We start from the raw sequence: 111,911 nt of genomic DNA, 5'->3' as shown, positions 1-111,911 counted from the left end.
GATTCCTACAATCAGAGACCATAGTCGGATCGTCGGCTGAAAGCCGCGTTGCATCCGAAACAGAACGCCGGCAGTCCACTCCCGGCTAAAATTGGGTTTCAGATCCATGAAAGCCCCGTCCACCTGCGGAAGCAGTGGCGGGGCTTGCATTTTGCGAGTCGAAGGTCCGTCGCCGGCGTCCGCAATGCGGGGTAAGCTTCAGTGGTTGGGAGGCCTGATGGCGCCCGTTGCCATGTCGATGGTTATGCTACCCGAAATCCTGACATCGGTGTCGCCGATCTTGAACGTGCCGTTGCTGCCGGCTGGCAGTGAGTCGTCAGGCTCGGGCTGCGGCGCGGGCTTGGCGATACGGTAGTCGCTGCTCACGCCGGGCAGTTTTTGTGTCGAATTGTCGTCGGCAAAAGCGGCGGTGCCGACCGCAAGCACGCCGGCGACTGCGACAACGGCAAAACCCAGATTCGTCAAGGAACGCGCTCGGATCATGCGCGAACTATAGAGGCGCGCCGAAGGCGAGGCCAGATGCGCCGCAATCAATTTGCCGCGCGGTCAGGCCGCCTTCTTGCGCGTGTCGTAGACATGGTCGACGAGGCCCCAGGCCTTCGCTTCCTCGGCGGTCATGAAATAGTCGCGGTCGAGCGTGCGCTCGACCTCGTCATAGGTCCGGCCGCAATGCTTGGCGTAAAGTTCCGTCATGTGGCGCTTGGTGCGCAGGATGTCCTCGGCGTGGCGCTGGATGTCGGAGGCCTGGCCCTGGAAGCCGCCGAGCGGCTGATGCAGCACGATCCTGGTGTTGGGCAGCGCGATGCGCCGACCGGGCGAGCCTGCCATCAACAGGAATGAACCCATCGAGGCGGCAAAGCCCATGCACACCGTCGACACCGGGCAGGAGATGTACTGCATGGTGTCGTAGATGGCGAAGCCGCTGGTCACCACGCCGCCCGGCGAGTTGATGTAGATCGATATCTCCTTGTCGGGATGGTCCGATTCCAGCGACAGGAGTTGCGCGCAGACCAGCGCCGACACGCCGTCATTGATCTCACCGTTGATGAAGACGATGCGTTCGCGCAGCAGCCGCGAGAAAATGTCGAAGGCGCGTTCGCCGCGGCTCGACTGCTCGATCACCATCGGCACGAGATTGGCAAAGGCGCTCATCGCAGATCTCCTCGGTTCTTTGGTCAAGCCGCGCGCAGCATCATGCTTGGCGCGTTGGCGGCAGCTGGGCTCTTGCGCGCGTGGAGCGAAATCCCGCAGCCGGCGCCGGAAACGGCGACGACAGGTTGCGCGACCGTCGCGAAACCATCATGGACGATGCTGAGATGCGTGCCGCCGGAAACCGTGCGCGCGAGCGTGAAGGTGACAATGCTGTCGAAGATGGGACCGTCGAATGCCGGTAGCCGGTCGGCAGCGTCCACGCCCGGTCGCTCACGCCAGGAATAGCGCAGCAGCTTGCCGGGCTCGGCCTCGAGCACTTCGCACTCGATCCGCGCGTTTGGTCCGGCAAAGGCAAAGCGCTCGCCGATCGCTGGCTTGATGTCGTTGGGCATCAGCCAAGCGGCGAGCAGTTCCGGCTCGGTGAGCGCCCGCCAGACTTTTTCCGGCGGATCGGGAAGCTCGCATTCGAAGCTGAGCGGCGCGTTGGCCGCTGCTGAGTGTTTGGTAATCGTCATTGGTCCATTTCCTTCAGAACCCTCTTCAAACGCTCGATGCGCTCCGGCCAGAAGGCGCGGTAGCGTTCGATCCAGCCGAGCAAGGGATCGAGCCCTTGAGGGTCGGCGCGGTAATAGGCGTTGCGGCCGGCGCGCCGCTCGATCACCAGTCCGGCGCCGCGCAGCACGGCAAGATGCTGCGAGACGGCCGGCTGCGACACGCTGACGCCGGCGCGCAGCTCGGACACCGTCAATTCGCCGGCCGCGAGCCGCTCGTAGACGGCGCGGCGTGTCGGATCGGCCAGGGCCCGGAAAATCTCTGCTTCGATCATGCACAAAGCATAAGTCCATACTTATTGGTTTGGCAAGCGCCGTTTTAGGCCGTCCAGCGTCTCACCGGCTCCGCCGCTCCGTCGAAGCTTGCCTCGAAGATTGGCGATGCGAGCACGGCATGGATGTGAAGCGTGCCGGAAGCTACGTTTCGAAAGCCATGCTTGCGGTGCGCGGGAATGATCAGGGACTGCCCGGCGGCAAGCACGGCCCGTCGGTCGTCGACCCACATTTCGGCTTCGCCGGCAATCACCGTCAGTACTTCCTCGACCATATGCGCATGCGTTGGTGCGCCGCTACCCGGTCCGACCCACTGCTCGAATATGCAAAGGCCCGCCGCGCCATTGGCGGCGGCAACATGCATGCGGGTTTCGACCCCGGCGCGCCACGTTTCGCGCGGCTGATCCTCATGCGAAACAACGTTCATTCCGATATCCCCTTGTTTCCTGCCCAGGAATACTACCTGTTGCTGACATTCCTTGACAGAAACAGCGGTCAAGACTAGAACGAAGAGAGAACAAAAACCTTGTGGGAAAAGCCAGCCTTCGCGGGCATGGGCGAACCGCAGGCTGTAAGGTGAGCGACTTAAAATTTGTTTCGGATGAGCGCGGAGAAGTATGATGGCGGGTAGCGTCAACAAGGTCATTCTGGTCGGCAATCTCGGGGCGGACCCTGAAATCCGCCGCCTGAATTCGGGCGACCCGGTCGTCAACATCCGCATCGCCACGTCGGAAAGCTGGCGCGACAAGAATTCCGGGGAGCGCAAGGAAAAGACGGAGTGGCACAATGTCGTCATCTTCAACGATCAGCTCGCCAAGGTGGCGGAGCAGTATTTGAAGAAGGGCATGAAGGTCTATGTCGAGGGCCAGCTGCAGACGCGCAAATGGCAGGACCAGACCGGCAACGATCGCTACACGACCGAGGTCGTACTGCAGAAATTCCGTGGCGAGCTGCAGATGCTCGACGCGCGCGGCGAAGGCGGCGGCCAGGTCGGCAGTTATGCCGGCGGCGGCAACAGCCGGGGTTCCGATTTCGGCCAGTCGGGCCCGAACGAAGGCTTCAGCCGTGGCGGCGGTGGCGGTTCCAGGGGCGGTGGCGGTGGTTCGTCGCGCGAGCTGGATGACGAGATTCCGTTCTGAAGGTCTCGCAATCGTCGTTTGAGGGGAAGGCGCGATGTCGCTCGGACCGTTGCTGACAGCGCCTCCTCCCATTCCATTGCACGCGTTCGCCGCCTTCGCCGCGCTAGCGATAGGCGGGCCGCAACTGGCATTGCCGAAAGGCACGACACGCCACCGCGTCTTGGGCTATGCCTGGGCCGCGCTGATGCTGGTCGTCGCCGTCTCGAGCTTCTGGATCCAGCAGATACGCCTGATCGGGCCGTTCAGCCCGATCCACATCCTGTCGATCCTGGTGGTTGTCACCGCCCCGCTGGCGGTCTGGTATGCGCACACCCATAAAGTGGCCGCGCATCGCAGCGCCATGATCAAGCTCTACCTATTTGCGCTGATCGGCGCCGGCATCTTCACGTTGGTGCCCGGCCGCATCATGCACACGGTCGTATTCGGCCAATAAACAATTTCGAGCGAAAGTGCGTCGCGGTTTTCCGTCCGGAATTGCCTATAGTTGATAGTTGCGGCGATAGTCCGCTTGCAAAGCAGCGTCTAAGGAAGATCATCGTGAAAGCACGCGTCAAATGGGTTGAGGAACGCACCTTTGTCGGCGAGTCCGGCGGCGGTCACAAAGTCGTGCTGGGCACGGCGCGTGGGCCGGAAGGCCGGACGCCAGGGCCGAGCCCAATGGAGCTGGTGCTGATCGGCACCGGCGGCTGCTCGGCCTACGACGTGGTCCATATCCTCGAAAAAGGTCGCGAGGCGGTCGAGGACTGCGTGGTCGAGCTGGACGCGGATCGTGCCGAGACGGAACCGCGCGTCTTCACCCGCATCCACATGCATTTCATCGTCAAGGGTCGCGCGCTGTCGCGCGACAAGGTGAAAAGGGCGATCGATCTGTCGATCGAGAAATACTGCTCGGCCACCGCGATGATGGCCAAGACGGCGGCCGTCACGCATGATTTCGAGGTGGTCGATACAGCAGTGAAATAAGGCAGTAGGGATGCTGCTCAGGCAGCCATCAGCGCCCTGACGCCGTCGGCGACGAACTGCACCGCAAGCGCCGCCAGGATGACGCCGAGCAGCCTCGTCAGGATCGAGCGGCCGGTCTGGCCGAGGATGCGGTCGATGCGCTCTGCCAGCACGAACACCAGAAAGGTGAGCACAAGACAGATCGCGATGATGCCGACCAGCGCCGCTTGCGCGGCAAAGCCCTCGAAGTGTCCTGACAGCAGCACTGTCGCCGATATCGCGCCGGGACCGGCGATCAGCGGGATCGCCAGCGGGAAGGCGGCGATGTTGTGGATCATGTCCTTGGTGATGGCGACGTCGCCGATCTTCTCCTTGCGGTCCTGACGGCGCTCGAACACCATTTCGAAGGCGATGAAGAAAAGCAGGAAGCCGCCGGCGACGCGGAAGGCCGGCAGCGTGATGCCGAACACCGACAGGATCGAGGCGCCGGCGACGGCGAACAACGCCATCACCAGAAAGCCGATCACCGAAGCTCGCACCGAGACCTGCTGGCGCTCGTCCCGGTTCATGCCACGCGTCACGGCGAGGAAGAGCGGTGCCAGCCCGGGCGGATCGATGGTCACCAGGATGGTGACGAAGGCGTTGAACAGGGTGTCGAAGCTCGGCATCGCTGGTCCCCTCCCGCCTGGCGAAGCCCAAGCCCTGCATTCGTAGAGCAAAGGGGGAGCGGTGGGAACAGGACGGGAGGATTTCAGCCGGCTATTCAGCTTTGCTGCAATAAGCCTCGAGCCGGTAGACGTCAGGGTCGATTACGAAGGCGGCGTAGTAGTTGTCGCCATAGGCGGCGCGCAGGCCGGGCCGGCCATTGTCCTTGCCACCCGCAAGCAAGGCCGCCGCATGGAAAGCGTCGACGCCGGCGCGTGTCGGTGCGGCAAAGCAGAAGTGCAGGCCGGAGTCCGCGTCGGCCGGGACCGGCCGGCCGGCCTCATTGACCCAGAGTTCTACGGTCCTGGCGCCGTAGCCGAGCGAGCCGGGTGACTGGCTGAGGCACGAGTAGCCGAGGGGCTCAAAAGCGGCGTCGTAGAAGCGTTTCGAGGCGTCGCAGTCGCGGACGCCGATCGAGATATGGTCAACCATCCTTTTCTCCATGATTAAGGTGGTTGATCGGCCGGGCTGGAGTCGAGCGCCGCGCCAGGAACTCGACCTCCTTGCGCCAGGTTTTGCCGCCGTCATGCGAACGCTCGCCAAGCCAGCGGAAGGCGTTCTCGGTGATGTGCGAAAAGCTCCAGCGCACCGAGGAGCCGATGCCGTCGGCGCCGATCTGCACGATTGTGTCGCCTTCGGCGCGGCCGAGCTGGCGGCTGTAATACTGGTTGCGCGGATCGCTCCAGAAGATATGCCAGGCGTCCGCGCCGGGGTCGTAGACGCGCAACGTCGTGCCGTAGAAGGTCCATGGCCCGAGAGAGGCTTGCACCCCGGCATTCCGCGCCGGCAGAATCCAGACGTCCTGGACCGCCTTGCCCTCCAGAACCCAGCCGAAATGCACCTCGCCGCGCCCAGTGAGCCTGGTGCCGTCCTCCAGCGTGCGCGTGGCGTCGAAGGTCCAGGCGCCGATAAAGCGGCCGTAGAGTTTGAGCTTTTCGGCGAGATCCGGATTGGGAGCGTCGCTGTGCAGGGCTTCGGCAAAGGGATCGGTCATGGTTGCTGCCTCGTTTGTCAGGAGAGGCGAGCAATAGGGGCATGGCGGGGTTCTGGGCCTGGGAAAAATTGCTATTTTTTCGCGATGGCGACGACTGAGAAAAACCTGGCCTCAGGGCATGGCTGGCAGGTATCCGACGTGATCTGCACGGCTCGCGCCGGCGACCGCCCGTTTGAGGAACAGCATCGCGGTTTCTGCCTCGCCGCCGTGACCAGAGGCACGTTCCGCTACCGGACGCGCCAAGGCACCGCAATGCTTGCTCCAGGCGCCATCCTGCTCGGCAATCCGGGCGCCTGCTACGAGTGCGGCCACGAGCACGGCGCCGGCGACCGCTGCCTCTCCTTCCATTTTTCGCCGGCCTATATGGAGCGCGTCGTCGCCGATGTGCCGGGCGCAAGCCGGCTCGGCTTTGCCGACCCACGCCTGCCGCCCTTGCCGGTGCTGGCGCCGTTGCTGGCGCAAGCGGAGGCGGCGCAGCAAACGGGCGACGGCGAGGCGTTCGAGGAACTCGGTCTGCGCATTGCCTGCGCGGTGGTCGGGGCTGCGGCCAATTCGTCCGAGGTTGCCTGGACACCCAGCGCCCGCGACCAGAAACGCGTAGCCGAGGCGGTGCGTTTGATCGAGCTCAACGCCGATCGCCCGCTTTCGCTGACCGAACTCGCCGACGGCACGGCGACCAGCCCGTATCATTTCCTGCGCACGTTCCGTCATGTCGCCGGCATGACGCCCTATCAGTTCCTGCTGAGGACCAGGCTGCATCGGGCCGCGGTGCGGCTGTGCGCGTCGAACGAAGCGATCTCGACAATTGCTTTCGATGCCGGCTTCAACGACCTTTCGACCTTCAACCGGAGGTTCCGGCGCGAGATGGGAGAAGCGCCCGGCGCCTACCGCTGCAAACGGGCGGGCAGACGCGGGCATTAGCCAAGGCCGTTCGGGATCGACTTGGCCTGCGAGCTCAAAGTGTGGCTTTGGCCATATCGTCGCAATCAGCGGTATCCATTTGAAATTGCCGCCGAAATTGTCTTTGGAAAAGTGTCGTAGCCATTGGAGTTTCAGCCCGGCTTCCTATATAAGCGGCGAGTGATTCCCGACTGGATTGTGACCTGATTTGACCGACCAGAAGACACCGCGCGGGCCGGAGGGCGGCCCCACCGGCATCGAGCCGATTTCGATCATCGAGGAGATGCAGCGCTCCTATCTCGATTACGCCATGAGCGTGATCGTCAGTCGGGCGCTGCCCGACGTGCGCGACGGCCTGAAGCCGGTGCACCGCCGCATCCTCTATGCCTCGCATGAGAGCGGCTATCACTGGAACCGCAAATATGTGAAGTCGGCGCGCCCGGTCGCCGACGTGATGGGTAAATACCATCCGCATGGCGATGCCTCGATCTATGACGCGCTGGTGCGCATGGCCCAGGATTGGTCGCTGCGCGTGCCGCTGATCGACGGTCAGGGCAATTTCGGCTCGATCGACGGCGACCCGCCGGCGGCGATGCGCTACACCGAGTCCCGGCTGACCAAGGTTGCGCATGAGCTGCTGGAGGACATCGACAAGGAAACCGTCGATTTCCAGGACACCTACGACGCCTCCGCCACCGAGCCCAAGGTGCTGCCGGCGCGCTTCCCGAACCTGCTCGTCAACGGCTCGGGCGGCATCGCCGTCGGCATGGCCACCAACATCCCGCCGCACAATCTGGCCGAAGTCTGCAACGGCGCCATCGCCATCATCGACAATCCGGCGATCGACCTGCCTGCGCTGATGGAGATCGTGCCCGGTCCGGATTTCCCGACCGGCGGCATCGTGCTTGGCCGCTCCGGCATCTACAATGCCTATTCGACGGGCCGCGGCTCGATCGTCATGCGCGGCCGCGTCAACATCGAGGCGCGCGGCAACGACCGTGAATCGATCATCATCACCGAGATTCCCTATCAGGTGAACAAGGCGGCGATGATCGAGAAGATGGCCGAACTCGTGCGCGAGAAGCGCATCGAGGGCATCTCCGACATCCGCGACGAGAGCGACCGCCAGGGCTACCGTGTCGTCGTCGAGCTCAAGCGCGAGGCGGTCGCCGACGTCATTTTGAACCAGCTTTACCGCTTCACGCCGCTGCAGACCTCGTTCGGCGCTAATATGGTCGCGCTGAACGGCGGCAAGCCGGAAGTGCTGACGCTGATCGACATGCTGAAGGCCTTTGTCGGCTTCCGCGAGGAGGTTATCAGCCGGCGCACGAAATATCTTCTGCGCAAGGCGCGCGAGCGCGCCCATGTTCTGGTCGGTCTCGCTATCGCCGTCGCCAACATCGATGAGGTGATCAAGCTGATCCGCACCGCGCCAGATCCGCAGACGGCGCGCGAGCAGTTGATGGAACGGCGCTGGCCATCGCACGACGTCGCTCCGCTGATCCAGCTGATCGATGATCCGCGCCACCGCATCAACGAGGACGGCACCTACAATCTATCCGAGGAGCAGGCCCGCGCCATCCTCGACCTGCGCCTGCAGCGCCTGACCGCGCTCGGCCGCGACGAGATCGCCGACGAGTTGAACAAGATCGGCGCTGAAATCCTTGATTACCTTGACATCCTGTCTTCTCGCGCGCGCATCCAGCAGATCGTCAAGGACGAGCTGATCGCCGTCCGCGACGAGTTCGGCACGCCGCGCCGCACGGAACTCGCCGAGGGCGGGGCGGACATGGAAGACGAAGACCTGATCCAGCGCGAGGACATGGTCGTCACGGTCAGCCATTCCGGCTACATCAAGCGCGTGCCGCTGTCGCTCTACCGGGCGCAGCGTCGCGGCGGCAAGGGCCGCTCCGGCATGTCGACCAAGGAAGAAGATTTCGTCACCCGGCTATTCGTCGCCAACACGCATACGCCGGTGCTGTTCTTCTCCTCGCGCGGCATCGTCTACAAGGAAAAGGTCTGGCGGCTGCCGGTCGGCAACCCACAGTCGCGCGGCAAGGCGCTGATCAACATGCTGCCGCTCGAGCAGGGCGAGCGCATCACCACCATCATGCCGCTGCCGGAGGACGAGACGAGCTGGGGCGAGCTCGACGTGATGTTCGCAACCACGCGCGGCACCGTGCGACGCAACAAGCTGTCCGACTTCGTCCAGGTCAACCGCAACGGCAAGATCGCCATGAAGCTGGAGGAAGAAGGCGACGAAATCCTCGGCGTCGAGACCTGCACGGACAATGACGACGTGCTGCTGACGGCGAATTCCGGCCAGTGCATCCGCTTCTCGGTCTCCGATGTGCGCGTCTTCCAGAGCCGCAATTCCGTCGGCGTGCGCGGCATCGCCATGGCCGAAACCGACCGCGTGATCTCGATGTCGGTGATCGAACATGTAGATGCTTCACCGGCTGAGCGCGCGGCCTATCTCAAGCGTGCGGCATCCGAGCGTCGGCTTGCCGCCGGCGGTGCAGCCGAGGAGGAAGAGATCGCGCTGACCAATGAGGAGATCGGCGAGGAAGCCGAGCTTTCCGACGAGCGCTACGAATTCCTCAAGATGCACGAGCAGCTTGTGCTGACGGTGACCGAATACGGCTACGGCAAGCGTTCCTCGTCCTATGATTTCCGCCTGACGGGTCGCGGCGGCAAGGGCATCCGCGCCACGGATGTCTCGAAAGTGGCCGAGATCGGCCGGCTGGTCGCGACCTTCCCGGTCGGCAACGACGATCAGATCATGCTGGTATCGGATGGCGGGACCGTCATCCGCGTGCCCGTCGATGGCATCCGCTTCGCCAGCCGTGCCACCAAGGGGGTGACCATCTTCAACACCGCCGAAGGTGAGAAGGTGGTGTCGGTCGAGCGGATTTCGGAGCCGCAGTCGGACGAGGAAGCCGAGGAAGCGCCTTCGGGTGAAGCCGACACTGCAGAAGATTCGGGCGAGGGAAATCCCGAATAGCCTTACTGCGCGCCACCGGCCCTTGGCCGGTGCGATCATGGCTGGAAGTTAGCGGCGGTGGTACAGGTTGCGGCCTACGAAGCCATCGAGCCGCTTGGTGTTGGTCTTGATGCGCACCCGCGCCGCTTCCTGGTGCAACCCGAATGCGGTGGCGATCAGCATCACGATGGTCATTGCAGTGGCAAGCATGTAGATCAGCATTTGCGTGTTCTCCTGCGATCACAACGATAAAGATGGTGCTTTGGTTTCATCTCCTGAAGCGGCAAGCTGGTGAATGCTGCGTGAAGCGTTCGTGATTGTCGCATTCGTCTGTCGTTGACGTCCGTGAAAAGGTTCACGATCGGGCGCAGCAATGGGATTTGCCTTTGTCGGAGAGGCTCGCTAGAAGCCTGCCATGACCGAACGCACCGCCCTTTACGCCGGCTCCTTCGACCCGCTGACCAATGGTCACCTCGACGTGTTGAAGGCTTCGCTTGCCGTGGCCGACACCGTCTACGCTGCAATCGGCATTCATCCCGGCAAGACGCCGCTGTTTTCCTTCGAGGAACGCGTGAAGCTGATCGAGGCCGCGACCAAGGCGGAATTCGGCCGCGACAGCGACCGCATCAAGGTCGTCTCGTTCGATGGGCTGGTCATCGACGCCGCCAGGAAGCATGGCGCCTCGATCATCATCCGCGGCCTGCGCGACGGCACCGATCTCGACTATGAGATGCAGATGGCGGGCATGAACGAGACCATGGCGCCGGAGCTGCAGACGGTTTTCCTGCCGGCCAGCCCGTCTGTGCGCACCATTACCGCCACACTTGTCCGCCAGATTGCGTCGATGGGCGGCGACATCCGCCCGTTCGTGCCGGCGGCGGTCGCAGGCGCCCTCACTGCCAAATTCGCGAAATAGTGCATGTCGCCCAAAGGTGGATCCCGGTTTTGGGGCAACGACATGCACCCAAACAAAGACTTTCGGAGAACCTCATGCAGCTGAAAAAGCTTGCTTCGTTGCTTGTCGTGCTTGCCGGCGTTTTGGCGGCGTCCTTGCCGGCCTCGGCAGCCGACAAGGAAAACACCATGATCATCACGCTGAAGGACGGTGACGTGACCATCGCGCTGCGTCCCGATCTGGCGCCGAAGCATGTGGCGCAGATCAAGAAGCTGGTGCGCGAGGGCGCCTATGACAATGTCGCCTTCCATCGCGTCATCGACGGCTTCATGGCCCAGACCGGCGACGTCAAGTTCGGCAACATGAAGAAGGGTTTTAATCCCGAGGCTGTCGGCACGGGCGGATCCGACCTTCCCGATCTGCCTGCCGAGTTCTCGCAGACCGAGCAATTCACCCGTGGCGTGGTCGGCATGGCCCGCTCACAGGACCCGAACTCGGCCAATTCCCAGTTCTTCATCATGTTCGCGCCCGCGCCGAACCTCGACGGGCAGTACACCATTGTCGGCAAGGTGGAGAGCGGCATGGATCTGGTGGACAAGATCAAGAAGGGCGATGAGGCGGACAACGGCACGGTCAAGGACCCGGACCGCATGATCAAAGTCCGCATCGCTGCCGACAGCAAGTAACTGCTCGATTTTCAAAAGGATTTTCTGACATGGCTGAGATCAAGGACCGCGAGAACGCGCTCATCATGGAAACGACCAAGGGCGAGGTCGTCATCGAAATGTATCCGGACCTTGCGCCCGGTCACGTCGCGCGCATCAAGGAATTGGCGCGCGAGGGCGCCTATGACGGCGTGGTGTTCCACCGTGTCATCGACGGCTTCATGGCGCAGACCGGCGACGTCAAGTTCGGCAACTCCTCGAAGCCGACCTTCGCCCCGTCGCGCGCTGGCATGGGCGGCTCCGACAAGCCGGACCTCAAGGCCGAATTCTCCAACGCCAATCACGGCCGCGGCACCTGCTCGATGGCGCGGGCGCAGAACCCGAACTCGGCGAACTCGCAGTTCTTCATCTGCTTCGACGATGCCTCCTTCCTCAATCGCCAGTACACGGTCTGGGGCCAGGTCATCGAAGGCATGGAGAATGTCGACAAGATCAAGCGCGGCGAGCCGGTGCAGGATCCCGACAAGATCGTGTCGCTGAAGGTCGCGGCCGACGTCAAGTAAGGCATAGTACGATGATGGGCGCAGTCTGGTCCCTGCTCGGCATCCTGTCCGGCGCCTTCATCGCCATCCAGGCGCCGATCAACTCGCAATTGGCGCGCGGCCTCGGCCTTCCGGTCGCGGCCGCCGCTTTCTCGTTCCTGTCGGGCGCCGTCGTTCTCGGTATCATCGCGATCGCCGTGGTGAAGCTGCAGGGCCTCTCGCTCGACTGGAAGGCGCCGGCACCCTGGCTGTTCGTCGCCGGCGGCATGCTCGGCGGATTCTACGTCACGCTCTCCACCATTCTTACGCCGCGCATCGGCGCGGCGGCGCTGATGGCCTTCCTGGTCGCCGGCCAACTGATCGCCGGCATGCTGGTCGACCGGGCCGGCTTCCTTGGTGTTGCCGTGCGCGAGGTCTCGCTTGGCCGCGTGGCCGGCGCCGTGCTGCTGCTCGTTGGAGCGCTGCTCATCCGGCTCTACTGATGCGCGTCGATCTTTTCGACTTCGACCTGCCGGAGGAGCGCATTGCGCTGCGCCCGGCGGAGCCGCGTGACAGCGCCAAGCTATTGGTGGTCAAACCGGGCGAAACGCTGCGCGACCGCACCGTCAGCGATCTGCCGTCGCTGCTGAGAGAAGGCGACGTGCTGGTATTCAACGATACCAAGGTCATTCCGGCCCAGCTGAAAGGCATCCGCAAGCGCGGCGAAGCGATGGCGCAGGTCGAGGCCACGCTGCATATGCGGCTCGCGCCGGACCGCTGGCGGGCCTTCATGCGGCCCGGCAAGCGCATCGCCGTCGGCGACCGCATTCATTTCGGCCACGACCAGAATTCCTGCTTTCTCGGCCAGCTCGACGCGACGGTGATCGAGAAAGGCGAGGCGGGCGAGGTGTTGCTCGGCTTCGACCTCTCGGGCGTCTTTCTCGACGAGGCAATGCACGCCGTAGGCCACATCCCATTGCCGCCATACATCGCCTCGAGGCGAGATGACGACGAGCGCGACCGCAGCGACTACCAGACCATCTATGCCAGGGAAGAGGGCGCGGTCGCGGCCCCCACCGCCGGCCTGCATTTCACGCCGGAGCTGTTTGCAGCGCTGGAAGCCAAGGGCATCGAGCGGCGCTTCGTCACGCTGCATGTCGGCGCCGGCACTTTTTTGCCGGTTAAGACCGACGACACCGCCGACCATAAGATGCACGCGGAAACGGGCTTGGTGAGCCAAGAAACGGCAGACGCGCTCAACGCTGCAAGGGCGCGGGGAGGGCGGCTTGTCGCCGTCGGCACGACCTCGCTGCGCCTTCTGGAAAGTGCTGCGCTTGAGGATGGCAGGATCGAGGCCTGGTCCGGGCCGACCGATATCTTCATCACCCCCGGCTACCGCTTCAAGACAGCTGACATGTTGATGACCAATTTCCATCTGCCGCGCTCGACGCTGTTCATGCTGGTCTCGGCCTTCAGCGGACTGGACGCGATGCGTTCGGCCTATGCGCATGCCATCGAGAGCCGCTACAGGTTCTACTCCTACGGGGACTCCAGCCTGCTTTATCGAGCGGAGACGAGCGATGGACGATGATCTAGAGAGAATGGACCGCGAGGCGCTCATCGCGGAAGTGACAAAGCTGCGCGCCGGTATCCGCGCGCATCGCGATGCGACCGGCCATGATCTCTGCTGGCATCATCCCGACCTCTGGGACCTGCTGCCGGAGAAGACCGAGCCGGCGATCGCCGTGCCGCCGTGGCCGAAATTCATGCGCGGCTGCATCCGCTACCGGCAGTCGCTCGACGAGCAGGCACCCGGCGCCCCGGTGCACGACAAGGAATTCGATGGCTGAGACTTTCTCTTTCAAGCTGCTCGCCACCGACGGTAATGCGCGGCGCGGCCTCATCAGCATGCCGCGCGGCGAGATCCGCACGCCGGCCTTCATGCCGGTCGGCACCGGCGGCACCGTCAAGGCCATGTATATGGATCAGGTGCGCGGCGTCGGCGCCGACATCATCCTCGGCAACACCTATCATTTGATGCTCAGGCCAGGCGCCGAGCGCGTGGCGAAGCTCGGCGGCCTGCATGAATTCGCGCGCTGGCCGCACCCGATCCTGACCGATAGCGGCGGCTTCCAGGTAATGTCGCTGTCGAAGCTGAGGAAGCTTAGCGAAACGGGCGTCACCTTCCGCTCGCATATCGACGGTGCGCGCTACGAGATGTCGCCGGAGCGGTCGATCGAAATCCAGGGGCTGCTCGATTCCGATATCCAGATGCAGCTCGACGAGTGTACGGCGCTTCCCGCCAAGCCGAAGGAAATCGAGCGCGCCATGGAACTGTCGCTGCGCTGGGCCGAACGCTGCAAGACGGCGTTCGGCGATCAGCCGGGCAAGGCGATGTTCGGCATCGTGCAGGGCGGCGACAGTGCTGTGATGCGCGTGCGTTCGGCGCAGGCGCTGGCGGCTATGGACCTCAAAGGCTATGCCGTCGGTGGGCTGGCGGTCGGCGAGCCGCAGGCGGTGATGCTGGAGATGCTGGACATAACCTGCCCGGAACTGCCGGCCGACAGGCCGCGCTACCTGATGGGTGTCGGCACCCCGGACGACATCTTGAAATCCGTGGCACGCGGCATCGACATGTTCGACTGCGTGATGCCGACGCGCGCCGGCCGCCATGGTCTGGCCTATACGCGCCGCGGCAAGATCAACCTGCGCAACGCCCGCCATGCCGACGATCCGCGTCCGCTGGACGAGGAAAGCGACTGCCCGGCCGCGCGCGACTATTCGCGCGCCTATCTCCATCATCTCGTGCGCTCGCAGGAGTCGCTCGGCGCAATGCTGCTCACCTGGAACAACCTGTCCTACTACCAGAAGCTGATGCAGGACATCCGCGCCGCGATCGAGGCAAAAGCCTTCGAGACGCGCGCTGCCGAGATTTCGGAATACTGGGCGAGGGGCGATCTGCCGGCGCTATGAGCGCTTTTATGTGCTCACCGAAGTCGCGGCGCGCAGGCTGCAGCCGGTGATCTTAAAGCTGCCGTCGGGCTGCTGTTCGAGCGTGTACACCGACTCATAGTCCTTGCCATCGGGCCCGACGATCAGCACCTGCTGGACGATCGAGGCCGGCCCGGTCTGCTCCACCTTGCCGAAGGAATAGTTCTGCGGCCTGCGCACCGGCGCATAGCCGTTGGTCACCATGTTCATGAAGGTGTCGACGGTCGGGAAGATCCGCTTCACATTTGGCGCGGCGAAGCTGTAGGCGGTGGCGCCGTCATCGGCGAGAAAGGCCTTGAGCTGGCTGTCGATGACTGTTTGCGCCGCTTTGATCTCGGCGTCACCGGCGAAGGCCATGGATGCAAGAACCATCGGAACGAGAGCGAGTGCGAACAATACGCGGCGCATGGCCTGTCTCCAGAATTCGCGTGGAACAACTATCATACGCTGGCCGGCGTGCCGTGGTTTCACCGTTTCGCAGATTTCTTGCCTGCATGGATGCCTCCGCTAGGACCTGACCTGAGGTGTTCCCGAACTGTCCTTGGTGGCGTCCCCGGGCCGGTGTGGCATGCCGATCGCGGAGTTGCGGCAAGCGGCCGCCAAGGCGCGTGCAGCCTGATGCTTGAAAGCCCGTCGCCAGTCTGCCACAAGGGCCGCTCATTCGCGAAGACTGGCAGGACCGGGAAATGAAGGCATTTTTCGTGCAGATAAAGTGCGATCTGGGCAAAGCCTATGAGGTCGCCAGCGCGCTCGCCGATGCCGAGATCGCCTCCGAAATCTATTCGACCGCCGGCAATTACGACCTGCTCGCAAAATTCTATGTCGACGACGAGGAAGACATCGGCCACTTCATCAATGAACGGGTGCAGATCCTGCCTGGAATCAAGGACACCTTCACCATCGTCACTTTCCGGGCGTTCTGATTTGCCGTTTGATGCCCGCTCACCGGGCATGAACTGACCCGGCGTCGCTCCCGCTGCCCTAATCGTAGGCAATTTGCATAGGACGGCCGCCAGCGCCGCCCAAATCATCGATTGCGCTTGATTTTCTCCAGCCGGGCCAGTGAAATGGCTTCAGAGGGGAGTACGCGATTGGCAGCGTTCGACGAAATGCTTCCGGAAGTCTCCGGATTGAGAAGACCATACCAGGCTTATGATCGCTGGCTGAAGGAACAGGACCCGGCCAGGCTCACCCAGAAAATGGAGGACGCCGAACGCGTCTTCCGCAAGACCGGCATCACCTTCGCCGTCTATGGCGAGCAGGAAGCTTCCGAACGGCTGATCCCCTTCGACATCGTCCCGCGCATCATTTCCGGCCAGGAATGGCGCCGGCTGACGCAGGGCATCGAGCAGCGCGTGCAGGCGCTCAACGCCTTTCTCGACGATATCTACCACCGCCAGGAAATCCTGCGCGCCGGGCGCGTTCCCAAGGAGCTGGTGGCGAAGAATGAAGCGTTCCTGCCGGAGATGATCGGTGTGAGACCGCCGGCCGGCGTCTACACCCACATCATCGGCGTCGACATCGTGCGCATCAGCGAGAATGAATTCTACGTGCTCGAGGACAATGCCCGCACGCCGTCGGGCGTCTCCTACATGCTGGAGAACCGCGAGACGATGATGCAGCTCTTCCCGGAGCTGTTCCAGCAGATCAAGGTGCGGCCGGTGGAGAACTATCCGCAACTGCTGCGCCAGTCGCTGGCGGCGGTGCGGCCGCAGAGCGCAAAGGGCGCGCCGACCATCGCGGTGCTGACGCCGGGCAGCTACAACTCCGCCTATTTCGAGCACGCCTTCCTCGCCGACCAGATGGGCGTGCAACTGGTCGAAGGACAGGATCTGCGCGTGGTCGACGGCCATGTCACGATGCGCACCACCGAGGGCTACAAGCAGATCGACGTGCTTTACCGGCGCGTGGACGACGCCTTCCTCGATCCGCTGACCTTCCGGCCGGATTCCGCGCTCGGCGTGCCGGGCATCATGGATGTCTATCGGGCCGGCAACATCACCATCGCTAACGCGCCGGGCACCGGCATCGCCGACGACAAGGCGATCTATTCCTACATGCCCGAGATCGTCGAGTTCTACACAGGCCGCAAGGCGATCCTCGGCAACATCCCGACCTGGCGCTGCTCGGAACCCGACAGCCTGAAATATGTGCTGGAGCACATCGGCGAGCTTGTCATCAAGGAAGTGCACGGCTCCGGCGGCTACGGCATGCTGGTCGGCCCCGCGGCGACCAAGAAGGAATGCGAGGCGTTCGCCAAGAAGCTGCAGGCCAAACCCGGCAACTACATCGCCCAGCCGACGCTCGCGCTGTCGACATGCCCGATCCTGACCGAGAAGGGGCTGTCGCCGCGCCATGTCGATCTCAGGCCTTATGTGCTGGTTTCGGATCGTATCCAGATCGTCCCGGGCGGCCTGACTCGCGTCGCGCTCAAGGAGGGGTCGCTTGTGGTCAACTCCTCGCAAGGCGGTGGGACGAAGGATACGTGGGTGTTGGATGATTAAAGAGCGAATAGAGAGTAGCGAATAGCGAATAGCGAATAGGGAAAGAGGGGGATCCGACGCAATCAATTCTTACAGGGACCTAATTGTTTGGAAGGTGGCCAAGCTGACGAAATCGGAAAAATGCTGCGATCGATGATCAGGAGCCTTCAACAGAGATCATGAAATCTTTTTTTCGCTACTCGCTACTCACTATTCGCTATTCGCTCGACACCGGAGCAAGCTGACATGCTTCTCGGCCGCACCGCCAACGGTCTCTACTGGATGAACCGCTATATAGAGCGGGCCGAAAACATGGCGCGCTTGGTCGATGCCGGCCTGCGCATGGCGCTGACGCGGACGCAGAACGCGTCGGAGGAATGGAACTCCGTGCTGCTCAGCGCCGGCTCCGACCTGGCCTTCTCGCAGAAATACCAGGACTACACTGTCGCCAACGTCTCGGATTTCCTGCTGCGCGACACTTCGAACCCGTCGAGCACGATGGCCTCGATCGAGACGGCGCGCAACAATGCGCGCATGGTGCGCACGGCGCTGACGCGCGAGACCTGGGAGAGCATCAACGAGGCCTGGATGTCGCTGAAGCGGATGCTGGCACGGCCGATCGACGAGCGCGATCTGCCGACGGTGCTCGATGCGATCAAGCGCGAGACGGCGCTGATCCGCGGCTCGTTCTACGGCACGATGCTGCGCAACGAGATCTTCGACTTCTCGCAGCTCGGCACCTATGTGGAGCGCGCCGACAACACGGCCCGCATCCTCGACGTGAAATACTATGTGCTCTTGCCGTCGATCTCCTGGGTGGGCTCGACACTCGACAATTATCAATGGGAATCGATCTTGCGCTCGGTGTCGGCGCACCGCTCCTATCGGTGGGTGTATGACGCGGACTACAAGCCGACCAACATCGCCGACTATCTGATCCTCAATGTCCGTATGCCGCGCTCGCTGACCTTCTGCTATCGCTTCCTGGGCGAGCATCTGAGATTCCTCGCCGACGACTATGGCGAGCGCCATGCCTGCCACGCCACCGCCGAGAAAATTCAGACGATGCTGAAGAAGGGGTCGATCAAGGATATTTTCGACCACGGCCTGCATGAGTTCCTGGCGGAATTCATTCGTGACAACACCAGGCTGGGGGATGAGATCGCCCTGGACTACCGGTTCTACTGAGCGCTGGAGAGACAGGCGCCATGCGGCTCAAGATCACACACCGGACCGAGTACCGCTACGATGCACCGGTGCAGTACCTGTTGCAGCGGCTGCGCCTGATGCCGGTTAGCGGATCGACTCAGACGGTTGCGTCCTGGGTGATCAAAATCGACGGCGCGCGAGAGGAGGTTCGCTTCACGGACCATTTCGGCAATGACACGCAGCTGGTGAGCGCCGAGGGCGGCCAGCACACCATCATAGTCGAGGCGGCGGGCGAGGTGACGACGCGCGACACTGCCGGTGTGTCCGGTGCGCATCATGGTTTCGCGCCGCTCTGGCTGTTCAGCCAGCAAACGCCGCTTACGACCGTCGGCGACGGCATTCGCGACCTGGCCGCGTCGGTCGGGGAGGGGACGGATATCGACAGGCTGCACAAGCTGATGGGCGCGATCCGGGAGCGCGTCGCCTATAAGCCCGGGACGACCAGCGCCGTGACGCCGGCGGAAGAAGCGCTGACGCTCAAGGCCGGTGTCTGCCAGGATCACAGCCACATCTTCACCGCCGTGGCGCGCGTGATGGGCTTCCCCGCGCGCTATATCAGCGGCTATCTGATGATGGATGCCTCGGTCGAGCAGGCGGCAAGCCATGCTTGGGCAGAAGCGCATGTGCCGAGCCTGGGGTGGGTTGCCTTTGATCCCGCCAACGGTATCTCTCCCGACGAACGCTATGTAAGAGTAGCGACGGGTCGGGACTATCGCGATGCCTCGCCTGTGTCGGGAATACTGCTGGGGCAAGCGGAAGAGAAGCTTGCCGTCACCGTCACGGTAGAGCAGTAGTCTCTGCCAAGATTCACCAGAAGAGCGACCATGACCTATTGCGTCGGCCTCAAGATCGATCGTGGACTCGTGTTCATGTCGGACACGCGCACCAATGCCGGCATGGATTCGATTTCGACCTTCAGGAAAATGCATGTCTGGGAAGAGCCTGGCGAGCGCGTCATCGTGCTGATGTCTGCAGGCAATCTTGCCACGACGCAAGCCGTGGTCAGCCTGCTGGACGAGCGCAACAAGGCGGCCGGCGACCGTCACGAGAAGCTGCTCGAGACCCCGTCAATGTACCAGACGGTGCGGCTGGTCGGCGAGACGGTGAAAGAGGTGATCGCACACTCTTCGCCCGCCGGCGATCAGGCGGATTCCTATTTCAACGCCTCCTTCATCCTCGGCGGCCAAATCAAGGGCAGCCAACCCCGGCTGTTCATGATCTATCCCGAGGGCAATTTCATCGAGTCGACCGACGACACGCCATTCTTCCAGATCGGCGAGACCAAATACGGCAAGCCGATCATCATCCGTGCCTATGACCGTACGATGAGCCTGGCCGAGACGGTGAAGCTGCTGTTGGTCTCCTTCGACTCGACGCTGAAGTCGAACCTGTCGGTCGGCCTGCCGCTCGACCTGCTCTTCCTGGAACTGGATGCTTTCAAGGTCGGCCTGAAGAAGCGGATCGGTCATGACGACCAATATTACCGAACCATATCGGATGGCTGGTCCAACGCGCTAAAGGCGGCCTTCGCCAGCCTGCCCGATTTTCCCGGCTAGGGCGTTCGCCTACGAAGCGCATTATATTTAACATGTTAATTAAAGGTGGAAGTGGCGGGCCGATCAAGGTCCGGCGGCTGCTGAGAGGATACATGGACAAGAAAGAATTCCGCGATTGGTCGAGGCGAGCCGCGGATTGGGGCGTGGACTACCGGTCCAGCCTGCGCGATCGTCCGGTGCGGCCGGCGATCGCGCCCGGCGACATATTCAGGAGCATCGAAGAGTCGCCGCCCGAGACGGCCGAGCCGATGGAAAAAATCTTCGCCGATTTCGAAACGAAGATCGTGCCCGGGATGACGCATTGGCAGCATCCGCGCTTCTTCGCCTATTTCCCGGCCAACGCGGCTCCGGTCTCGGTGGTGGCCGAGTATCTCGTGTCGGCGATGGCCGCGCAGTGCATGCTGTGGCAGACCTCGCCGGCCGCGACAGAGCTCGAGACGCGTATCGTCGACTGGATGCGCCAGGCGCTGGGCCTGCCCGAAGGATTCTCCGGTGTCATTCAGGATTCGGCTTCGTCGGCGACGCTTGCCGCGGTGCTCACCATGCGCGAGCGGGCGCTTGACTGGCAGGGAAACAGACAAGGTCTCGCCGGCCAGGCGAAGCTGCGTGTCTATTGCTCCAACCAGGTTCACACCTCGATCGACCGAGCGATCTGGGTCGCCGGCATCGGCGAGGAGAATCTCATCCGTATCCCGGTAACCGGTCGTTTTCGCGCGATGGATACGGCGGCGCTCGAGGCGGCAATTATCGCCGATCGCGAGGCCGGCCTGCTGCCGGCGGGCATTGTCGCCTGCGTCGGCGGCACCAGCACCGGCGGCACCGACGACATCGCTGCCGTAGCGGCCGTGGCGAAGCGGCACGGCCTTTACCTGCACGTCGATGCGGCCTGGGCCGGGTCGGCGATGATCTGCCCGGAGTACCGGCATTTCTGGGCCGGTGTCGAGAGCGCCGATTCCATCGTCTTCAATCCGCACAAGTGGCTCGGCGCGCAATTCGACTGCTCGATCCAGTTCGTCTGCCAACCGGAAGACCTTGTGCGCACGCTGGCCATCAAGCCGGACTATCTCAAGACCAGAGGTCATGACGGCGTCATCAACTATTCGGAATGGTCGGTGCCGCTTGGCCGCCGATTCCGTGCGCTGAAACTCTGGTTCCTGCTGCGCGCCCACGGACTGGAAGGATTGCGCAAGATGATCCGAAACCATGTAGCCTGGAGCGAGGGCCTTGCCGCACGGCTGGCCGGGGAAGCGGATTTCGAGCTCGTCACCGAGCCCATGCTGTCGCTGTTCTCGTTCCGCCATCGCGCCCCTCAGGGTGCCGATCCAGACGAGCACAATTTGCGTCTCGTCGATGCCATCAACACGGACGGACGCATCTATCTAACGCAGACGCGCGTCGATGGCCGGGTGGCGATCCGCTTTCAGGCGGGACAGTTCGAGACCACGGTCGGCGATATTGATGCGGCCTTCGATGTCGTCACAGAGATTGCGCGCCCGCTTACCCTTGAGGCGGCAAACTGATTGCGGACCGGTTTGTCTTTGCGAGAAGGTGAATTTCGTTAGCCGGCTTGTCCCTTTCCATCACTTTCGTTTTCCGATATAGACGGAAAAAACGAAAATGAAGGATAGCGGATGTTCCTTTCGCCACGCCACGCCGAGATCATCCAGATGGCGAAGGACAACGGCCGGGTGCTGGTCGACGACCTGGCGACACATTTCAGCGTGACGCCGCAGACCATCCGCAAGGACCTCAACGATCTCTGTGACCAGCGGCTGCTGACGCGCATCCATGGCGGGGCGCTGTTTCCGTCCGGCATCGAGAACATGGAATACGAGGCGCGGCGCAAAATCGCTGCCGATGAGAAGGAAGCGATCGGCCGCGCGGCGGCCAGGCTCATTCCCGACAACGCCTCGCTGTTCATCAATATAGGCACCACGACGGAAGCTGTCTCAAAGGCGCTTCTCGACCATAACGGGCTTATGGTGATCACCAATAACATCAACGTTGCCAATAGGATGCGGATCTATCCTTCGATCGAGGTGGTGATCGCCGGCGGCGTTGTGCGCGGCTCCGACGGCGGCGTCGTGGGTGAGGCCGCGGTGGATTTCATTCGCCAGTTCAAAGTCGACTACGCCGTCATCGGCGCCTCGGCCATCGACCATGACGGCGCGCTGCTCGACTTCGACTTTCGCGAAGTGAAAGTGGCGCAGGCCATCATCGCCAATGCGCGTCATGTGATTCTCGTCTCCGACCGGACAAAATTCGAGCGCACGGCGCCGGTTCGCATTGGTCACCTGTCGCAGGTGAACACCTTCATCACCGACCGTTGCGACATCCCTTCGGTGCGCCGGATTTGCGAGGAAACGGAGGTTCGTTTGATCGAGACAGCGCTCGGATAACGTCTCTTCACGGACATCTCACGCACCTGTGATATTTCGTTTGACATTCGGATCGAGTTCGAAATAATCCCGCCACGGTTTCGCGAAACACAAAAATGGTGCAATGCGAAATCGTGGAGGAACCCTGTGGACGCATCTCCGATCCATGACATTTTTGTCATAGGCGGCGGCATCAATGGCTGCGGCATCGCCCGCGACGCCGTTGGCCGCGGATTTTCCGTATACCTCGCCGAGATGAACGATCTCGCCAGCGGGACTTCCTCCGGCTCGACCAAACTGATCCATGGCGGGTTGCGCTATCTCGAGTTCTACGAATTCCGGCTGGTGCGCGAAGCGCTGATGGAGCGCGAGGTTCTGTGGAAGAACGCGCCGCATATCATCTGGCCGATGCGCTTCGTGCTGCCCTACGCCAAGGGCCTGCGTCCGGCCTGGCTGATCCGGCTCGGCCTTTTCCTTTACGACCATATCGGCGGGCGCAAGCTGCTGCCGGCGACCAAGACGCTGGACATGGCCACCGATCCGGCCGGCAAGCCGCTGAAGCCGCTGTTCCGCAAGGCGTTCGAATATTCGGACGGCTGGGTCAACGATGCCCGCCTCGTGGCGCTCAATGCCCGCGACGCGGCCGACCGCGGCGCCGTCATCCGCACTCGCACCAAGGTGGTCAGCGCGCGCCGCGAGAGCGGGCTGTGGACGATCAAGATCCAGAACGTGCTGACCGGCGAGATCGAGGAAGTCCGCGCGCGTCTTCTCGTCAACGCCGCCGGGCCGTGGGTCGATCAGGTATTGGCAAAAACCGTCGGCCAGAACGATGTGCACAATGTTCGGCTGGTGCAGGGCAGCCACATCGTCATCGGCAAGAAGTTCGACGATCCGCGCGCCTATTTCTTTCAGAACAAGGACGGACGCATCATCTTCGCCATTCCTTACGAAGAAGAGTTCACGCTGATCGGCACCACCGACCGCGACTTTCCCGGCGATCCGCATGAGGTGAAGATCAGCGATACCGAGATCGACTATCTTTGCGCCGCCGCGAGCGAATATTTCGCCCAGCCGGTCAAGCGTTCGGACATCGTCTGGACCTATTCGGCGGTGCGCCCGCTTTATGACGACGGCGCCTCGAAGGCGCAGGAGGCGACGCGCGACTATGTGCTGAAGGCCGATGGCGGGGAGGGTGCCGCCCCCTTGCTCAACGCCTTCGGCGGCAAGATCACCACGTTCCGCCGGCTGGCGGAATCGATGTTGGAGAAGATCGAAGGCTTTCTCGGCAAGCGCGGCAAGCCATGGACCGCCAACGCGCCGCTGCCCGGCGGCGATTTTCCGGCGACCGGGTTCGACGAGCAGGTATCGAGGCTCAAGAACGCCTATCCGTTCCTCGACCAACGGCTGGCACGCAGGTTGACCCGGCTTTACGGCACGCGCGCGGAGAAGCTGCTTGGCCTCGCCAAGTCGAATGCCGATCTCGGCCGCAATTTCGGTGCCGACCTCTACGAAGCCGAGGTGCGCTACCTGGTCGAGAACGAGTGGGCGATCACCGCCGAGGACGTGCTGTGGCGCAGGACCAAACGCGGCCTGCATTTCAGCCGCGAGCAGACGGCGGCATTGGAAGAATTCATGCGCGGGTTGAGCAGCCGCCATGTCGCCGCGGCGGAATGAGGATCGAGCGCTGATGCGCAAGGCCTGGGAGGAGGCGTGATGCTGGAATTGAGGAACGTGACGAAGACGGTCGGCGCGCAGGAGCATATCCGCGACGTGTCGCTGACGCTTCAGCACGGCTCGCTGAATGTCCTGCTCGGGCCGACGCTTTCCGGCAAGACCAGCCTGATGCGGCTGATGGCCGGGCTCGATGCGCCAACTTCGGGCTCCGTCTGGTTCGACGGCAAGGACGTCACCGGACAGCCGGTGCAGAAGCGCAACGTCGCCATGGTCTACCAGCAATTCATCAACTACCCGGCGATGACGGTGTACGAGAACATCGCCTCGCCGCTGCGGGTTGCCGGCATCGAACAGGCCAGGATCGACAAGGAGGTGCGCGACGCTGCGGCACTTCTCAAGCTCACGCCCTATCTCGACCGCACGCCGCTCAACCTCTCGGGCGGCCAGCAGCAGCGCACGGCGCTTGCCCGCGCCATCGTCAAGAACGCCAGCCTGGTGCTGCTCGACGAGCCGCTCGCCAATCTCGACTACAAGCTGCGCGAGGAGTTGCGCGCCGAATTGCCGAAGATTTTCGCCGCGGCGGGCACGATCTTCGTCTATGCCACGACCGAGCCGCACGAGGCGCTTTTGCTCGGCGGCAACACCGCGACGCTTTCGGAAGGTCGCGTCACGCAGTTCGGCCCAACCGTCGAGGTTTTCCGCAAGCCGGTCGACCTGGTGACGGCGCGGACCTTCGCCGACCCTCCGCTCAACACCATTGTGCTCGCCAAGAAGGGATCGGACTTCCTTCTCGAAGGAGGCGTGAAGCTGCCGGTGCCGCCCGAACTGCTCGGCATTCCGGATGCCAGCTACACGATCGGCTTCCAGCCGCACCATTTGTCGCTGGAGCGTCCCAACCCCGGCGCCGTGCCGGTGCGGGCCAAGGTCACCATCACCGAGATCACCGGCTCGGAAAGCTTCGTCCATCTCGACTTCGCCGACGCGCGCTGGGTGATGCTCGCGCACGGCATCCTCGATTTCGAGACCGACGACGAGGTCGAGGTGTTCATCGACCCGCGCCACATCATGGTCTTCGACCAGAACGGCCGCGCGGTGACTGCGTCGAAGCTGGCGGCTTGAGGAGGGAGCGATGGCACGCATCGACGTCAACCACATCCGCCACTCCTACCTGACCAATCCAAAGAAGGATTCGGATTTCGCGCTGAAGGAAGTGCATCACACCTTCGAGGACGGCGGCGCCTATGCGCTGCTCGGGCCGTCCGGCTGCGGCAAGACCACCTTGCTCAACATCATCTCGGGGCTGCTCCATCCCTCGCACGGCCAGCTCCTGTTCAACGGCCGGAACGTGACCAATCTGTCGACGCAGGAGCGCAATATCGCCCAGGTGTTCCAATTCCCGGTCGTCTACGACACCATGACCGTCTACGACAATCTGGCCTTTCCGCTGCGCAACCGCCGCGTGCCGGAGGCCGATGTCGACCGCAAGGTGCGCGAGACGCTCGACATGATCGATCTCGCCTCGATGGCGAACCGGAAGGCGCGCCGGCTGACCGCCGACCAGAAGCAGAAGATCTCGCTCGGTCGAGGACTAGTGCGCTCGGACGTCAACGCCATCCTGTTCGACGAGCCGCTCACCGTCATCGATCCGCATATGAAATGGGTGCTGCGTTCGCAGCTGAAGCAGCTGCATCGCCGGTTTGGTTACACCATGGTCTATGTCACGCACGACCAGACCGAAGCGCTGACTTTCGCCGACCGCGTCGTGGTCATGTATGACGGCGAGATCGTGCAGATCGGCACGCCGGCCGAGCTGTTCGAGCGGCCGCGCCACACCTTCGTCGGCTATTTCATCGGTTCGCCGGGCATGAATGTGCTTCCGGTTGCGCTCGAAGGCAGGACGGCGTTGCTCGGCTCGCAGCGCATCGAACTGCCGGGCGCACCCAAGGCCGAAGCCGGTCCCGTCGAGCTCGGCATCCGTCCCGAATATGTCCGGCTCGGCCGCGAAGGCATGGCGGTTTCCGTCAGCAAGGTCGAGGATGTTGGCCGCCACAAGGTGGTTCGCGCCAATCTCGAGGGCAAAGAGATCGCCGCCGTCATCGGCGAGGACGATGAGGTGCCGACCGAACCCAGGGTCCGCTTCGATCCGGCCGGCATCAACATCTATGCCGATTCATGGCGCGTCGAGATGGGGGCGTAGATGGAAAAGACCTGGAACAACAAAGCCTGGTTCCTCGTCCTGCCGGTGTTGGTGCTGGTGGCCTTCTCGGCCGTCATTCCGCTGATGACCGTCGTCAACTATTCGGTGCAGGACACGTTCGGCAACAATGTCTTCTTCTGGGCCGGCACCGAGTGGTTCGAGGAGTTGCTGGCGTCCGACCGCTTCTGGGAAGCGATGGCGCGCAACCTGATCTTCTCCTTCATCATCCTGGCGATCGAGGTGCCGCTCGGCATCTTCATCGCGCTCAACATGCCGAAGAAGGGATGGGGCGTGCCGGTCTGCCTGGTGCTGATGGCGCTGCCGCTGCTCATCCCATGGAACGTTGTCGGCACGATCTGGCAGGTGTTCGGCCGCAACGACATTGGCCTGCTCGGCTACTACGTCAACGCATTCGGCATCGACTACAACTATGTCCAGGATCCGATCGACGCGTGGGTCACCGTCATCATCATGGACGTGTGGCATTGGACGAGCCTGGTCGTGCTGCTCTGCTATGCCGGCCTGGTTTCGATCCCAGACGCCTTCTACCAGGCGGCCAAGATCGACGGCGCCTCGCGCTGGGCGGTGTTCCGCTACATCCAGTTGCCGAAGATGCAGCGCGTGCTGCTGATCGCGGTGCTGCTGCGCTTCATGGACTCCTTCATGATCTATACCGAGCCCTTCGTCGTCACCGGCGGCGGTCCCGGCAATTCGACCACGTTCCTGTCGATCGACCTCGTCAAGATGGCGCTCGGTCAGTTCGATCTCGGTCCGGCGGCGGCCATGTCGCTGGTCTATTTCCTGATCATCCTGTTGTTGTCGTGGGTGTTCTACACCGTGATGACCAACTACGACGCGGAGCGCTGAGATGGCGAGCGCAAACGAGACGACACGCGTAAGCGAAGCGGCGGTCACCGAGGTAGGCAGCACCCTTTCGCAGGACGAGGTGGCGAAGCTGATGCGGCGCCGGGGCGAGGAATCGCGCTGGTGGTGGATTGTGCCGACACTCTACATCGTCGTGCTGCTGCTGCCGATCTACTGGCTCATCAACATGAGCTTCAAGACCAATGCGGAGATCGTCTCGTCGCTGACGTTGTTCCCGCACAATCCGACGCTGGCAAACTACCGCACCATCTTCACCGATGCGTCCTGGTATTCGGGCTACATCAATTCGATCACCTATGTGGTGATGAACATGGTGATCTCGGTGGCCGTGGCGCTGCCCGCGGCGTACGCCTTCTCGCGCTACCGCTTCCTCGGCGACAAGCACCTGTTCTTCTGGCTGTTGACGAACCGCATGGCGCCGCCGGCGGTGTTCGCCCTGCCGTTCTTCCAGCTCTATTCGGCCTTCGGCCTGATCGACACGCATATCGCGGTGGCGCTGGCGCACTGTCTGTTCAACGTGCCGCTGGCGGTGTGGATCCTGGAAGGCTTCATGTCCGGGGTGCCGAAGGAGATCGACGAGACCGCCTATATCGACGGCTATTCCTTCCCGCGCTTCTTCGTAAAGATATTCATGCCGCTGATCGCGAGCGGCATCGGTGTCGCCTGCTTCTTCTGCTTCATGTTCTCTTGGGTGGAGCTTTTGATCGCCCGCACGCTGACGACGACCGACGCCAAGCCGATCGCGGCCACCATGACCCGCACCGTCTCGGCCGCCGGCATGGACTGGGGGCTGCTCGCCGCAGCCGGCGTGCTGACGCTGATCCCCGGCGCGCTGGTGATCTGGTTTGTGCGCAACTATATCGCCAAGGGCTTCGCCCTGGGGAGGGTGTGATCGATGAACCTCGACTTCTCCTGGATGGCGTGGACGTTGCCGACGGCGGCTTTCTTCGGAACCGTATTGCTGCTGCTGGTCGGCATGGCGGCCTGGGAATATGCCTCGCCGGGCGGCAATCCGCGCGTCGGTATCCTGCGCTTCGAAACGACGCGCGGCGACCGCCTCTTCCTGTCGCTGCTCGGCAGCGCCTTTATCCATCTCGCTTGGCTGGGTCTCGTTGGACCCAACCTGTGGTGGGCTCTCGCTCTCTCCGTGGTCTACGCGATCGGCGTATTCCGATACGTATAGAGGGGGAAATAGTTGGAGCGGCCGCGTGCCTGCGGCCGCTCCAGATCGCACTTGCAACCTAAGACTGGAGGAAACACATGCGACGGCAAATTTTTACATCAACGACAGCCATTGCACTATTGCTGGGCGTAGGTAACGCCTATGCCGGTATGGACGAGGCAAAAGCCTTTCTCGACAAGGAGATAGGTGATCTGTCGACGCTTTCGCGCGCCGATCAGGAAAAGGAAATGCAGTGGTTCATCGACGCAGCCAAGCCGTTTGCCGGCATGGACATCAAGGTCGTGTCGGAAACCATCGCCACCCATTCCTATGAATCGCAGGTGCTGGCGCCGGCCTTCTCGGCCATCACTGGCATCAAGGTCACCCACGACACGATCCAGGAAGGTGACGTCGTCGAGAAGATCCAGACCCAGATGCAGACCGGTCAGAACCTCTATGACGGCTGGGTCAACGACTCCGACCTGATCGGCACGCACTGGCGCTACCAGCAGGTGCGCAACCTGACCGACTGGATGGAAGGCGACGGCAAGGACGTCACCAATCCGAATCTCGACCTGGAGGACTTCATCGGCACCTCGTTCACGACGGCGCCCGACAAGAAGCTCTATCAACTGCCGGACCAGCAGTTCGCGAACCTCTACTGGTTCCGCTACGACTGGTTCAACGACGAGAAGAACAAGGCCGACTTCAAGGCCAAGTACGGCTACGACCTCGGCGTTCCCGTCAACTGGTCGGCCTATGAGGACATCGCCGCGTTCTTCACCGGCCGCGAAATCGATGGCAAGAAGGTCTACGGCCACATGGACTACGGCAAGAAGGACCCGTCGCTCGGCTGGCGGTTCACCGACGCCTGGCTGTCCATGGCCGGCAACGGCGACAAGGGCATTCCGAACGGCCTGCCGGTCGACGAATGGGGCATCAAGGTCGACGAGAATTCGCGGCCCGTGGGCTCCTGCACCGCGCGCGGCGGCGACACGAATGGTCCGGCTGCCGTCTACTCGATCCAGAAATACCTCGACTGGCTGAAGGCCTACGCTCCGGCCGAAGCGCAGGGCATGACCTTCTCCGAATCCGGCCCGGTTCCGGCGCAGGGTGGGGTGGCCCAGCAGATCTTCTGGTACACCGCTTTCACCGCCTCGATGGTCGACGCCAGCGCCAAGGCGGTGCTGAACGACGACGGCACGCCGAAGTGGCGCATGGCGCCGTCGCCGCATGGTGTCTACTGGAAGGACGGCATGAAGCTCGGCTACCAGGACGTGGGTTCCTGGACGTTGATGAAGTCGACGCCGACCGACCGCGCCAAGGCCGCCTGGCTTTACGCCCAGTTCGTCACCTCGAAGACCGTCGACGTGAAGAAGAGCCATGTCGGCCTGACCTTCATCCGCGAGAGCACGATCCACGACAAGAGCTTCACCGAGCGCGCTCCGAAGCTCGGCGGCCTGATCGAGTTCTACCGCTCGCCGGCCCGCGTCCAGTGGTCGCCGACCGGCACCAACGTGCCTGACTATCCGAAGCTCGCTCAGCTCTGGTGGCAGGCGATCGGCGATGCGTCGTCGGGCGCCAAAACCGCGCAGGAAGCGATGGACTCGCTTTGCGCCGAGCAGGAAAAGGTCATGAGCCGCATCGAAAAGTCGGGCGTCCAGGGCGATATCGGCCCGAAGATGGCCGAAGAGCATGATCTCGAATACTGGAACAAGGACGCGGTCTCGAAGGGCAACCTTGCGCCGCAGTTGAAGATCGAGAACGAAAAGGAAAAGCCGATCACCATCAACTACGACGAGCTGGTGAAGAGCTGGCAGCAGCAGTAACTGCATGACGCAGGCCCGCGAGCCTGTGTAGGAAATGCAGGGGAGGCGGCTTGGCCGTCTCCCCTGTTGCATGAGAAGTGGAGGGACGGAATGAGCGGTTTTGTGCTGGCCATCGACCAGGGAACGACCTCGACCAGGGCGATCGTCTTCGACAGCGAAATGAAAGTCGCCGGCACGGGCCAGCAGGAATTCACGCAGCATTATCCGGCTTCCGGCTGGGTCGAGCATGATCCGGAAGACATTTGGGCAAGCGTGCTCGCGACAGTGAAGGCGGCGCTGAAGGCTGCCGGTTGCGCAGCATCGGATATGGCCGCGATCGGCATCACCAACCAGCGCGAGACGGTGGTCATCTGGGACAAGGCGACGGGAAAACCGATCCACAACGCGATTGTGTGGCAGGACAGACGAACCGCGCCGCTTTGCCAGAAGCTCAAGAAGCAAGGGCTGGAGAAGACGTTCACGAAAAAGACCGGGTTGCTGCTCGATCCCTATTTCTCCGGCACCAAGATCGCCTGGATGCTGGACAAGGTGAAGGGCGCGAGAAAGCGCGCCGAGAAAGGCGAATTGCTCGCCGGCACGATCGACAGTTTTCTCATCTGGCGCCTGACCGGCGGCAAGGTACACGCCACCGATGCCACCAACGCCTCGCGCACGCTGGTCTACAACATCGAGAAGAATGTCTGGGACGACGAGCTGCTGTCCATCCTGAACATACCGGCCGCGGTCCTGCCGCAGGTGAAGGACTGCGCCGATGATTTCGGTGTCACAGAAAAGAGCCTTTTCGGCGCCGAGATGAGGATTCTCGGGGTCGCCGGCGACCAGCACGCAGCGACCATCGGCCAGGCCTGTTTCGAGCCGGGCATGATGAAGTCCACCTACGGCACCGGCTGCTTCGCGCTGCTGAACACCGGCGCCGATCTGGTGCGCTCGAAGAACCGGCTCTTGACCACCATCGCCTATCGGTTGAACGGCAAGACCACCTATGCGCTGGAGGGCTCGATCTTCATTGCGGGTGCCGCCGTGCAATGGCTGCGCGACGGCATCAAGGTGATCGGCAAGGCCGAGCAGAGCGGCGCGCTGGCGGCGACCGCCGATCCGGCGCAACAAGTCTATCTGGTGCCGGCCTTTGTCGGCCTGGGCGCGCCGCACTGGGACGCGGATGCCCGCGGCGCGATCTTCGGCCTGACGCGCAATTCAGGCCCGGCCGAGTTCGCGCGCGCGGCGCTCGAATCCGTCGCCTTCCAGACGCGCGACCTGCTCGACGCCATGCGCAAGGATTGGAAGGGCGCTTCCGCCAAGACCGTGCTGCGGGTAGACGGCGGCATGGTCGCATCGGATTGGACCATGCAGAGGTTGGCCGACATCCTCGACGCGCCGGTCGATCGGCCGACCATCCTGGAAACGACCGCGCTGGGTGCCGCCTGGCTTGCCGGATCCAAAGCCGGCGTGTGGCCGAAGGCGAAGGAGTTTGCCAAGACCTGGGCTCTCGATAAGCGCTTCAAGCCGGATATGGACGCCGCCACCCGTTCCGCCAAGCTGAGTGGCTGGCGCGACGCAGTGCGCAGGACGCTGAGTGTGCAATGAGGGGCGCGGGAGACACGGCAAGGCGAGGGGGCATGAAGCATCCGGACTGGTACCCCGCATGGCGTGACGAGGCTTTCGACCAACTGAACGCCAAGAACCATCGTTTGGAGGATGAATTCCGCCTCGGCAGCTGGCAGCGCTACGACTATGACTTAACCACCGGAAAACTGCTTTTTTCGGCAGATGGTGTCGTCAAGGTGGTCGCTCACATACAGATTGCCGGCTCTACAAGCGCCAAGGCGGACAACTGGCTATGGGCTTGGGCAAATTCAAATTTGCCGGGCGACCTTCTCAGCGACGCCAAACTGGTTCGGTCATTCGGCGAGGAGAAGGGCATAGACGAACTGGCGCAGGCTTATGTGCTCGACGTGGCCGATGACCTCGAAGCGCTTGGTTGGGGACTGACCGGTGCCATGGTTCGGATTTGCAACGCGCTCGGAGCCTATCGCTCACCGCGAGGGGAAGGCGGGGGCCTGTACCTGATATTGAAAAGCGTCAACTGGGCCAGCTGAATGGACAGAGAGCCCGTGCCTTGCGGCACGGGCTCGGTCAACGACCCTGGATACTGACTGGAGGCTGTCAGTAGGGCGAAACGCACTGCTGACGCGGGCCGTTGTAGGGCTGGAAAGTGTTGTCCGAGGCGCGATAAGACCGATAACGGTCATAGCACCACTGCACATGCGCATCGCCGCCACGATAGACGCGGTTCTGGCTGTTGATGATGGCGCCGGTAATCAGCGCGCCGGTGGCGAAGGCAGCGAGCGGGAACCAATAATCGCCATGCCGGCGATAGCCGCGGCGATATTCACGGTAGCCGCGATGGCCATTCCAGTAGACGACGCCGTCCCGACGCGAGAAATCGCGGTTGAAGCTGCGGTGTCGTCTCCAATCTCGATACTGCACGGTCTGGACATCCGACCAGAGGCCCTGGGATTGTGGCACATAGGCCGGCTGAGCGTTGACCGGCACCATCTCCGCCGCGATGAACGACGCCGAGAGGGCGGCTGCCATCAGGCCTGATGCGATCCTTTTCATCGATGTACTCCTCAAGGGTTTGGTAATCGTCCCTGTGTTGCGAAACGAGCCTGGGTTGCAATGGTTCCCGCATCTCCATCAACCTGTTGTTATCGTAGGGCTTTCTGAAGCGGCCCGGGTCCGGGTGATTGGTGGAGGCACCGAACGCTTCTCCCGGCCACCTTAAGCGCTCCCTTGGAATCCGTTCAAAAATCCGCCTTGGAAGCCGGTGTTTTTCCGGTTGACCGGTCGCGGCACTCTCCCTATGTTCCGCGCAATTTCGAGGGCGGCGTTTTGAGCCCGCGGGAGCGCGTAGCTCAGCCGGTAGAGCAACTGACTTTTAATCAGTAGGTCATGGGTTCGAATCCCATCGCGCTCACCAAATTTCCAAGCCATTTCAACGAGATAAGCTTTGGCTGCGAAACGGGCAGACCGCTTTTGACGCCCCGCTTTACCTGTGGCTGCCCAATTCGTGATTGGGACCGAGAAAGCCCGGCAGCCGAAACGACCCGACCAGGTGGCATCTGGTCTTCCTGTCTCGTTTCAGGACGGGAATGCTTGGCATCGGCTTTGCACCCAGACATGGCCGGCTTGATCCCCGGCAGCTCGTCGGGCTTGAAGGCCGTTGTTGGGGGCCTCGCCCGGCGAGTTCTTCCCAAAGCGACCCTGCCGGCGCCGCTGCTGCCTTCCGCCTAGGCTCAACAGCCTTCCGTGAATTCTGACTGCCAGGTTCCGCAAGATCGCTTGCGCAGAGACACTCATGCTCGGCATGCGGCTTGCGCGGGCAGGACGGTTGCGCGATGCTGCGGTTGGGGAGTGGTGTCGCAATATCGATTCTGTGGAATCACCACTATGTTCGTTGACTACTATGAGCTGCTCGAGATCAGCCCGAACGCCAATTCGGAAACGATCGAGCGGATATTTCGTTACTTTGCCATGCGCTACCATCCCGACAATCGGGATACCGGCAATGAGTCACGCTTCAGCGAAATCGTAGAAGCCCACAATACGCTCAAGGATCCAGTCAAACGCGCCCAATACGATGTCCAGTATAGAGACCATTTGAGTGTTCGCCGCGAGCTCGCCGAAGAAGCCAGCGATGCCAAAGGGCTTGAACGGGACGTTGTCATCCAGGCCAAGCTGCTGTCGCTTCTCTATGTAAAACGTCGACAGGACGTCAACAATCCTGGCATCGGCGATGAAGAGCTCGAACGCTTGTCGGGCTGCCCGCGAGAACATCTGGAATTTCATCTTTGGTATCTGAAGGCAAAGAGCTGGATAGCAAGGATCGAAAACGGGATGTTCGCGATCACCGTAGACGGCATCGATCGCGCCAATTCAGAGCATGGCCGTGAAACCGTCGCAACCAGGCTGCTGGATCATGCAACTTGACGATGCCCTCTGATACTGCCGGCTGATCGGTTGCTTTTACATTCGCGATTGCTTGTGTTCGAATTCCGCCGGGGCCATGGTTGCCCGGCGAGTAGGATCGATCCGGTGTGGGCCGGCCGCGCCATGCCTGGTTCCGTGCAACCTGGCAGGTAGCGTCAGGATGGCGGCCCAAGGGGAGGATAAATTGCCCGAGAAGAAGGTGATTGCCGTCAAAGACTGGACTTGCGCCATGAGTGACGAACTCGGCCGCGTGGCCCTGACCGTCAATCCGACAGACGGTGAGCCGATCCTGGTCTTGCTGACGATCTTTCAGGCGGCAAAGATGGGGCGCGAGCTGCAGTCGCCGAAACGCGTTCAGTTTTCCATCTAACTGGGGATCGAGACGTCGGCAAAGGCTGGAGCGGCACCCCAACCTTGTCGCCAGGCGGGGTGGCGGCTAAGCTCGATCCTTCCCGAAGGAGAGCTCGACCATGGCACTTGACCTTTCGGTGGATGCTTCAGCCGCTAAAGCGGCGACGCTGCCTGGCAAATATCTGTTTGGCCCGGTCGCCGATTTCCTCATGCTCGGCGGCAGCGCGTTTCTGATCCTGCCCATCCTGTTCCTGGTGCCGCTCGAATATGAAGGCCTCGTCGCTGCAACCATGGTCGTCGTGGCATATCTGGTCAACTACCCCCACTTCGCCCACTCGTACCAGATTTTCTATCGCAATTTCGGGCGCAAGGTGAGGGGCAACGGATACGAGAAGAGCCTGCAGCTTCGCTATATTTTCGCGGGCATCGTCGTCCCCCTGATCATGGCCGCGTTCTTTGCATATGGCGCGGCAAGGGCGGACACTCGGCTGCTGGGATACGCAGCCAACGCCATGTTCTTCTTCGTCGGTTGGCACTACGTCAAGCAAGGCTACGGCATGCTGATGGTCGACGCCGTGCTGAAGCGTAAATTCTTCGACGATCGTGACAAGAAGGTGCTGCTGGTCAACAGCTATGTCGTGTGGATCCTGGCATGGCTCCAGACGAACACGGCGGTGACCCAGGGGAAATATTACGGCCTGGAATATTACACATTCGCGGTCCCTTCCTGGATAACCAACATTGCCCTGCTGGCGGCCGTCGCCTCGACGGCGGCCACGGTTCTGATGCTGATCAACCGCTGGCACAGAAATGGTCATGCGCTGCCGTATAACGGCATCGTAGCCTATGTCGCGTCGCTCTATCTGTGGATCCTGATTGCGAGGATAAACCCGCTCTGGCTGCTAGTGGTGCCGGCGCTCCACTCGCTGCAGTATCTGGCCGTGGTCTGGCGCTACCAGACGAACGTCGAGCGCGACGTCGCGGATGCCGCACAAAATCCGCAACCGAAGGTACTGTCCTTTCTCGGACCTCTCTACAGGCTTAGGGTTCTGGGATTCATCGTCGGGGGTGGTGCGCTCGGATATCTCGGCTTCTGGCTTATGCCGATGGCGATGACTGCCTTGATCCCCTACGACAAGCAAGTCCTCGGGTCCTCGCTGTTCTTCTTCATCGTGCTGATCTTCATCAACGTGCACCACTATTTTCTGGACAACGTGATGTGGCGCCGAGGCAATCCTGAAGTGTCCAAATATTTGTTCCGCTAACGCTGAAGCCGCAGGTCGGAGCAGCAGCCGGGTTCACGCCACCAGCGACACGTTCCCGCCGGCATGGCGCTCGAGGCGTCCGGCGAGGTCGAGCTCCAACAGCACCATGGCGATCTGCGCGGCGCTCAAGCCTGTGTGGCGGATGATCTCGTCGACCGCGATCGGCGTCGGGCCGAGCGCTTCCAGCACGTCGGCGCGTTCGTCGTCGCCGGGCGGCGGCATTGCCGACAAGTCGGGCGCCTCGGCGAGCGGCATGGTCCTTGGCGGGCGAGTGCCAGCCAGCGGTGCCAGCGCGCCCAGAATGTCGGCCGCTTCGGTGACGAGCGTGGCGCCGTCCTTGAGCAGCGCATTGCTGCCGGCGGCACGCGGGTCGAGCGGCGAGCCCGGAACCGCGAAGACCAGTCGGCCCATCTCGCCGGCCAGCCTGGCGCTGATCAGCGAACCCGAGCGCTGTGCGGCTTCGACCACGACGAGCCCGAGCGCAATGCCGGCGACGAGGCGGTTGCGGCGCGGGAAATCCTGCGCTCGCGGCTGCCAGCCGAAGGGCATTTCCGAAACGATGGCGCCGCCGCGCTCGGCGATGTCGTCGCACAGACCGGCATTTTCCGGCGGGTAGGGCACATCGAGGCCGCCGGCCAGCACTCCGACCGTGCCGGTCGAAAGGCTCCCCTGATGCGCCGCGGTGTCGATGCCGCGTGCGAGGCCGGAGACGATGGCGTAGCCCTCGCGACCGAGGTCGCTCGCCAGCATTCTCGCCATCTTGATGCCGGCGAGCGAGGCGTTGCGGGCGCCGACGATCGCCACCGCAGGGAGACGGAACACCGCGCCTTCACCCTTCACCGCCAACAGCGGCGGCGGGTTGTCCAGGGTCTTCAGCAAAGCGGGATAGTCTGCTTCGCCGATGCCGACGAACCGGGCGCCGGCGCGCCGGGCCGCTTCCAACTCCGCCTCGGCTTCGCCGGCGGAGGGAATGCGAGCGATGCGGTTGGCGCCGCCCGAGATCATCAGCTCGGGCAGCATTTCGAGCGCGGCTTCGGCCGAGCCGAAGCGATTGATCAGTTCGCGAAAAGAGGCAGGGCCGACGTTCGGCGTGCGGATCAGGCGAAGCCAGGCAAGCCGTTGCCGCTCGCTAAGGCGCGGGCCGGTGACCGGAGCACTCACCCCTTCGCCCCGATCTTGCCCTCGGTGCCGGCGAGCAGCCGCGAGATGTTGGCGCGGTGCTTGACGAAGACGATCAGGCTCATCAGCGCGAACAGGCCGGCGATCTGAGGCGTGCTGATGAAGTAAAGCGCGATCGGCACGACCACCGTCGCCGCGAGCGCCGCGAGCGAGGAGTAGCGGAACAGGAAGGCCATGGCGAGCCAGACAACGGCGAAGACAACCATGCCCTGCCAGGCAAGCCCGAGCAGCACGCCGAGGTAGGTGGCGACGCCCTTGCCGCCCTTGAATCCTAGCCAGACCGGAAAGAGATGGCCGAGGAAAGCGCCGAAGCCGGCGAGCAGTCCGAAGTCCGGCGAGAAATGTCCGGCGATCAGCACTGCCGCGGTGCCCTTCAGCGCATCGAGCAGCAGCGTCGCAGCGGCGAGCCCCTTGTTGCCGGTGCGCAGCACATTGGTCGCGCCGATGTTGCCTGAACCGATCTGGCGGACATCGCCGAGACCGGCCGCGCGGGTAATCAAAAGCCCGAACGGGATCGAGCCGAGCAGGTATCCGAAGATCAGTGCGAGCCCGTAACCCATTGTCCCCCACCTATTTCAGCCGATCCAGCTGCTTCCGGCTTTGGTCGATTGATGTTCAGGCCGAAAACACTGTGCGGCCCGCTACCATGGTTTGCAAGACTTTGCCCTGAAGGCGCGCGCCTTCGAAACAGGTGTTCTTCGACCGCGAGTGCAGGCCGCTCTCGCTGACGATCCAGGGCTCGTCAAGATCGACCAGCGCAAGATCGGCCGCGGCACCCGGCTTCAGCGTGCCGCCGGGCAGGCCGAACAGTCTTGCCGGCGCGGTGGACAGGGTCTCAACCAGCCTGAGCAGCGGCACATCGCCATTGTGGTAGAGCCGAAGTGCTGCGCCAAGCAGCGTCTCCAGCCCGATCGCCCCGGCGGCGGCATCCGCGAAAGGCAGTCGCTTGGTATCGACATCCTGCGGGTCGTGCGAGGAGACGATGAGATCGATCGTGCCGTCCTTGATCGCCTCGACCATCGCCATCCGGTCGTCCTCGGCGCGCAAGGGCGGGGTGAGCCGGAAGAAGGTGCGGTATTCGCCGACATCGTTCTCATTGAGCGACAGATTGTGGATGGCGACGCCCGCCGTGACATTGGCGCCGTCGGCCTTTGCCCGGCTCACCGCGCCAACCGCCATCGCAGTCGAGATCTTGGCGGCGTGATAGGCGCCGCCGGTCAGCCGCGCCAGCGCCAGGTCCCGCTCCAGCGGGATGAGCTCGGCCTCGCGCGGGATGCCGGAAAGGCCGAGCCAGCTCGCATAAAGGCCCTCGTTCATCACGCCGGCCGAGGCAAGGTCGGCATCCTGGGTTTCATGCGCGATCACGCTACCGAAATCGCGGGCATAAGTCAGCGCGCGGCGCATGACCAAGGCGTTGGCGATCGTGTGTCGACCATCGGTGAAGGCCACGGCGCCGGCTTCGCGCAGCAGGCCGAACTCGGTCATCTCGCGGCCGTCGAGACCCTTGGTGATTGCCGCCGCTGGGAAGATGTTGACGCTTGCGGTGTCCCTTGCCGTGCGCAGCACGAATTCGACCAGCGCCACATTGTCGATCACCGGATTGGTGTCAGGCATCATGACGATGGAGGTGACGCCGCCGGCTGCCGCAGCGACGCTTGCCGAGGCGATGGTCTCGCGGTGCTCACCGCCGGGTTCGCCGATGAAGACGCGGGCATCGATGAGACCCGGAATAATCGTCTTGCCGGCGCAGTCGATGACGACAGCGCCTTCGGGCGCGCCCTGGTTCAGCGCCGCCTTGCCGGCGGCGACGATCCGGCGGCCGTCGACGATTACCGCACCGATCTCGTCGACACCGCGCGAGGGGTCGACGATGCGGGCCTTGTTGAAGACCGTCACGCTCATGCGCCGCGTCCCTCCTGGTTGCGACGCGGGTCTAACAGCGCTTGCATAACCGCCATGCGCACGGCTACGCCCATCTCGACCTGTTCCTGGATGACGCTCTGCGGCCCGTCGGCGATCTCCGAGGCGATCTCGACGCCGCGGTTCATCGGCCCGGGATGCATGACCAGCGCATCCTCCTTGGCCGCTTTCAGCTTCTCGGCGTCGAGGCCGAAATAGCGGAAATATTCGCGGATCGACGGCACGAAGGCGCCTTCCATGCGCTCGCGCTGCAGGCGCAGCATCATCACGACGTCGGCGTCCTTCAGTCCTTCCGCCATCGAGCGCGACACGATCACGCCCATCCTGTCGATGCCCGCGGGCAGCAGCGTGGAGGGCGCGACCACCCGCACCTGCGCGCCGAGCGCGTTCAAGAGCATGATGTTGGAGCGGGCGACGCGCGAATGCAGAATGTCGCCGCAGATCGCCACGATCAGCTTCGACAGCGGTCCCTTGGCGCGGCGTATGGTCAGCGCGTCGAGCAGCGCCTGCGTCGGGTGCTCATGCGCGCCGTCGCCGGCGTTGACCACCGAGCAGCCGACCTTTTGCGCCAGAAGCGCTGCCGCGCCCGCCGACTGATGGCGGATGATCAGGATATCCGGACGCATGGCGTTGAGCGTCATGGCGGTGTCGATCAGGGTCTCGCCCTTCTTCACCGAAGAGCTCGCCACCGACATGTTCATGACGTCGGCCCCGAGCCGTTTTCCGGCGAGCTCGAAGGACGATTGCGTGCGGGTCGAGGCCTCGTAGAAGAGGTTGATTTGTGTCCGGCCGCGCAGCGTCGAGGTCTTCTTTTCAGATTGCCGCGAGATCGAGACGGCCCGGTCGGCGCGATCGAGCAACAGCTCGATATCAGCGGGGGAAAGATCGCGGATGCCTAGAAGATGGCGGTGAGGGAACAGCGGCAGGGACGAAGCGTCGGTCATCTCAAGGCGCTGCTATAGGGTGCGGTCCGGCCAGCCGCAAGCGCCAGCTTTGGATTGCGCGCGTTCTCCCCGGTATTTTCGTCGCGCGCCTTGCATTGCTTGGCTATAAGGCCCGATGGCTTCGGATTCGCGACCGCGGCCTTGAGATGGTAAGGACCTCTCTGCCAACTGAAGGATTGGGCGTGACCGACGAGGTGATCAACCAGCCGCCGCCACTGACGGGCGGCAACGCATGGCGGGGCGATCCGTTGCTCATCCAGCTTGCCGAGCGTTTTTCCGATTCCGTCCGCAAGGATCTGGACGGGCTCGGCAGGTTCGTCATGACGCAGGAAGCACAGGAACTTGCCCGGCTCGCCAACACCGACACACCGAAGCTCAGGACGCATGACCGCCAGGGCCGACGCGTCGATCTGGTCGAGTTTCATCCCGCTTATCACGCGCTCATGCGACGCTCGGTTGCCGGCGGCCTGCATTCCTCGGTTTGGGAAAACGGCGATGCCGAGATCGGCCGCCGGCATCAGGTGAGGGCGGCGCGCTTCTACCTGACCGCGGAGCTCGAGACCGGACATCTTTGCCCCATCACCATGACCAGCGCTTCGCTGGCGGCGCTGATGGCGAGCCCAAAGCTGTTCCGCGAATGGGCGCCGCGCGTGACAACGCGCAAATACGACCAGAGCCAGAAGCCGCCGGTGCAAAAGACCGGGCTTACCCTCGGCATGGGTATGACCGAGAAACAGGGCGGCACCGACGTGCGCGCCAATGTCACAAAGGCCGAGCGCGCGGGAAACGGCTTCTATCGGCTGACCGGGCATAAATGGTTCATGTCGGCGCCGATGTCCGACGCCTTTCTCGTGCTCGGCCAGGTGCCGGAAGGGCTTTCATGCTTCCTGGTTCCGCGCATTCTGGGCGACGGCTCGGGCAATGGCTTCCGTTTCCAGCGCCTGAAGGACAAGCTCGGCAACCGCTCCAACGCCTCGTCGGAGGTCGAGTTCGCCAATGCCATCGGCGAGATGGTCGGCGAGCCGGGCGCCGGGATCAAGACGATCATGGACATGGTCACGCTGACCAGGCTCGACTGCGCCGTCGCTTCGTCAGCGCTCATGCGCGCCGGGCTGGCCGAAGCCGTCCACCACGTGCGCCATCGCCAGGTGTTCGGCACCAGTCTGGTCGATCAACCGCTGATGCAGCGGGTCCTTGCCGACATGGCGCTCGACGTTGCCGCCGCGACGGCGCTGTCGTTCCGGCTGGCGCGTTCCTTCGACGAGGCGGCGAGCGATCGCGGCGAGGCGGCCTTTGCACGCGCCATGACGCCGGTGGTCAAATACTGGGTATGCAAGATCGCACCGGCCTTGCTTTACGAGGCGATGGAGTGCCTCGGCGGCAACGGCTATGTGGAGGAAGCGCCGCTTGCTCGCTATTACCGTGAGGCTCCGGTCAACGCGATCTGGGAAGGCTCCGGCAACGTCATGGCGCTCGACGTGCTGCGTGTGCTTGGCCGCGCGCCAGGCCTGTTCGAGGAGGTGCTGGCCGGCATCGACCGCGACCTCGGCGCCGGCGGGCGGGGCACCATCAGCGTGCTCAACGCGGCCATGCAGGTGGCTTCGACCGACCAAGGCTCGGCGCGCCTGCTGACCGAACAGCTGGCACTTTCGGCGGCGGCGGCGGAGCTGCGCCGGCTGGGGGCAGGGCGGATCGCCGACGCCTTCGTCGAAACAAGACTCGGCGGCCAATGGCGCACCACCTACGGCATGCTCGATTCGCGCCATGACGCGCGCATGATCATCGACACGCTTTACCCGCCGCTGAATTGAGCGGCCTGAAAGGCGTTCGATCGCCGGCCTGTGGATTGCCGTTAACCTTAACGAATGGTTTCCGTTGCGGGGAGGCTTCGCGGAGCCCACTCTGTCCACCGGAGTAGGGAAATGTTAACCATGACGATCCCGTGCTCCCAGGCAGGAAGCGCATGCGGCACGTTTTGACATCATTTCTGGCCTTGCATTGGGCGGTCGTCTTCGCCCTGCTGGCCTATATCTGCATGGATGGCAATCGCGGCATCGCGTCGGCGCTCGGCGTGCTTGGCGTCTCGCTGCAAAGCAGCCGTTTCCCGGATCTCGATCATGCTCTCGTCGTGGCGCCGCTCGCGGTCGCTCTGCTGATCGTCGCGCTGCTGTTCTGCTGGGCCTTCGTCGAGACGCTGCTCAACATCGCGACAAGGCCGGATGCGGGCGATACGGTGGTGCGGATAGCCTTCATCTGCGCCTCCTTCCTGCTTTCGGTGATTCTCGTCGGCGGCGCCGCGCAAGGCATCAACGGGTTGTTCATGGTCGTCGCCATCCAGATGACGGCGCTGCTCGCCTCTTATGTCGCGGTGCTCGCCGAGCGACGCTCGGCTCTCGCCGCGGTGACCTTGCATGAAAGCGAAGCCAGCCTGGTTCCCCATCGCATGGCGGCGGGCGTCGCGCACAGCTCGCTCCTGTCCCGCATCTCCAGCCGGCCGGAAACCAGACCCGGAGGTCGCCGCTGATGCGCGCCTTGTTCGCATTCTGGGCGGCTCCGCTGGTCCTGTTCTGGAGCTGGTTCTTCCTGTCTCTCAACGACATCAATTTCGGCTACGTGATGCTCAGCCGCCAATTGCACGACCTGGTCTTCCAGCTTTACGGCCAGATGCTCGGCGTCGATCCGGGAATCATCCCCGGTATGGTGGCGCGGGCCTGTGTGTTCGACAGTTTCCTGCTGCTCGGGCTGGTGGCATTCCGCCGCCGGCGCCAAATCGCCGAATGGATCAGGCGGCGCCGGGAAGGCCCTGTCAGCCCTGATCAGCTTGGCCGAGCGACTGGAGTCGGTCCAACGCTCCCTGCAGAATAAAGGCCGCCGCCGCCGAATCGATCTTGCCGGCGCGCTTCTTGCGCGAGAAATCCATCTCGATCAGCGTCCGTTCCGCCGCGACCGTCGACAGCCGCTCGTCCCACAGCACGAAGGGCAGGTCGGACAAGGCGGCCATGTTGCGCGCGAAGGCGCGGGACTTCTGGGCGCGCGGACCTTCCGATCCGTCCATGTTGACGGGAAGGCCGAGCACGATCGCGCCGACATTGTCCTTCTCGAGCTGAGCCAGCAACTGGGCGGCATCGAGCGAAAACTTCTTGCGCAGGATGACCGGGCGCGGATGGGCGAAGGACAGGCTTCGGTCCGACACCGCCACGCCGATCGTCTTGTCGCCCAGATCAAGCCCGGCGAGCGTGCGGCCGCCCGCGAGAAGTGCCGGCAATTCCTCGATGCTTATGATGCCCAACCGCTCGTCCTGGTTAGTCGCCGCGCGGCTTTTTGATCGGCCGCGGGACTTTCAATTTGCTTTCGGCGTTCTATCCTCCGGCAACGAGAAAATCGAGGAATTCCTTCATGAAACTGACCTGGTATGGACATTCGGCATTCCGCATCGAGACCAACGACGCCAAGATCCTCATCGACCCGTATCTGGTCGGCAATCCGTCATGGACGGGCGGCTGGGAAAATCCAGCCGAAGGGGTGACGCATGTTCTTCTGACCCATGGCCACAGCGATCATATCAGCGGCGCCGCCGAGGTGCTGAAGAAGAGCGGCGCCATGCTTGTCGCCAATTTCGAGATCTGCATGTATCTCGTCGGCCAGGGCGTCAGCGATAAGAAGATAAATCCCGGCAATATCGGCGGTACCGTCGATTGCGGTCCCTTCACCACCACTTTCGTCCAGGCTTTGCACTCCTCTTCGTTCGGCGGACAAGACGGCACCAACACCTATCTCGGCAATCCGGGCGGGCTCGTGCTGCATTTCCCGCAGGACAAGACGCTCTACCACATGGGCGACACCGACATTTTTTCCGATATGGGGCTGATCAACGAATTGCATGAACCGAAGATCGGCATCGTGCCGATCGGCGATCGCTTCACCATGGGCGGCGCGGTGGCTGCCCTAGCCTGCCGCCGCTTTTTCCGCTTCGATACGGTCGTTCCCTGCCATTTCGGCACCTTCCCGATGATCGACCAGACCGCCGACAAATTCGTCGCCGGCATGGAGGGATCCGGCGTCAAGGTGGCGCTGCCCGAGATCGGCAAGGCGATCACGGTCTAGGCGTTCGCCCTATGTAGTAGGGTACACTACCTAGAGCGGCGCCCGAAGCACCGCATCCCGGTCGGCGGCATGATCTATGTTGCGCCGCAAGCGCGGCGCCGCTATAGCCCGCACTGGTTTTCCCGAGGCAAATAGACATGTCCGTTGATCTTCAGACCGTGAAGCGCGTCGCGCACCTTGCCCGCATTGCGGTGAGCGAGCAGGATGCCGAGCGCATGACAGGCGAGCTGAACGCCATCCTTGGCTTCGTCGAGCAGTTGAACGAGGTGGACGTCTCCGGCGTCGAACCGATGACTTCGGTCACGCCGATGGAGATGAAGAAGCGGCAGGATATGATCACCGACGGCAACAAGGCGGTCGACATCGTCGCCAACGCGCCGGCCACGGAAGAGAATTTCTTCCTCGTTCCCAAGGTCGTGGAGTAAGGGCAGGATGGCCGTCGAAATCGGCGTCGAGACGCCCTTGCAGGACGACGTGCGCGCGCTAGTCGCAGAACTCAACACCGCGCTGCTCGAACTGACGCCGCCGGAACATTGCTATCACCTCACCGTCGAGCAGATGGCTGGCCACGACACGACCGTGTTCGTCGCCCGCGACGCTGGCCTTGCGGTCGGCTGCGGCGCGCTGAATCGTCATGCGGACGCGGTCGGCGAGGTCAAGCGCATGTACACGCGGCCCACGCATCGCGGCCAGAAGATCGGTGCCCAAATCGTTGCGCGGATCGAGGGTCTGGCGCGGCAGGAAGGCCTGAAGCGCCTGGTTCTGGAGACCGGCGATCGCCACCCTGCCGCCTGGGCCGTCTACGAACGCGCCGGGTTTTCGCGTTGCGGCCCGGTGCTGGATTATCCCGACTCGGAATGGTCGGTGTTTTACGAAAAGAGCCTTACCTGATGAGCGACCTCACACATCTCACCATTTCCGAGGCCCGCGCCAAGCTGCGCGGCAAGGAGATTTCGGCTGCCGAGATCACCGAAGCCTATCTCTCGGCGATCGAGCGCGCCAATCCGGTGCTCAATGCCTATGTCGCGGTGACCGGCAACAAGGCGCGCGAGATGGCCAAGGTTTCCGACGCGAAGCTCGGCAAGGGCGAGGGCGGGGCGCTCGAAGGAATTCCGCTCGGCATCAAGGATCTGTTCGCCACCGAAGGCGTCCACACCCAGGCCTGCAGCCATGTGCTCGAGGGTTTCCAACCGCGCTACGAATCGACCGTCACATCCAATCTGTGGGCCGACGGCGCCGTTATGCTCGGCAAGCTCAACATGGACGAGTTCGCCATGGGCTCCTCCAACGAGACCTCCTATTACGGCCCGGTCATCAATCCTTGGCGGCGCTCGCGCCTCGACACGGTGGTGACGCCGACGACGCATCAGGGCGACGGCGGGTTTGTCTCGGCCGGCGGCGCGAAGACCGCGCGGACGTTGGATAACGCCCAGCTGGTGCCGGGCGGCTCCTCCGGCGGATCGGCTTCCGCGGTCGCCGCCTTCCTCTGCGCCGGCGCCACCGCGACCGATACCGGCGGCTCGATCCGCCAGCCGGCAGCCTTCACCGGCACCGTCGGCATCAAGCCGACCTATGGCCGCTGCTCGCGCTGGGGCGTGGTCGCTTTCGCGTCCTCGCTCGACCAGGCCGGTCCGATCGCGCGCGATGTGCGCGACGCCGCGATCCTATTGAAGTCGATGGCCTCCTCCGACCCGAAGGACACGACGTCGGTCGATCGGCCGGTGCCGGACTACGAGGCGGTGATCGGCAAGCCGATCAAGGGCATGAAGGTCGGCATTCCGAAGGAGTACCGCGTCGACGGCATGCCCGAGGATATCGAGGCGCTCTGGCAGAAAGGAATTGCCTGGCTGAAGGATGCCGGGGCGGAGATCGTCGATATCTCGCTGCCGCACACCAAATACGCGCTGCCGGCCTACTACATCGTGGCGCCGGCCGAGGCCTCGTCCAACCTCGCCCGCTATGACGGCGTGCGCTACGGGTTGCGCGTGCCCGGCAAGGACATCGTCGACATGTATGAGAAGACGCGCGCCGCCGGCTTCGGCCCCGAGGTTAAGCGCCGCATCATGATCGGCACCTATGTGCTTTCCGCGGGTTACTACGACGCCTACTACCTGCAGGCGCAGAAGGTGCGCACGCTGATCAAGCGCGATTTCGAGACCGTTTTTGCTGCCGGTGTCGACGTCATCCTGACCCCGGCCACACCGTCGGCTGCCTTCGGCGTCGCCGACGAGGACATGAACGCCGATCCAGTGAAAATGTATCTCAACGACATCTTCACCGTGACGGTGAACATGGCCGGGTTGCCGGGGATATCGGTGCCCGCCGGCCTTGACCGCAAAGGCCTGCCGCTCGGCCTGCAGCTCATCGGCAGGCCGTTCGACGAGGAAACGCTGTTCCAGACCGCCCACGTCATCGAACAGGCCGCGGGCAGGTTCCAGCCGGACAAGTGGTGGTAGCGTTGTCCCTCATCTAGTCCGTTAGCGTTGTGGCGTCCTTTGCGCGTCCAAACGGACGCGCGGCGCCGTAATGGGGTGAGGGATGTTCTATTATCTTTCCAAGATCCTCTGGTTTCTCGTCCAGCCGCTCAATCTGGCGATCTTCCTGCTGCTCGCCGGTCTGCTGGCGGCGCTCTCCCGCCGCCCTCGGCTGGCCGGCACCGGCAGCGTGCTCGCCTTCCTGATCCTCGCGCTTTCGGCCTGGACCTCGCTTGGCGCAATGCTGCTCAATCCGCTGGAGGAACGCTTTCCCAAGCCGCCGCTGCCGGACAAGGTCGACGGCATCGTCGTGCTCGGCGGCGCTTTCGAGGGCGCGATCAATCTGGCGCGCGGCGGCTATGAGCTGAACAGCGGCGGCGATCGCATGGTCGAGACGGCGATCCTCGCTAGGCGTTTTCCGCAAGCGAATGTGGTCGTCTCCGGCGGCAATGGCGAGCTTTTCCTCGACGGCGAGGGCGATGCCGACACCGCGCCGCGCCTGCTTGGCGCGCTGGGGGTCGCGCCCGATCGCCTGATTCTTGAGAACAAGTCCCGCAACACGTACGAAAATGCAGTCTTCACCCGCAGGCTGGTCGAGCCGAAACCGGGCGAGACATGGCTGCTGGTGACGTCTGCCTTCCATATGCCGCGCGCCAAGGCGCTGTTCGACAAGGCCGGTTTTCCAACCGTCCCTTGGCCGGTCGATTACCGGACCTCAGGCAAGGAAGGCATCGGTCTGTTCCGCGACAATCCGGCCGATTCGCTGCAGGCGACCACCATGGCGATCCGCGAATGGATCGGGCTCTCCGCCTATTGGCTGTCGGGCCGCATCGATCAACCTTTCCCGGCGCCGGGCGGCTGACCGAGCACTGCCTGGCGCGCGGCCGAGAAAAACTGGCGCCGCACAAGCACGGCAAGCAGCACCAGCGTCGACAGCACGAACACCGTCGGGCCGACGAACGAGCCGAGATAGCCGATCGAGAAGAAGACGGCGCGCAGGCCGGAATTGAAATGCTTGCCGGCAAGCACGTTCATGCGGGTGGCCCGCCACACCGCCGCCCCGCTAACCGGATTGCGCGAGGCCTCGCCATGCGGGACCGGCACGGCACCGATCAGGATCGAGCAGTAGTTGAACAGCCGGTAGGCCCAGCCGAATTTGAAGAAGGCAAAGGCGAGGATCAGCACCAGGCCGAACATCTTGGTCTGGAAGGCTTCGCGGGAGGATGCGGAGGCCAACGGCAGGTCAGCCATTATGGTTAGAACCCGGTCGGAAGCCCCGAGAAGGGCAAAGCAGCCGCCGAGCGCGATCAGAGAGCTCGAGGCAAAGAAGGCGGTGCCTTGCTGCAGCCCGGACATGATGGCGGTGTCGACTATGCGCACCTCGCGCTCGGCCATGTTGCGCATCCAGGCTTCGCGCTGAGCGTTCATGGCCGTGGTCAGCGACACGCGGCTAACGAGCTTGCCGTCGGAGGCCAGCGTATGCAGCACCCAGACGACCAGGAAAAAGGCCAGAGCGGCCAGGTCTGTCGCCGAAAGATGAAGGGAATCGCCCATACGTTCTTTTACCACAGGCCGGGCGCTTCGACGGCGGAAGCAAGCGGTACATGTCGCTGCCGGAGCAAACAAGGTCGGCTGACGCCGCGCCGCGACATGCAAAACAGCGGAAACATCGCGAGAATTCCTATATGTAAGTTTTGAGCGGCCTCCAGGAGACAGCGGCGCGTGTTCCTTTCGGTTTTCGACCTGTTCAAGATCGGCATCGGTCCATCGAGCTCGCATACGATGGGGCCGATGACGGCTGCCCGCCGTTTCCTCGACGAGATCCTCGCCGACGACTGGCCGCGCCCGGCCGGCGTCAAGGTCGATCGCATCGGCGCCAGCCTGCACGGCTCGCTCGCTTATACCGGCATCGGCCATGGCTCGGACCGCGCCGTCATCCTCGGACTGGCCGGCGAGACGCCGCAGACGGTCGATCCGGATGAGGCGGATAGCATCGTTGCCCGCATCGGAACGGAGAAACGGATTCCGCCGCCTGGGCATCCGGCCTACCGCTTCGACCCGGCCAAGGATCTGGTGCTCGACCGCAAGACGCCGTTGACCGGCCATGCCAACGGCATGGTCTTCTATGCCTACGATGCGTCCGACCGGCTGCTGCTCAAGCGCATCTATTATTCGATCGGCGGCGGCTTCGTCGTTTCCGAGGAAGAGTTGCAGCGCATGAAGTCCAAGGGCTCGGTAACGACGGAAGGCAAGAAGGTGCCTTATCCCTTCAAGAACGCCGTCGAGATGCTTGCGATGGCGGCCAAGAGCGGGCTTTCGATCGCCGAGATGAAGCGGTCCAACGAGGAAACGCATATGTCGCGCGAGGAGCTGGACGCCGGCCTGGACGCGATCTGGAGCGCCATGAAGGGCTGCATCGATCGCGGGCTGTCGCAGGACGGCATCATGCCGGGCGGACTGAAGGTGCGGCGCCGCGCACGCCAATTGCATGACAAGCTGCAGGAACAGTGGCAGCAGAACCGGCCCAACCCCTTGCTCGCCAATGACTGGCTGTCGATCTATGCCATGGCGGTGAACGAGGAGAACGCCGCCGGCGGGCGCGTGGTGACTGCGCCGACCAACGGTGCCGCCGGCACGCTGCCGGCAGTGCTGCGCTACTGGCTGCATTTCCATCCCGAAGCTGACCAGCCGAGCATCCGCGACTTCTTGCTGACGGCCGCCGCCGTCGGCGGCATCATCAAGTCAAACGCTTCGATCTCGGGCGCCGAGGTCGGCTGCCAGGGCGAAGTGGGATCCGCTTCGGCAATGGCGGCGGCCGGGCTTTGCGCGGTCATGGGAGGCACTCCGGAGCAGGTCGAGAACGCCGCCGAAATCGCGCTCGAGCACCACCTCGGCATGACCTGCGATCCGGTCGGCGGCCTGGTGCAGGTGCCCTGCATCGAGCGCAATGCGCTGGGCGCGGTCAAGGCGGTGACAGCCGCCTCGCTCGCCATCAAGGGCGACGGGACGCATTTCGTGCCGCTGGATGCTGCGATCGAGACCATGCGCCAGACCGGTCTCGACATGAACGAGAAATACAAGGAAACCAGCCTCGGTGGACTCGCTGTCAACGTGGTCGAGTGCTGACCTTGCCCTTTCCACCGGCGGGCTTGGTTTGCCGAAGCGATCGAAACGGCCACGCTGGCCTCATGATTTGGCTGCAGTCGGCCTGTGCATAATCCCGCTTGGCGTTGAATGCCTCCGGCGCTGTCGCTAGATTGCGGGCATGTCTCTGAATCTCGTCAAACTCTGCGTCGGCTGCGACAGCGTCGAGGACCTGGAAGAGTGGATCGCCTTCCGTCTCGACGAGCGGTGCCGCGCCGGCGAGCCGGCCGAGCACTGGCACACCACGCGCATGGTGCCGACGCGCGGTGGGGAGATCACCGATGGCGGCTCGCTCTACTGGGTGATCAAGGGCAACGTCCAATGCCGGCAGCTGATCACGGAGATCCGGCCTTTCGTCGACGGCGAAGGCATCGGCCGCTGCCATCTCGTGCTCGATCCCGAAGTGGTGCGCACCGACTGGCAGCCGCGCCGCGCCTTCCAGGGCTGGCGTTATCTTAAGCCCTCCGATGCGCCGGCCGATCTCGGCAAGGGCAGGGCCGCATTGGCCGAGATGCCGCCGAAACTGCGCCTGGAGCTTGCGGAACTCGGCCTGCTGTAGGACTGCAGGTCCTCATCTTCCGCTTGCTGGCCCTTCGAGCGGCCCGGCGTGGGGCTTGCAAGCACCGCCCCTGCGCCACATCTTGATTTCGATGCACAATCATTTGGATGGCGGTGCAAACTGATGGGCGTGATCATCGCATTGGCAGCCGTGCTCCTGGTGCTTTTCGGCGCCGCGACAATCTTTGTGCGTGCCGACGCAGCGAGGATGGCGGACAGTCTCAGAACGCTTGGGCCCGCGCTGTTGGGCCTGATCGGCGCGACGATGCTCGTGGTCGGCCGCAGCAGCTTTGGCGGCCTGCTGATGATTGCGGCTGCAGGCTGGTATGCCTGGATGCGGGCGAGGCGACCGCCACCGAAACTTGTCGCGGCCAAACGCTCAACCGTGCGCACCGCGGCTCTCGAAATGGAGCTCGACCACGACAGCGGCAAGCTCGAAGGCCTTGTTCTCGCCGGCCATTATGAGGGGAGAATGCTGAGCGCCATGGAGATCGCCGAGCTGCAGCAACTCCATGTCGAGCTGCGGCCGGACCCGGAGAGCCGCCAACTGCTAGAGACGTATCTTGACGGCCGTTTTCCCGTCTGGCGCAAGGACGCGCAGCCGGACAGCGGCGAAGGGCTGGGTGTTGCGCCAGGTGCGGGCGCCATGACTAAGGAGGAGGCCTACAAGATCCTTGGTCTTGAAGCGGGGGCTGCCGCGGCGGATATCCGCAAGGCGCACCTCCGCCTGATGCAGCGCCTGAACGCCGATGTCGGCGGCACGTCTGTCCTGGCGGCGCGGATCAATGAAGCCAAGGACGTCTTGCTCTCCAATCACGACTAGTCTCCTTCGACGCGGAACTTCCCGGGAGGTTCAAAAGCCGCCTATTGCTGGACGGCGTAGCACTCGATCTTCTTTCGCTTCAGGGCGTCGCACGCTTTCCAGGCCGCGTCCTTCGAGCCGAAACCGCCGAAGCGGGCGCGGTAGTAGGTGACGCCGCCCTTGTCGAACGCGACCGTGAAGCCCGATGCGTCGGCCAGCACCTTCGGCGCCTGCTTGGTCGTCTTGTCGAGAAGCGCCTGAGCCCCCGATTGCGTCGGCGAGGACGCGACCTGCACCACCCATCCCGACGGCAGCGAGGCCGTCTTGACCGGATCGATGGCCGGGGCGGCGGCTGCGGCCGGCTCGGCGTAAGCGGCAACCGTCTGGGACGTGGCTTCGGGCTGTGATGCGGTTTCGGTCTCTGAGGTGGTTTCTTGGGGCGCGGGTGCCGGAGCCATGGCGGCCACCGCAACCGTCTTCACCTTCCTGACCTGGATCACCGGCTTGGTTTCCTCAGCGACCGGCGCGCTGTCATCGGCTGACGCGACTTCGGTGTCGTCGACAGCCGGTTTTTCGTCCGGAGTCGGCGCGTCATGCTTGGGCAGGAGGACCTTGGCCAGAGCCTTGATCGGATTGCCGCCGCCCGCCTTGGCGATCAGGTTGCCGCCGCCGCGGGTCGAGGCGCGCGGCAGATAGGTGTTGATCAGTGAAGCCATCTGGTTGTCGCGGCTGCGGCCGGAAGCGCCGCCCATCACCACTGCGACGAGGCGGCGATCGCCATCGGCGACTGAGGAGACCAGGTTGTAGCCGGAAGCGCGCGTGTAGCCGGTTTTGATGCCGTCGACACCCTTGATGCGGCCGAGCAGGCGATTATGGCCGTTGATGCGCTGGCGGCCATAGAGGAACGAGCGCTGCGAGAAATAGCCGTAATATTGCGGGAAGTGCTCGCGGAGCGCGATGCCGAGCATCGCCATGTCGTGCGCCGTGGTGAACTGGCCCGGATCGGGCAGGCCATTGGCATTGCGGAAGACAGTGCCGTTCATGCCAAGCTGGCGTGCCTTGGCCGTCATCATGCGGGCAAAATTGTCTTCGCTGCCGCCGAGCAACTCGCCCAGCGCGGTCGCCGAGTCGTTCGCCGACTTCGTCACCATCGACAGGATCGCGGTCTCGACCGGCACCGACCCGCCGGCGCGCACGCCGAGCTTGGTCGGCGGCTCGGACGCGGCATGGGCCGAGAACGGCACCGGCGTGTTCTTGCCGATCCTGCCCTTCGCCAATGCCTCGAAGGTGAGGTAGAGCGTCATCATCTTGGTGAGCGAAGCCGGATAGCGCCGGCCGTTGGCGTCGGCCGAATAAAGCACCCTTCCGGTCTTGGCGTCGACGACAATCGCGGCAGACTTTGCCGCCATCGCGGAGGCGACATCGGCGGTGACAATCGTCACCGCGAGCGCGGCAATCATGATCGCCTTGAAGGAGAACGAAGATTTGGAGACGAAGCCCGACAACGCCTGACGCACCGTTACTTACCCTGAATTTTCGTTGCCCCGGAGGCGGCAGAGGGGTGCCTGCCTCACTTCCGGCCAAGCTATCGCGGTCAGCGTTACCAATCCGTTTATGGTAACCGCCGCGTTCACCATTTTCTGGCGATTTGAGCCTCTGTTTATTCGAACTTTAGCGGTCGCTGTCGCGCGGAGCCCTTGCGGCTCAAGGCAATCTTGACTTTTGTGCAGCGCACAATATATTCCGGTGCATTGCACAAGGGCGCCCGGGGCTAAATGGGCGTTTCAACCAAGGGAAGGCATGAAATGACCCAGACCTATGAGGACTTCGCGAAATACGGCAAGGAGTTTGCCGACACCGGGCTGAAGAGCTTTGCCTCGCTCACCAAGGGTGCGCAGGCGATCGCCACCGAAGCCGGCGAATACACCAAGAAGAGCTTCGAGGCCGGCAGCGCCGCCTTCGAGAAGCTGTTCTCGGCCAAGTCGATCGAGAAGGCCATCGAGATCCAGACCGACTACGCCAAGCAGAGCTACGAGAGCTTCGTGGCCGAGGCCAGCAAGATCGGCAATCTCTATGCCGAGCTCGCCAAGGAAGCCTACAAGCCTTTCGAATCGGTCGTCGCCAAGGCGAAGTAATTTCGTCCGATCACATCGGGCAGGCTAGCCGGCCCGCAAAAACAACCCGGTCGCGGAAGCGCGGCCGGGTTTTTTCATGCGCCGCCGCAACCACCCGCGCCTTGCCGCATTCACGATTGAGAAATTCGCTGAAGTTTGCGTACCTAGCCATATTGTCAGCTAAACAGAAGGGCTTAAAATCGGCCATCGAAGACCTACATGTTGAACTCGCATGAGGATTCGAAAAGGCAGGACTACGTGACGATCGGTTTGACTGCCACGGCAGGCGTGGTGCGAATGCAAGGTGACGGCGACCGCAACGATCCCGGTCGCGGCACGGCGGTCATCACGCGCACCAAAACCAAGACAAAAAAGCCCAGCCTCTACAGGGTCCTCATCCTTAACGACGACTACACTCCCATGGAGTTCGTGGTCCACGTCCTGGAGCGTTTTTTCCAGAAGGACCGCGAGGCCGCCACACGCATCATGCTGCATGTTCATAATCATGGAGTGGGCGAGTGCGGGGTCTACACATTCGAGGTGGCCGAGACCAAAGTGTCTCAGGTCATGGATTTCGCCCGACAGAATCAGCATCCGCTGCAATGCGTGATGGAGAAGAAGTGAGGTAACATGCCGGCTTTCTCCCAAGGCCTGGAAAAGGCGCTACATCAGGCGCTGACATTCGCCAACGAGCGGCATCATGAATATGCAACGCTCGAACACCTGCTGCTGGCGCTTATCGACGACACCGAGGCGGCCGCGGTGATGCGCGCCTGCAATGTCGATCTCGACGAGCTCAAGCACACCGTTCTGACCTATATCGACACCGAGCTCGACAATCTCGTCACCGGTTACGACGAGGATTCGAAACCGACCGCCGGGTTCCAGCGCGTCATCCAGCGCGCCGTCATCCATGTGCAGTCGTCCGGCCGCGAGGAGGTGTCCGGGGCCAATGTGCTCGTCGCAATCTTTGCCGAGCGCGAAAGCCATGCGGCCTATTTCCTGCAGGAACAGCAGATGACCCGCTACGACGCGGTCAACTACATCTCGCACGGCATCGCCAAGCGCCCCGGCGCTTCGGAGTCGCGTACGCCGCGCGGCGCCGACGATGAGCAGGGCGGTCAGAACGGCGCCGAGCCGCAGGAAGACGGCGGCAAGAAGAAGCCGCAGGACGCGCTGACGGCCTACTGCATCAACCTCAACAACAAGGCCAAGGCCGGCAAGATCGATCCGCTGATCGGTCGCGAGAGCGAGATCAATCGCACCATCCAGGTGCTGTGCCGCCGCTCCAAGAACAACCCGCTCTATGTCGGCGACCCAGGCGTCGGCAAGACGGCGATCGCCGAGGGCCTTGCCAAGCGCATCGTCGAAGGCGACGTGCCCGAGGTGCTGCAGGACGCCACCATCTTCGCGCTCGACATGGGCACGCTGTTGGCCGGCACGCGCTATCGCGGCGACTTCGAGGAGCGGCTGAAGCAGGTCGTCAAGGAGCTCGAGGACTATCCGGGCGCGGTGCTGTTCATCGACGAGATCCACACCGTGATCGGGGCAGGGGCCACGTCCGGCGGCGCCATGGATGCGTCCAACCTGTTGAAGCCGGCGCTGTCGTCCGGCGCGATCCGCTGCATCGGCTCGACAACGTACAAGGAGTTCCGCCAGTTCTTCGAGAAGGACCGCGCGCTGGTGCGGCGCTTCCAGAAGATCGACGTCAACGAGCCGACCATCGAGGACGCCATCGAGATCATGAAGGGCCTGAAGCCCTATTTCGAGGAGTTCCACAAGGTCCGCTACACGAGCGAAGCGATCAAGGCTTCGGTGGAGTTGTCGGCCCGCTACATCAGCGACCGCAAGCTGCCGGACAAGGCGATCGACGTGATCGACGAGACCGGCGCCTCGCAGATGCTGGTGCCTGAGGCCAAGCGCAAGAAGACGATCGGCATCAAGGAAATCGAGGCGACGATCGCCACCATGGCGCGCATCCCGCCGAAGACGGTTTCGGCGGACGACGAGAAGGTGCTGCAGGGTCTCGATGTCGAGCTGAAGCGCGTCGTCTACGGTCAGGATACCGCAATCACAGCGCTGACGTCGGCGATCAAGCTGGCGCGGGCGGGCCTGCGCGAGCCGGAGAAGCCGATCGGCTCCTACCTGTTCTCGGGGCCGACCGGCGTCGGCAAGACGGAAGTGGCCAAGCAACTCGCGGCCTCGCTCGGCGTCGAGCTGATCCGCTTCGACATGTCGGAATATATGGAACGCCACACCGTCTCGCGGCTGATCGGCGCACCTCCCGGCTATGTCGGCTTCGACCAGGGTGGACTGTTGACCGACGGTGTCGACCAGCATCCCCATTGCGTGCTGTTGCTCGACGAGGTGGAGAAGGCGCATCCGGATCTGTTCAACATCCTGTTGCAGGTGATGGACCATGGCAAGCTGACCGACCACAACGGCAAGCAGATCGACTTCCGCAACGTCATCCTGATCATGACGACCAATGCGGGCGCATCGGACGCTCAGCGCGCGGCGATCGGCTTCGGCTCGACCAAGCGGGAGGGCGACGACGTCGAGGCTATCAACCGGCTGTTCACGCCCGAATTCCGCAACCGTCTCGACGCGATCATTCCGTTCGGCTCGCTGCCGATACCGGTGATCCATCAGGTGGTGCAGAAATTCGTCATGCAGCTCGAGGCTCAGCTTTCCGAGCGGGGCGTCACCTTCGACCTGTCGCCGGACGCGATCGCCTGGCTGGCCGACAAGGGCTATGACGAGCGCATGGGCGCGCGTCCGCTCGGCCGCGTCATTCAGGAGCACATCAAGAAGCCGCTGGCCGACGAGGTGCTGTTCGGCAAGCTGAAGAAGGGTGGCACGGTGCGCGTCACCGTCGAGAAGAAGGAAACCGGCGAGACCGGCCTGAAGCTCGAATCGTTGGCCGATGAAGCTCCGGTGAAGCCGAAGAAGGAAGAGCCGGAGGACGCGCCGAAGCCGAGGAAGGCGGCGGCGAAGAAGCCTGCCGCCAAGAAGGCCGTGGCGCAGAAGCCGGAGCCGAAGGGCAAGGACGGCGGCAAGCGAAGCCTGGTGCCACAGCTGCCCCGCAAGGGCTGATCGACCTGAAGCGCGTCCCGCTGAAACGGATTCAGGCGGCGCGCGCTAGGTGCTTGTTACCAAAACGGCCGCCCGTCTTTGGGCGACATGCATTGCAGTCAAAAAGCCCCGGCAACGGGGCTTTTTGATTGGGAGGAACCGGCACGTGACGGCTGGCCAAATCATCCATACGGAATGGCGCGCGGCCCTCCGGAAGTCGAGCATTGCCGCCCCGGGAAATGTTTGCTGGCTGCAGAGTCAAGCAACGCCGTCCGGCGCGAAGCGTGTCAGGAAATATCCGCACGCCTTCCAGATCATGATCGACAAGAGCGCACCCGCGTAGCCGTCGATGGCATAATGCCAGCCAAGCGCGACTGAGCCGACCATTATCATGGCAGCGAATGCCCACATCAGGATACCGGCCGGCCGGGAGCGCCGCGTTGCGTACAAAGAGAAAAGCACCGCCATCGCCACGTGCATGGACGGGAAAGCGGATATGCCGATGCTGCCGACGGTCGCGCCGGTATAGCCGCTCCATAGCATGTCCTGCGTGCTAAGCGCCCAGATCGGATAGATGCGATCGGCGGCGGCGAGTGCCTGCATGAGGGGACGGAAGTCACCGCCGAGTCCCAGTCGCTCGTAAAAGCACGGCCCTGCCGACGACAGCCCCATCGCCAGGAAGAAGCCGCCAAGCGTCCATATCAGCATGAAGCTCATCAGGAACTGATGACGCAGCTTCGTATCTTTGCGCGTGATGCAGGCGGTGAAAACCGTGGCGATGAGCACGATGAACCAGAAATTGTAGGCGAGATTGAGCATCCTCAATGCAAATGGCGACTGGACGACAAACCACAGCCATTCGTCCGGGGCTCTACCGAAATGCAGGATCCGATCGGCGTGGGCCAGCGCCTTGTCCCATGCAAAAGGGGAGAGGATTGCGATGGCTCCTTTCAGAACACCGACGGCGGATACGAAGGCGATGCTGGCGGTCAGGCCGTTGAGGCTGTTGGCCGTGCGTTCGGCGTCGCCGAAAAAGCTGCCCAGCGATTTCAGGAAGGCGCCGAGCGGTTCGGGATCCCGTTTGACCAGCGCAAGGTGGAGAAAAATCCCAAGTGCAAAGACGCAACCGCAGATCCAGAAAGCGATCAAAAGGTACTCAATGTATTCTTTCAATATGCCGAAATCCGGCATGTTTCCGGTGCGCATGCCGATCGCTATTGCCAGAAGCAGAGCGCCGACGGCCAAGGCGTGAAGCAATCTGTGTCGTCGAAAGGCGTGTGCCAGGGCGATCAGAAAAGCCCGTCCGCCAGCCATCCTCGCAAGGGGGGTCGACGCCGCAACCGAATTGTCCATGGTTTGAAACCCAATAGCTCGCCACGCCCCAGCGTTCTACAGCGAGATGGTTCGATATTTCCTAACCAAACGATTCGAGTGCAAACGGTCGCATCCGGGCGCCGCACGCGGCCGGGGAAAACGCGCCGGGGTTGTCGCGGCAAACCGATATAGGATCGTCAGTGCGAGGCTGTCAGTCGGCCTTCAACGGCGACGGGACCGCGCGCTTTAGTTCCCTAGTGCCGCGCGGATCTTGCCGGCGTTCTCGGCCAGCACTTCCGGCTTTTCCATCTGCCCGGAATGGGGCTTCAGCGGCACGCCGTCGAAGCGCGGAATGACGTGGACATGGAGATGATAGACGGTCTGCCCGGAGGCCGGCTCGTTGAATTGCATCAAGGTGACGCCGTCGGCATTGAAGGCCTTTTTCACGGCAACCGCCACCTTCTGCACCACGGCAAACAGCGGACCGAATGTTGCCGGATCGGCGTCGAGGATATTGCGCGACGGCGCCTTCGGCACCACCAGCGTGTGGCCGACTCCTTGCGGCATCACATCCATGAAGGCTACGACCGCATCGTCCTCATAGATGCGGTGCGAGGGGATTTCGCCGCGCAGGATTTTCGCAAAGATGTTGCCGGGATCGTAGGCTTCGGCCATGGCGGGCACTCCGGATTAGGTGTCGTCGTCCGGTGTAGCGAAGCCGCTTCCGAGCGGCAAGACGATTGAGCCGATCTGTCGGCAGCGCGGTCGGCCATCGCTGTTGCATGATCGCAGGTGTTGTCGTCTGATACGTCAATGTCAGGATGGAGCGACTGTGAAGTGGATCGTCGCCGGATGGCTGTTGTTGTTCATTGTGTCGGCGCTGTTCTTCATCGCCGCCGCGTGGCGCGACGGCGATCTGCTGGCGCTTGCGGCGGCATTTCTTCCTGGTTGCCTGCTTTTCGTTCCTCGTTCCGATCGCGGCCCGAAAGCCGCAATGACTGTGGATGGCAAGGCCCGAGCTATTCCTTGAGATCCTTGCGGAACGGGGTGTGCTCTTCGAGATACTCCCCCATCCGCTCCACCTCGCGCCTCTCGCGGCGAAGGTAGTCGGCGACCGCGTTGCGCAGGCCAGGATGGGCGATGTAGTGCGCCGAATGCATGGTCACCGGCTGGTAGCCGCGCGCCAACTTGTGCTCGCCTTGCGCGCCGGCCTCCACCACCTTCAACTTGCGCTCGATCGCGAAGTCGATCGCCTGATGGTAGCAGACCTCGAAATGCAGGAAGGGGTGATCCTCGATGCAGCCCCAGTTGCGGCCGTAAAGCGCGTCGGACCCGATGAAGTTGATGGCGCCCGCAATGTAGCGGCCGTTGCGCTTGGCCATGACCAGGAGAATGTCCTCGGCCATGCGCTCGCCGATCAGCGAGAAGAACTGGCGGTTGAGATAAGGGCGGCCCCATTTCCTGCCGCCGGTATCCATGTAGAAAGCGAAGAAATCGTCCCAGACGCGTTCGGTGATGTCCCTGCCGGTCAGCCAATCGATGCTGATGCCGTCGGCCAGCGCCTCGCGACGCTCCTTTTTCATCGCCTTACGCTTGCGTGAAGCGAGCGTGGCGAGGAAGTCATCATAGCTCGAAAAGCCTTCGTTGAAGAAATGGAACTGCTGGTCGGTCCGGTGCAGGAAACCCGCTGCTTCGAGCGTCGCAATGTCGGGCTCGGCGGCGAAGGTGACATGCGCGGAAGACACGCCGAGCTTGTCGGTCACCAATTTCAGGCCGGCGGCGAGGCCGGCCCTCACCGCGCCTTCGTCCTCGCCCCTGCTTACGAGCAGGCGAGGCCCGGTGACCGGCGTGAAAGGCACCGAGCATTGCAGCTTGGGATAATAGCGTCCACCTGCGCGCTCGAACGCGTCCGACCAGCCGTGGTCGAAGACATATTCGCCCTGACTGTGCGATTTGAGATAGCAAGGCGCGGCGCCCAGCAGCTTGCCTTGCGCCGTCTCGAGCCTGAGGTGATGACCCTGCCAGCCGGTGCGCCGCACGGCACAGCCAGAATCCTCAAGCGCGCTCAGAAAACCGAATGAAACGAGGGGGTTGTAGCCGTTTGCTTTGTCGCCGCGCGTGGTTGCGGCGAAGCCGTTCCATTCATCGCAGGTGAATGCGCCGATGGTCGCCGCGACGCGGACCGAATAGTCCGCATTCGCTGTCGGTCCATCGTCGTCGTCACCCTGATCCATCCGGCTTATTTAAGCGTCCTCAGGGCAGCTACAAGTCACGTTTCAGGCACTGCCTCACAGCATGATGCCGAAAGTGCGAAGCGGTTTTCGGACGGCATCATGCTCGGATCTGATCCAGGTCGTTCGACCTGAAATCATCCAGCTCTAGGCGACCTTGACCAGGTCCGGCTCAAAGCCCTCGAAGGTCATCTGGTCGGCATATTTGAAGGTGAGGTCGACCGCCGGCTGGTCGTGCACGGTCCAGGTGATGACCGGCATCTTGAGCTTTTCGCGCACGAAGCTGACGAACGGGTTCGGCAGATCGCCGGCGGCGTAAGAGGTGAAGGCGAGGTTGTGCGCCAGCATGGCAAAATGCGCCTCGATCAACTGGTCGTCCTTGCCGTAGGCGGTGAGCCCGCCGGGAATGCCCGGCGCCTCCTTGGCGAAGTCGCGGATCAGCCAATGGTCAAACGACATGATCGCCACCTTGCCAGTGTAGCGCTTGAGCAGCCTGCCGACGCTCGCGACCAATCCTTTGTCGTGGCCGGGAACACCTTTCAGCTCGACCACCAGCGGCACGCGTCCGTCGATCAGGTCGAGCGCCTCCTGCAACGTCGGCACATGATCTTTCGTGCCGCCCACCTTGAGCGCGGTGAGCTCGGCCGCGGTGCGTTGCCAGACGAAGCCATTCTCGCCTGTCAGGCGTTTCAGGTCGCAGTCGTGGATGATGACGGGAACGCCGTCGGACGAGACATGCACGTCGCATTCGATCGCGTAACCGCGGTCGGCTGCCGCGGCGAAGGCCGACAGCGTGTTCTCCCAGCGTGTCTTGTTCATGTCATGGAAGCCGCGATGCGCGACGGGGCGGGCAATCAACCAGGAAAGGTCGGTCATGTCAGGCTCGTTTTACTCGACTTCGAAGATCGCTTCGATCTCGACCGCGGCATTGAGCGGGAGCGACGCAGTGCCGACGGCGGAGCGAGCGTGCTTGCCACGTTCGCCGAGGACCGCGACGAGGAAGTCGGAGGCGCCGTTGGCGACCAGATGCTGCTCGACGAAGTCCGGCGCCGAGGCGACGAAGACCGTGATCTTGACCAGCCGGCGGATTTTTTCGAGATCGCCAAGTGCTGCCTTGGCCTGCGCCAGGATGTTGATGGCGCAGAATTTTGCGCCCTCCTTGCCGGCGGCGGTATCGATGTCGCGGCCAAGCAGCCCGCTTGCCTGCAGCTTGCCGTCCTTCAGCGGCAGCTGCCCGGCGGTGAAGAGGGTGTTGCCGGTCCGGCAGTAGGGCACGTAGTTGGCGGCCGGCGCTGCGGCGGCCGGAATGGTGACGCCGAGATCGCTTAGCCGCTTTTCGATTGTTTCGCTCATTGGTTTTCCCTATTGCTGGAAGGCGCCGCGTTGGCGGGGCCGAAATTGCTATTTTTGCCTCGCTTCCGCCACGACTTTTTTTAAGCTGGACCATCTTTCCCTGCGGCCTGCCATCGGCCGCGACGATCGGAGCACTGCATGCGCTTGACGCGCCTTTTCCTTTCCACCGCTCTCGTGTCGGCGGCCATCCCGATGGCTCCGGCCCTTGCCGTGCCCGCGCTGCAGGCGCACCGCGCCGTCTATGATCTCACCCTCAACAAGGCGTCCGACCGCTCCGGCATCACGGGCATCTCCGGCCGCATGGTCTATGAGTTCAATGGCTCTCCCTGCGAGGGCTATACGGTGAAGTTCCGTTTCGTCACCCAGATCGTCACCAGCGAGAACACCAGGCTGACCGACCAGCAGACGACGACGTTCGAGGACGCAGAAGGCAAGACCTTCTCCTTCGTGACGAAATCCTTCGTCGACCAGAACCTCGACAAGGAAGTCAAGGGTATGGCGACCAGGGAGCCGAAAGGCCTCAAAGTCAACATCGACAAGCCCGAGAAGAACACGCTCGAGCTCGCCGCCACGCAGTTCCCCACCCAGCACCTCGTGGAGCTGATCGGCAAGGCCGAGAAGGGAGAGAACTTCTATCAGACCAATCTGTTCGACGGCTCCGAGGATGCCAATAAGGTGATGACGACCACCGTCGTCGTCGGCAAAAGAGCCGACGCCGACAAGGCGGACCCGGAAGCGCCGGCGCTCGCCAAGCTTGCCACCGACAAATACTGGCCGGTCGACATCGCCTATTTCGACGACACCGACAAGAGCGGCGAAGAGGTGCCGGAGTACCGGATCAGCTTCAAACTGCATGAGAACGGCATCACGCGCGACCTCGTCATGGATTATGGCGACTTCTCAATGACCGGCAAATTGGTGAACCTGTCGCTGTTCGATCAGGCCAAGCCCTGTCCGGCCTCGAAATAGCGGCGGGTTAACCGCTACGGCGATCCGTCGCCGAGCCTGACTTGAAGACGCCGCAATCCCGTTCCAGCATCCCGTAGGCATTTCGGGGGAAAAGCTTGGGCAGGATCGACGTGTTCGTGGCGCCGCGACCCAATCCGGCGCTGATCAAGGTGATGACGATCGTCAACCGCATCGTCATGTTGCGAGGGGTTCCCGGCTTCCGCGACCTGTTGCCGTTCAATCGGCTCGCCGGCCTGCGCGGCGTCGCCAATATCCGTCACATCGACTTTCCCGTCGCCGACCAGCAGAAGCTGCACGCCTGCTGCGGCGAAGGCCAAGCGACGTTCATCACGCCCAACCATCCGGAATTCTTCACCGACTGGATGATCGACAAGGAGATCGTCTCGCGCGTCAGCCCGCTTGCCGCCTCATGGGCAACACATGGGGTGGTGAACGGGCTCGGTCGGCTGATGCAGAAATTCTGGCTGGCCAACAATCTGATCGCGCAGATTCCCGGCAACAGCGAAGCCGCCAAGGCGCATTCGGTCGATTGGGCGCTGAAAGGCCATGGCGTGCTGCTTCATCCGGAAGGCAGCGTCGGCTGGCACGGCAACCATGTCGCGCCGCTGCTTCCCGGCGCGGTGGAGATGGGGCTGGCGGCGCTGAAGCGCGGGCGCGAAACCAACAAGGATTTCAAGGTCTGGGTGGCTCCTGTTGTCTGGAAGCTCGCCTTCATCGGCAATGTCGAGCGGCCGCTCGCCAGGGAATGCGCCTATGTCGAGAAAAAGCTGAAAATGGAAAGTGTTGCAGCCGGCTCCCTGCCGGAGCGCGTCTACAGCATCTATTCAGGCCTGCTCTCCCTCGACGAGCAGGCCTGCGGCCTGACCGCAGAGGCGGGCGCTTCCTTTGCCAGCCGCCAGCAAAGGGTGCTGGCCGAGCTTGGCCTGCGGCTCGCCGATGCCGTTGCGGCCGAACCCGACCTCGATTTGGCCGAGTTGCTGCGGCGTTCACGCCGCTGGCTGCGCGAGGGCAAGGCTGATGCGGATGAGCAAAAACGCGTGCGAAAACTGGCGGAAACGATCCAGCGCGTCCAGCGCGTCGGCTCCTGGGCCTTCGCCAATCAGACGATAACCCAGGAGGAGATCGCCGAGCATCTGAAGCGCATCCGCAACGACTATTGCAAAGGCGCTTTGCGCGATTCGATCAACCGCTTCATTCCGCAGCCCGCCGGGCCGCGCTGCGCTCACATCCGCGTGCCCGAGCCGTTGGCGCTTCATGCATATGATGGTTCGGTCGAAGAGACGCTCGCCGTGCTGCGCTCAAGGATGCAGGAAGCGGTGTCGAGGATCGTGACCGAACTTGAAGCCGCCGGCGGCTTCATTTCCTATCCGAATCCCTTCTATCATCGCTGACTTCGCGTCGGCCCGGGGTGATTGTGAGCGGGCCGCCGATGTCGGTTGGAGTGCGGCAAGCTCGATGGCTGTCTATGTCGATGCGGCGATCTGGAAATGGGCCGGCCATCGCTGGTGCCATCTGCTCGCCGACGACACCGACGAGCTCCACCGCTTTGCCGCCGAGCTCGGCCTCAAGCGCTCGTCCTATCAGGGGCCGCCGAAGACTTCGGCGCCGCATTACGATATCACCGGCTTTGAGCGCGACCGCGCCGTGCGGCTTGGCGCGGTCGAATGCAGTCGCGAGGAGATTGTCGCCGTCTTCCGCCGCGTCAGAGTGCCGAACGGCAAGACCCGACGCTGACGGAGTTTTGATGCATGTCGTTGTCCCAGAACCGCCGAACACTTCCTGGGCGACATGCATAAGTGCGCGGATCGCCGCAGGTGAGGGCGTTTTCCGGTAGCTCGCTTGCGTTTACGAGACTTCCCCTCTATATGCGCGCTCATTCCACACACGGACTTTGGTGTCTGCCCGGGAGAAATCCGGCTGAAACCTCCGGTGGCATCAGGACATAAGTCCGAAATGCCTGTGTCCGTGGAGGCCAACCGGAAAGGAACTAAAGAATGGCTCTGCCTGATTTCAGCATGCGCCAGCTTCTGGAAGCTGGTGTTCACTTCGGCCACCAGACCCACCGCTGGAACCCGAAGATGGCGCCCTACATCTATGGCGCCCGCAACAACATCCACATCATCGACCTGTCGCAGACGGTGCCGCTGCTGCACCAGGCCCTGAAGCAGGTTTCCGACACCGTCGCCAAGGGCGGCCGTGTGCTGTTCGTCGGCACCAAGCGCCAGGCTTCGGACATCGTCGCCGACGCCGCCCAGCGTTCGGCCCAGTATTATGTCAACTCGCGTTGGCTGGGCGGCATGCTGACCAACTGGAAGACGATCTCGAATTCGATCCAGCGCCTGCGCAAGCTCGACGAGACGCTGGCCGGCGAGGCCCAGGGCCTCACCAAGAAGGAGCGCCTCAACCTCGACCGCGAGCGCGAGAAGCTCAACAAGGCGCTGGGCGGCATCAAGGACATGGGCTCGACGCCGGACCTGATGTTCGTCATCGACACCAACAAGGAAGCGATCGCCATCCTCGAGGCCAAGCGCCTCGGCATCCCGGTCGTCGCCATCATCGATTCCAATTGCGACCCGGACAAGATCGACTTCCCGATCCCCGGCAATGACGACGCGGCCCGCGCGATCCAGCTTTATTGCGACCTGATCGCCAAGGCTGCGATCGACGGCATCGCCCGGCAGCAGGGTGCGCTCGGCATGGACATCGGCGCGTCGGCCGAGGCTCCGGTCGAGCCGGCGCTCGACACTCCGGCCGCTGAAGCTCCGGAAGCTTGAAAAACGAAGGCCGGCTTCGGCCTTCATCTTTCCAATAAGTTGGCGCGTTAAAGCGCTTTTGCCGGGCGCATCATCGGGATTCGATGGTGCGTCGGCGCTTTTGAAACAAAGAGGCGACAATGAGCATTTCGGCTGCACAGGTCAAAGAACTCCGCGACTTGACCGGCGCGGGCATGATGGACTGCAAGGCGGCGTTGAACGAAACCAACGGCGACATGGAAGCGGCCGTCGACTGGCTGCGCAAGAAGGGCATCTCCAAGGCCGACAAGAAGGCCGGCCGCACCGCGGCGGAAGGCCTGATCGGCGTCGATTCCGGTGTTCGCGAAGCCGCGGTCGTCGAGGTGAACTCCGAGACCGACTTCGTCGCGCGCAACTCCGCCTTCCAGGAAATCGTCGCCAACGTCGCCAAGGTGGCGCTCGCCTATGGCACGACCGAAGCAGTTGCCGCGGCCAAGTATCCGGGCTCCGACAAGTCAGTCACCGACACCATCAAGGACGCGGTCGGCACCATCGGCGAGAACATGGGCTTCCGCCGCTCGGCCAAGCTCACTGTCCCGCATGGCGCGGTGGCGACCTATGTCCACAATGCCGTCGCGGATGGCCTCGGCAAGCTCGGCGTGCTGGTCGCGATCGAGACCACCGGCAATGAGCATGCGGCGAACGCCTTCGGCCGCCAGGTCGCCATGCATGTCGCCGCGACCAACCCGGTTGCGCTGACTGCCGAGGAAGTCGACCCGGCCCTGATCGAGCGCGAGAAGGCGATCTTCTCCGACCAGGCCCGCCAGTCCGGCAAGCCGGAAGCGATCATCGAGAAGATGGTCGAGGGCCGGCTGCGTAAGTTCTATGAAGAGGTCGTGCTCCTGAAGCAGGCCTTCGTGCTCAATCCCGACATCACCGTCGAGAAGGCGCTGAAGGATGCCGAGAAGGAGATCGGCGCTCCGGCGAAGATCACCGCCTATCTGCGTTACGCGCTGGGGGAGGGCATCGAGAAGGAAGCGACCGATTTCGCGGCGGAAGTCGCGGCCGCGGTCAAGAAATAGTCCGAAGCAAAAGTAAGGCTACAGAGCTCAGGCAACTCGGCCGGGTGTCCGCATGGATGCCCGGCCGATCTCTTGAGCGGTATCGATAAAGGCTCTGAGCTTCGGCGCCATCGATGCCCTGCGCGGGAAATAGAGGAACAGGCCCGGCTCCTCGATCGCCGTCTTCGGCAGGATCTGAACCAGACGACCCGCGGCGAGATCGGCGCGCACCAGCGGCTCGAATACGTAGGCGAGCCCGACGCCAGCAAGCGCAAGATCGATCGCCGCAAGCGAATCTGTGACGATGGCCGTGCCGCGCGTCTCGACCACGACATCCTTACCGTTCTCGTTCAGATCCCAACGATAGAGCCCGCCGGAGCGGACAAGCCGGTAGCCGATGCAATTGTGCCTCGCCAGGTCGGCTACGTCGCGCGGCGGGCCGTGCTTTCCGATATAGCCGGGCGAGGCGACAACCACTGCCTTGACGGGAGGCGTAAGCCGCACGGTGATCATATCCTGTGCGATCATCTCGCCCAACCTGATGCCGGCATCGAAACCCTCGCCGACGATATCGACCAGGGCCTGGTCGGCGAAGACCTCGACCGTCACCTCCGGATAGCGTTCGGCCATGGCCGCGATCACCGGCGTGACCGCCAGGGGCATCGCGATATTGGACGCATTGATCCTGAGCAGGCCGGAGGGCCTGCCCTTGACGCCGCGGATGCGGTCGATGCGCTCGGAGATGTCCTGCAGGGCAGGGGCCGCGGTCTCCACCAGCGCCTTGCCGGCTTCGGTCAGCGAAACGCTGCGCGTGGTGCGCGCAAACAGCGGCTGGCCGATGCGCTCTTCCACCAGCCGCACCGCATGACTGACCGCCGACGGACTCATGCCGAGCTCGGCCGCGGCAAGCGCGAAGCCGCCGCGCCGAGCCGCGGCGACGATCACCGGCAGATGCGTCAGCAGATCTCGATCCATTCATGAATAATATCGCATAGTCCTTGCGAACAATGCAATCTTATCGATGCCGCCAAGCTGGTCCACATTGGCGCCAACACACGGGCGGTGGGGCCGATGCGCAAGGAGAAAAAACATGAATGCTTTGAGACATGTGACCTTCGCGGCAGGACTGGCACTGGCGCCCGTCGATGCCGGCGGAGCCGAACCAATGGGCTGGCAAACGCTCGTCGACGAGCGCGCCGTCATCCGCATCGCGGATGCCATTGACCGCGCCGTCGATGCGCAGGATTGGAAGCTCGCCCGCAGCTACTTCGCTGACCGGGTTACCGCGGACTTCAGCAGCCTTTCCGGACAGCCCGCGGCCAGGGTCGCCTCCGACGATCTGATCGGCGCCTGGGCTGCCAATCTCAAAGGCAGCAAGACGAGCCTGCACCTGCGGACCAACCACCAGGTCGAAATAGAGGCCGATACGGCGACCGTCCGTTCCAACGGCTATGCCTGGAACAGGATGGAAGGCAACGGTGATCCGCTCTGGGAGGTCTGGGGCACCTATGAGCATCGCCTGAGCCGATCGGGTCAAGGCTGGAAGGTGGACGGCTTCACGTTCCGCATGACGCATGAGCGCGGCAATCCCTGGGTGAAAGCGACCCCTGGCCAATAAGCCCATACCAAACACGATCGGAACACGTCATGAGCATGAACTATTACACGCTCGGCAATAGCGGCCTGCGCGTCAGCCGGCTGGCGCTGGGCACCATGACCTTCGGCACCGAATGGGGCTGGGGTGCTGACAGGGAAACCTCCCGCGCCATGTTCGACGCCTATGTCGAGGCTGGCGGCAATTTCTTCGACACGGCCGACCTCTACACCGGCGGGACGGCAGAGACCTGGCTCGGCGAATTCGTCGCCGAGCGCGGCTTGCGCGACAAGGCGGTGATCGCCACCAAATTCACGATGAACAAGGAACCCGGCAATCCGAATGCCGGCGGCAATGGCCGAAAGAACATCATGCGCGCGGTGGACGCTTCGCTGAAGCGGCTCGGAACCGACTATATCGATCTTTACCTCATGCATGTCTGGGACAGGCTCACGCCGGCCGAGGAGGTGTTGCGCACGCTGGACGATTTGGTGCGTGCCGGCAAAGTACGCCATATCGGTCTTTCTGACGTGCCGGCCTGGTATGCCGGGCGGGCGCAGGCGATCGCCGAACTGCGCGGCTATGAGCCGGTCTCGGCCCTGCAGCTCGAATATTCGCTCGTCGAGCGCTCGATCGAACATGAATTCGCGCCTTTCGCCTCGCGTCACGGCGCCGGCATCATGGCGTGGAGCCCGCTGGCCAGCGGCCTGCTAAGCGGCAAATACCGCCCGGCGCAAGCCGGCAGTGCCGGCCGGCTCGACGGGTTCCGCAACACCACGCATCCGGGTTTCCAGAAATTCAGCGAACGCAATTGGGCGATCGTTACGGAACTTGAGAAGGTGGCTTCCGAACTCGACCGAAGCATGGCGCAGGTGGCGCTGAACTGGGTTGCGGCGCAGCCGGGTGTGGCCACCGTCATCCTCGGCGCGACGAAACTTGCCCAGTTGCAGGACAATCTGCGGGCGCTCGACTTTTCAATCCCTGCCGAACTTCGCAAGCGGCTCGATTCGGTGAGCCTTGCGCCCGCGCCGTTCCCGCATTCCTTTTTTGGACCCGAGATTCAGGTCAGGGTGGCCGGCGGTGTCGTGACCGGCGACAAGCCGTCTGGCTATTCGCTGCCGGTCCTGATCGAAGGCGAGGCGGTCAGCATCAGCAGCAACTGATCGGAAAAGCCTGGAATTTTGAGCGAGGGCGCGGCGTGACATCGCCGCGCCCTTCGTGTATCGGGTCGAACCATCGTGCCAGCGCCGCCAGGCGAAGCGGGGCGCCTTCGCCTCCAGATTTGCCCGCGCCGAGTTTTTTCGAGGAACCAGATGACGGTGAAGCCCCTCTATCGACGTGTCTTGCTGAAAGCTTCGGGCGAAGCCTTGATGGGGGAACAGCATTTCGGCATCGACGTCTCGGTCGTCGACCGTATCGCAGCCGACATTGCCGAGGCGCGGGCGCTTGGCGTCGAAGTCGGAGTCGTGATCGGCGGCGGCAACATCTTCCGCGGCGTGGCCGTCGCCTCCAAGGGCGGCGACCGCGTCACCGGCGATCACATGGGCATGCTCGCCACCGTCATCAACTCGCTGGCGCTGCGCACCTCGCTGAACAAAATCGGCGTCGACGCCGTGGTGCTTTCGGCCATTGCCATGCCGGAACTCTGCGAAAGTTTTTCACAGCGCCAGGCGACCGCCTATATGAATCAAGGCAAGGTGGTGATCTTTGCCGGCGGCACCGGCAATCCGTTCTTCACCACCGATTCGGCCGCAGCGCTGCGCGCCGCCGAGATCGGCGCCGACGCGCTGTTCAAGGGCACGCAGGTCGACGGCGTCTATTCGGCCGACCCGAAGAAGGATCCGGATGCGGTGCGCTTCGACCGCATAAGTCATGCCGAAGTCATCAAACGCGGGCTTACGATCATGGATACGGCCGCGATTGCACTTGCGCGTGAAAACAACATTCCGATAATCGTCTATTCGATCCACGAAAAAGGTGGTTTCGGCGAAATTCTAAGAGGCGGCGGCCGTTGCACGATCGTCGCGGACAATTGACTGGGGCCGAAGACGGCTGAATGATCGCCGGTCCGGTCGAGACTAGAAGACAAGCATTGAACCCGGCGAACGGGTCGAGGAGATGATCATGAGTGGCGAGTACGACGATCTCAAGCGGCGCATGGACGGGGCGATCGCGGCCTTCAAGCACGATCTCGCTTCGCTGCGCACCGGCCGCGCTTCCAGCAACCTGCTCGACGCCGTGCAGGTCCATGCCTATGGCACGAACATGCCCATCAATCAGGTGGCCAACGTCACGGTTCCGGAGCCGCGGATGATTTCGGTATCGGTTTGGGACAAATCGATGGTGAGCGCCGTCGACCGCGCTATCCGCGAGGCCAATCTTGGCTTCAATCCGATCGTCGACGGCACCAATCTGAGGATTCCTTTGCCCGAACTCAACGAGCAGCGCCGCAAGGAACTGGTCAAGATCTCGCACGGCTATGCGGAGAACGCCCGTGTCGCGGTTCGCCATGTCCGTCGCGACGGCATGGATTTCCTCAAAAAGGCGGAAAAGGACGGCACGATCAGCGAAGACGATCATCGCAAGCGCTCCGACCAGGTTCAGAAGCTGACCGATGAGATGATCAGCACCATCGATCACCTGCTTTCCGATAAGGAAGCTGAAATCATGCAGGTTTAGGGTCGGTTTCTCACCGGCTCGAAAGCGAGACCATGACAACCCCCGCGCATGTCGCGATCATCATGGACGGAAACGGACGCTGGGCCAAGGCGCGCGGCATGCCGAGGCTCGCCGGCCACCGCGCCGGCGTCGAAGCCTTGCGCAAGACGGTGCGCGCCGCGCCAGAGCTCGGCATCTCCTATCTGACGGTCTACGCCTTCTCCTCTGAAAACTGGTCGCGGCCGAAGTCCGAGGTCAGCGACCTGATGGGCCTCCTGAAGCTCTTCATCCGCCGGGATCTCGCCGAGCTGCACCAAAACGGCGTGCGGGTGAGGGTGATCGGCGACAGGGAAGGGCTGCAGCCGGACATCAGAGGCCTGCTGCAGGAGGCCGAATCGCTGACCGCGGGCAATGAGGCGCTGACCCTGGTCATCGCCTTCAACTATGGCGGGCGCGACGAGATCGTGCGCACCGCGCGCAAGCTCGCCGATGCCGTGGCTCGCGGCGAAATGACAACCGACGCCATCACGATGGAGAGCTTTGCCGGCGCGCTCGACACCGAGGGCATTCCCGATCCAGACCTCGTGATCCGCACCAGCGGCGAACTCAGGCTGTCGAACTTCCTTTTGTGGCAGGCCGCCTATAGCGAGCTTGTCTTCCTGCCTTGCTACTGGCCGGACTTCAGCCGGGAGCACCTGGCCGACGCCCTGCGCGACTTTGCCGGCCGCGAACGCCGTTTCGGCGGGCTCGCCGCCCGCGACGTCGCCTTGTAGCGCGGAATCGATGAGCAATCTCCAGCAGCGTGTCATCTCGGCCATCGTGATGGCAGCCGTCACACTTGCGCTCACCTGGCTCGGCGGGCTGCCGTTCCGCCTGTTCTGTGCGGCGATCGCGGCGTTGATCTTCTACGAATGGACGCGCATGTCGCGCCCTGAGAACGGTGCGACGCTCGGCTTTCTGCCGGAAGCGCTGATTCTGGTCTTCATCGGCGCGCTGGTCGCCGGCCTGCCGGCACTTTGGCTGCTGCTTCTGGTCGCAGCCATCACTGCTATCGTCGCTGTTGCCGCGCGGCTGCGGGGAGCAGCGCAGTGGGAGGCCTCGGGGCTGGCATACGCGTCGTTGTCCGGCTTGTCGCTCGCCTATCTGCGCGGGGACAGCCACTCAGGATTGATCGCGATCCTCTTCCTGTTCGCGGTCGTCTGGGCGACCGACATAGCGGCCTATTTCGTCGGCCGCGCGGTCGGCGGCCCGAAGCTTGCGCCGTCAATCTCGCCCGGCAAGACGCAGAGCGGCGCGCTTGGCGGCGCTGTCGGCGGCATCGCTGCCGGATTGGTGCTGGCAATCGCGGCCGGGGCCGGCAATCTCACTATGCTTGGCCTCGTCGCCTTGGCGCTCTCGATCGTCTCGCAGATCGGCGATCTGTTCGAATCCTGGGTCAAGCGCCGGCACGGCTGCAAGGATTCGAGCAATCTCATTCCCGGCCATGGCGGCGTCATGGACAGGGTGGACGGGCTTGTCGCGGCTGCGTTCGCCCTGTACGTCATCGGTTGGATTGCGGCGGGCGCCGACCATCCGGCAATGGGGCTGTTTCCGAACTGACTGGCGTCGCCAATGGGCGAAAACGACGCGTGCCAGGCATTCGCCCGGATTGATGCCACAGTCGCGGCGGACTGTCGCGCTGGGCGAATTTTGAGGGCATGACTTGAACGAGATTCTTCACGCGCTCTTCAGCACGCAAGGCTTTGTCCTCGGCACCCTTGTGCCGTTCCTGTTCGTGCTCACCGTCGTGGTGTTCGTGCATGAGATGGGCCACTACCTCATCGGCCGCTGGTGCGGCATCGGCGTCAAGGCTTTTGCCATCGGCTTCGGCCCGGAGCTCTTCGGTTTCAACGACCGCCACGGAACCCGCTGGAAGCTTTGCGCCATTCCGCTTGGCGGCTACGTGAAATTCGTCGGCGACATGAACGCGACATCGAGCCAGCCGAGCACCGAGGACCTCGAATCGCTGAGCGAGGCCGAGCGCGAGGTCGCCTTCCACACCCAGCCGATCTGGAAACGCGCGGCGACCGTCGTCGCCGGGCCGCTGTTCAATTTCCTGCTGACGATCGCCGTGTTCGCGGTGCTGTTTTCGCTCTATGGCCGCCCGGTGATGGAGCCGATGGTGGCCGAAGTCAGCGCCGGCAGCCCGGCGGCGCGGGCGGGCATTCAGCCCGGCGATCGATTCGTCAGAGTCGACGGCAACAAGGTGGAGACCTTCGCCGACGTTCAACGCCTGGTTTCGGGCCGCGCCGGCGACGCCATCACCTTCACCATGTTGCGCGACGGCAAGGAAATCACCGTCACCGCGACACCGGAACCGATGGAGCAGCAGGATGCGCTGGGCAACAAGGTCAAGGTCGCGATCATCGGCGTGGCCAACAATGCGGAGCTCGGGCAGCCGCGACTGGTCTCCTACACGCCCGCGGGCGCGCTGGCGGCGGCTGTCGAAGAAACCGGGCATGTGATCGAGCGCACCGGGCAATTTCTGCAGCGCTTCGTCGTCGGGCGCGAGGACAAATGCCAACTCGGCGGCCCGATCAAGATCGCGAAAATGTCGGGTCAGGCGGCCAAACTCGGTTTCGAATGGCTGGTGCAGCTTGTTGCATTCCTGTCAGTCGGGATAGGGATTCTCAATCTGCTACCGATTCCCCCTCTCGACGGCGGCCACCTCTTGTTTTACGGCGTGGAGGCCGTCATAAGGCGGCCCGTGTCGGAGCGGATGATGGAGATGGCCTACCGGACCGGTCTCCTTCTGGTGCTCGGATTTATGGGTTTCGTTTTTTGGAATGATCTGTTTGGGTGCTGAAATCATGAAGGAATTTGGCTTCGGCTCCATCCATATTGAGACGCCGTTTACCATGCGTGGGGATATGCGTGACACGAAAGCCACGCAACAGGGTTAAGTAAATACAAATTAACCGGGAGCCTTGCGTGTAGGGGAAATCCGGTTAATACGGTAAGGGAAAATACCGCACGTCCGGTTTTCTCGCCGTGGGGACTACGAGAAAAAGGTACAAAAGCCCGATGAAGGCAGCATCCAAGTTTCTGAGCGCCGCGTCCGCGGCGGCTTTGTCCGCCGCCCTGGTTTTGCCAGGCGCGCTCGCAGTGCAGTTCGTTGCCACATCGGTAGCCGAAGCAGCAGTGGTCAGCAGGGTCGAGGTCAGCGGCAACCAGCGTGTCGATGCCGAAACCATCCGCAATTACATTTCGATCAAGCCCGGCAAGGCGTTTTCAAGCGCCGATGTCGATAGCGCCGTCAAGGCGCTGTTCGGCACCGGGCTGTTCTCGGACGTCCAGATCAATCAGGTCGGCTCGACCCTGGTGGTCAAGGTTTCCGAATACAAGGTCGTCAACCAGGTCCTGTTCCAGGGCAACAAGAAGCTCAAGGACAACGCGCTCCAGGCCGCCGTCCAGCTGAAGCCGCGCGCGACCTTCTCGCAGCAGGCGCTCGACGCCGACGTCGAGGCGGTCAAGGCTGCCTATCGGCGTATCGGCCGCGACGACGCCGCCGTGACCTCCCAGATCATGGACCTCGGCGACAACCGCGTGAACGTGGTCTTCAACATCAACGAAGGCGCGCGCACGCAGATCGCGGCGATCAATTTCGTCGGCAACAGCGCTTTTTCCAGCCGTCGCCTGTCGGATGTCATCAACACCAAGCGCTCGTCCTGGCTTTCGTTCGTGCTGCGCGACGACGTCTATGACGAGGACAAGCTGCGGGCCGACCAGGAGTTGCTGCGCCGCTTCTACTACAATCACGGCTACGCCGACTTCCAGGTCGTTTCGGCCGTCGGCGAGTTGGATGAAGCCACCAACAAATACACGGTCACCATCACCGTGCAGGAGGGCGAGCGCTACAACTTCGGCGATATCAGTGTCGAGAGCACGATCCCCGAGGTCGACTCAAAGTCGCTGGAATCGGTGGTCCAGACGCACAAGGGCGATGTCTACAACGCCAAGGACGTCGAGGACACGATCGTTGCGCTCACTGAAAAGGTCGCCGGCTCAGGCTATGCGTTTGCCCAGGTGACTCCGCGCGGCGACCGCAATTTCGAGAATCATACGATCTCGGTCGTCTACACCATCGACCAGGGTACCAAGGCATATATCGAGCGTATCGAAATCCGCGGCAACGACCGCACGCGCGACTATGTCATCCGGCGCGAATTCGATGTCAGCGAAGGCGACGCCTTCAACCAGGTGCTTATCCAGCGCGCGAAGAAGCGCCTGGAAGCTCTGGATTATTTTCAAAAAGTCGACATCTCGACCGTCCCCGGGTCCGCTCCGGACCAAGTCGTCCTGGTGGTCGATGTGGTCGAGAAGTCGACCGGTGAGTTCTCGGTCGGCGCCGGCTATTCGACCGGCGGCGACACGCCGGGTCCGTCCGTCGAAGGCTCGATCACCGAGCGCAACTTCCTCGGCCGCGGCCAGTACATCAAGCTGTCGGCCGGCGGCGGTAAGAACTCGCGCGACTATGCGATCTCCTTCACCGAGCCGTATTTCCTCGGCCGGCGCATCGCGGCGGGCTTCGACATCTACAAGTCGACCAGGGAATATAACAATCACTACGACAGTGATACCACGGGCGCGACCATCCGCTTCGGGCTGCCGATCACCGACAGTATTTCGACGCAGCTGGCGTACAATATCTCGCAAGAGAAATATAAGGTCGACGACAGTTGCTTGACCAACGGGACCTATATTCCTGGCAGCCCGTGCACCATTTCGCCGGCTATCTTGGAAGGCGTAGAGCAAAGCCCATGGATTAAGTCGTCGGTCAGCCTCGGGCTAGTCTACAACACCATCGACGACATGAAGAACCCGCATGAAGGGCTCTACGTCACTGGTACGACCGAGGTTGCCGGTCTCGGTGGTGACGCCAAGTGGGTGAAGTTGACCGGGCGCGCAAGCGTCTACCAAACGCTGTCCGAGCAGCTCGATCTGGTCGGTCTGATCTCTGGTGGCGCTGGCCATATCGCCGGGTATGGCAACGATGGTCTGCGCATCTTTGACCAGTTCCAAAGCACTGATCGTATGATCCGTGGCTTCGAATATGGCGGCATCGGCCCTGTAGATACCAATACGGGTGACCATCTCGGTGGCACGACCTATTTCAATGCCTCGGCCGAAGCCCAGTTCCCGTTGCCGGCTATTCCGGAAAGCTTTGGCTTGCGGGGCGCGGTGTTTGCCGATGCTGCAACGCTCTATGGCAGCGCAATTCATACTGCAGGCGTCACCCAGTCCTCGACCGATATGAAGCTGCGCGCTTCGGTCGGTGTCGGGCTGATGTGGGCGTCACCGTTCGGTCCGATCCGAATCGACTATGCGATCCCGGTGAAGAAGGAACCGACCGACGACGTGCAGGAATTCAACTTCGGCATAGCGACCCGTTTCTAATCCGCGGGTTACGATGTTTCCGGGTCGTGTGATGGCCCGGAATCGACTGATCCGACCTAGCTGGATAATGTTTGTGGAATGACCGATCCGGTGTTCTTCGCGCCTTCACGCCGGTATACGGCTGGCGAGGTCGCGAATCTGACCGGCGCCAATCTTATTGATTCCTCGCAGGCCGACATCGCCATCGACGCGCTGGCGCCCGCCAATGAGGGTGGCGACGGTGCGCTCGTCTTTGTCGACGGCAAGCGCAATTTCGCCTTGATGCATTCGCTCAAGGCGGCTGCCGTTCTCTGTCCTGCCGACTTCGCCAACAGGGCGCCGCAGGGGATTGCGGTGCTGGCGCATCCGCGCCCGCAGCAGGCCTTCGCCATGGTGGGGCGGCTGCTCTTTCCGCAGGCCGCCACGCCCGGGCCGATGACCGGCGAAACCGGCATTTCGCCGCAAGCGCACATCGACCCGTCCGCGCATGTCGAAGCCGGTGCGATCGTGGAGGCAGGTGCCGTGATCGGTCCCGGCGCTGCCATCGGGAGCGGCACGGTCATTGCGCCCCATGCCGTCATTGGCCGCTCGTGCAAGATAGGTCGTGATGGCTATGTCGGTCCGGGTGCCAGCATCCAATATGCGCTGATCGGCAACCGCGTCATCATTCATGGCGGTGCAAGGATCGGTCAGGACGGGTTCGGCTTCGTGGCCGGCGCGAAGGGACCTGAGCGCGTGCCGCAGATCGGCCGCGTCATCATCCAGGATGACGTCGAGATCGGCTCCAACTCGACCGTCGATCGCGGTGCGATGTCCGACACGATCATCGGACAAGGCACCAAGATCGACAATCTGGTGCAGATCGCCCACAATGTTCGCATCGGCCGCAATTGCATTATAGCCGGGCTTTCGGGTATTTCCGGTTCCGTCGTCGTCGGCGACAACGTCACCATGGGTGGCGGCGTCGGCCTCGCCGATCATTTGACCATCGGTCCCGGGGCCAAGCTTGCTGCGAGAAGTGGATTCATGAGCAACGTGCCGGCGGGCGAGGTCTGGGGAGGCTATCCGGCGCAGCCAATGGCGGAAGCCATGCGTGAGATCGCGATGCTGCGCAGGCTGGCCAGGACGCGCAAGCAGGGCGACGGAAATGGCTGACACGGTTGCGATGACACTTGAGGCGGTCGACATAATGGGGCTGATGAAGCTCCTGCCGCACCGTTATCCGTTTCTGCTGATCGACCGCATCGTCGAAATCGACGGCGACGACTCCGCGGTCGGCATCAAGAACGTGACCATCAACGAACCTCATTTTCAGGGCCATTTCCCGCAGCAGCCGGTGATGCCGGGCGTGCTCATCATCGAGGCGATGGCCCAGACCGCCGGCGCGATCTGCATTCGCAGCCTCAATGCGGAAAAGCCGTCGCTGGTTTATTTCATGACCATCGACAACGCGAAGTTCCGCAAGCCGGTCGTCCCCGGCGATCAGCTCAGGATCCACGTCAAGAAGATCAAGAAGCGCGGCAACCTGCTGAAATTTGCCTGCGAGGCGATGGTGGATGGCGCAAAGGCCGCCGAAGCCGAAGTTTCGGCTATGATGGTCACCGGCTGACGGTTTCTAATGCTCATGAAAGTTCAGACATCAATCCACCCTTCCTCGGTCGTCGAAGAAGGCGCCCAGCTCGGCGAAGGTGTGCGTATCGGACCCTTCTGCCATGTCGGCGCCGATGCCGTCATCGGCGATCGCGTCGAGCTGGTCAGCCATGTCTCGGTGATGGGCGCGACCACCGTCGGCGGCTCGACCAAGGTCTATCCAATGTCGACGCTCGGGGCGCCGCCGCAGAACACCAAGCACAAGGGCGGGCGCACGACGCTGGTCATCGGCGGAAATTGCACCATCCGCGAAGGCGTCACCATGCATGTCGGCACCGATTCCAGCCGCGGCGAGACGGCGATCGGCGACAATGGCAATTTCCTGGCCTATGCCCACATTGCCCATGACTGCGTCGTCGGCAAGAATGCCACCTTCGCCAATGGGGCGACGCTCGGCGGGCATTGCGAGATCGGCGACAATGTCTATATCGGCGGCCTGACCGCCGTGCATCAGTTTGTCCGCGTCGGCGACAACGCCTTTATCGGCGGCTGCTCGGCGGTCGTCGGCGACGTCATTCCCTATGCGATCGCCGTCGGCAATCGCGCCAAGCTGCGCGGTCTCAACGTCATCGGCCTGAAGCGCTCCGGCCTGCCGCGCGCCGAAATCTACATGCTGCGAAGGGCTTACAGGGCGATTTTCGACCACTCCCGCACGGTCGGGGAGAATGTCGAGATCGCCAAGGCGGAGTTCGCCTCGTCACCGACGGCCATGAAGATGATCGACTTCATCACCAGTCGCGGCAAGCGGCATTATGCCGTCCCGCCGCTGAAGGGCGGTGGCGGCGATGACGATGGCGATGACGAGGGCTGAGCCCGCCGGGTCAGGGCTTGCACTCGCGCCGGGCTCCAGGGTCGGCATCATCGCCGGTGGCGGCAGCCTGCCGGTCGAAGTGGCGGAAGGTCTGGTCAGACAGGGACATTCGCCTTTCATCATCCTGGCCGAGGGCGAGGTGGATCGCGAAGCGGACTTTGCCGCCTACGAGCAGGCGACGCTTGCGCTCGAAGACATCGGCTTCCTGCTTCCCTTGCTGAAGCGCGAAGGCATTAGCCACCTGGTTCTTGCCGGCGAGATCAAGCGCAGGCCGCGGCTTGCGAAGATACGTCCAACGCTCAGTCTGCTGACGATAATCCTCTCCGTGGCAATGGCGCTGGCCCGCGGCGACGACGGGCTTCTGAAGGTTCTGACGCGCGGGCTGGAAAGGCGCGGTATCACCGTGGTCGGAGCGCATGAGATCGTTCCAGATCTCGCTGCCGGCGAGGGCATGCTGACCAAGGCGGGACCAAAGCAATCGGACTGGCGCGATATCGAGGCGGGCCGCGCGGCGGCCAAGGCAATCGGCGAGCTCGACATCGGCCAGGCGGCGATTGCAATTGGGGGGCGGGTTATCGCGTTGGAAGGCATCGAAGGCACTAAGGGCCTGCTCGAGAGGACGCGCGAATTGCGCGGGCACGGCAGGCTCGCCGGCAAGACGCGCGGCGTACTCGTCAAATGCGCCAAGCCAGGGCAGGAGCTGCGCGCCGACTTGCCCTCGATAGGCCCGCAGACGGTCGAGGCCGCACACGCGGCCGGCCTTGCCGGCATCGCCGTCGAAGCCGGCCGCTCGCTCATTCTCGAAAGCCCGGTGACTCTCGCGCGGGCCGATGCGCTTGGCTTGTTCATCGTCGGATTTACCGCGACGGAGCCGACCGATGGCCAGTGAGAGGCCGCTCAAGATCGCCATCGTCGCGGGCGAGGAATCGGGCGACTTGCTCGGCGCCGACATCGTGCGTGCGCTCGAGAAGACCACCGGCCGTAAGATCCGGCTCGTCGGCATCGGCGGCCGGCATCTGCAGGAACTGGGGCTGACACCGCTCTTCGACGGCAGCGAGATCGCGCTGATGGGCTTCAGCGCCGTCTTGCGCGACCTGCCGCGGCTGATGCGCCGGATCAGCCAAACAGCCGGCACCATCGCGGCGGAGCGGCCGGATTGCCTGATCACCATCGACAGCCCTGATTTTTCGCTGCGGGTCGCCAAAAGGGTCCGCGCCGCCGCGCCCGCCATCCCGATCGTCCATTATGTCTGCCCGAGCGTGTGGGCATGGCGGCCGGGCAGGGCGGCGGCGATGAAGCCCTATGTCGATCACGTCCTCTGCATCCTGCCCTTCGAAGTGAAGGCGCTCACCCGACTTGGTGGGCCGCCCGGCACCTATGTCGGCCACCGGCTGACCCAGGATCCCGGCGTGCTTGGCGCCGCCAAGGCGCAGAGCTTGCCGCGGGACCTGTCGGAGGATCGCGTGAAGACGCTGCTCGTGCTGCCCGGCTCGCGCCGCGGCGAGGTGCGCCGGCTGATCGAGCCGTTCGGCAAGGCGATATCGGTCTTGCATCAGCGCGGTCACCGCTTGCGGCTGATGCTGCCGACGGTGCCGCATGTCGCCGACCTGGTGAAGGCGTCCGTCACGCGGTGGGACGAGAAGCCCGAGATCATCACCGATCCGGAGCGCAAATGGTTGGCTTTCGGCAAGGCCGACGCGGCTCTGATCGCCTCCGGAACAGTTTCGCTCGAGCTTGCGCTTTGCGGTGTTCCAATGGTCTCCAGCTACAAGCTCGATCCGATCGCGAGGCAGCTGCTGCAGCATCTGGTGACGACCTGGTCGGCGCTGCTGCCCAATTTGATCGCCGATCGCGCGCTGGTGCCGGAGTTCTACGATCAGTATGTCAGGCCGGAGAACCTGGCGCGTCAGCTGGAAGCCCTGTTTGCCGACACCGGCATGCGCGCGTGGCAGCGGGCAGGTTTCGCGGAAATCGCCAGGCGCATGGCGACCGACAGACCGTCGGGCGAGATTGCTGCCGAGGTGGTGCTGGGGTGCATCAAGAAAGCGAATAGGGAGTAGCGAATAGCGAATAGCGAGTACGCTGGCGCCACTCAGTGCCGCCAGTTCTTTCCCTATTCGCTACTCGCTATTTCGCTATTCGCTCAATCACCGCTTCGCAATCGGCACGTAATCGCGCTCCGTAGCGCCGGTGTAGAGCTGGCGCGGGCGGCCGATCTTCTGGTGCGGGTCTTCGATCATTTCCTTCCACTGCGCGATCCAGCCGACGGTGCGGGCCACCGCGAACAGCACGGTGAACATGGTGGTGGGGAAGCCCAGCGCCTTCAGCGTGATGCCCGAATAGAAGTCGACGTTCGGATAGAGCTTCTTCTCGATGAAATACTCGTCGGTCAGCGCGATCTTCTCCAGCTCCATGGCGATGTCGAGCAGCGGATCATCCTTGATGCCGAGCTCGCCCAGCACCTCATGCGCTGTCTTCTGCATGATCTTGGCGCGCGGATCGTAGTTCTTGTAGACGCGATGGCCGAAGCCCATCAGGCGGAACGGATCGTTCTTGTCCTTGGCGCGGGCGATGAATTCCGGGATGTGGTCGACATGGCCGATCTCGCCCAGCATGTTGAGAGCCGCCTCGTTGGCGCCGCCATGCGCGGGGCCCCAGAGGCAGGCAATGCCGGCCGCGATGCAGGCGAACGGATTGGCGCCCGAAGAGCCGGCGAGACGAACCGTCGAGGTCGACGCGTTCTGCTCGTGATCGGCGTGCAGGATGAAAATGCGCTCCATGGCGCGCGCCAGCACCGGGTTGATCTTGTACTCCTCGCACGGCACGGCAAAGCACATATGCAGGAAGTTCGCCGCGAAGCCGAGATCGTTCTTCGGGTAAATGAAGGGCTGGCCGATGTGGTATTTATAGGCCATCGCCGCGATCGTCGGCATCTTGGCGATCAGCCGCATGGAGGCGACCATGCGCTGGTATGGGTCCGAGATGTCGGTAGAGTCATGGTAGAAGGCCGACAGCGCGCCGACCACGCCGCACATGACGGCCATCGGATGGGCGTCGCGGCGGAAGCCGGTGAAGAAGCGCGACATCTGCTCATGCACCATGGTGTGGCGCGTAACGCGATAGTCGAAGTCGTCCTTCTGCGCCTTGGTCGGCAATTCGCCGTAGAGCAGTAGATAGCAGACCTCGAGGAAGTCGCCGTGCTCGGCGAGCTGGTCGATCGGGTAGCCGCGATGCAGCAGGATGCCGGCGTCGCCGTCGATGAAGGTGATCGCCGACTCGCAGCTTGCCGTCGAGGTGAAACCGGGATCGTAGGTGAAGGCCCCGGTGGTGCTGTACAGCGCGCCGATGTCGATCACGTCGGGCCCGGTCGAGCCGCTTCGCACCTTGAATTCATGCGTCTTGCCGGCGAACTCGAGCCTTGCGGTCGACTCACGCGCCTTGCCGCCCGATTCCAGTTTTGTCGCAGCTTCGCTCATTGCAAACTCCTTTATGTTTTCTCATGCCGGCAAGGCAGTTCCTGCAAACGACACGTCGAAATCACCGGAATGCGCGAACTTGCCACCGCATTTTAGGAGGTGCGTGCCAGATTGGGCCAAGGCCTAATGTTGCACTGCGAAACACACCTTTCAATGCCAATCTTCTTGGGCCAGTTCGCTCCTAATCGATTTGATCCGCAACCCGCGCCAGGCTCTCCTCACGGCCGAGCACGGCGAGTACATCGAACACGCCGGGCGAGGTGCTGCGGCCGGTGAGCGCGGCTCTCAGCGGTTGGGCCACGGCGCCGAGCTTATGGCCGCCGGCCTGCGCAAAGTCGCGAATAGCGGCTTCCGCGGTTGCGGCGCTCCATTCGCTGGAGATCGCGGCGAGCGCGGCATGGGTACCGCGCAAAATGGCGCGGGCGTCGCTGCCAAGCAACCCCGCAGCCCTTTCGTCGAGCTGCAAGGGCCGCTCGGCGAACAGGAAGCCGGCTCCATCGACGAGCTCGACCAACGTCTTTGCCCGCTCCTTGAGGCCCGGCATGGCAGCAAGCAGCTGTGCCTGGCGCCTGTCGTCGAGCTTGGCCGCAAGCGCCGGGCCACCCTCGAGATAGGGCAGGGTGGCTACGAGAATATCAAATAGCGCCTTGTCGTCCATCTTGCGCATATGGACGCCGTTCAGCGCCTCGAGCTTGGCGAAGTCGAACCGGGCGGCGCCCTTGTTGACGTCGGCGATGTCGAACCAGGAGATCATATCCTTGATCGACATCACCTCGTCGTCGCCGTGGCTCCAGCCGAGCCTGGCCAGATAGTTGAGCACGGCCTCCGGCAGATAGCCCATGGCGCGATAAGCCTCGACGCCGAGCGCGCCGTGGCGCTTCGACAGCTTGGCGCCGTCGGCACCATGGATCAGCGGGATGTGCGACATCGACGGCACGGTCCAGCCCATGGCGTTGTAGATTACGGTCTGGCGCGCGGCGTTGGTCAGGTGATCGTCGCCGCGGATGATGTGGGTGACGCCCATATCGTGATCGTCGACGACGACGGCATGCATGTAGGTCGGGTTGCCGTCCGAGCGCAGGATGATGAAGTCGTCGAGGTCCTTGTTCGGGAATCGCACCTCGCCCTGCACGCGGTCGTGCACGACGGTCTCTCCTTCGGTCGGCGCCTTGATGCGGATGGCGCCCTTGACGCCGGGAGGCGCCTCGGAGGGGTCGCGGTCGCGCCACTGGCCATTGTAGCGCGGCGGCAGCCCCTTGGCCCGCGCCGCCTCGCGCATCGCCTCCAGCTCGGCAGGCGTCTCATAGCTGTAATAGGCCTTGCCCAGCCGTACGAGCTCCTCTGCCACCTCACGGTGGCGCGGCGCTCGCTCGAACTGCGACACGGCCTCGCCGTCCCATGAGAGGCCGAGCCAGGTCAGCCCGTCCAGGATAGCGGCCGTCGCCGCTTCGGTGGAGCGCTCGCGGTCGGTGTCCTCGATGCGCAGCAGCATCGTGCCGCCGGTGTGCCTGGCGTAGAGCCAGTTGAACAGCGCCGTGCGCGCCCCGCCGATGTGCAAATAGCCGGTGGGCGAGGGGGCAAAGCGGGTGACGACCTTGTCGGACATGGAACTCTCGGAAGAAGCTCTGAAGCGGGCATGATTGCGCGGACTTTCGCGCGGTGGGCGTTCATGTAGCATAGGAGGTCTGGGGCGCAAGGGGCAGACCCGATGGCTGGACGTGGCCGGGGTGCGGAGGAGGGCGAGGAGACGGCGGCTGGCGTGAGCGAGCGCCTGCTGTTTGCCGACACCATACCTGCCGAGGCAGTACCGGTTTTGGTTCCCGTACCGCGTCCGGCCACCGAGATTTTGCCGCCGGACGGCGATGCTTCGCTACAAGCTCCTCCGCCGGCGGCCATCGACTTAATCCGCAGGCGGTTCCGCCGTGCCTCGTTTTCCGTGTTTCGCCGGGGTGTGGCCGAGGCAGCCTCAACCGAGCTCGACCGCGGCATCGGCTTCCTGCTGGTGCCGGTGTTCCTGGCCGCCGGCGTGATACTCTATTATTCCGTGAGCGCCGAGCCGGATCTTTACAGACCGCTGGCGGCGGTGGCGCTGATGGCTCTATGCGCGGCGGTTTCGCGCCCCTGGCTGAAGACACACCTGGTCTTTATGGCGGCGCTGTTTTGCGCGCTGGGCTTCGTCGCCGCGAAGGTCGAGACCTGGCGCGCCGCTACACCGATGCTCGGCTCCGAAATCCAGACGCGGCTGACAGGCCGCGTCGTCATCGCCGAGGAAATGGCCAATGGCCGCGTCAGGCTGACCATCGATCTCGTCTCGACCGCGCATCCAAAGCTGCGCTACGCACCGGATCGCGTCAGGGTCTCGGCACGCAGGATCCCGGCCGGCATGAAGGCCGGATCGCTGGTGACGGGTTACGCGCGGCTCCTGCCGCCGACAGGGCCGGTCCGTCCGGAAAGTTATGATTTTTCCTTCGACAGCTATTTTTCCGGCATCGGCGGCAGCGGATTTTTCCTCGGCGACCCGAAACTCATTCCGCCAACCGACCCGATCGGCCAGACGAGCATCGCCTCGGCCATCGAGAACGCGCGCGAAAATATTGCCGACCACATCAGAAGCACCGTCGGCGGACCCGAAGGCGAAATTGCCGCCGCACTGATCGTCGGCGTGCGCGCCGGCATTCCGGAGGACATCAACGAGGCGATGCGGCGGACCGGCATCTATCACATCATCTCGATTTCGGGCCTGCACATGGCGCTGGTCGCCGGCACGGTCATGCTTCTGCTGCGCGGCGCCTTTGCGCTGTTCCCGGATTTTTCGTCACGCCGGCCGGTGAAGAAATATGCCGCGGCAATCGCGCTTATGTCGATCGCCGCCTACCTCCTCATCTCCGGCGTGGTGGTCGCCGCCGAGCGAAGCTTCATCATGCTGGCCGTGATGCTGATCGCCGTGCTTTTCGACCGCGCCGCGCTGACGATGCGCAATTTGGCGATCTCGGCCATCGCCGTCATCCTGGTGTCGCCGCATGAAGTGGTTGGCCCGAGCTTTCAGATGTCGTTCGCGGCAACCGCCGCCCTTGTCGGCGCCTATGCCGGCTGGTCCGACTACCGCGCCGGCAAGGTGAGAGCGCCGCCGGCAAAGCGTTCGTTCCTGCGGTTCATGTCGCACAAACTGGCAGTCGGAGCAGGTGGCGCCGCGATGACGTCGATCATTGCCGGAAGTGCCACGGCGCTGTTTGCCATCTGGCATTTCCAGCGCGTCTCGCCGCTTAGCCTGCTGGCCAATCTCGCGATCATGCCGATCGTCACGATCGTGATGTTTCTCGCCGTCGCCAGCGCGGTCATGATGCCGTTCGGCTTCGACGGGCCCTTCCTCTATTTGATGGGCAAGGGCCTGGCGGCGATGATCGCGATCTCGGCGTGGATTTCGGAGTGGTCGCCGGTCGATGCCGTGGGCCTGATCTCGATCCATTCGGTGCTGCTGGCGACGATCGCGCTCGTCATCGCCACGATGGCGACTACGTGGCTCAGGCTGGCCGCGATTCCTTTCGCTGCCGCGGCCGTCATGATGATCCCGCAGGTGCGCACGCCCGACCTGCTGATCTCGGAGGACGCGCATCTGGTGGCGATGCCGATCGGCGGCGGCGAACTCGCCATCAATCGTGCCCGCTCGAACGAGTTCACCACCGATAACTGGAAACGCGCGCTCAAGGCCGAAACGATCGTGCCGCCGGAGACATTCGCCAAGGGCACGCTGGACATAGCCGATCCCGTCGACCTGCCGCCTGGATCGCCCTTTTACTGCACGGGCGATCTCTGCATTGGCCGGCATCCATCAGGCGCGATCGTCGCGCTCGCCGAAAAACGCGAAGCTGCCCGGCCTGCCTGCGACTTCGCAGACCTCATCGTCATCAACGACGCCACGGCCTACAATCCCTGCCGCGATCCGCGTGTCCTCGTTGTCACCAAGCGGCAGCTCGCGCGCGACGGCAGTGCCGCCGTCTTCTTCGATCCGCAATCGGCGACGGCGCGAGCAACCATTCAATACGCCGTCGAAAAACCGTACCGCCCTTGGCACGAACAGCGGCGCTACTCGCGTGAGGCGAGGGGGTTGGCGCCTTACAAGAAGCCCGAGAAGCCGAAAGCCAAGCCGCAGCCCCTCAGTAGCGGCGGATGAGCCCGACGAGCTTGCCCTGAACCTTGACGCGATCGGGACCGAAGATGCGCGTCTCATAGGCCGGATTGGCAGCCTCGAGCGCGATGGAGGCGCCCTTGCGGCGGAAGCGCTTCAGCGTCGCCTCCTCGTCATCGACCAGCGCCACGACGATCTCCCCGGGGCTCGCAGTGCTGGCGTTGCGGATGATGACCGTGTCGCCGTCGAAGATGCCGGCCTCGATCATCGAATCGCCTTTGACCTCGAGCGCGTAGTGCTCGCCGCCCGCGATCATGTCCGGCGGCACTGTGATCGAATGCGTCTGGTGCTGGATGGCGTCGATCGGCACGCCGGCGGCAATGCGACCCATCACCGGGATGGAGACGGCTGAAACGGCGTCGTCGTCATTGCTGGGCGTCGGCGTGCGGGCGGGCGCCGCGGGTTTGATCTGGCGGCCGAGATTGCCTTGGCCGCCCTGGATGACGCTCGGCGAGAATTTCTTCGCCGCATTGAGGCCGGGCGCGATCGAGTCAGGTAGGCGCAGCACTTCAAGAGCACGCGCCCGGTTCGGAAGCCGGCGAATGAAACCGCGCTCCTCCAGCGCCGTGATCAGGCGGTGGATGCCCGATTTCGAGGCAAGGTCGAGCGCTTCCTTCATCTCATCGAAAGACGGCGGAATGCCGCTTTCCTTGAGCCGTTCATGGATGAACATCAGCAGTTCATGTTGTTTGCGCGTCAGCATGGCGGCCCCCATGGGTTCTGAAACCAGAATCAGAAAAACAAACCCAGAACAAACACTATCTGTTCCAGTTGTGTTCCGCAACCGTTTAAAGTTTAGTGAATGTGTTGACGTTTTGTTCAGCGTAACATCAGAACGGTGCATTCCTCGCCGGCTTCAGCCGCCGGTGCGAAGGGTTGGCGCACGATCAGGCCATTGGCATCGGCGAGCATCCTCAACATCGAGGAATCCTGGATGCCGAACGGTGTTGCGATCAACCCCCCCGCATCTTCGCGGACCACGGCGCGCACATAGTCCTGCCTCAGATCGTTGGCGTGCATTGCGGCGCCTAGCCGGGCCGTGCGGATTTCCTGCCGGCAGGACCGGCCGCCCAGCCGCGCCAGAAGCGGCTTCAGGAACACCTGCGAGCAGACCAGGCTTGCGACCGGATTGCCGGGCAGGCCGATGCAGCGAATGTCGCCGAGCCGGCCAAACATCAACGGCTTGCCGGGACGCATGGCGATCTTCCAGAAGTCGAGCTGCATGCCTTCGCCGGTCAGCACGTCATGGATCAAGTCGTGGTCGCCGACGGAGGCGCCGCCAAGCGTGACGATGACGTCGGCGCCGGCCTTGACCGCCTTCTTGACCAGGGCCGCGACCGCGTCCTTGCGGTCGGCGGCGATGCCGAGGTCGAGCGAGCGCGCGCCGACCGACTGGGCCGTAGCTGTGACGCCACAGGCATTCGACGAGATGATCTGGTCGGGGCCGAGCGCGCTGCCCGGCGGCAGCAATTCATCGCCGGTGGCGATGATGGCGAGCAGCGGCTGCCGCACCACGTTGAGACTCGGATGGTTGGCCGATGCCGCCAGCGAAAGCGCCGCCGGATCGAGCTGGCGGCCTTTTTCGAGGAGCAGGTCGCCCTCGCAGAAGTCGAGGCCGCGGCGACGGACGTTGCGTCCCTCCGCGGTCGGCTCGGTCACTTCGATGCCGCCGCCGCCGAGATCGCGGACATTCTCCTGGATAACGATGGTATCGGCGCCTTCGGGGAGCGGCGCGCCGGTGAAGATGCGCACGGCCTCGCCCTTGCCGACAGAGCCGGTGAAGCCACGCCCGGCGGGCGCCATGCCGATCACGGAGAGCCGGGCCGGCGCCGAGGCTACGTCGGCGGCCCGTACGGCATAGCCGTCCATCGCCGACGCATTGAAGGGCGGCTGGGTGCGCAGAGCCACCACCGGGTCGGCCAGCACCCGGCCGGCTGCTTCGGCCAGCGGCACGCTTTCGCCTGGCAGCGCGGTCGCGCCGTCCAACAGGCGTTGGAGCGCCTCGGCGACCGGAAGCAAAGCCATGCTAAGAACCGGCCTTGTAGTCGCCCGACTTGCCGCCGGTCTTCTCGACCAGCCTGATGCCGGAAATCGCCATGGCGCGGTCCGCTGCCTTGGCCATGTCGTAGATGGTGAGGCAGGCGACCGACGCCGCGGTCAGCGCCTCCATTTCCACCCCGGTCTTGCCGGTAACCCTGGCAAGCGCGCTGACCCTCAGGCCAGGGAGCGCGTGGTCGGGCTCGATCTCGACGGCAACCTTGGTGAGAAGGAGGGGATGGCAAAGCGGGATGAGCTCATGCGTCTTCTTGGCCGCCATGATGCCGGCGATGCGCGCCGTGCCCAGCACGTCGCCTTTCTTGGCGTCGCCGGCCAGGATCATCTCCAGCGTTTCCGGCTGCATGGTGACATACCCTTCGGCGATGGCCGTGCGCGTCGTCTCGGCCTTGCCGCCGACATCGACCATGTTGGCTTCGCCCTTGGCGCCGAGATGCGTAAGCGCGGGCATCCTCAAACGGCCTCGGCCGGCGCCTTGCCCGTCAGCAGAAGGGCGGTCGCGGCGGCCACGTCGGCCTGCCGCATCAGGCTTTCGCCAACGAGGAAGGTGCCGATCTTGCTCTTTTCCAGCCGCCGGCAGTCCTGATGGGTGAAGATGCCGCTCTCGCTGACCAGCAGCCGGTCGTCCGGGACCATGGCGGCAAGCCGCTCGGAAACGTCGAGGCTGGTTTCGAAGGTTCTCAAATCGCGGTTGTTGATGCCGATCAGCCGCGACGAGAGGCGAAGCGCGCGTTCCATCTCCTGTTCGTCATGCACCTCGACCAGCGCGTCCATGCCGAGATCGAAGGCCGTGACTTCCAATTCACTGGCCAAGGCGTCGTCGACGCTCGCCATGATGATGAGGATCGCGTCCGCGCCCCAGGCGCGGGCTTCATGAACCTGATACGGGTCGAAGAGGAAATCCTTGCGCAGGGCGGGCAGGCCAACGGCGGCGCGCGCTGCGGTCAGAAAGCCGGGCGCGCCCTGGAAGGACGGTGCGTCGGTCAGCACCGAAAGACAGGCAGCACCGCCTTGCTGATAGGCCCTGGCGAGCGCCGGCGGGTCGAAGTCGGCGCGGATCAAGCCCCTGGAAGGGCTGGCCTTCTTGATCTCCGCAATCAGCGTGAAGCCGCCGGCCTTCCGCTTGGCCTCAAGCGCCGCAAGGAAGCTGCGCGGGGGTTCCGCATCCTTGGCCTTCGCCTTGACCTCGGCAAGCGGCGCGCTGAGCTTCGCGGCGGCGATCTCATCGCGCTTGTAGGCTTCGATCTTGCGCAGGATATCGGACAAAATTCTAACCGTTCGAAATCTCGATGAGCTTGTCGAGCACCGCCAGCGCCCGGCCGCTGTCAATGGCCTGCGCTGCTGCCTCGATGCCATCGCCGAGCGTCGTCGCCTTGCCGGCCACCACCAGCCCGGCGCCGGCATTCATCAGCACGGTGTCGCGATAAGCGCCGGCAGCGCCGCCCAGCATATCGCGCAATGCCCTGGCATTGTAGGCCGCTTCGCCGCCGCGCAGATCTTCCTTGTTATGCCGCTTCAGTCCGACCGCTTCCGGAGTGAGGGTAAAGGTGCGGATCTCGCCGCCGGCGAGCTCTGCGACCTGCGTCTCGCCCGTGGTGGTGATCTCGTCATAACCGTCGCCGTGCACGATCCAGGCATGATCGGTACCCAGCGCCTTCAGCGTCTCAGCCACCGGCATGATCCATTCGGGCAGGAAGACGCCAACCATCTGCCGGCCGACGCCGGCTGGATTCGACAGCGGCCCGAGCAGATTGAAGATGGTGCGCGTGCCGAGCTCGCCCCGGACAGGACCGACATGCTTCATCGCCGGATGATGCGCTGGCGCGAACATGAAGCCGACGCCGGCTTCCTGGATGCAGCGGCCGATCGTCTCCGGTGCGATGTCGACTTTGACGCCTAGCGCCATCAGCACATCCGCCGCGCCGGTCAGCGAGGACAGGCCGCGATTGCCGTGCTTGGCCACCGGGACGCCCGCGGCGGCGATGACGAATGCCGATCCGGTCGAAATGTTGACCGAATGCGAATTGTCGCCGCCGGTGCCGACGATGTCGATGGCGCCGCGCGGGGCTTCGACGCGGAGCATCTTGGCGCGCATCGTGGCGACCGCGCCGGAGATCTCGCTCACGGCCTCGCCGCGCACGCGCAACGCCATCAGGAAGCCTCCGATCTGCCCCGGCGTCGCGTCGCCCGACATGATGATGTCGAAGGCCTCGCGCGCTTCCTCGAAGGAGAGCGCGGTGCCGGTCGCGACCTTGGCGATATATGTCTTAAGCGCGCTCATCGTGTCTGTGCTTGGGAAACGGCGGCCGGATCGATACGAACGTCATATTGCGACTGCAGCTGCGCCACCAGCTGATCGAGCAGGTCGTCGGATATGCCGGCGCTGAAAGATTTCTGCGCGTCTTCCGGGACAGAGCTGCCATCGGCGCCGGCAGGTTCGAAGACTTCGGCAACCTTGAACAGGATCTGACCGTCGCCGGTGGGCGAGGGGATCAGGCCCGTGCCGCCTTCGCCGACGCCGAACATGGCCGCCGCGCCCTCCTTGCCGAAATCGGCATCGTCGGCTTCGCGCTTCAGGCCGCGCTTGGTCTGCTTCTCGAGCTTCAGCTCGCCCGCGATCACGTCGAGCGTCGCACCGGCCTTGAGGCGCTTTTCCAACTCCCCGGCCTTGGCGGTGAGCCGCTTGTCGGTCTCGGCCGCGGTCCAGTCGGCCACCACCTTCTGGCGAACCTCGTCCAGCGTGCGGTCGCGCGCCGGCGTGATCGACTGGACTTCATAGAAAACGAAGCCGTTGGCGGCAGTGGTCAGGCCTTCATTCTCGGTGTTCGGCTCGGCCTCGAAGACGGCCTTGATGAGGTCCGCCGATTGCGGCAGGTCGTTGACGATCGTGCCGTCCGGCCGCTGGCCGGTACGGTCGATGGCGTCGATGGTGACGACCTTGAGCTTTAGCTTGTCGGCCGCCTGGGCAAGCGAGGCACCGGAAGCGCGGGTGTCCTCGTAGCTGTCGTGGACGTCGAGCAGGACGCGGCTTGCCTCGCCGAGCGCAAGATCCTTGCGGATCTGGTCGGACACTTCCGAAAGCGGCTTCACCACCTGCGGCTTGATTTCGGTGACGCGCAAGAGCACCGGGCCGAAGGCGCCCTGAACCACCGGGCTGACCTCGTTGACGTTGAGCGAGAAGGCTGCGTCGGCCACCGCCTTGTCGGCGATCTTGTCCTTTGCCAGCGTGCCGAGCACGGTGTCGGCCTGCGTCTTGCCCTCTGCGGTGACGATCTTGTCGAAGGTGGCGCCGGCCTTCAGGGAGTCAAATGCCGCCTTGGCCGCGTCCGGCGTCTTGAACACCAGCTGTTCGATGGTGCGCATTTCGGGTGTCGTATAGCGCGCCTTGTTCTTGTTGTAGTCCTCAGCGACTTGGCTGTCGGTCACCGCCGTCGGGTCCATGATGTCCTGCGGCTCAAGCCGGATATAGGAGAATTTGCGGTATTCCGGCGCGGCGTAGTTCTTCTTGTTGGCTTCGAAATAGGTTTTCAGCGCGCTGTCGGACGGCGCCTCGATCGGCTGGACGAGTGTCTTCGGCAGGACGAGATAGTCGATCGTGCGGTCCTCGCCGCGATAGAGCGCGACCGCCTTCAGGAAGGTCTGCGGCGCCTTGAGCCCGTCGGAAATCGCCTCGACGATCTGTTGGCGGACCGCCACTTGCGAGCGGTTCTTCAGATAGTCCTCGGGTCGCATGCCGATCTGGCTCAGCAGATATTCGAAGGTCCTGCGGTCGAACTGGCCGCCTGGACCCTTGAAGGCCGGATCCTCGCGCGTCAGCTCGGCCAGCCGGTCCTTGGAAAGGCCAAGCCCGAGCTTGCGAGCCTGCTCGTCGAGAACGGCGCCGGAGACGAGCTGCGCCAGGACCTGGTTGTCGAGGCCGAGCAGCTTAGCCTGTTCATGCGTGATGCGCTGGCCATATTGCTGCGACAGCAGGTTGATCTGGCGATCGTAGGCGAGGCGGTATTCGTTGATCGAAACGGTGGTGCCGCCGGCGGTAATCACCGAATGATGGCCAGCCAAGCTTCCCGACAGGCGCCCGGAAATACCCCAGACGGCAAAGCTCACCACCAGCAAGGACAGCAAAGCTTTCGCGACCCAGGTGCCCGCCGCGCTTCTCAAAATACCAAGCATGCCCACTTCCGATCTTTGCGCATTTTCGCATGCGCCGACTCTGAAACAAGCGCAATAGCGTCCTTCCGGCCCACTGTCGATTGCTTTGTGGCCCGATTTTGGTAGTGAGGGCGCTGCCTTATGTTGCCTGGAGAACTCGACGCCATGACCCCTGGAATCCGTCCGCTCGTTGCCGGCAACTGGAAAATGAACGGCACCAGGGCCTCGCTCAACGAGTTGAGGATGATCGGCAACGGCTTCATGAGCGGCCTCGATGCGGAGACGGAAGCCCTGGTCTGCGTTCCGGCCACCTTGCTTCACCAGGCCGCAGAGATCCTTTCGCGGACACCGGTTCGCGCCGGCGGCGAGGATTGCCACCCCAAGGAGAGCGGCGCCTATACGGGTGAGATTTCGGCCGAGATGCTGAAGGATGCCGGCGCAAGCCATGTCATCATCGGCCACTCCGAGCGGCGCGAGCAATGCGGCGACGATGATGCGATCGTCAACGCCAAGGCTTCGGCCGCCTGGCGGGCAGGGCTGGTGGCCCTCATCTGCATCGGCGAGACGCGCGCCGAGCGTGAATCCGGCGCGACGCTCGATGTCCTGTCGCGCCAGCTCGACGGTTCGGTGCCGGCGAGCGCCACCGCCGCCAACACCATCATCGCCTACGAGCCGGTCTGGGCCATCGGCACCGGCCTGACGCCGACCGCGGCCGACGTCGCCGAGGCGCATGCCCATATCCGTGGCAAGCTGACGGCGCTGCTCGGCGATGCCGCGGCCAGAATGCGCATTCTCTATGGCGGTTCGGTCAAGCCGTCCAATGCTGTGGAGCTGCTCGGCGTCGAGAATGTCGATGGCGCGCTGGTCGGCGGCGCAAGCCTGAAGGCGGCCGACTTCCTCGCCATTGCCGAAGCCTATATGCACATGTCATAGCCGCAGACGGCGGCAGGGGCGCGGCCCAAATCGTTGCAATGGCCGCATTGCTCCCCATATTCCCGGCCACGGGCTTGGAAATGCCGCCAAAGCATTGTAAGGAGCCGCCTCCAAATCACCGGTCGTATGCGCGGCCGCGCAAGGCCTCGCCAGGATAAATTATGGAAACGGTACTGATCGTCGTTCATCTTATGGTCGTGCTCGCCCTTGTCGGCGTGGTGCTGCTGCAGCGCTCCGAAGGCGGCGGTCTCGGCATTGGTGGCGGTTCCGGTTTCATGACGGCGCGGGGCGCAGCCAACGCGCTTACCCGCGCGACTGCGATCCTGGCCGCGGCTTTCTTCGTGACCTCGCTCGCGCTCTCCATCCTTGCCCGCTACGGCGAGAAGCCGATCGACATCCTCGACAGGGCACCGGCTTCGACCTCGGGCAATGCCGGCAAGGGCGTGCTCAACCAATTGCCGGGCGCCACCGGTCCGGTGGGCAGCTCGCCGCCGGCGGCGCCGGCTGGCGGCACCGCGCCGGCCGCCCCGTCGGGCGGAACGACAACCACGACGCCGCTGTCGAATGGCGGCACCACCACGGCCCCGGCCACTGCTCCCGCAACACCGGCGCCCGCGAATCCGACCACGCCGCCGGCCGCGAACGGCGTTACCTTGCCGGTCACCCCGCAGGTTCCGAACCAGTAGCCGGACAAGCATTGCTGCCGCGATCTGTTGTTCTTTGAACACAGTCGCGGCAAATGCCGCTCGATCACGAAGATTCAACCAAATGTAACGCGTCGCTCAGCTTGAGGGCGCGCTGGCTAATCGATTATAGATTGCGCGCGGCACTTTTCGGCGTCCTTGGGGGGCGCCGGGCGACGCCGTTGGGCAACTAGCATAGAAAATCGGATCTTCGCCATGCAGCTTCGCAGCTTCATCCTTTTGGGATTCTGTGCCGTATTCGGCATGGGCTCCGCGGCCTTTGCCTCACCGGCAAATCTGGCCGCTTCGCCGTCGGTAGAGAAGACCGACGCAATTCCCGTCGCCGCCAAGAGCGACGCATCGCAGCTGAGGCTTCTCAAGAAGAAGAAAAACCCGACTCCGGACGACCTCGCGCAGATCGAAAAGCTCGAGGCCAAGATCGCTGCCGACAAGGAAGCGGCCAAGCAAAAGGCGCTCGAAGCCCGCAAGCTGGCGATGCGTGAGGCGGCCAAGGCCAAGGCGGATGCGGCGCGTCAGGAATGGCTCTCCAAAAAGGGTTCGGCCGCGCCGGCCGAAGTGGCTGATGCGAAGCCCGGGAAGAAGACCGTCAAGATCATCGAACCGCTCACGCCCGTGGCGCCGATCGCCTCGCTCCAGGCCGAGGAGCCAATGCCGGCCGAGGCGATGAACATCACGGCCACCGGCAACAACGGTGAGTTGCGAAGCGAACAACCCGGCCAGAAGCGGGCGAGCAGCGGCGGCCTGTTCGCCGGCCTGTTCGGCGGTTCCTCGGTGACCTCGATCAACTACCTGCCGGAGACCCGCGCGCTTGATTCGGCGCTCGCCAAGAAGGATGCCAAGAGGCCGTTCAAGGTGAAGCCGGAGTTCGTGCCGCAGGACGTCGCCTTCACCGGCTATGAGCCCGGGACGATCGTCATCGACACGACTGCTCGCCGTCTCTACCTCGTCGAATCGTTTTCCACCGCGCGCCGCTACGCCATCGCAGTCGGCCGTGAAGGCCTGCAGTTCAAGGGGACGGTGGCCGTCGGCGACAAGCAGGAATGGCCACGCTGGATCCCGACGCTCGACATGCAGAAGCGCGAGCCGAAGCACTATGGCCAGTACAAGGACGGCATGCCCGGTGGCGGCGAAAACCCGCTCGGCGCGCGCGCCATCTACCTCTATGACGGCAAGAAGGACACGCATCTGCGCATCCACGGCACCATTGCACCGCAGTCGATAGGAACCAGCGCTTCCAACGGCTGCTTCCGCATGATCAACGAGCACGTCATGGATCTCTACAGCCGCGTTAAGATCGGCACCAAGGTCGTTATTATCTAACGCGTTGAAGCAAACTGCCGAAAGGGCCGGCACCACCGGCCCTTTTTCTTTGATCAAAGCGCGTCGCGTTGAAAGACGCTGGTGCCGCGCTTTCGAGTTTCTGTTCTGATGCCTGCCGTTCTCCCAAAACCACTGCACAGTTTTGGGCGGCATGCTTCAGAGAAATGCCCGTCCGGACACAGCGCCATCTGGGAAAAAGCCTTCGCGGCGGTTTTTTCTCTGGCGGAATCAATCAGGCCGCGTTAAGCGATGACTCCCATGGCGCGATATGTATTCATCACAGGCGGCGTGGTTTCCTCACTCGGAAAAGGCATCGCTGCAGCAGCTCTTGGGGCTCTTCTGCAGGCGCGTGGCTATCGCGCGCGGATCAAGAAGCTCGATCCATACCTCAATGTCGACCCCGGAACGATGTCGCCGTATCAGCATGGCGAAGTGTTCGTGACCGACGACGGCGCCGAGACCGATCTCGATCTCGGCCATTATGAGCGTTTTACCGGCCGCTCGGCCAACCAGCAGGACAACATCACCACCGGCCGCATCTACAAGAACATCATCGAGCGCGAGCGGCGCGGCGACTATCTCGGCGCGACCGTGCAGGTGATCCCGCACGTCACCGACGAGATCAAGCATTTCGTCCTTGAAGGCAATGACGATTACGACTTTGTGCTGTGCGAGATCGGCGGCACTGTCGGCGACATCGAGGCGATGCCGTTCCTGGAGGCGATTCGCCAGCTCGGCAACGACCTGCCGCGCAACAACGCGGTCTATGTGCATCTCACCCTGATGCCGTACATCCCTACCGCCGGCGAATTGAAGACCAAGCCGACGCAGCATTCTGTCAAGGAATTGCGCGGCATCGGCATCGCGCCCGACATCCTTCTGGTGCGCGCCGACCGGCCGATCCCCAAGGAAGAGCGCCGCAAGCTCTCGCTGTTCTGCAATGTGCGCGAGAGCGCCGTCATCCAGGCGCTCGACGTGCCGCACATCTACGACGTGCCGATGGCGTATCACAAGGAAGGGCTGGATTCCGAAGTGCTCGCCGCATTCGGCATCGATCCGGCGCCGAAGCCGCGGATGGAGCCCTGGCAGGCGCTCTCCAGCCGCATCCACAATCCGGAAGGCGAGGTGACGATTGCCGTCGTCGGCAAATACACCGGCCTCAAGGACGCCTACAAATCGCTGATCGAGGCGCTGTCGCATGGCGGGCTTGCCAACCGCGTCAAGGTCAAGCTCGACTGGATCGAGAGCGAGATCTTCGAAAAGGAAGACCCGACGCCGTGGTTGGAGAAGGTGCACGGCATTCTCGTTCCCGGCGGTTTCGGCGAGCGCGGCTCCGAGGGCAAGATCCTGGCCGCGAAGTTCGCGCGCGAGCGCAAGGTGCCTTACTTCGGCATCTGCTTCGGCATGCAGATGGCCTGCATCGAGGCTGCGCGGTCGCTCGCCGGCGTCGAGCATGCCTCTTCCACCGAATTCGGCCCGACCGAGGAGCCGGTGGTCGGCCTGATGACGGAATGGCTGAAGGGCAACATGCTGGAGAAGCGCAGGGCTACCGGCGATCTCGGCGGCACCATGCGCCTCGGCGCTTATCAAGCCGACCTCGCCAAGGGGTCGAAGATCGCCGAGATCTACGGCGACACGCAGATCTCCGAGCGCCACCGGCACCGCTACGAGGTGAACATCGACTACAAGCAGCGGCTTGAGGATTGTGGCCTGGTCTTTGCCGGCATGTCGCCAGACGGGGTGCTGCCGGAGACGGTGGAATATCCCGACCATCCCTGGTTCATCGGCGTGCAGTACCACCCTGAACTGAAGAGCCGCCCGCTCGAGCCGCACCCGCTGTTCGCAAGCTTCATCGAAGCGGCGGTGGAGCAGTCGCGGCTGGTCTGAACGATCGGCCGGCGACCATGCGAACTTACGTCGCGCTGCTCTACAGCATCATCCTGGGCGAGGGGCGGCGCGTTGTCATGTCCGAGCTCAAGGCGATGGCCGAAGCCATCGGGCTGAAAAACGTCCGCACGCTGGTCGCCACGGGTAATCTGGTCTTCGAGGCGCGGACGGCCAGCGTTTCGGGTCTCGAACGGCGGCTGGAAAAGGCCTTCGAAGAGACTTTCGGCCGCCATGTCGATATCATCGTGCGCGGCGCAGAAGACTGGCTGAAGCTTGCTGCCGCCAATCCGTTCCCGGACGAATCGGCAAAAACCGGCGATCAGGTCGCGGTGCGGGTGATGCGCCGGCCGGCGCCGGAAGAAGCCGCAGCGGCTCTTACAGCCTATGCCGCCGCGGACGAGAAGGTGCTGTCGGTCGACGGCGATATTTGGGTCGTCTTTTCGCGCGAGCGGCCAAGCTCGCGGCTGCTCGCCGCAGCAAACCACAAGCGCATGGGGATCGGCACATCGCGCAACTGGAACACGGTGCGCAGACTGTCCGAGATGGTCGCCAAATAGGTTGAAATAAGGGTGGCTTTCGCCGCCCCGACTACTCAAGTCTCAACCCTCCGCGCCGGAGCAGGGCGAATCCGATTCCTCGATCGTTCACCGAAATCTGAGGCAGGCGACCGTTCCGATGAAAGGCCGCTGAGAAACACCTTCACGCAATCTGGAGATGATTCTCGTTTCGAGAACCTGGCAAAACGGGGGATTTGATAAGATTTGCTGAAGTCTACATGTCATGGGGCACTCGTGAGTTTGTGAGCAAATCTCAGCCAGGCTTACAAGCGCCTAGCACGACACGGGCGTGGATTACACTGAGGCAGAACTGGGCTCGGCCGGGGTAGGGGTGGCAGCTTCTTTCGGACAACACCTCAATGCAAGGGCGATAGTCGCAATACCGTTCCAAGACAGCCAAGAGCTGGCCGATACCGGCACGCGATTCCTGTTCCAACTCATCGGTTCATATTAGAGCGATGCCGGGAAAGCCCGACACAGAGTTCCGCCGTGCTTCAAACGAGGAGACGGAGCGGCTCACAACGGGTGAGCCGCTGCAAAATTGTCGAGCCGTCTCGGCTCTCATCGGGCATTCAGTGGGGGTTGGGCGGCGTATACGGCTGGCCAAGAGCCTCTGAAACCGCAACAAATACACGCGTTGCAGGCGAAGAGCAGACCGTGTCGCGTGGATCGTCGGTCAGCGTCGGCTCCGCCTTGCAATCGCCGGAAGCAATGTCGCTGTTGGTCTGGACCACGGCGGCTATGTCCGCACCTGCCTTGTAAAACAAGGTCGTGTTGTAGCCTGGCAGTTCGCCCGTATGGCCCACCCAGCCGCCGATGCAACCGACGCCGATCCCGTAGCCGGCCGCGCCCGGGAAGGTCAGCCGCTCCTTCTGCGCAGCTGCCCCCAGCAAGCCGTTCCCGGTGACCAGTGCCCGAGCATAAACCAGCAAATCGTCGATATTGGAAATCAGTTCCCCTGCAGTCCATCCCCAGGATGGGTTCCAGTTCGTCGCGTTGCTTGGTGCATCCGGCTTGGCAAAATCCCCCTGCAGGGTAAAGCCCTGAGCATAGGGCACCGGCATATCCACCGAGTCACCCGGCCAGGACGTGTTCTTGAGCTTCAGCGGATCAAAGATCTGCTCCTTGAAAACCTCGCCGACGGTCTTTCCAGTAACCTGCTCCATGACCATGCCGAGCAGGATAGTGTTGGTGTTCGAATAGTTGAACGAGGCTCCGGGCTCGAAGAGAGGCGATTCAGCCACGCCGATGGCCACCAGCTCCTTGGGCGTGAAGATCGTTTGAGGCTTGGAGAACAAGACATCTTGGAATTTTGCACTTTGGGTATAGCTCGCAATGCCGCTGGTCATATCGGCGAGCTGGCGGAGCGTGATCCGATCGCCATTGGGGATGCCGGGTACGTATTTCTGGATCTTGTCGTCAAGCGACAGCTTCCCAGCTTCGGCCAGCTGCATGATCGCTGTGCCGGTGAATGTCTTGGTAACTGAACCGATGCGCGTGTGCATCCCCACAGCCATGGGTGTGCCGGCGGAAGGGTCGGCCTTGCCATACGCCGCCTTCCATATTCCGGAAGGTGTCACCACGCCGACGATGACACCCGGTGCCGCCGTCTTGGGCAGCGCGGATCGAACCGCAGCGTCAAGCTTCGCGCTGAGCTTCGAGGGCAGCGGCGTTGCCTTGGCCGGAACGGACCCATCGGCAATCACTTTTTCGATGTTCGCAACGCATCGCGCGCTATCGGCTGCGAATGCATATTGGGAGGAAAAAGCAAACAGGGCGACGGAACCGATGCAGCGGACGATCAGACGAAACCCATTCTCTTCCATTGCCATTCTCCACATTTAGAAAAAGGTCGAACGAACATCATGGTGAGCAGTCAAGGATCGAAAAGTCGAGCGCAGGGCGTTTTGGAGCTCTTGGGGAGTGCACACCGCCGGCGTTGATTTGCGAGCGCAAGTTCGTATAAACGAACATTTTCAACCCGGACGGGAACTCGCCTCTCCAACCTGCGCCCCTCCGCGTAAGCTCCGTTCCGAGGCAAAGATACGATAAGATAAGGTCCGGAGCCAAGGTTTGTCGCTGGGCGTGGAGCGCTTTGGCAGAACTCGCCTGGCCGGCGTTAGTGCCAGCAAAATGGTGCTCCGCGGCTTGGAGAATGGCGATGTTCGACTTCGAAAATATTGGTCCGAAGCGAAAAGCGGGAATCTTCCGAAAGTATCGGAGACTTCCACCGTTCCGGTGACACGAAGGCACGTGCTCGCAAGCTCAACCCTGCCGTTTCTCGTCGCCTTTGCCGGTGTTCGGCGGGCAGCGGGCGGATCGCAGGATCCGGTGTTTCAACTGACCAAAAGCTAAGTTCCTGATCGCAGGGTCGCGCTCCTTCAATGCGTGCTCGAGGACAAAGGGTTTTACTCTTCCGATGTTGATGGACTGTTTGGCCCGCACTGGGGACTACGAGGTCGGTCTATATGACAACGCGGATTTGGCAAGGTTGGCTATCGCGTCTTACTCCCACGAATTCGGTTCCTGATATCCTTTCACGGACGACCAGCTTCTGGCGGGCTTTGCTGTTACGGACAGCTATATAGACTCAACAGGCAAGGACGTGGTCGCTGTCTCTCCTGAAGAAATGGATCCTACCATTACATCATTGAGCCCGAGGTCAAACTGCCCTGACGCAACTTTTTCGAGCGCAAAGACGCCCGCATTGGCTGGCCCGAAATGGTAGGCAAGTGAGACGAAGCAAATGGGGCGGCTTTCGCCGCCCCGACTGTGTTAAGCCTTGGCCATGCGTGCGCCGGCGCCGAGCGCCATTGTGCGCAGCACATAGTAGACGGCGCCCGCGATCGCGACCCCGAAGAACCAGCCATAGACGCCCCACCAGGACGGCAGCCAGTTGGTGAAGTTGGGCAGGATCGAGGAGAAGATCGCGCCGATGCCGGCGGCGATGAAGGCGTTGACGTGCCAGCCGCCCTGGAAGCGAAACTCGCCATCTTCGCGGTAGAGCGCGTTGACGTCGACCTCGCCCTTACGGATCAGATAATAGTCGACCATCATCACGCCGAAGATCGGCCCCATCGTCGCGCCGATGATGTTGACGAAGGAGGCAGCGCTGCCTTCCCACGGCGCAAACGGATAGAGCACCAGCGCGATCAGCGCCGCGATATAGCCGCCCTTCTTGAAGTCGATCTGACGCGGGAAGACGTTGGAGAAGTCGAAGGCCGGCGAGACGAAGTTCGCCACGACGTTGATGCCCAGGGTCGCCACCGCGAAGGTCAGCGCGGCAAGCGCCGCCAGGAACCAGCTGTCGAATTTGGCCGAGATCTGGTCGGGGTGGAGCAGCACCTCGTGATAGACGTCGTAGGCGGCGATCGTGGTGACGCCGGCGACCAGCGAGAACAGGATCAGGTTGACCGGCAGGCCCCAGATGTTGCCCTTGCGCAGCGCCGCGTTGTTGGGCGCGTAGCGGGCGAAGTCGCAGAAGTTGAGGTAGAGCGCCGAAAAGTAGGTTACCCAGATTGCCGCCACCGCGAACAGCGCGGTCCACGAACCCGGCTCGCCTGGCACGCCGGCATCCTTGGTCTTGTCGAGCAGCACGTCCATCGGAATATCGCTGGTGAAGGCGAAGGTGCCCGACTTGACGCAGAGATAGATCGCCAGGATCAGCATCATCACCCAAACGGCGGGTCCGGCCCAGTCCTGGAAGCGCCGCACCGTTTCCATACCCTTCTGGATGATCAAAAGCTGCAGCGCCCATATGACGACGAAGCAGATCACCTCCAGGGTGGAATGGCCGAGCAGATGCGAGGTCCGGTTGAATTCGTCGAACCACTGCAGCCGCGTCAGCAGCGCGACGATTGCGCCCGACGCGGCGGCCGTCTGGGCGCCATACCAGAAGCAGGCGACGACGGCGCGCACCAGCGCCGGAATGTTGGCACCCCAGATGCCGAAGGAGGCGCGCGCAAGCACGGGGTAGGGAACGCCAGTCTTCACGCCGGCATAGCCGACAAGGTTCATCAGGAAGTAGATGATCAGCGAGCCGATGCCGATGGCGATGATGAAGTTGACGAAGCCGCCGCAGAACAGAAAAAGGCTCGCGGCGAGATAATAGCCCCAGAGGCTGTGGACGTCGGAAGTCCAGACGTTGAAGATTGAAAACGGCCCCCAGTTCCTGACTGTTGCCGGAGCCAGATCCTCGTTGTAGAGGTCCGGCGAAGCGCCTTGTATAGTCATTGCAACTGTCCCCTTTTGCAAAACGCGGCGTCCCCGCGTTAACTGGTGAGGGTAAGCCTGACGCTGGGGAACCTACAAGCAATCCATTTGCCGGCTTTGGCCTTAAAGTCATTCAATGAGAATCGCGCTTCTCGTCGCGCCAAAACAGGAATCGCCTTTACTTGAGTCGGCTTGCCAATCGCGCCCTGTCCGGTTCCGAACTTTTTCGACCAGCAACCAAAATTGTGTGGAACCAAACCCCTGGACATGCGTTTATGCGGGTTCGGCCGCTTTGCGGTCGACCGGGAGGATAGTGATGGATCGCTTGCATTTCTTTACCCCAGTGCGGATCGCGCGTGGGCAGGGATACCCCTTGGAGGAAGTCGACAGCGTCTCCGAAGCGATGGTGTTCCTGCGGAAGTGGCCAACGGGGAGGCGCGGCCCCGTTTATCAATGCGCCGTGAATTGCTGCTCGGCAGCTATGGCTGGCAAGATGTCGGCTGAGGAGGCGAGAAAGGCTTTTGTCGGCTTTGCCCGCATCACTCGGATTCTCGACGACGAGATGGCGCTGCCTCTGGGTGGCGTTTCGATGGACAATGTCTACGCTCTAAGGCGCTAGCACGTTCGAATCCTTCGGCAGCATGAGACGTCGGCCGGAGGCCGACGTCTCGGTGGTGTTGTGTGCTTACTGGCACGAGTTGCTTCGTTTCAATTCTCCCTGAAAGAGCGTGTGAGGGAGGCTTCCACCGGGGCCAGCGGCTGGTCGTGTCACACGCCGGGCTGTTCCATCGCCTGCCGGCGGCGCTCTACCGGCAGATTGTCCACCGGATGCCATGCCGGCTGGAATATCGTGCAGCGGAACTAAAAATCCCACCGCCCCTTTAGGTATGCAGCGTTGGACCGAGAGGCGTGTTGGCGAGGGATGCCGGCACGACGCGGATGCCATCCGGGCGGTTGGAGGCGGATTTGGCAGTTGATGTGGCGCGTGCGAAGAGCGGCATTCGCCTCACGGTGATCGCGGTGGCGGCAGTGCCGCTGCTGTTTTTGTTGAGCGGTCTTGTCATCCGCTACGCCGCATTCGCATCGGTGTCGCCGGATCCGAGCCTAGCGGCCTATGCCCGCGCCTTCTGCAAATGGGATTGCTCCTGGTATGTCGGCATTTCCGAACAGGGCTATGAGCGTTTTCCCATTCCTGGCCGCAGCAATGTCGGGCGCTGGGGGTTCTTTCCGCTTTATCCGATGCTGGTGGCGGCGGTCCGCACGATTCTGCCCTTCTCCACGATCGCGATTGCGACGGCGGCATCGCTGGCGTGCGGCTATGTCTCGTGCCTGGTGGCATGGCCGCTCATGGACAGGAACATGCGGGCCTATGTGCTTTATTGCGCCTTCCTGCTGAGCGGCCCGTTCTCGTTCTATTTTGCCACCTTCCTCACCGAGCCGCTCTTCGTGCTTTTGACGTCCTGCCTCTTCCTGGCGCTCAAACGCTCGAACCATCTCGCCGCGGGGTTGTCTTGCGCGCTGCTCTCGGCAACGCGGGTCGTCGGCGTGCTGGCCGTGTTCGCGATCGTCATTCGCATGTTTGAGGAGCATCGCGCCAAGGGCGGGTCGGCCATCGGCTTCCCACGCTGGCTGCTCGGCCGGCCGGATCTCATCATCGCCATACTCATCTCGCCCGCCGGCCTGTTCGCCTACATGCTCTACCTTTACGTCACGGTCGGGGACGGCTTTGCCTTCGTGCATGTCCAGCGCGCGTTCGGGCGCGTGGCCGGCAACCCGCTGCTGTTCCTCTGGGCGGGGCTGTCCTATCACCCCGGGGCCGATTGGTGGCCCAGTGCGCCGCAATGGAGCGCGTCGACGGCAATCGTGGGACTGGCGCTGGCGGCGGTGCTCGCGGCGCGCAGGCAAATTGGCGCGGCCCTGTTCTGCGCCATGGCCATCATCCTGCCTTTGACCTCGAATCTGGCTTCGATGGTCCGCTATGTCGTCGGCCTCGCGCCGCTGACGATGCTGACGGCGGTGCTGTTGTCGGGCTCGAAGGCGACATTGGTCGCTGCGCTGATTGTCTTCCTCTTCACCTGCTACTTCATGACCGTGGCCTGGCTTGGAGGCTATCTTGCGCTGGTCTGAGCTGACGGAATCGACCAGGCCGGTAATCCTGGGTGCCGGCTACGCGCTGGCGGGCGCACTTGCGGCAGCCGAGATCGCCATCCTGGCGCTTGCCCTCAGCCCGAATGTCAGCGACGATTACCGCGCCTATTACATCGACAAGACCACCACATGCCTCAACCGGGACGCCGTGGGGCGCTACACGCCAGGCCGGACCGTATCGTTCCGCTCCGACGGCGCCCGGGAAGCAACCACCATGATGGTCTGCGGCTGGTCGGGGCCAGTAGCGGACGGCACCCATTCGCTGGGCGAGAGCTCTCGCCTGCGCCTTACCCTGCCGCCGCTCCGCGACGGGCTTCGGGCAACGCTGGAAATGGCCGCCGTTATTCGCCCGCCGCAGACCTGGCAGAGGATCGTCGTGTCGGCCAATGGGACCGAGGTGTATCGGGGGACGCTGTCGGGCGATGTGGCGACAACTGTGTCCTTCGTCATTCCGCACGCCGTGCTGGCTGGCAAGGCGACACTGGACATGGCCATCGAGTATCCCGACGGCATTCCGCAAAGCGCCGATGCGAGCAACATCTACAACCGCGCCATCAAGCTGAGATCTTTTCGGTTGGACACGCTTTGATCCTCAGGACGGCCCGTCATCGCGCAGGCGGCGCTCTGCAAAGACCCAGCGATCGAGCACAAGAAGGTTAAGCACTGGGATGGCCAAGGAAGTGAGGAGAACGGGAACGGCAAGCGGCAGGCCGAATGTCACCGTCAGCAGGTACGGTGCCGCGTAAGCCATAGCGAGGCCAGCAATGGTCAGCAACACGAAACGCGGCGCCTGCGACCGGTGCGAGCCGGCCGACATGAAGGTGAAGGATTTGTGCGCCAGATAGGAAAACAGGGCGGCGGCCGCGTAAGCGGCGAGCGAGGCTTCGACGGGCGCGAGCCCGAGCCAGTTCGATCGGGCAAAGATTGTAGTCAGGACGGCATAGAGGATTGTGGCGACAAGGCCGACCGAAGCGAAGCGCCCTAGGAGCTTCGTGCCGGCGACGCGACGATTCTCAGGCGCGGGCGACACAGGCATACTGCGCTCCGAGCGGCAGCCAAGCGAGCGCGCCTTCCAGCTTCCGGGCAAGCGGCTTGGCCGACGGCAGGAGCAGAAAATGCTCGCAGTGCACGTCGCGGAAGCCCGCCTGCTCAAGCAGCGATGCCGCCTTGCCAGCGCGAAGCAGGACGGCGTCCTTGTCGAACGGACATCTCAACACCGCCATACGGGTCAGCGGGTTGTAGGGATTGTGCTCGATGATGCAGCCAAGTCCGCCTCGCCGAACGACGCGCCGCATCTCGCGGAAGAAATCCAGCCACGACTGAGGCGGCACGTGGTGGACGACGCAACTGGCGAAGGCCAGGTCGAACATGCCATCCGCGTAAGGCAGGCGTGAGGTGTTGCACACGCTGTACGCGACGTGCGGGTTCTCAGCGCTGGCACGCGCGAGTGATTCCTTCGACACGTCGCAGCCGTCGAGTCGATCGAAGACATCGGCGAGATGCGGATGAAGCGAGCCCACGCCGCAACCGACATCGAGCGCGCGCACGCCTGCGCCGCCCCGCCGGAGGTCCTGCTCGAGGACCAGTCGTCGCAGAAGCTCGGCCTTGGCACGCAGGAAGAAATCATGGCGCAGCCCGGAGAACCGGATCGAGCCCTCGACTGCCTCACTGTAGCTGGACCTATAGCTGTCGAAGAGTTCGGACATCCGCCGTGACCCCGTTCCTGGACTTGCGAAACGAAGCGCGCTTGTCGCGGGAGGCGACGCGCATCGGCCGGTCGAAGCCACTCAGCCTTTCGATAACGTAGAGCGGGCGCCGTTTGACCTCGGCATGGATGCTGCCGACGTAAAGGCCCATCACGCCGGTCATGAAAAGATTGATGCCGATTAGCAGCGACACGATCACCACCGTCGATGTCCAGCCGGCAATCACGCCGGTTTCGAGGATCCAGGCCGCGATGGCGTATGCGCCGAACGCCAGGGCGAGAGCGGAGATGGCCAACCCGGTCAACAGCACCAGTTGCAGAGGCCGCTCCGAAAAGCCGATGATGCCATGGATGGCAAGCCGCATCATCTTCCAGAACGGGTATTTGGTTTCACCAAGCGTCCGCGCCGGGCGCTCGAACGGCACCGCCGCCTGCTTGAAACCCATCCAGCCGAACATGCCCCTGACGAAGCGGTCGTGCTCCGGCATGCGCTTGAACGTGTCCAGCGCCTTCCGGCCGACGAGGCGGAAGTCTCCGACATCGCGCGGGATCTCGACCGGTGTCATCCTCTCCAGCAGCCGATAGAACAGGCTGGCGGTGACGCGCTTGAACCAGGTTTCGCCCTTGCGGCTGACGCGCCTTGCGTAGACGATCTCGAAGCCGTCCTTCCACTTCGCCACCAGGTCGAGAACGACCTCGGGGGGATCCTGCAGGTCAGCGTCCATGACGATGACGGCCTCGCCGGAGGCCGCTTCCATGCCGGCGCTGATGGCGATCTGGTGGCCGAAGTTGCGGGAGAGCTCGATCAGGCGGAAGCTCGGTTCGGCGGCGACCATGCCGCGCAAATAGCTCACGCTTCGATCGCTGCTTCCGTCGTCGACGAAGATGACTTCGGTGTCTCCGTCCAGTTTTGCGGTCAGTGCGCTGATCCGCTCGACCAGCCGGGGCAACACCTCCTCCTCATTGTATATCGGCAGCACCAAAGAGTAGCGTAGGGACGGTGCCCGCGTCCGGATCCGCTGGACAGATTCTTGCATGGGATTGCAATGGAACACCGGCCAGAAAGTTCCATAAGCAGGCGCTAATTGCGGAAGAAATGGCGCTGTTCCTCGCCAAAAAAGGCGCGCAACGTTCGGTTGAAATCTAAACCGGGTACCGACAGAAGTCCTTGGATCGAGGATTTTGATGCCCATCTTTTTCAGGCGGATGGAGCGCCACCAGATCGCGAAAGATCGGCGCTGCATCGTGCGCCGATCTCGGCGTTCCTGCGGCGCAAAACCTTTCTTAAGATGCCCCGTGACGAACCTGGGCTCTCCAAGAGCCGGATTTTAGTTTAGGGAAGGTGTCCAATTCGTCTGCGCCCCGTGTGCACGGACGCATCGGAAACCGGAAAAACGGCCCGTCCCGTGGGGGAAAAGACCACACACGACGTGGCCCAACATTTTTGAAACAACAAAAAAATGTCGAAGTATCAAGATTTCAGAATAGCCATAGCACCAATGATGGACTGGACGGACCGGCATTGCCGGTTCTTTCACCGTCAGCTGACGCGTCGCACGTTGCTCTACACGGAAATGGTGGTGGCGGACGCAGTCATCCATGGCGCACGCGAGCGCCTGCTCGGCTTCGACGGTGCCGAGCATCCGGTTGCGCTTCAGCTTGGCGGTTCGGATCCGCGAAAGCTTGCCGAAGCGGCGGTGATCGGCGAGGCGTTCGGTTACGACGAAATCAATCTTAATGTCGGCTGTCCGTCCGACCGCGTCCAGTCGGGCACTTTCGGCGCCTGCCTGATGAAGACGCCGGTGCTGGTCGCCGAATGCATCGCGGCGATGAAGGCGGCGGTGACAATCCCCGTCACGGTCAAATGCCGCATCGGCGTCGATGACCAGAACCCCGAACCCGCTCTCGACACGCTCGCAGACGGCGTGCTGACGGCCGGCACCGATGCGCTCTGGGTGCACGCCCGCAAGGCGTGGCTGGAGGGGCTTAGTCCCAAGGAAAACCGCGAGATCCCGCCGCTCGACTATCCGCGCGTCTATCGGCTCAAGGCCAGGATGGCGAACCAATTCATCGGCATCAACGGCGGCATTCAATCCCTTGACCAGGCAGAGGCGCACCTCGCTTATGTCGACGGCGCCATGCTCGGCCGCTCGGCCTATCATACGCCCGGCATCCTCACCGGGATCGATGCCACATTTTACGGCGAGGCGCCGGTCGCTTTCGACTACGCGGCGCTGATGGACGCCATGGCCGCTTACGCCGCGCGCCACATCGAGAAGGGCGGACGGCTCGGCCATGTCACGCGCCATTTGGTCGGGCTGTTCCACGGTCTCCCGGGCGCGCGCCGCTACCGGCAGATTTTGTCCACCGACGCCAACAGACCCGGCGCCGGGCCAGAGGTGCTGAAGACGGCGTTCGCGGCAATAGATTTCGTGGCGGCGGAAACCGAAGCCGCTTGAGGCGGATCGGGCGGCTAGAGCGTTTCACCGGCGAACCGCTCCATCTGTTTGTTTTGGACGCAATCGGGAAATCTAGTCGCGCAGGATCATCCGGTCACCGCGCACCTCGAAGCCCGACAGCGAGCCGATGAAGTTCATGCCGAGCAGGCTTTGCTCGAGCATGCCGGGCGCCGCGACCATCACCGGCATATCCTTGCGCACGATGCCGCCGATCGCCATCTCGTCGGTCCTCACCGTTGCCGCACGCGCCATGCCGTTGGCAGTCGAGACGTCCACGGTGTAGCTGAGCGCCGCTGGGTTGAAGCCGGCCGCCTGGGCGTCCTCCGCCGTAAGCACCGTGCTGGTCGCGCCGGTGTCGACCACCGTGCGCACCGGCCTGCCGTTGACGAGGATTCGCGCCTCGAAATGGCCATTGCCGGCCTTGTCGAGCGTCACGGTGGCGCGGCCATTGTCGACGCCCAGCGCCAAGGGGCTTCCCGGAACAAGGCCGGCGGTGACGCGGCTGATAACATCCTGCAGCTCGTAGCGGTACTGGTAGCCGGCGATCAGCGCCAGCACGATTGCCGCCCAGACGCCGAAGTTGCGCGCCATGTCACCGAGCGGCCGGCCAGAGCGAATGAGGCTGGCGCCGATTACCGCCACCAGGACTCCAACCCAGATCAACCTGCTGAAATCGTTGTTCTCGATGCCGAAGGTGCGGCCGGCGGAATCATTCATCATCAGCAGGATCAAGCCGGCGCCGATCACCAGCATGACGACCCAGAACAGGCGATTCATGGCCAGCCCTTTCTTACAGCCAGCTCTTTCACAGCACGCCGCGCTCGCGCGCCATGCGGGCGCGGCGCGTCTCGCGGCGGGGCCGGCGTTCGACCGTCTCCAGCCGCGCCGGCAACTCGGCCATGACTGCACGCCGGACTTCCGGCGTCATCGCGATCCACCCGGCGATCTCATCGCGCGTGCGGCCGCAACCGAAACAGAAGCCGGTTTTCATGTCGATGGAACAGACGAGTATGCAGGGAGACTCGATGGCGGTCATGCTGTTCTCTTGCCTTCACTCCACATGGTGCAACCGCAACGCCAATGCAAGCCCTTCGCGATGCGCCACCGACCGGCGCTTTCGCGGCATTGCCGGGCGGTTGTGCCAGGCGGTGAAGGCGGCTATGCCGCTGGCTGTTCCTGCAAAGAGACCGCATTCGATATGACCGCAAAGCCTTTCGACGATTTCCGCACTCTGCTGGCAACGCTGCCGCCGGCGGACGCCGCCGCCGAAACCCGCGTTCGCACCCTGTTTGCCAAGGCCGACAAGCCGAACGCCTCGCTTGGCCGGATTGAAGATGTCGCGGCATGGCTCGCCGCTTGGAGCGGGCGTGCGCCGCCGGCCCTCAATCGTCCGCTTGTGGCGATCTTTGCCGGCAACCACGGTGCCGTTCGGCATGGCATTTCGCCGCGACCGGTTTCGGCGACCGCCAATGCCGTCGAACTCTGCGCCGCCGGAGGTGCGGCGATCAATCAGATCTGCATCGCCAACGATCTCGGCCTGAAGGTCTTCGACCTGGCGCTGGATATTCCGACCGGGGACATCACGGAAGAAGCGGCCCTCGACGAGCGCGGCTGCGCCGCCACCATGGCCTTCGGCATGGAAGCGGTCGCGGGCGGCGCCGATCTTCTTTGCCTTGGCGATCTGGGCGTCGGCAATTCAACCATCGCGGCCGCGCTCAGCGCTGCCCTCTTCGGCGGCAAGGGGTCCGACTGGGTTGGACCTGGATCGGGGGCGGACACGGCGATGATGGCGCGCAAGACCGAAGCGGTCGACCGGGCGCTTGCTTTCCACGGCGCCGGTCTCGGCGATCCGCTCGAAGCCTTGCGCCGCGTCGGCGGGCGCGAGCTCGCGGCAATCTGCGGCGCCATTCTCGCAGCCCGCATGCAGAAGATTCCTGTGCTGCTCGACGGGTTCGTCGCGACGGCTGCCGCCGCGGTTCTGCACAAAGCCTATCCTTCCGCGATCGACCACTGCCTGCTTGCCAGCCTGTCGCCGGAGCCGGGCCAAGCCAAAGTCGCCGAACGGCTTGGGCTCGAGCCACTGCTCGATCTTGCTGTCAGTCACGGCGAAGGAGTTGGGGCTGGACTTGCCGCCGGTCTCGTCAAGGCCGCGGCGCTCACGAGCTCCGGTATGGCGGCGGCGGTTCGGGTCCAACCGGCGTCCCGGAGCTAACGCCGGCGGGCGGCGACAGCCTTGGTCGGCAGCGCGGGCAATTCCTCCATCACTCGGCTCAGCGGGAAGATGGCGATGGCCTCGGTGCCTTCGCGCAGCTTGGAGTGCAGCTCGAACTCGCCGCCATGCATGTCGAGCAGACCCTGCACGATCGGCAGTCCGAGGCCCGTTCCCTGTTCGGCGCTCTTGATGGCGATCGAGCCCTGGCCGAAGGCGGAAAGCACCACTGGGATTTCCTCTTCCGGAATGCCGGGACCGTTGTCCTTGACCGAGATGTACTGACCGCCGCCCGCCGTCCAGCCGACGCGCACACGCACTTCGCCACCCGACGGCGTGAACTTGATGGCATTGGACAGCAGATTGAGCGCGATCTGCCGGATGGCACGCTCGTCGCCGAACAGGCGCGGCAGCGCGGTCTCGAACTCCTGGATGACGCGGATGTCCTTGTTGCGGGCTCTCAGTTCCATCATATGGCAGCAATCTTCGACGATCGTCACCAGCGCCACCGGCTCCTCGTTGAGCTGGTAGCGGCCGGCCTCGATGCGCGACAGGTCGAGGATCTCATTGATCAGATCGAGCAGATGCTGGCCGGATTCGTGCACATCACGCGCGTAATCACGATAGGTCGGGTTGTTCATCGGCCCGAGCACTTCATTGGCCATCACTTCGGAGAAACCGAGGATGGCGTTGAGCGGCGTCCGGAGCTCATGGCTCATCGAAGCGAGGAAGCGCGACTTCGCCAGATTGGCGTCCTCGGCGCGCCGCCTGGCCTCGTCGGACATGGATTTGGCAGTCTCCACCTCGGCGATCAGCGCGTCCTTCTCGGAGCGGAAGGAGAGCAGCATCCAGGATGACTGGTTGAGATGGCGCGCGACGTAGCCGAAGAAGGGCAGGGCAGCGACCAGAAGCGCCGCCATGATCCCTTCGATCGGCATCCACAGGCGCAGGACGGCATAGACATAGACCGCCACGGGAACTGCGAAGGTCGCCAGCAGCGCGCCGCCCAGGGACGATGCCATCACCGCAGTCGTCGCCATGGCGACCAGGAGCGCCATGGCCTTGACGACATGGAACTGGTCGACCTGGCATATGGCGCAGTCCAGCCAGGCGAACCAGGCCCAGCCGAGGCCGCAAAGCGAATGGCCGATCAGGAAATCGCGGCGCGTCTGCACCGGGTCGAGCTCGGCCGCCTCCGTGCGCTCGACGCGTCGCGCCATGAAGGTGACGATCGCGTAGCAAAGCAGCGTGAAGAGAGCCCAGACGGCGACCTGGTTGCCCAGGCCCGCGAAGCGGCCGATGGCCGCCACCACAAGCACAAGCAGAGGAATCGCGGCCGCACTGACCACCATGGCGCGTGCATGCAGCTTGAGCAGCTCGCGGTCGAAATCGAGGCTGCCGGCCTGCTGCGAAAGACGGTCACGCGTCCTGCGCACCGCGCGCGCCACATCGCTGTTGCGATGCGGTTTCCTGCGGTCCACAATGAATTTGTCCGCTGAGTCCGAGCGTAGCAAAGGCATGCAAGTTCAATTTCTGCGCGCAGCGATTTTCAGTTCGTTAAGCTACGTTCGAATGATTAAGAGACTGTTTGCCATATGAGCCGTTCCTGGTCGCGAAGACCGCGCCGGCGCTATGTTCCGCGGCCTCCGCGAAGCCTTTTGCGCAGGCTTCTGGATTACGGGCTGGCCGTGGTCCTGCTTGGCCTGTCCATCCTGGTGGCGGCGCGGCTCGACCGGTTCGAGATGCGACAGGAGCAAGGCACGGCCATCGTCAAGGACGGTGATTCGATCACGCTTGGCGCCGAGCGCATCCGCATGCGCGGCATCGACGCGCCGGAATACACACAGACGTGCCGCAAGGACGGAGCCGACTATGCCTGCGGCAAGCTTGCGCGGCAGTCGCTGGTGCGGCTGATCGCCGACAGGCCGGTCTCCTGCACCGGCTGGCAGCGCGACCGCTACGGCCGGTTGCTCGGCGACTGCAAGGCGGGCGACACGCACCTCAACCGCGCGCAGGTACAGTCCGGATGGGCCGTCGCCTTCGGCGACTTCGAAACCGAGGAGGCCGTCGCCCGGGCTGCCAAGGTGGGCATCTGGGCTGGCTCCTTCGATCAGCCGCA

Annotated in this window: 118 protein-coding genes and 1 tRNA gene (1 of these 119 only partly in view); 78 read left to right on the top strand and 41 right to left on the bottom strand. The window is 63.2% G+C overall.

The window, feature by feature from the left end; all coding sequences use genetic code 11:
- Positions 1-198: 198 nt before the first annotated feature.
- The 5 genes from P9254_RS01510 to P9254_RS01490 all read right to left on the bottom strand — a co-directional run bounded on the left by P9254_RS01510 (position 199) and on the right by P9254_RS01490 (position 2,250).
- Positions 199-483 carry a hypothetical protein gene (locus P9254_RS01510; protein WP_127247998.1) on the bottom strand — a complete coding sequence of 95 codons (285 nt, stop codon included), beginning with the start codon at positions 481-483 and terminating at the stop codon, positions 199-201.
- A 63-nt stretch (positions 484-546) separates the two neighbouring features.
- The gene (locus tag P9254_RS01505) at positions 547-1,152 is read right to left on the bottom strand and encodes an ATP-dependent Clp protease proteolytic subunit (protein ID WP_066992448.1); all 606 of its coding nucleotides are present in this window, start codon (positions 1,150-1,152) and stop codon (positions 547-549) included.
- A gap of 23 nt (positions 1,153-1,175) precedes the next feature.
- Positions 1,176-1,667 (bottom strand): SRPBCC family protein, encoded by a 492-nt coding sequence (locus P9254_RS01500; RefSeq protein ID WP_278054095.1) that lies wholly within the window; start codon positions 1,665-1,667, stop codon positions 1,176-1,178.
- Complete coding sequence (locus tag P9254_RS01495) at positions 1,664-1,978, bottom strand: ArsR/SmtB family transcription factor (RefSeq protein ID WP_067319753.1); 315 nt, start codon at positions 1,976-1,978, stop codon at positions 1,664-1,666. The genes P9254_RS01500 and P9254_RS01495 overlap by 4 nt, the downstream gene beginning before the upstream one ends.
- 44 nt (positions 1,979-2,022) lie before the next feature.
- On the bottom strand, positions 2,023-2,250 hold the full coding sequence (locus P9254_RS01490; RefSeq protein WP_336619643.1) for a cupin domain-containing protein: 228 nt from the start codon (positions 2,248-2,250) through the stop codon (positions 2,023-2,025).
- Positions 2,251-2,596: 346 nt separating this feature from the next.
- On the opposite strand from P9254_RS01490, the gene P9254_RS01485 reads away from it, so the two are divergent.
- The 3 genes from P9254_RS01485 (at position 2,597) to P9254_RS01475 (ending at position 4,078) form a co-directional block, all read left to right on the top strand.
- Complete coding sequence (locus P9254_RS01485; protein ID WP_067319755.1) at positions 2,597-3,115, top strand: single-stranded DNA-binding protein; 519 nt, start codon at positions 2,597-2,599, stop codon at positions 3,113-3,115.
- A gap of 34 nt (positions 3,116-3,149) precedes the next feature.
- On the top strand, positions 3,150-3,548 hold the full coding sequence (locus tag P9254_RS01480) for a DUF2306 domain-containing protein (protein WP_278054099.1): 399 nt from the start codon (positions 3,150-3,152) through the stop codon (positions 3,546-3,548).
- Between the two features lie 104 nt (positions 3,549-3,652).
- Complete coding sequence (locus P9254_RS01475) at positions 3,653-4,078, top strand: OsmC family protein (RefSeq protein ID WP_278054101.1); 426 nt, start codon at positions 3,653-3,655, stop codon at positions 4,076-4,078.
- 17 nt (positions 4,079-4,095) lie between these two features.
- Here the strand turns inward: P9254_RS01475 and P9254_RS01470 are convergent, their stop codons facing one another.
- From P9254_RS01470 to P9254_RS01460, 3 genes are all read right to left on the bottom strand, one after another.
- Positions 4,096-4,725 (bottom strand): MarC family protein, encoded by a 630-nt coding sequence (locus P9254_RS01470; RefSeq protein ID WP_066992466.1) that lies wholly within the window; start codon positions 4,723-4,725, stop codon positions 4,096-4,098.
- A gap of 91 nt (positions 4,726-4,816) precedes the next feature.
- Positions 4,817-5,194, bottom strand: coding sequence for a VOC family protein (locus P9254_RS01465; RefSeq protein WP_278054105.1), 378 nt, complete (start codon positions 5,192-5,194; stop codon positions 4,817-4,819).
- A complete protein-coding gene (locus tag P9254_RS01460) occupies positions 5,187-5,756 on the bottom strand; it encodes a hypothetical protein (RefSeq protein WP_278054106.1) in 570 nt (189 codons plus the stop codon). Before P9254_RS01460 ends, P9254_RS01465 begins: the two co-directional genes overlap by 8 nt.
- An 84-nt stretch (positions 5,757-5,840) precedes the next feature.
- On the opposite strand from P9254_RS01460, the gene P9254_RS01455 reads away from it, so the two are divergent.
- A complete protein-coding gene (locus tag P9254_RS01455) occupies positions 5,841-6,677 on the top strand; it encodes a helix-turn-helix transcriptional regulator (RefSeq protein WP_067319762.1) in 837 nt (278 codons plus the stop codon).
- 187 nt (positions 6,678-6,864) lie between these two features.
- The gene (gene gyrA / locus P9254_RS01450; protein ID WP_067319763.1) at positions 6,865-9,660 is read left to right on the top strand and encodes a DNA gyrase subunit A; all 2,796 of its coding nucleotides are present in this window, start codon (positions 6,865-6,867) and stop codon (positions 9,658-9,660) included.
- 48 nt (positions 9,661-9,708) lie between these two features.
- Here the strand turns inward: gyrA and P9254_RS01445 are convergent, their stop codons facing one another.
- On the bottom strand, positions 9,709-9,861 hold the full coding sequence (locus tag P9254_RS01445; RefSeq protein WP_082953674.1) for a hypothetical protein: 153 nt from the start codon (positions 9,859-9,861) through the stop codon (positions 9,709-9,711).
- Positions 9,862-10,054: 193 nt separating this feature from the next.
- On the opposite strand from P9254_RS01445, the gene coaD reads away from it, so the two are divergent.
- The 7 genes from coaD (at position 10,055) to tgt (ending at position 14,693) form a co-directional block, all read left to right on the top strand.
- Positions 10,055-10,555, top strand: coding sequence for a pantetheine-phosphate adenylyltransferase (gene coaD / locus P9254_RS01440; RefSeq protein WP_095780560.1), 501 nt, complete (start codon positions 10,055-10,057; stop codon positions 10,553-10,555).
- A gap of 74 nt (positions 10,556-10,629) precedes the next feature.
- Entirely contained in the window at positions 10,630-11,220 is a 591-nt protein-coding gene (locus P9254_RS01435) for a peptidylprolyl isomerase (RefSeq protein WP_442920288.1), read from the top strand.
- 29 nt (positions 11,221-11,249) lie between these two features.
- Positions 11,250-11,762 carry a peptidylprolyl isomerase gene (locus tag P9254_RS01430; protein ID WP_066992487.1) on the top strand — a complete coding sequence of 171 codons (513 nt, stop codon included), beginning with the start codon at positions 11,250-11,252 and terminating at the stop codon, positions 11,760-11,762.
- An 11-nt stretch (positions 11,763-11,773) separates the two neighbouring features.
- The gene (locus tag P9254_RS01425; protein WP_066992491.1) at positions 11,774-12,223 is read left to right on the top strand and encodes a DMT family transporter; all 450 of its coding nucleotides are present in this window, start codon (positions 11,774-11,776) and stop codon (positions 12,221-12,223) included.
- Positions 12,223-13,311, top strand: coding sequence for a tRNA preQ1(34) S-adenosylmethionine ribosyltransferase-isomerase QueA (queA, locus tag P9254_RS01420; protein WP_278054112.1), 1,089 nt, complete (start codon positions 12,223-12,225; stop codon positions 13,309-13,311). Before P9254_RS01425 ends, queA begins: the two co-directional genes overlap by 1 nt.
- A complete protein-coding gene (locus P9254_RS01415; protein WP_095780556.1) occupies positions 13,301-13,570 on the top strand; it encodes a hypothetical protein in 270 nt (89 codons plus the stop codon). The genes queA and P9254_RS01415 overlap by 11 nt, the downstream gene beginning before the upstream one ends.
- Positions 13,563-14,693 (top strand): tRNA guanosine(34) transglycosylase Tgt, encoded by a 1,131-nt coding sequence (gene tgt / locus P9254_RS01410; protein WP_278054113.1) that lies wholly within the window; start codon positions 13,563-13,565, stop codon positions 14,691-14,693. The genes P9254_RS01415 and tgt overlap by 8 nt, the downstream gene beginning before the upstream one ends.
- A gap of 6 nt (positions 14,694-14,699) precedes the next feature.
- Here tgt and P9254_RS01405 read toward each other — a convergent pair whose 3' ends face one another.
- Complete coding sequence (locus P9254_RS01405; RefSeq protein WP_278054114.1) at positions 14,700-15,119, bottom strand: DUF4864 domain-containing protein; 420 nt, start codon at positions 15,117-15,119, stop codon at positions 14,700-14,702.
- Between the two features lie 278 nt (positions 15,120-15,397).
- On the opposite strand from P9254_RS01405, the gene P9254_RS01400 reads away from it, so the two are divergent.
- The 16 genes from P9254_RS01400 to P9254_RS01325 all read left to right on the top strand — a co-directional run bounded on the left by P9254_RS01400 (position 15,398) and on the right by P9254_RS01325 (position 32,180).
- Positions 15,398-15,634 carry an Lrp/AsnC ligand binding domain-containing protein gene (locus P9254_RS01400; protein WP_066992504.1) on the top strand — a complete coding sequence of 79 codons (237 nt, stop codon included), beginning with the start codon at positions 15,398-15,400 and terminating at the stop codon, positions 15,632-15,634.
- A gap of 168 nt (positions 15,635-15,802) precedes the next feature.
- Positions 15,803-17,215 carry a circularly permuted type 2 ATP-grasp protein gene (locus P9254_RS01395; RefSeq protein WP_066992507.1) on the top strand — a complete coding sequence of 471 codons (1,413 nt, stop codon included), beginning with the start codon at positions 15,803-15,805 and terminating at the stop codon, positions 17,213-17,215.
- 225 nt (positions 17,216-17,440) lie between these two features.
- Positions 17,441-18,382: an alpha-E domain-containing protein gene (locus P9254_RS01390; protein ID WP_066992511.1), complete on the top strand. Its 942-nt coding sequence runs from the start codon at positions 17,441-17,443 to the stop codon at positions 18,380-18,382.
- A 20-nt stretch (positions 18,383-18,402) separates the two neighbouring features.
- Positions 18,403-19,197: a transglutaminase family protein gene (locus P9254_RS01385; protein WP_067319775.1), complete on the top strand. Its 795-nt coding sequence runs from the start codon at positions 18,403-18,405 to the stop codon at positions 19,195-19,197.
- Between the two features lie 30 nt (positions 19,198-19,227).
- Positions 19,228-19,959, top strand: a complete 732-nt coding sequence (locus P9254_RS01380) for a peptidase (RefSeq protein WP_066992517.1) — start codon at positions 19,228-19,230, stop codon at positions 19,957-19,959.
- A gap of 92 nt (positions 19,960-20,051) precedes the next feature.
- The gene (locus P9254_RS01375) at positions 20,052-21,479 is read left to right on the top strand and encodes a pyridoxal phosphate-dependent decarboxylase family protein (protein ID WP_278054118.1); all 1,428 of its coding nucleotides are present in this window, start codon (positions 20,052-20,054) and stop codon (positions 21,477-21,479) included.
- Positions 21,480-21,590: 111 nt separating this feature from the next.
- Positions 21,591-22,358: a DeoR/GlpR family DNA-binding transcription regulator gene (locus tag P9254_RS01370; protein ID WP_066992523.1), complete on the top strand. Its 768-nt coding sequence runs from the start codon at positions 21,591-21,593 to the stop codon at positions 22,356-22,358.
- 126 nt (positions 22,359-22,484) lie between these two features.
- Complete coding sequence (glpD, locus tag P9254_RS01365; RefSeq protein WP_067319781.1) at positions 22,485-24,011, top strand: glycerol-3-phosphate dehydrogenase; 1,527 nt, start codon at positions 22,485-22,487, stop codon at positions 24,009-24,011.
- A 39-nt stretch (positions 24,012-24,050) separates the two neighbouring features.
- A complete protein-coding gene (locus P9254_RS01360) occupies positions 24,051-25,130 on the top strand; it encodes an ABC transporter ATP-binding protein (protein WP_278054120.1) in 1,080 nt (359 codons plus the stop codon).
- Between the two features lie 10 nt (positions 25,131-25,140).
- Complete coding sequence (locus tag P9254_RS01355; RefSeq protein ID WP_278054122.1) at positions 25,141-26,208, top strand: ABC transporter ATP-binding protein; 1,068 nt, start codon at positions 25,141-25,143, stop codon at positions 26,206-26,208.
- Positions 26,209-27,075 (top strand): carbohydrate ABC transporter permease, encoded by an 867-nt coding sequence (locus P9254_RS01350; protein WP_066992534.1) that lies wholly within the window; start codon positions 26,209-26,211, stop codon positions 27,073-27,075.
- Position 27,076: 1 nt separating this feature from the next.
- Positions 27,077-27,985 (top strand): carbohydrate ABC transporter permease, encoded by a 909-nt coding sequence (locus tag P9254_RS01345; RefSeq protein ID WP_066992537.1) that lies wholly within the window; start codon positions 27,077-27,079, stop codon positions 27,983-27,985.
- Between the two features lie 3 nt (positions 27,986-27,988).
- Positions 27,989-28,276 (top strand): DUF2160 domain-containing protein, encoded by a 288-nt coding sequence (locus P9254_RS01340; RefSeq protein ID WP_067319787.1) that lies wholly within the window; start codon positions 27,989-27,991, stop codon positions 28,274-28,276.
- Between the two features lie 77 nt (positions 28,277-28,353).
- Positions 28,354-30,084, top strand: a complete 1,731-nt coding sequence (locus P9254_RS01335; RefSeq protein WP_127247986.1) for an ABC transporter substrate-binding protein — start codon at positions 28,354-28,356, stop codon at positions 30,082-30,084.
- A gap of 90 nt (positions 30,085-30,174) precedes the next feature.
- Complete coding sequence (gene glpK / locus P9254_RS01330) at positions 30,175-31,668, top strand: glycerol kinase GlpK (protein ID WP_067319790.1); 1,494 nt, start codon at positions 30,175-30,177, stop codon at positions 31,666-31,668.
- Between the two features lie 32 nt (positions 31,669-31,700).
- Positions 31,701-32,180 carry a DUF6882 domain-containing protein gene (locus P9254_RS01325; protein WP_067319793.1) on the top strand — a complete coding sequence of 160 codons (480 nt, stop codon included), beginning with the start codon at positions 31,701-31,703 and terminating at the stop codon, positions 32,178-32,180.
- A gap of 67 nt (positions 32,181-32,247) precedes the next feature.
- Here the strand turns inward: P9254_RS01325 and P9254_RS01320 are convergent, their stop codons facing one another.
- Positions 32,248-32,703: a BA14K family protein gene (locus P9254_RS01320; RefSeq protein ID WP_066992550.1), complete on the bottom strand. Its 456-nt coding sequence runs from the start codon at positions 32,701-32,703 to the stop codon at positions 32,248-32,250.
- A 285-nt stretch (positions 32,704-32,988) separates the two neighbouring features.
- Between P9254_RS01320 and P9254_RS01315 the strand changes: the two genes are divergently transcribed.
- The 4 genes from P9254_RS01315 to P9254_RS01300 all read left to right on the top strand — a co-directional run bounded on the left by P9254_RS01315 (position 32,989) and on the right by P9254_RS01300 (position 35,690).
- Positions 32,989-33,064 (top strand) — tRNA-Lys (locus P9254_RS01315).
- 470 nt (positions 33,065-33,534) lie between these two features.
- On the top strand, positions 33,535-34,074 hold the full coding sequence (locus tag P9254_RS01310) for a J domain-containing protein (RefSeq protein WP_278054126.1): 540 nt from the start codon (positions 33,535-33,537) through the stop codon (positions 34,072-34,074).
- 184 nt (positions 34,075-34,258) lie between these two features.
- Entirely contained in the window at positions 34,259-34,444 is a 186-nt protein-coding gene (locus tag P9254_RS01305) for a hypothetical protein (protein WP_066992556.1), read from the top strand.
- Between the two features lie 100 nt (positions 34,445-34,544).
- On the top strand, positions 34,545-35,690 hold the full coding sequence (locus P9254_RS01300; RefSeq protein ID WP_095800784.1) for a hypothetical protein: 1,146 nt from the start codon (positions 34,545-34,547) through the stop codon (positions 35,688-35,690).
- Between the two features lie 33 nt (positions 35,691-35,723).
- Here the strand turns inward: P9254_RS01300 and dprA are convergent, their stop codons facing one another.
- The 4 genes from dprA to P9254_RS01280 are packed head-to-tail and all read right to left on the bottom strand — an operon-like array spanning position 35,724 to position 39,733.
- Positions 35,724-36,851 carry a DNA-processing protein DprA gene (dprA, locus tag P9254_RS01295; RefSeq protein ID WP_095825355.1) on the bottom strand — a complete coding sequence of 376 codons (1,128 nt, stop codon included), beginning with the start codon at positions 36,849-36,851 and terminating at the stop codon, positions 35,724-35,726.
- The gene (gene plsY / locus P9254_RS01290; RefSeq protein ID WP_067319814.1) at positions 36,848-37,429 is read right to left on the bottom strand and encodes a glycerol-3-phosphate 1-O-acyltransferase PlsY; all 582 of its coding nucleotides are present in this window, start codon (positions 37,427-37,429) and stop codon (positions 36,848-36,850) included. Before plsY ends, dprA begins: the two co-directional genes overlap by 4 nt.
- A 55-nt stretch (positions 37,430-37,484) precedes the next feature.
- Entirely contained in the window at positions 37,485-38,771 is a 1,287-nt protein-coding gene (locus P9254_RS01285; RefSeq protein WP_095800782.1) for a dihydroorotase, read from the bottom strand.
- A complete protein-coding gene (locus tag P9254_RS01280; RefSeq protein ID WP_095777744.1) occupies positions 38,768-39,733 on the bottom strand; it encodes an aspartate carbamoyltransferase catalytic subunit in 966 nt (321 codons plus the stop codon). The genes P9254_RS01285 and P9254_RS01280 overlap by 4 nt, the downstream gene beginning before the upstream one ends.
- Positions 39,734-39,879: 146 nt before the next feature.
- Between P9254_RS01280 and P9254_RS01275 the strand changes: the two genes are divergently transcribed.
- The 3 genes from P9254_RS01275 to P9254_RS01265 all read left to right on the top strand — a co-directional run bounded on the left by P9254_RS01275 (position 39,880) and on the right by P9254_RS01265 (position 42,598).
- Positions 39,880-41,544 (top strand): DNA alkylation response protein, encoded by a 1,665-nt coding sequence (locus P9254_RS01275; RefSeq protein WP_442920287.1) that lies wholly within the window; start codon positions 39,880-39,882, stop codon positions 41,542-41,544.
- 152 nt (positions 41,545-41,696) lie between these two features.
- A complete protein-coding gene (locus P9254_RS01270) occupies positions 41,697-42,257 on the top strand; it encodes a hypothetical protein (RefSeq protein WP_278054132.1) in 561 nt (186 codons plus the stop codon).
- Positions 42,257-42,598, top strand: coding sequence for a DUF6105 family protein (locus tag P9254_RS01265; protein WP_278054134.1), 342 nt, complete (start codon positions 42,257-42,259; stop codon positions 42,596-42,598). The genes P9254_RS01270 and P9254_RS01265 overlap by 1 nt, the downstream gene beginning before the upstream one ends.
- On the opposite strand, the gene ruvX is transcribed toward P9254_RS01265, so the two are convergent.
- The gene (gene ruvX / locus P9254_RS01260) at positions 42,540-43,022 is read right to left on the bottom strand and encodes a Holliday junction resolvase RuvX (RefSeq protein WP_127240656.1); all 483 of its coding nucleotides are present in this window, start codon (positions 43,020-43,022) and stop codon (positions 42,540-42,542) included. The genes P9254_RS01265 and ruvX overlap by 59 nt on opposite strands.
- A 107-nt stretch (positions 43,023-43,129) precedes the next feature.
- Here ruvX and P9254_RS01255 point away from each other — a divergent pair, with 107 nt between their 5' ends.
- The 5 genes from P9254_RS01255 (at position 43,130) to P9254_RS01235 (ending at position 47,173) form a co-directional block, all read left to right on the top strand.
- On the top strand, positions 43,130-43,837 hold the full coding sequence (locus P9254_RS01255; RefSeq protein ID WP_278054136.1) for a metal-dependent hydrolase: 708 nt from the start codon (positions 43,130-43,132) through the stop codon (positions 43,835-43,837).
- 137 nt (positions 43,838-43,974) lie between these two features.
- Positions 43,975-44,262: an Asp-tRNA(Asn)/Glu-tRNA(Gln) amidotransferase subunit GatC gene (gene gatC, locus P9254_RS01250; protein WP_066992584.1), complete on the top strand. Its 288-nt coding sequence runs from the start codon at positions 43,975-43,977 to the stop codon at positions 44,260-44,262.
- Between the two features lie 7 nt (positions 44,263-44,269).
- Positions 44,270-44,728, top strand: coding sequence for a GNAT family N-acetyltransferase (locus P9254_RS01245; RefSeq protein WP_278054137.1), 459 nt, complete (start codon positions 44,270-44,272; stop codon positions 44,726-44,728).
- Entirely contained in the window at positions 44,728-46,293 is a 1,566-nt protein-coding gene (locus tag P9254_RS01240; protein ID WP_278054139.1) for an amidase, read from the top strand. The genes P9254_RS01245 and P9254_RS01240 overlap by 1 nt, the downstream gene beginning before the upstream one ends.
- Positions 46,294-46,375: 82 nt before the next feature.
- Positions 46,376-47,173 carry a YdcF family protein gene (locus P9254_RS01235; protein WP_278054141.1) on the top strand — a complete coding sequence of 266 codons (798 nt, stop codon included), beginning with the start codon at positions 46,376-46,378 and terminating at the stop codon, positions 47,171-47,173.
- Here the strand turns inward: P9254_RS01235 and P9254_RS01230 are convergent.
- Positions 47,146-47,865, bottom strand: a complete 720-nt coding sequence (locus tag P9254_RS01230) for a DUF599 domain-containing protein (protein WP_095800776.1) — start codon at positions 47,863-47,865, stop codon at positions 47,146-47,148. The two genes, P9254_RS01235 and P9254_RS01230, sit on opposite strands and share 28 nt — an antisense overlap.
- Before the next feature lie 168 nt (positions 47,866-48,033).
- On the opposite strand from P9254_RS01230, the gene P9254_RS01225 reads away from it, so the two are divergent.
- The 3 genes from P9254_RS01225 to P9254_RS01215 all read left to right on the top strand — a co-directional run bounded on the left by P9254_RS01225 (position 48,034) and on the right by P9254_RS01215 (position 50,836).
- Complete coding sequence (locus P9254_RS01225; protein WP_278054144.1) at positions 48,034-49,437, top strand: L-serine ammonia-lyase; 1,404 nt, start codon at positions 48,034-48,036, stop codon at positions 49,435-49,437.
- A gap of 139 nt (positions 49,438-49,576) precedes the next feature.
- Entirely contained in the window at positions 49,577-50,014 is a 438-nt protein-coding gene (locus tag P9254_RS01220) for a DUF1489 family protein (protein ID WP_067319848.1), read from the top strand.
- 123 nt (positions 50,015-50,137) lie between these two features.
- Positions 50,138-50,836: a molecular chaperone DnaJ gene (locus P9254_RS01215; protein ID WP_278054147.1), complete on the top strand. Its 699-nt coding sequence runs from the start codon at positions 50,138-50,140 to the stop codon at positions 50,834-50,836.
- 41 nt (positions 50,837-50,877) lie between these two features.
- Here P9254_RS01215 and P9254_RS01210 read toward each other — a convergent pair whose 3' ends face one another.
- Positions 50,878-52,332, bottom strand: coding sequence for a D-alanyl-D-alanine carboxypeptidase (locus P9254_RS01210; protein WP_095825362.1), 1,455 nt, complete (start codon positions 52,330-52,332; stop codon positions 50,878-50,880).
- Between the two features lie 288 nt (positions 52,333-52,620).
- Between P9254_RS01210 and P9254_RS01205 the strand changes: the two genes are divergently transcribed.
- A complete protein-coding gene (locus P9254_RS01205; protein ID WP_066992785.1) occupies positions 52,621-52,950 on the top strand; it encodes a phasin family protein in 330 nt (109 codons plus the stop codon).
- A gap of 10 nt (positions 52,951-52,960) precedes the next feature.
- On the opposite strand, the gene P9254_RS01200 is transcribed toward P9254_RS01205, so the two are convergent.
- Positions 52,961-53,137 (bottom strand): hypothetical protein, encoded by a 177-nt coding sequence (locus tag P9254_RS01200; RefSeq protein ID WP_156751000.1) that lies wholly within the window; start codon positions 53,135-53,137, stop codon positions 52,961-52,963.
- Between the two features lie 89 nt (positions 53,138-53,226).
- Here P9254_RS01200 and clpS point away from each other — a divergent pair, with 89 nt between their 5' ends.
- Together clpS and clpA are read left to right on the top strand one after the other, a co-directional pair.
- A complete protein-coding gene (gene clpS / locus P9254_RS01195) occupies positions 53,227-53,553 on the top strand; it encodes an ATP-dependent Clp protease adapter ClpS (protein ID WP_041000825.1) in 327 nt (108 codons plus the stop codon).
- Positions 53,554-53,559: 6 nt separating this feature from the next.
- Positions 53,560-56,025, top strand: coding sequence for an ATP-dependent Clp protease ATP-binding subunit ClpA (gene clpA, locus P9254_RS01190; protein WP_066992605.1), 2,466 nt, complete (start codon positions 53,560-53,562; stop codon positions 56,023-56,025).
- A 237-nt stretch (positions 56,026-56,262) separates the two neighbouring features.
- Here clpA and P9254_RS01185 read toward each other — a convergent pair whose 3' ends face one another.
- A complete protein-coding gene (locus P9254_RS01185) occupies positions 56,263-57,195 on the bottom strand; it encodes a phosphatase PAP2 family protein (RefSeq protein ID WP_278054150.1) in 933 nt (310 codons plus the stop codon).
- Between the two features lie 369 nt (positions 57,196-57,564).
- Positions 57,565-57,993 (bottom strand): HIT family protein, encoded by a 429-nt coding sequence (locus tag P9254_RS01180; protein WP_066992609.1) that lies wholly within the window; start codon positions 57,991-57,993, stop codon positions 57,565-57,567.
- A 157-nt stretch (positions 57,994-58,150) separates the two neighbouring features.
- Here P9254_RS01180 and P9254_RS01175 point away from each other — a divergent pair, with 157 nt between their 5' ends.
- The gene (locus P9254_RS01175; protein ID WP_278054152.1) at positions 58,151-58,348 is read left to right on the top strand and encodes a hypothetical protein; all 198 of its coding nucleotides are present in this window, start codon (positions 58,151-58,153) and stop codon (positions 58,346-58,348) included.
- On the opposite strand, the gene P9254_RS01170 is transcribed toward P9254_RS01175, so the two are convergent.
- From P9254_RS01170 to P9254_RS01160, 3 genes are all read right to left on the bottom strand, one after another.
- Positions 58,338-59,552, bottom strand: coding sequence for a GNAT family N-acetyltransferase (locus tag P9254_RS01170; protein WP_278054154.1), 1,215 nt, complete (start codon positions 59,550-59,552; stop codon positions 58,338-58,340). The genes P9254_RS01175 and P9254_RS01170 overlap by 11 nt on opposite strands.
- A 144-nt stretch (positions 59,553-59,696) precedes the next feature.
- Positions 59,697-60,425: a glycerophosphodiester phosphodiesterase gene (locus tag P9254_RS01165; protein ID WP_095800770.1), complete on the bottom strand. Its 729-nt coding sequence runs from the start codon at positions 60,423-60,425 to the stop codon at positions 59,697-59,699.
- A 12-nt stretch (positions 60,426-60,437) separates the two neighbouring features.
- Positions 60,438-60,902, bottom strand: coding sequence for a RidA family protein (locus tag P9254_RS01160; protein ID WP_278054156.1), 465 nt, complete (start codon positions 60,900-60,902; stop codon positions 60,438-60,440).
- Between the two features lie 138 nt (positions 60,903-61,040).
- Between P9254_RS01160 and P9254_RS01155 the strand changes: the two genes are divergently transcribed.
- From P9254_RS01155 to tsf, 5 genes are all read left to right on the top strand, one after another.
- Positions 61,041-61,871, top strand: a complete 831-nt coding sequence (locus P9254_RS01155; RefSeq protein ID WP_095800769.1) for a cell envelope integrity EipB family protein — start codon at positions 61,041-61,043, stop codon at positions 61,869-61,871.
- A 95-nt stretch (positions 61,872-61,966) separates the two neighbouring features.
- The gene (locus P9254_RS01150; RefSeq protein ID WP_278054159.1) at positions 61,967-63,262 is read left to right on the top strand and encodes a hypothetical protein; all 1,296 of its coding nucleotides are present in this window, start codon (positions 61,967-61,969) and stop codon (positions 63,260-63,262) included.
- A gap of 64 nt (positions 63,263-63,326) precedes the next feature.
- On the top strand, positions 63,327-63,605 hold the full coding sequence (locus tag P9254_RS01145) for a DUF4031 domain-containing protein (protein ID WP_067319872.1): 279 nt from the start codon (positions 63,327-63,329) through the stop codon (positions 63,603-63,605).
- Between the two features lie 260 nt (positions 63,606-63,865).
- Positions 63,866-64,645 (top strand): 30S ribosomal protein S2, encoded by a 780-nt coding sequence (gene rpsB / locus P9254_RS01140; RefSeq protein WP_040987259.1) that lies wholly within the window; start codon positions 63,866-63,868, stop codon positions 64,643-64,645.
- 119 nt (positions 64,646-64,764) lie between these two features.
- The gene (tsf, locus tag P9254_RS01135; protein ID WP_127216993.1) at positions 64,765-65,685 is read left to right on the top strand and encodes a translation elongation factor Ts; all 921 of its coding nucleotides are present in this window, start codon (positions 64,765-64,767) and stop codon (positions 65,683-65,685) included.
- 27 nt (positions 65,686-65,712) lie between these two features.
- Here tsf and P9254_RS01130 read toward each other — a convergent pair whose 3' ends face one another.
- Complete coding sequence (locus tag P9254_RS01130) at positions 65,713-66,639, bottom strand: LysR family transcriptional regulator (RefSeq protein ID WP_278054163.1); 927 nt, start codon at positions 66,637-66,639, stop codon at positions 65,713-65,715.
- Positions 66,640-66,754: 115 nt separating this feature from the next.
- On the opposite strand from P9254_RS01130, the gene P9254_RS01125 reads away from it, so the two are divergent.
- The 13 genes from P9254_RS01125 (at position 66,755) to lpxB (ending at position 79,852) form a co-directional block, all read left to right on the top strand.
- Positions 66,755-67,282, top strand: coding sequence for a nuclear transport factor 2 family protein (locus tag P9254_RS01125; RefSeq protein WP_127325873.1), 528 nt, complete (start codon positions 66,755-66,757; stop codon positions 67,280-67,282).
- Between the two features lie 29 nt (positions 67,283-67,311).
- Positions 67,312-68,421, top strand: coding sequence for an aldo/keto reductase (locus tag P9254_RS01120; protein ID WP_278054165.1), 1,110 nt, complete (start codon positions 67,312-67,314; stop codon positions 68,419-68,421).
- Between the two features lie 150 nt (positions 68,422-68,571).
- Positions 68,572-69,294, top strand: coding sequence for a UMP kinase (gene pyrH / locus P9254_RS01115; RefSeq protein WP_067319888.1), 723 nt, complete (start codon positions 68,572-68,574; stop codon positions 69,292-69,294).
- 88 nt (positions 69,295-69,382) lie between these two features.
- The gene (frr, locus tag P9254_RS01110) at positions 69,383-69,937 is read left to right on the top strand and encodes a ribosome recycling factor (protein ID WP_127239892.1); all 555 of its coding nucleotides are present in this window, start codon (positions 69,383-69,385) and stop codon (positions 69,935-69,937) included.
- Positions 69,938-69,969: 32 nt separating this feature from the next.
- Positions 69,970-70,689 (top strand): isoprenyl transferase, encoded by a 720-nt coding sequence (locus P9254_RS01105; RefSeq protein WP_082953676.1) that lies wholly within the window; start codon positions 69,970-69,972, stop codon positions 70,687-70,689.
- Between the two features lie 10 nt (positions 70,690-70,699).
- Positions 70,700-71,515: a phosphatidate cytidylyltransferase gene (locus tag P9254_RS01100; protein ID WP_095825371.1), complete on the top strand. Its 816-nt coding sequence runs from the start codon at positions 70,700-70,702 to the stop codon at positions 71,513-71,515.
- Between the two features lie 103 nt (positions 71,516-71,618).
- Positions 71,619-72,761 carry an RIP metalloprotease RseP gene (gene rseP / locus P9254_RS01095; protein WP_066992647.1) on the top strand — a complete coding sequence of 381 codons (1,143 nt, stop codon included), beginning with the start codon at positions 71,619-71,621 and terminating at the stop codon, positions 72,759-72,761.
- A gap of 218 nt (positions 72,762-72,979) precedes the next feature.
- The gene (bamA, locus tag P9254_RS01090; protein ID WP_278054168.1) at positions 72,980-75,352 is read left to right on the top strand and encodes an outer membrane protein assembly factor BamA; all 2,373 of its coding nucleotides are present in this window, start codon (positions 72,980-72,982) and stop codon (positions 75,350-75,352) included.
- A gap of 78 nt (positions 75,353-75,430) precedes the next feature.
- A complete protein-coding gene (gene lpxD, locus P9254_RS01085) occupies positions 75,431-76,486 on the top strand; it encodes a UDP-3-O-(3-hydroxymyristoyl)glucosamine N-acyltransferase (RefSeq protein WP_095830055.1) in 1,056 nt (351 codons plus the stop codon).
- Positions 76,479-76,940 (top strand): 3-hydroxyacyl-ACP dehydratase FabZ, encoded by a 462-nt coding sequence (fabZ, locus tag P9254_RS01080; protein ID WP_095800760.1) that lies wholly within the window; start codon positions 76,479-76,481, stop codon positions 76,938-76,940. The genes lpxD and fabZ overlap by 8 nt, the downstream gene beginning before the upstream one ends.
- Positions 76,941-76,955: 15 nt before the next feature.
- Positions 76,956-77,792, top strand: a complete 837-nt coding sequence (lpxA, locus tag P9254_RS01075) for an acyl-ACP--UDP-N-acetylglucosamine O-acyltransferase (protein ID WP_067320155.1) — start codon at positions 76,956-76,958, stop codon at positions 77,790-77,792.
- Positions 77,779-78,681, top strand: a complete 903-nt coding sequence (locus tag P9254_RS01070; protein WP_278054232.1) for an LpxI family protein — start codon at positions 77,779-77,781, stop codon at positions 78,679-78,681. Before lpxA ends, P9254_RS01070 begins: the two co-directional genes overlap by 14 nt.
- Entirely contained in the window at positions 78,671-79,852 is a 1,182-nt protein-coding gene (lpxB, locus tag P9254_RS01065; protein WP_278054170.1) for a lipid-A-disaccharide synthase, read from the top strand. The genes P9254_RS01070 and lpxB overlap by 11 nt, the downstream gene beginning before the upstream one ends.
- Before the next feature lie 87 nt (positions 79,853-79,939).
- Here the strand turns inward: lpxB and gltA are convergent, their stop codons facing one another.
- Positions 79,940-81,268 carry a citrate synthase gene (gene gltA / locus P9254_RS01060; protein WP_278054171.1) on the bottom strand — a complete coding sequence of 443 codons (1,329 nt, stop codon included), beginning with the start codon at positions 81,266-81,268 and terminating at the stop codon, positions 79,940-79,942.
- 181 nt (positions 81,269-81,449) lie between these two features.
- Complete coding sequence (gltX, locus tag P9254_RS01055; RefSeq protein WP_278054172.1) at positions 81,450-82,874, bottom strand: glutamate--tRNA ligase; 1,425 nt, start codon at positions 82,872-82,874, stop codon at positions 81,450-81,452.
- A 102-nt stretch (positions 82,875-82,976) separates the two neighbouring features.
- Here gltX and P9254_RS01050 point away from each other — a divergent pair, with 102 nt between their 5' ends.
- Entirely contained in the window at positions 82,977-85,439 is a 2,463-nt protein-coding gene (locus P9254_RS01050; RefSeq protein ID WP_278054174.1) for a ComEC/Rec2 family competence protein, read from the top strand.
- Here the strand turns inward: P9254_RS01050 and lexA are convergent.
- The 6 genes from lexA to P9254_RS01020 all read right to left on the bottom strand — a co-directional run bounded on the left by lexA (position 85,423) and on the right by P9254_RS01020 (position 91,679).
- Positions 85,423-86,157, bottom strand: coding sequence for a transcriptional repressor LexA (gene lexA / locus P9254_RS01045; RefSeq protein ID WP_066992799.1), 735 nt, complete (start codon positions 86,155-86,157; stop codon positions 85,423-85,425). The genes P9254_RS01050 and lexA overlap by 17 nt on opposite strands.
- Before the next feature lie 116 nt (positions 86,158-86,273).
- Positions 86,274-87,479, bottom strand: coding sequence for a molybdopterin molybdotransferase MoeA (locus P9254_RS01040; RefSeq protein WP_278054175.1), 1,206 nt, complete (start codon positions 87,477-87,479; stop codon positions 86,274-86,276).
- Between the two features lies 1 nt (position 87,480).
- The gene (moaC, locus tag P9254_RS01035; RefSeq protein WP_067319921.1) at positions 87,481-87,960 is read right to left on the bottom strand and encodes a cyclic pyranopterin monophosphate synthase MoaC; all 480 of its coding nucleotides are present in this window, start codon (positions 87,958-87,960) and stop codon (positions 87,481-87,483) included.
- Positions 87,961-87,962: 2 nt separating this feature from the next.
- On the bottom strand, positions 87,963-88,775 hold the full coding sequence (gene trpC / locus P9254_RS01030; RefSeq protein ID WP_442920286.1) for an indole-3-glycerol phosphate synthase TrpC: 813 nt from the start codon (positions 88,773-88,775) through the stop codon (positions 87,963-87,965).
- Between the two features lie 4 nt (positions 88,776-88,779).
- Complete coding sequence (gene trpD / locus P9254_RS01025; RefSeq protein WP_066992683.1) at positions 88,780-89,790, bottom strand: anthranilate phosphoribosyltransferase; 1,011 nt, start codon at positions 89,788-89,790, stop codon at positions 88,780-88,782.
- A complete protein-coding gene (locus P9254_RS01020; RefSeq protein ID WP_095800753.1) occupies positions 89,787-91,679 on the bottom strand; it encodes a peptidyl-prolyl cis-trans isomerase in 1,893 nt (630 codons plus the stop codon). The genes trpD and P9254_RS01020 overlap by 4 nt, the downstream gene beginning before the upstream one ends.
- Before the next feature lie 144 nt (positions 91,680-91,823).
- Here P9254_RS01020 and tpiA point away from each other — a divergent pair, with 144 nt between their 5' ends.
- The 5 genes from tpiA to P9254_RS00995 all read left to right on the top strand — a co-directional run bounded on the left by tpiA (position 91,824) and on the right by P9254_RS00995 (position 97,059).
- Positions 91,824-92,591, top strand: coding sequence for a triose-phosphate isomerase (gene tpiA / locus P9254_RS01015; RefSeq protein ID WP_278054179.1), 768 nt, complete (start codon positions 91,824-91,826; stop codon positions 92,589-92,591).
- A gap of 161 nt (positions 92,592-92,752) precedes the next feature.
- Positions 92,753-93,277, top strand: a complete 525-nt coding sequence (gene secG, locus P9254_RS01010) for a preprotein translocase subunit SecG (protein WP_095800752.1) — start codon at positions 92,753-92,755, stop codon at positions 93,275-93,277.
- A gap of 213 nt (positions 93,278-93,490) precedes the next feature.
- Positions 93,491-94,615 (top strand): L,D-transpeptidase, encoded by a 1,125-nt coding sequence (locus P9254_RS01005; protein ID WP_278054181.1) that lies wholly within the window; start codon positions 93,491-93,493, stop codon positions 94,613-94,615.
- A gap of 249 nt (positions 94,616-94,864) precedes the next feature.
- Positions 94,865-96,502: a CTP synthase gene (locus P9254_RS01000; RefSeq protein WP_082953678.1), complete on the top strand. Its 1,638-nt coding sequence runs from the start codon at positions 94,865-94,867 to the stop codon at positions 96,500-96,502.
- A gap of 17 nt (positions 96,503-96,519) precedes the next feature.
- Positions 96,520-97,059: a DUF1697 domain-containing protein gene (locus P9254_RS00995; RefSeq protein WP_278054182.1), complete on the top strand. Its 540-nt coding sequence runs from the start codon at positions 96,520-96,522 to the stop codon at positions 97,057-97,059.
- Positions 97,060-97,631: 572 nt separating this feature from the next.
- Here P9254_RS00995 and P9254_RS00990 read toward each other — a convergent pair.
- Complete coding sequence (locus tag P9254_RS00990; protein WP_278054183.1) at positions 97,632-98,885, bottom strand: serine hydrolase domain-containing protein; 1,254 nt, start codon at positions 98,883-98,885, stop codon at positions 97,632-97,634.
- A 247-nt stretch (positions 98,886-99,132) separates the two neighbouring features.
- Here P9254_RS00990 and P9254_RS00985 point away from each other — a divergent pair, with 247 nt between their 5' ends.
- On the top strand, positions 99,133-99,414 hold the full coding sequence (locus P9254_RS00985) for a hypothetical protein (protein WP_127217328.1): 282 nt from the start codon (positions 99,133-99,135) through the stop codon (positions 99,412-99,414).
- Between the two features lie 420 nt (positions 99,415-99,834).
- Here the strand turns inward: P9254_RS00985 and P9254_RS00980 are convergent, their stop codons facing one another.
- Positions 99,835-101,292: an NCS1 family nucleobase:cation symporter-1 gene (locus tag P9254_RS00980; protein ID WP_067319942.1), complete on the bottom strand. Its 1,458-nt coding sequence runs from the start codon at positions 101,290-101,292 to the stop codon at positions 99,835-99,837.
- 295 nt (positions 101,293-101,587) lie between these two features.
- Here P9254_RS00980 and P9254_RS00975 point away from each other — a divergent pair, with 295 nt between their 5' ends.
- From P9254_RS00975 to P9254_RS00965, 3 genes are all read left to right on the top strand, one after another.
- A complete protein-coding gene (locus P9254_RS00975) occupies positions 101,588-101,890 on the top strand; it encodes a DUF982 domain-containing protein (RefSeq protein WP_067319945.1) in 303 nt (100 codons plus the stop codon).
- A 347-nt stretch (positions 101,891-102,237) separates the two neighbouring features.
- Entirely contained in the window at positions 102,238-103,398 is a 1,161-nt protein-coding gene (locus tag P9254_RS00970; RefSeq protein WP_278054185.1) for a hypothetical protein, read from the top strand.
- A complete protein-coding gene (locus P9254_RS00965; protein ID WP_245322431.1) occupies positions 103,385-104,008 on the top strand; it encodes a hypothetical protein in 624 nt (207 codons plus the stop codon). The genes P9254_RS00970 and P9254_RS00965 overlap by 14 nt, the downstream gene beginning before the upstream one ends.
- 3 nt (positions 104,009-104,011) lie before the next feature.
- Here the strand turns inward: P9254_RS00965 and P9254_RS00960 are convergent, their stop codons facing one another.
- From P9254_RS00960 to P9254_RS00950, 3 genes are read right to left on the bottom strand one after another with little or no spacing between them, the layout of a single operon-like run.
- Entirely contained in the window at positions 104,012-104,455 is a 444-nt protein-coding gene (locus tag P9254_RS00960; protein WP_278054186.1) for a GtrA family protein, read from the bottom strand.
- Positions 104,433-105,125 carry a class I SAM-dependent methyltransferase gene (locus P9254_RS00955; protein WP_127216966.1) on the bottom strand — a complete coding sequence of 231 codons (693 nt, stop codon included), beginning with the start codon at positions 105,123-105,125 and terminating at the stop codon, positions 104,433-104,435. The genes P9254_RS00960 and P9254_RS00955 overlap by 23 nt, the downstream gene beginning before the upstream one ends.
- The gene (locus P9254_RS00950; protein ID WP_095800741.1) at positions 105,100-106,161 is read right to left on the bottom strand and encodes a glycosyltransferase family 2 protein; all 1,062 of its coding nucleotides are present in this window, start codon (positions 106,159-106,161) and stop codon (positions 105,100-105,102) included. The genes P9254_RS00955 and P9254_RS00950 overlap by 26 nt, the downstream gene beginning before the upstream one ends.
- A gap of 423 nt (positions 106,162-106,584) precedes the next feature.
- Here P9254_RS00950 and dusA point away from each other — a divergent pair, with 423 nt between their 5' ends.
- Positions 106,585-107,583 (top strand): tRNA dihydrouridine(20/20a) synthase DusA, encoded by a 999-nt coding sequence (dusA, locus tag P9254_RS00945; protein WP_278054190.1) that lies wholly within the window; start codon positions 106,585-106,587, stop codon positions 107,581-107,583.
- A 72-nt stretch (positions 107,584-107,655) separates the two neighbouring features.
- Here dusA and P9254_RS00940 read toward each other — a convergent pair whose 3' ends face one another.
- Positions 107,656-108,360, bottom strand: coding sequence for a TIGR02281 family clan AA aspartic protease (locus tag P9254_RS00940; RefSeq protein ID WP_278054191.1), 705 nt, complete (start codon positions 108,358-108,360; stop codon positions 107,656-107,658).
- 28 nt (positions 108,361-108,388) lie between these two features.
- Positions 108,389-108,619 carry a DUF1289 domain-containing protein gene (locus tag P9254_RS00935; RefSeq protein ID WP_066992723.1) on the bottom strand — a complete coding sequence of 77 codons (231 nt, stop codon included), beginning with the start codon at positions 108,617-108,619 and terminating at the stop codon, positions 108,389-108,391.
- A 162-nt stretch (positions 108,620-108,781) separates the two neighbouring features.
- Here P9254_RS00935 and P9254_RS00930 point away from each other — a divergent pair, with 162 nt between their 5' ends.
- Positions 108,782-109,795, top strand: a complete 1,014-nt coding sequence (locus P9254_RS00930; protein WP_278054194.1) for a nicotinate-nucleotide--dimethylbenzimidazole phosphoribosyltransferase — start codon at positions 108,782-108,784, stop codon at positions 109,793-109,795.
- Here P9254_RS00930 and P9254_RS00925 read toward each other — a convergent pair.
- Complete coding sequence (locus tag P9254_RS00925; RefSeq protein WP_278054196.1) at positions 109,792-111,312, bottom strand: sensor histidine kinase; 1,521 nt, start codon at positions 111,310-111,312, stop codon at positions 109,792-109,794. The genes P9254_RS00930 and P9254_RS00925 overlap by 4 nt on opposite strands.
- Before the next feature lie 75 nt (positions 111,313-111,387).
- Between P9254_RS00925 and P9254_RS00920 the strand changes: the two genes are divergently transcribed.
- Positions 111,388-111,911, top strand: the 5' portion of a protein-coding gene (locus P9254_RS00920; protein ID WP_127248258.1) for a thermonuclease family protein. Its footprint extends 100 nt past the window's final position; the window shows 524 of its 624 coding nt (coding positions 1-524); it begins with the start codon at positions 111,388-111,390; the stop codon falls past the right edge of the window.

It is taken from the genome of Mesorhizobium sp. WSM4983 (assembly GCF_029625765.1).
GTDB lineage: Bacteria > Pseudomonadota > Alphaproteobacteria > Rhizobiales > Rhizobiaceae > Mesorhizobium.
This window is presented reverse-complemented; position numbering and strand designations above follow the sequence as displayed.

Coding starts and splice junctions, on each gene's coding strand:
- P9254_RS01160 (WP_278054156.1), bottom strand. CDS start 60,902: ATGAGCGAAACAATCGAAAAGCGGCTAAGCGATCTCGGCGTCACCATT.
- P9254_RS01200 (WP_156751000.1), bottom strand. CDS start 53,137: ATGGCCGATTTTAAGCCCTTCTGTTTAGCTGACAATATGGCTAGGTAC.
- P9254_RS01300 (WP_095800784.1), top strand. CDS start 34,545: ATGGCACTTGACCTTTCGGTGGATGCTTCAGCCGCTAAAGCGGCGACG.
- P9254_RS01050 (WP_278054174.1), top strand. CDS start 82,977: ATGGCTGGACGTGGCCGGGGTGCGGAGGAGGGCGAGGAGACGGCGGCT.
- P9254_RS01400 (WP_066992504.1), top strand. CDS start 15,398: ATGAAGGCATTTTTCGTGCAGATAAAGTGCGATCTGGGCAAAGCCTAT.
- P9254_RS01070 (WP_278054232.1), top strand. CDS start 77,779: ATGACGAGGGCTGAGCCCGCCGGGTCAGGGCTTGCACTCGCGCCGGGC.
- bamA (WP_278054168.1), top strand. CDS start 72,980: ATGAAGGCAGCATCCAAGTTTCTGAGCGCCGCGTCCGCGGCGGCTTTG.
- P9254_RS01485 (WP_067319755.1), top strand. CDS start 2,597: ATGGCGGGTAGCGTCAACAAGGTCATTCTGGTCGGCAATCTCGGGGCG.
- P9254_RS01245 (WP_278054137.1), top strand. CDS start 44,270: ATGGCCGTCGAAATCGGCGTCGAGACGCCCTTGCAGGACGACGTGCGC.
- P9254_RS01185 (WP_278054150.1), bottom strand. CDS start 57,195: ATGCCGGATTTCGGCATATTGAAAGAATACATTGAGTACCTTTTGATC.
- P9254_RS01360 (WP_278054120.1), top strand. CDS start 24,051: ATGCTGGAATTGAGGAACGTGACGAAGACGGTCGGCGCGCAGGAGCAT.
- P9254_RS01005 (WP_278054181.1), top strand. CDS start 93,491: ATGCAGCTTCGCAGCTTCATCCTTTTGGGATTCTGTGCCGTATTCGGC.
- plsY (WP_067319814.1), bottom strand. CDS start 37,429: ATGGGTTACGGGCTCGCACTGATCTTCGGATACCTGCTCGGCTCGATC.
- P9254_RS01405 (WP_278054114.1), bottom strand. CDS start 15,119: ATGCGCCGCGTATTGTTCGCACTCGCTCTCGTTCCGATGGTTCTTGCA.
- P9254_RS01120 (WP_278054165.1), top strand. CDS start 67,312: ATGAGCATGAACTATTACACGCTCGGCAATAGCGGCCTGCGCGTCAGC.
- P9254_RS01480 (WP_278054099.1), top strand. CDS start 3,150: ATGTCGCTCGGACCGTTGCTGACAGCGCCTCCTCCCATTCCATTGCAC.
- P9254_RS01125 (WP_127325873.1), top strand. CDS start 66,755: ATGAATGCTTTGAGACATGTGACCTTCGCGGCAGGACTGGCACTGGCG.
- P9254_RS01435 (WP_442920288.1), top strand. CDS start 10,630: ATGCAGCTGAAAAAGCTTGCTTCGTTGCTTGTCGTGCTTGCCGGCGTT.
- P9254_RS00950 (WP_095800741.1), bottom strand. CDS start 106,161: ATGCAAGAATCTGTCCAGCGGATCCGGACGCGGGCACCGTCCCTACGC.
- P9254_RS00995 (WP_278054182.1), top strand. CDS start 96,520: ATGCGAACTTACGTCGCGCTGCTCTACAGCATCATCCTGGGCGAGGGG.
- P9254_RS00990 (WP_278054183.1), bottom strand. CDS start 98,885: ATGGAAGAGAATGGGTTTCGTCTGATCGTCCGCTGCATCGGTTCCGTC.
- P9254_RS01280 (WP_095777744.1), bottom strand. CDS start 39,733: ATGACCGACGCTTCGTCCCTGCCGCTGTTCCCTCACCGCCATCTTCTA.
- P9254_RS01230 (WP_095800776.1), bottom strand. CDS start 47,865: ATGGGCGATTCCCTTCATCTTTCGGCGACAGACCTGGCCGCTCTGGCC.
- P9254_RS01310 (WP_278054126.1), top strand. CDS start 33,535: ATGTTCGTTGACTACTATGAGCTGCTCGAGATCAGCCCGAACGCCAAT.
- clpS (WP_041000825.1), top strand. CDS start 53,227: ATGCAAGGTGACGGCGACCGCAACGATCCCGGTCGCGGCACGGCGGTC.
- P9254_RS01355 (WP_278054122.1), top strand. CDS start 25,141: ATGGCACGCATCGACGTCAACCACATCCGCCACTCCTACCTGACCAAT.
- P9254_RS01205 (WP_066992785.1), top strand. CDS start 52,621: ATGACCCAGACCTATGAGGACTTCGCGAAATACGGCAAGGAGTTTGCC.
- frr (WP_127239892.1), top strand. CDS start 69,383: ATGAGTGGCGAGTACGACGATCTCAAGCGGCGCATGGACGGGGCGATC.
- P9254_RS01345 (WP_066992537.1), top strand. CDS start 27,077: ATGGCGAGCGCAAACGAGACGACACGCGTAAGCGAAGCGGCGGTCACC.
- P9254_RS01385 (WP_067319775.1), top strand. CDS start 18,403: ATGCGGCTCAAGATCACACACCGGACCGAGTACCGCTACGATGCACCG.
- P9254_RS01490 (WP_336619643.1), bottom strand. CDS start 2,250: ATGGTCGAGGAAGTACTGACGGTGATTGCCGGCGAAGCCGAAATGTGG.
- P9254_RS01165 (WP_095800770.1), bottom strand. CDS start 60,425: ATGACCGACCTTTCCTGGTTGATTGCCCGCCCCGTCGCGCATCGCGGC.
- P9254_RS01350 (WP_066992534.1), top strand. CDS start 26,209: ATGGAAAAGACCTGGAACAACAAAGCCTGGTTCCTCGTCCTGCCGGTG.
- P9254_RS01505 (WP_066992448.1), bottom strand. CDS start 1,152: ATGAGCGCCTTTGCCAATCTCGTGCCGATGGTGATCGAGCAGTCGAGC.
- gatC (WP_066992584.1), top strand. CDS start 43,975: ATGTCCGTTGATCTTCAGACCGTGAAGCGCGTCGCGCACCTTGCCCGC.
- P9254_RS01500 (WP_278054095.1), bottom strand. CDS start 1,667: ATGACGATTACCAAACACTCAGCAGCGGCCAACGCGCCGCTCAGCTTC.
- P9254_RS01470 (WP_066992466.1), bottom strand. CDS start 4,725: ATGCCGAGCTTCGACACCCTGTTCAACGCCTTCGTCACCATCCTGGTG.
- lexA (WP_066992799.1), bottom strand. CDS start 86,157: ATGCTGACGCGCAAACAACATGAACTGCTGATGTTCATCCATGAACGG.
- lpxA (WP_067320155.1), top strand. CDS start 76,956: ATGAAAGTTCAGACATCAATCCACCCTTCCTCGGTCGTCGAAGAAGGC.
- P9254_RS01325 (WP_067319793.1), top strand. CDS start 31,701: ATGAAGCATCCGGACTGGTACCCCGCATGGCGTGACGAGGCTTTCGAC.
- moaC (WP_067319921.1), bottom strand. CDS start 87,960: ATGCCCGCGCTTACGCATCTCGGCGCCAAGGGCGAAGCCAACATGGTC.
- P9254_RS01220 (WP_067319848.1), top strand. CDS start 49,577: ATGTCTCTGAATCTCGTCAAACTCTGCGTCGGCTGCGACAGCGTCGAG.
- P9254_RS01455 (WP_067319762.1), top strand. CDS start 5,841: ATGGCGACGACTGAGAAAAACCTGGCCTCAGGGCATGGCTGGCAGGTA.
- lpxB (WP_278054170.1), top strand. CDS start 78,671: ATGGCCAGTGAGAGGCCGCTCAAGATCGCCATCGTCGCGGGCGAGGAA.
- P9254_RS01180 (WP_066992609.1), bottom strand. CDS start 57,993: ATGGCCGAAGCCTACGATCCCGGCAACATCTTTGCGAAAATCCTGCGC.
- dusA (WP_278054190.1), top strand. CDS start 106,585: ATGTCGAAGTATCAAGATTTCAGAATAGCCATAGCACCAATGATGGAC.
- tsf (WP_127216993.1), top strand. CDS start 64,765: ATGAGCATTTCGGCTGCACAGGTCAAAGAACTCCGCGACTTGACCGGC.
- P9254_RS01170 (WP_278054154.1), bottom strand. CDS start 59,552: ATGGATCAGGGTGACGACGACGATGGACCGACAGCGAATGCGGACTAT.
- P9254_RS01275 (WP_442920287.1), top strand. CDS start 39,880: ATGGTAAGGACCTCTCTGCCAACTGAAGGATTGGGCGTGACCGACGAG.
- gltX (WP_278054172.1), bottom strand. CDS start 82,874: ATGTCCGACAAGGTCGTCACCCGCTTTGCCCCCTCGCCCACCGGCTAT.
- P9254_RS01215 (WP_278054147.1), top strand. CDS start 50,138: ATGGGCGTGATCATCGCATTGGCAGCCGTGCTCCTGGTGCTTTTCGGC.
- P9254_RS01465 (WP_278054105.1), bottom strand. CDS start 5,194: ATGGTTGACCATATCTCGATCGGCGTCCGCGACTGCGACGCCTCGAAA.
- P9254_RS01235 (WP_278054141.1), top strand. CDS start 46,376: ATGTTCTATTATCTTTCCAAGATCCTCTGGTTTCTCGTCCAGCCGCTC.
- P9254_RS01370 (WP_066992523.1), top strand. CDS start 21,591: ATGTTCCTTTCGCCACGCCACGCCGAGATCATCCAGATGGCGAAGGAC.
- clpA (WP_066992605.1), top strand. CDS start 53,560: ATGCCGGCTTTCTCCCAAGGCCTGGAAAAGGCGCTACATCAGGCGCTG.
- P9254_RS00960 (WP_278054186.1), bottom strand. CDS start 104,455: ATGCCTGTGTCGCCCGCGCCTGAGAATCGTCGCGTCGCCGGCACGAAG.
- P9254_RS01000 (WP_082953678.1), top strand. CDS start 94,865: ATGACTCCCATGGCGCGATATGTATTCATCACAGGCGGCGTGGTTTCC.
- P9254_RS01340 (WP_067319787.1), top strand. CDS start 27,989: ATGAACCTCGACTTCTCCTGGATGGCGTGGACGTTGCCGACGGCGGCT.
- P9254_RS00975 (WP_067319945.1), top strand. CDS start 101,588: ATGGATCGCTTGCATTTCTTTACCCCAGTGCGGATCGCGCGTGGGCAG.
- P9254_RS00940 (WP_278054191.1), bottom strand. CDS start 108,360: ATGAATCGCCTGTTCTGGGTCGTCATGCTGGTGATCGGCGCCGGCTTG.
- fabZ (WP_095800760.1), top strand. CDS start 76,479: ATGGCTGACACGGTTGCGATGACACTTGAGGCGGTCGACATAATGGGG.
- P9254_RS01425 (WP_066992491.1), top strand. CDS start 11,774: ATGATGGGCGCAGTCTGGTCCCTGCTCGGCATCCTGTCCGGCGCCTTC.
- P9254_RS00935 (WP_066992723.1), bottom strand. CDS start 108,619: ATGACCGCCATCGAGTCTCCCTGCATACTCGTCTGTTCCATCGACATG.
- P9254_RS01460 (WP_278054106.1), bottom strand. CDS start 5,756: ATGACCGATCCCTTTGCCGAAGCCCTGCACAGCGACGCTCCCAATCCG.
- P9254_RS01430 (WP_066992487.1), top strand. CDS start 11,250: ATGGCTGAGATCAAGGACCGCGAGAACGCGCTCATCATGGAAACGACC.
- P9254_RS01255 (WP_278054136.1), top strand. CDS start 43,130: ATGAAACTGACCTGGTATGGACATTCGGCATTCCGCATCGAGACCAAC.
- P9254_RS01270 (WP_278054132.1), top strand. CDS start 41,697: ATGCGGCACGTTTTGACATCATTTCTGGCCTTGCATTGGGCGGTCGTC.
- P9254_RS00955 (WP_127216966.1), bottom strand. CDS start 105,125: ATGTCCGAACTCTTCGACAGCTATAGGTCCAGCTACAGTGAGGCAGTC.
- lpxD (WP_095830055.1), top strand. CDS start 75,431: ATGACCGATCCGGTGTTCTTCGCGCCTTCACGCCGGTATACGGCTGGC.
- P9254_RS01375 (WP_278054118.1), top strand. CDS start 20,052: ATGGACAAGAAAGAATTCCGCGATTGGTCGAGGCGAGCCGCGGATTGG.
- P9254_RS00930 (WP_278054194.1), top strand. CDS start 108,782: ATGACCGCAAAGCCTTTCGACGATTTCCGCACTCTGCTGGCAACGCTG.
- P9254_RS00980 (WP_067319942.1), bottom strand. CDS start 101,292: ATGACTATACAAGGCGCTTCGCCGGACCTCTACAACGAGGATCTGGCT.
- P9254_RS01445 (WP_082953674.1), bottom strand. CDS start 9,861: ATGCTGATCTACATGCTTGCCACTGCAATGACCATCGTGATGCTGATC.
- P9254_RS01240 (WP_278054139.1), top strand. CDS start 44,728: ATGAGCGACCTCACACATCTCACCATTTCCGAGGCCCGCGCCAAGCTG.
- pyrH (WP_067319888.1), top strand. CDS start 68,572: ATGACGGTGAAGCCCCTCTATCGACGTGTCTTGCTGAAAGCTTCGGGC.
- P9254_RS01040 (WP_278054175.1), bottom strand. CDS start 87,479: ATGGCTTTGCTTCCGGTCGCCGAGGCGCTCCAACGCCTGTTGGACGGC.
- P9254_RS01105 (WP_082953676.1), top strand. CDS start 69,970: ATGACAACCCCCGCGCATGTCGCGATCATCATGGACGGAAACGGACGC.
- trpD (WP_066992683.1), bottom strand. CDS start 89,790: ATGAGCGCGCTTAAGACATATATCGCCAAGGTCGCGACCGGCACCGCG.
- P9254_RS01510 (WP_127247998.1), bottom strand. CDS start 483: ATGATCCGAGCGCGTTCCTTGACGAATCTGGGTTTTGCCGTTGTCGCA.
- rpsB (WP_040987259.1), top strand. CDS start 63,866: ATGGCTCTGCCTGATTTCAGCATGCGCCAGCTTCTGGAAGCTGGTGTT.
- P9254_RS00925 (WP_278054196.1), bottom strand. CDS start 111,312: ATGCCTTTGCTACGCTCGGACTCAGCGGACAAATTCATTGTGGACCGC.
- P9254_RS01100 (WP_095825371.1), top strand. CDS start 70,700: ATGAGCAATCTCCAGCAGCGTGTCATCTCGGCCATCGTGATGGCAGCC.
- P9254_RS01145 (WP_067319872.1), top strand. CDS start 63,327: ATGGCTGTCTATGTCGATGCGGCGATCTGGAAATGGGCCGGCCATCGC.
- coaD (WP_095780560.1), top strand. CDS start 10,055: ATGACCGAACGCACCGCCCTTTACGCCGGCTCCTTCGACCCGCTGACC.
- tpiA (WP_278054179.1), top strand. CDS start 91,824: ATGACCCCTGGAATCCGTCCGCTCGTTGCCGGCAACTGGAAAATGAAC.
- P9254_RS01020 (WP_095800753.1), bottom strand. CDS start 91,679: ATGCTTGGTATTTTGAGAAGCGCGGCGGGCACCTGGGTCGCGAAAGCT.
- P9254_RS01335 (WP_127247986.1), top strand. CDS start 28,354: ATGCGACGGCAAATTTTTACATCAACGACAGCCATTGCACTATTGCTG.
- queA (WP_278054112.1), top strand. CDS start 12,223: ATGCGCGTCGATCTTTTCGACTTCGACCTGCCGGAGGAGCGCATTGCG.
- gltA (WP_278054171.1), bottom strand. CDS start 81,268: ATGAGCGAAGCTGCGACAAAACTGGAATCGGGCGGCAAGGCGCGTGAG.
- P9254_RS01155 (WP_095800769.1), top strand. CDS start 61,041: ATGCGCTTGACGCGCCTTTTCCTTTCCACCGCTCTCGTGTCGGCGGCC.
- P9254_RS01390 (WP_066992511.1), top strand. CDS start 17,441: ATGCTTCTCGGCCGCACCGCCAACGGTCTCTACTGGATGAACCGCTAT.
- P9254_RS01265 (WP_278054134.1), top strand. CDS start 42,257: ATGCGCGCCTTGTTCGCATTCTGGGCGGCTCCGCTGGTCCTGTTCTGG.
- tgt (WP_278054113.1), top strand. CDS start 13,563: ATGGCTGAGACTTTCTCTTTCAAGCTGCTCGCCACCGACGGTAATGCG.
- glpK (WP_067319790.1), top strand. CDS start 30,175: ATGAGCGGTTTTGTGCTGGCCATCGACCAGGGAACGACCTCGACCAGG.
- P9254_RS01285 (WP_095800782.1), bottom strand. CDS start 38,771: ATGAGCGTGACGGTCTTCAACAAGGCCCGCATCGTCGACCCCTCGCGC.
- P9254_RS01495 (WP_067319753.1), bottom strand. CDS start 1,978: ATGATCGAAGCAGAGATTTTCCGGGCCCTGGCCGATCCGACACGCCGC.
- P9254_RS01320 (WP_066992550.1), bottom strand. CDS start 32,703: ATGAAAAGGATCGCATCAGGCCTGATGGCAGCCGCCCTCTCGGCGTCG.
- P9254_RS01130 (WP_278054163.1), bottom strand. CDS start 66,639: ATGGATCGAGATCTGCTGACGCATCTGCCGGTGATCGTCGCCGCGGCT.
- secG (WP_095800752.1), top strand. CDS start 92,753: ATGGAAACGGTACTGATCGTCGTTCATCTTATGGTCGTGCTCGCCCTT.
- P9254_RS01380 (WP_066992517.1), top strand. CDS start 19,228: ATGACCTATTGCGTCGGCCTCAAGATCGATCGTGGACTCGTGTTCATG.
- P9254_RS01415 (WP_095780556.1), top strand. CDS start 13,301: ATGGACGATGATCTAGAGAGAATGGACCGCGAGGCGCTCATCGCGGAA.